Here is a 110,562-nt window from a genome sequence, read left to right as displayed (position 1 = left end):
TGCTGTTTAGTCTCAATCCCTTGCAGGTCAAGCTATCTAGCGAGCCGACTATCTTATCATAATGATTTGAATTGTCAAGCTTTTTTATGTTTTGTCTTAGCTTGGTAATCTAAGTAATAAGTTGGTTAACTTACTGCTTAGCTTCCTTTGCTGTGGGGCGTATTATATAGAGTTTAAGGTGGGTGTCAACCGCTTTATCAGAGGTTTTTAGGTTTATTTGAGAAGACTTTTAATAATGTATAGTTTTCAATGGGTTAAGGGTAGTGGTGGTTTAATTCGCTTAAATAATGACTCAGCTTTAAACAGTATCTATCGATATTCATTAATTGTCATCTATAGCGTTGCCATTAAGAACTTACTTTAAGCTAAAATTTTGAGGCTCTATACTGACTTTTTGGCATATTTATCTGTTTACTGATAATTGCCTTCGCTGTGTCCTTAGCTAACTATGATTTACACTTCTTGATATTCGTATAGATAGCATCTATATATAGAAGCCGACCTAATCCCTTACTATCTAGTGTTGATACACAGTTTTTGCTATAATAGCTGACTTTATAATATTGCTTAATGGCATTTCTTATTGACCTTGATTATTCAACGGTTGATTGTTTGAAATTTTGCCTTTAAGTGATATCTATCTCTTATAACATATCATAGCAGTTGGATATAATTGACGCAGTCTTGCGGTTATATGATTGATGGTCGCAATCATCACTGCCAACGGACGCAAAAAGGTGAATAGATTATGGTAGCGATTACTTTACCCGATGGTAGCGTAAAAAACTTCGAAGGTAGTACCACCGTCATGGAAGTGGCACAAAGCATTGGTGCAGGACTTGCTAAAGCGACGGTCGCCGGACGTGTAGATGGTCATCTAGTTGATGCGCACGACCCTATCGCTCATGATGCTAAGGTTGAAATCGTGACACCAAAAGATGATGACGGTGTCGATATCATTCGCCATTCTTGTGCTCATCTATTAGGTCATGCCGTTAAGCAGTTATATCCTGATGTAAAAATGGTGATTGGCCCCGTTATCGATGATGGTTTTTATTATGACATCTATAGCGAAACGCCATTTACGCCTGAGCATATGGCAGCCATTGAAAAACGCATGATGGAACTCATCAAGCAAGATTATGACGTTATCAAAAAAATAACGCCACGCGATGAAGTCATTAAAATCTTTGAAAAACGTGGTGAAGACTATAAGCTTAAGCTGATTAACGATATGCCAGGCGAAGAAGCGTTTGGTCTCTATCATCATCAAGAATATGTCGATATGTGCCGTGGTCCACACGTGCCGAACACCAGATTTTTAAAAGTATTCAAACTGACCAAAATGTCTGGTGCATATTGGCGCGGTGATGCCAAGAACGAGCAACTGCAACGTATCTATGGTACAGCATGGGCGGATAAAAAAGATTTAAAAGCCTATATTCAGCGTATCGAAGAAGCTGAAAAACGTGACCATCGTAAAATTGGTAAAGCGTTAAATCTGTTCCATATGCAAGAGCAAGCGCCAGGTATGGTGTTTTGGCATGCGAATGGTTGGACGATATATCAAGTACTTGAGCAGTATATGCGTAAAGTACAGCACGATAACGGTTATGAAGAAATTAAAACACCGCAAATCGTCGATCGTAGTTTGTGGGAGCGTTCGGGACATTGGGGTAACTATGCTACCAATATGTTTACGACTGCCAGCGAAAATCGTGATTATGCGGTAAAACCAATGAACTGCCCGTGCCACGTGCAAGTCTTTAACCAAGGCTTGAAATCTTACCGTGACTTACCATTACGTATGGCGGAGTTTGGTTCTTGTCATCGAAACGAGCCATCAGGTTCACTACATGGTTTGATGCGCGTTCGTGGCTTTACACAAGATGATGCTCATATCTTCTGTACACAGTCGCAAATCCAGCAAGAAGTCGCTGACTTTATCAAGCTAACTCTTGCCGTTTATGAAGACTTTGGTTTTGACAATATCATTATGAAACTCTCGACCCGCCCTGAAAAACGGGTTGGTAGTGATGAGTCTTGGGATTTTGCCGAAAAAGCTTTGGCCGATGCATTAGATAGTTCAGGTCTTGATTGGGCTTATCTACCAGGTGAAGGTGCATTCTATGGTCCGAAGATTGAATTTAGTTTGAAAGATTCATTGGGTCGCGTCTGGCAGTGCGGTACGATTCAGGTTGACCCAAACATGCCTGAGCGCCTAGATGCCGAATTCGTCAATGAGCAAAACGAGCGCGAAGTACCTATTATGTTGCACCGTGCCATCTTAGGTTCATTCGAGCGCTTCATTGGTATTTTGATTGAAAACTATGCTGGTTGGATGCCCGTTTGGCTAGCGCCGCAACAAGTGGTGGTGATGAATATCACTGATAAACAGGCAGATGCTTGTGAAAATGTGGTCAGTGAACTCAAAAAGTCAGGTTTGCGAGCTATTAGTGACTTGCGTAACGAAAAGATTGGATTTAAGATACGAGAGAAAACATTAGAACGCGTTCCCTATATGCTAGTATTAGGGGATAAAGAAGTCGAATCGGGCAGTGTCAATGTCCGTACTCGTGAAGGTGAAAACCTTGGCGTGATGAGTGTTCCAGAATTTATTACATTAGTACAGACCGCTGTCAGCGACAAAGGCCGACAGACCCCAAAAACAGATGAGGAGTAATACCTATTAAACAGTCAAACCGTTTGAACATCAACGAAGATATCACAGCCAAAGAAGTCCGTCTCGTTAAAGAAGACGGCGAACAGATGGGCGTGGTCGATATCGAAACCGCGATGAAAGCGGCACGTGAAGACAGTCTAGATTTGGTCGAATTGGTTCCTGAAGCCAAACCGCCAGTATGCAAAATCATGGATTATAAGCATTTCCTCTATGATCAAAAGCAAAAAGCGAAAGAAGCTAAAAAGAACCAAAAGCAAACTCAGCTAAAAGAGATGAAGCTGCGTCCTAGTACTGAAGAAGCTGATTATCAGGTTAAACTGAAAAAAATCGTCAGCTTTTTGGAAGACCAAGACAAAGTTAAAATCAGTATTCGCTTTCGTGGCCGTGAAATGGCGCACCAAGAGATTGGTCGCAAGCAGCTAGATCGTATTATCGAAGATACTGCTGAGATTGCTAACGTTGAGCAATATCCTAAGATGGAAGGTCGTCAGATGGGTATGCTGCTTGGGCCAACTAAGAAAAAGTAATCTGTTTATTAGATGGCTGTTAGTCAATATAGATATGTATAACCTTAACCATCAATATACTGCGGGATATTGATGGTTTTTTATTGTGTGCATAGATACATATCTCTTTTAAATATGTTTAGTCAGATATAATTGGCTGACTCTATTTTACAAAACCTACCTTCTCAACCATTTGATTACGCGGTAATCTAAAGGTCTGTTTTATATTTGCTAATCAGCATTTATTAAAAATTTCTAGTAAGTGTATAAAAATAACGTATATCACGACCATCAGAGTCGTTGACAAAAACACTACTTTTATCCAATATTGAAGGAAATTTCATGCAAGAATTGACCCCACCAGAAAATGCAACGACGCCAAGTATTTCTCTAACCGCGCCTGAACCTGTGAGAGAAATACAAAAAAGCGAAGCAGATCAGATGGTCAAATTGGATGACAGCCAAATCCCCGAGCTTGATGCCAAGGTCGATGCCTTTGTTGATCATGTGATTAATAATTCTGTACACAGCGCTGAATTTCAGCAAAATGTGCAATCGATTCATAATCTCGGTACCAAAGAGATTCGTGAATCAGCCCAAGTGTCTAATCGTATGCTCGATTTACCCGCCAAAAGCCTCAATGACAGCTTGTTTGATAATTCCCCTATCGCCAAGTCATTGACTGAGTTGCGCGGCATCGTCGAAGATTTAGATCCCAGTAAAAAAGAGCTGACCAGCTCGCGTAAGCTATTCGGTCTCATTCCTTTTGGCAATAAAGTACAGAATTACTTCCGTCAATACGAATCTGCACAGTCGCATATCAATGCGGTTGTTACCAGTCTATATAATGGTAAGGATGAGCTGCTCAAAGACAATGCGATGATTGAGCAAGAAAAAGTCAATATGTGGGAGCTGATGCAATCCATACGCCAATACGTTTATGTCGGCAAAAAAATTGATGAGCAGTTAGAACAAAAGGTTTATGCGATAGAAGCGACCGACCCAGAAAAAGCACGCATTATTAAAGAAGAGATGTTGTTTTATGTGCGTCAAAAAAACACTGACTTTTTAACTCAGTTAGCCGTGAACGTGCAAGGCTATTTAGCGCTCGATACCATTCGCCGCAATAACTTAGAATTAATAAAAGGTGTTGATCGAGCCACAACCACCACCGTATCTGCACTACGTACAGCGGTCGTGGTTGCACAAGCAATGACCAATCAAAAACTGGTACTTGATCAAATTACTGCTTTAAATAAAACCACCAGCAGCTTGATTGAGTCGACCTCAGCGATGCTAAAACGTCAGTCAGGTGAAATCCATGAGCAAGCGACCAGTAGCAGCATTGAGCTTGATAAATTGCAAAACGCTTTCAATAACGTCTATGATACGATGGATATGATTAGCAATTATAAAATTGAAGCGCTAGAGAACATGAAACAGACGGTCAATACTTTGACTACTGAAGTCGATAAGGCTCAGAAATACTTGGATAAATCTAATCAAACAACAGTATTAGAAGTGTCGAAAGAGATAGACAGTAAAAAGATAACCAATAGATCAAGTACAGTCGATATCGACATTTGATTTGTTTTTAATAGTTGTTGCCTATTAAAGGTGGCCACTTCCTGCTACCAAATACACTTAAGACAATTGACGCAAGATATTGCAACGTCGTTCGTGTTAAGATAGCCATTATTAATAATTTTAAAAATAGATACGGTAATTTATGAGTTGGAACGATCCAAACGCCTCAAGTGAGGCAAAAAGATATGACAATCCTATCCCTAGTCGCGAACTGATACTCAGTACGATTAATGAGCATGGTGAAGTCACGCATCAACAATTGGCAAAAGCCTTTAATATTGATGACCCAGACCAGTTTGACGCTTTAGGCAATCGCCTAAAAGCGATGGCACGTGATGGACAAGTAAACCGCGACGGTCGTCCTTATCGCTATCGCACAGTGACCAAGCAAGATGTCGTCAGGGGTACAGTGTCTGCACATCCTAAAGGCTTTGGCTTTGTATTATTAAGCGATATGCCAGATTTGTTTTTGCATGAAAAGCAAATGCGCTGGGTTTTCAACGGTGATACCGTAGATGCAGTCGGTACATCGACAGACAATCGCGGGCGCACAGAAGGACGTATCGTCGATGTCGTTGAACGTCGTCAAAATAACTTCATTGGTACATTAGCGCTTGATGAAGATGGCTACTGTGTCGAGCTTGGTAGTCCAAATAATCACCAGCCGATTACCGTTACTGAAGAAAATGTACAAGCGATGAATGCCAAGCAAGGCTCTCCTGTTAAGGTTGATGTTATTGATTGGCCAAATCAGCATGAATTTGCGACGGGTAAAATCACTGAAGTACTGTCTGACGACAATGATCGCGAACTGATTATTGAGACCACCTTACTCAATTATGACATCCCATCAGATTTTAGCGAAGCAGCACTGAAGCAAGCCAACGATTATCAAGAGCCGACTGAAAAAGATTTAAAAGGTCGTACAGATTTGCGTGATTTGCCGCTGGTGACTATCGATGGTGAAGATGCACGTGATTTTGATGATGCCGTATTTGCTGAAAAACGCTCTGGTGGCAACTATCGTGTCTTAGTTGCGATTGCTGATGTCAGTTATTACGTTACACCAAACTCGCCACTTGATAAAGATGCCTACGAGCGCGGTACGTCCGTATATTTCCCGCATCGTGTGATTCCAATGTTGCCTGAAGTGCTCTCTAATGGTCTGTGCTCACTGAATCCTGACCGTGACCGTCTTTGTATGGTCGCCGATATCAAAATATCGCGGGCAGGCAAAGTGACTGGTTATGAGTTCTATCCTGCTGTCATGCACTCTCAAGCACGTTTAACGTATAATCAAGTGAACGCTTATCTTGAGAATCCAGAAGATAAGAGCGTACCTCACTCACTCACGGGTAATAAAGACGTCAAAAAATCTGTCGATACCTTACATCAATTGTATGAGCTGCTGCTTAAAAAGCGTGAAGAGCGCCATGCAATGGAGTTTGAAACAGTTGAGACCTACATTAAGTTCAATGAGAAAGGTGGTATCGAAGCAATCCTACCGCGTACTCGCGGTGATGCTCAAAAACTCATTGAAGAATGTATGCTGCTGGCCAATACTTGTGCAGCGAACTTTGCACTCAAGCATGAGCTTCCTGTCTTATATCGTAACCATGACAAACCTGATGGCGAAAAATCAATGCGTATTCACGAATACGCAAAGAACTTTGGTTTAAGCTTCCCAGAAGAAAATCCAACGCAAGCCGATTATCAGCGCATTATTGAAGCCACCAAAGACAGACCCGATGCGATTAGTATCCACAGCATGCTGTTGCGCTCAATGATGCAAGCAAACTATGCGCCTGACAATATCGGTCACTTTGGGCTAGCTTATGACGAATATAGCCACTTCACCTCGCCGATTCGTCGTTACCCTGATTTGATGCTGCATCGTGCCATCAAAGCAAAAGTGACCAATACTCAGCAGCCAGTGATGGACTTTTCTCTTGAAGCGGCTGGCACGCAAACCTCAGATACCGAGCGCCGTGCCGAAAAAGCCTCACGCTATGTAGAGTCTTGGCTCAAGTGTCACTATATGAAAGATCATGTTGGTGAAGAGTTCGAAGGTGTGGTCACTACAGTCACAAGCTTCGGTTTATTTGTTACCTTGACTGACTTATATATTGATGGTTTGGTTCACATCTCTAATGTCGGTGATGACTTCTTTGTTTACGATGAGCAGCAACAACAGCTGATCGGTAAAGATAAAGGGACATTATTCGGACTGGGTGATCGCGTTAAAGTGAAAGTTGCTGGTGTCAATATGGATCTGCTACAAATTGACTTTGATTTAAAAGCCAAATTGCAATCTAGTGAAATGAATCAAACGAAGAGCGCGCCTTCTAAGAAAGCCACCGATAAGAAAAGTACTGATAGAAGAAGCCCCGCTAAAAAGACTGGCAGCCGTAGCCGTAGTAAAGGTGCAAGTAAGAAAAGCTAGTGTTAGCAAACGCTTCAAATAATAAAAAGGCCAACGTCATCGTTGGCCTTTTTTATGCGTGGTATTTTATAACGACTACTTAAATCATTATTGCGCATTACTCATCTGGTCTAGACGTTCCTTGTCTGCTTCCTGCGCCTGATCTATTTTCGCGGTAGCATTATCGAGAATGGCTTTAGGCTGTTTGCCAAGTGGCTGGCTCGCGACATCTACTGAGCCACTTTCTACATCATCCGTATTTGGTAACGCTGTATCGGGAGATTGCTCAGATCCTGCGTCACTTATGACTGCTTCTCTATCTTTCTCACGTTGATTGCCATTAATGAGGTTGAAACCTAGTAACGCAACCATGCCCACTAGGGCGAATATAATCAAGTGTTTCATTTGCATAAAAAATGTCTCGTATTTGAATGATAATCAGATATACGTTTCGTTGCATTTTTTATGCCTAGTTTTTAGCAGGTTTTTGCAAATTATTCTTGTGGGCTATTATTATTCAGTAGATCAGTCTCGTCAGAGCTTTCTGCAATTTCCTGTTCAACTTTTTCCATGAGTTTGTCGTCGGGACGAGCGTTAAGCACCTCATCAGCATTGCGACCTTGTAAAATCAATTTGGCACGAGCCTTTGCTTGTTTTTTGTCCTTATCATCAACGCTATTATCTTCATTCTGGTTTTCATCGGTCACTTTGGGCGTGTTCGTCGTAATCGTCATATTAGTATTAGCACTGCCGGCGTTACTGTCCTGCATATGCTCAAACGCTTTTTCTAAGTTACTATTAAAACGCAAACGATAAATCGGTTCAGGCAAGCTGAAGCCTTCATTTTCTAACGCATGCTTGGTCTCACGAATGGCAATACTTCGTGCTTTTGAGAAATCCGTATCTGATTGATCCACCCAAATTTGAAATTCTAAAATAATATTAGAGTCGCCAACATTGGTAATGACAGCCACTGCTTTTGGTTCATCTAAAACGAATGCTAATGTATGTATCGCATCCAGTCCGACCTTGATAGCCGCTAATGGATCATCATTGGCATCAACGCCTAACTCAAAGGTAAATCGACGTTCTGGATTTTTGGTGTAATTTAAAATCGTTGCTTTAAATACTTCAGCATTGGGAATGCGCAACTGGTTACCATCTAAAGTCATCAGAATAGTCGCACGTGAGGTTAGCCGTACTACGATCCCCTCTTGATTATTAATTAAAATATGATCACGTGCGCGAAATGGTTGGCGAATACTGAGCATGAGCGAGGCAATGTAATTCTCAATAGTGTCTTTGACCGCAAAACCAACGGCAATACCGATAACGCCTGCACCGCCAAGCAAAGTGCCTAAGATGGTTTCGGCGCCTATCAAACTCAGCGCAAGAATCAAACCGAAAATAATAAAAATAACTTTAACGGTTTGTGACAGCAATTCGGCGACAAACGGATTGGGCGTGAGCCGTTGCCACATTTTTTTGCGATTAGACAGCCAACTACCAAACCATGTCACCAATGCAAATAGGACAATGCCGACCAATAGGAGTGGCAAGGCTTTGACCAGATTTTTGGCTTGTGCTTTAAGACCTTGATAAACGGTAGTGACATTGTCTTGAACATCAAGGGTACGATCAATTCGATCTTCGACAGTGACCACATCTGTCAGACGGTTGGTCAAATTAATGGCTTGTTGCGCTTTTTTCTCGTTCGGCGTCTCTCCGGTTAAGGTGACAACACCTTGCGTAACGCTGACATTGACAGCCTGCAGACCTTCTATTTCAGAAAAAATACCCTGAATACGTTGACGAATGTCATTGTCTTTTTGCGGAGTAGGAGTGGTTTCGATTTGCGCATTATTGGTGCTCTCACCACTGATTATGGGCGGTGGTGCTGGTTCAGGTATGACCACTGGAGATGCTGAAGCTTCCTCTTCTGATGTCGCATCCAGTAAAGGTTTGTCAGCTGCTGGGTTTTCTGCTGTACCTATCCCCAATGCAGTGGTTACACCAGTCACCTCTTCAACAGCCGCATACACTGGAAAGGCAAAAAGGATGCTTAGTAACAACAGCATTTGACCGCACGCTTTTATAAAATCGCGCATCGTTGAACGGTCAAAGTCGGTGTTCATAAGCATCCTTTGCTTTTTATAGATTTTCGTACTCATCTTTCTTTACTGAATGCTCAATAATCATTAACTGTCTAAATAAACTTGTGCCTCGCCCAAGTTTAACGTGCCTTCATAGATCGCGCGACCAGTAATGATACCTTCAATACAATCGCCATAAGGTTTCAGCAGTTCGATATCTTTCATATTGGTTACACCGCCTGAAGCAATCACAGGCAAGCCGCCTTCACGTGCTAAACTGACAGTTTGTTCAACGTTGACGCCTTGCATCATGCCATCGCGGTTGATATCGGTGTAGACAATCGACGATACGCCGACATCTGCAAAGCGCTTTGCAAGCTCGGTCGCCTTGGTATCGGTCACATTTGCCCAACCATGAGTCGCGACCATGCCGTCTTTAGCATCGATACCTACAATGATATGACCCGGAAATTCGCGGCAAGCTTCTGCGACAAACTCCGGATCTTCGACCGCTTTTGTACCAATGATGATATAAGTCAAACCAGCCGTAATATATTGCTCAATGGTGTTCATATTGCGCACACCGCCGCCCAGCTGAATAGGCAGATTCGGATACGCCTTCGTAATGTCATTCACCACTTGTCTATGAACGGGTACGCCGTCAAATGCCCCATTCAAATCAACCAAATGCAGTCGACGTGCACCTTCCTCTACCCAGCGTGCTGCCATGGCCACTGGATCATCAGAAAAAACCGTATCATCCTCCATACGGCCTTGTTTTAAGCGGACACATTTACCATCTTTTAAATCAATCGCCGGGATAATGACAGGCACAGCACACATATAGCATTCCTTATAAAGCACAACAATAAATATATTTAGAAAAGTAAATTCAAAAATCAGGGTGTATTGAACGTTCAACACCCTCTAAACACGCATAAAAACATCAGTCAAAAGTGACTTAATATATAGACGAATCAAAAGCTATCCATGATAGACCCAAAATCCGCTTCGATAGATAGAAATGACCATAAGAAAACTGTCAATCATAACCATAAGTTTTAATACATTGAATCACTGGCAACATTAGATAAATTCAATTACTGACTGGCAATTTTAGGTCAATTTAGCGTATAATCCTAGGTAAATTTTTATTTGTTTCTATGTGATAGTAACCATGCGCTGCGCTTTTTATTGAGTCATTTATGGCTTAGTGTTGCATAGCGGTCAGGATGAGTCGAGCAGCAGCTAAATGCATCTTTTTGATGTTGGCTGACATATTGCTAAGAAGGGTTATATTAGAAATTTCAACTGGTGGCCTCTAAACAGTCTACTCTACAGCACTAAACTCTAATGACGCCTCTTTCTTTTTTATAGTCTCTATCGTCTCTCTATCACTAGCTAACTATTTTAGAACAGTCATTACTAGCTGTATAGCCGCTTATTGATGTGAGTGAAATCTACTTAATAATGGCTTCGCTAGTTTGTCTGTCAACCAGTTTATCATCTATTTCGATAGATCATCTTTTGGCTGCATTCTTATCTAATTGCGTATCTATTAATAGGGTACCAAACCGATAAGATTGGTCAATTGCGCTGGTGTTACAAGCTTTAATTTTCAATGAAACGTATGATAGAGCTATTGTCTACACAATCATTTTCGCTAAAGGCTTGAACGATTGCGTTTGATTTGATGGTTTTAACATACACCTTGGTAGCCAGTCGCCACTTTGGTCATTCGAATAAGACATTAACGTGTTGTTAAGGAGTCTAAGGTCAGCGTTAATACTCTTACTAGTAGTTATGATCATGCGTTATTTTTAGAGATCCTTTGTCACTATCCTACTATAGGAAGAGAGACGTGGGGGCTTTATTGAATGACGCAGATGTTCATGCTACCGATATACCAAACAGGACGTCTGGTATCGTTTTAGACTATGGACTAAGTTTTCGCTTATGATTACCATCAAAAAAGGTTTGGATTTGCCCATCACCGGTGAATCATCCCGCGAGATATCTGAGCACCAACCGACACATGTCGCCGTTATTGGCTATGATTATGTGGGCATGAAGCCCACGATGAATGTCAAAGAAGGTGATATCGTAGCAAAGGGTCAGCCCGTTTTTGAAGACAAAAAACGAGTTGGCGTTATCTATACTGCCCCTGCTGCTGGTAAAGTCGTCGCGATTAAACGCGGTGAGCGACGTGTGTTTGAGAGCCTTGTGATTGCGGTCGACCCAAACGGTGAAGAAGTAGACTTCGAGCGCTATGACTCCCAGCAACTTGCTGACCTAGACGCTGAAGTTGTTGAAACCCAACTGCTTGCCTCTGGCGAATGGACCGCGTTTCGCACGCGCCCTTATAGCCGTGCGCCAGAAATCGGTGCCCGTCCTCATGCTATTTTTGTCACCGCTATGGATACCAATCCATTAGCATTTGACCCAATGCTGCTGATTAACGATCAGTTGCAAGCGTTCAATGACGGACTTGCTGTCTTATCGACACTCAGCCCCAAGACCTTTGTTTGCCATCATGGTGATGCCCAGTTGACGCCAGTTGCCAAAACGGCGGCTAATAATGTCACTGAGTATCATAGCTTTACTGGTAAGCATCCTGCTGGTCTGGCTGGCACGCACATTCACTTTTTGCACCCAATCATGCGCGGCGTGACCGTATGGACGATTGGCTATCAAGACGTGATTGCGATTGGTAAGCTATTCACCAGCGGTCGCTTATATACGCGCCGTATCATTAGTTTGGCGGGTCCTGCAGTCACCAAGCCACGTTTGGTGGCTACTGAGCGTGGTGCTGATATCACTGCTCTGACCAAAGGACAGCTGGCGGCTGGCGAGAACCGTATTATTTCTGGTTCGGTGTTGTCAGGTCGCAAAGTATTTGGCAATACGGCTTATCTTGGTCGCTTTCATAATCAAATCAGTGTGCTGCCTGAAGGGCGTGAACGTCCAGCGTTCCATTTCCTAAGTGTCGGCACCAACCGCTTCTCTAAGCTGCCTATTTATATTTCTAAGTTTTTTGGTAATAAGAAATATAACTTTACGACCACGAGTAATGGTTCACCGCGAGCGATGGTACCTATCGGGGTTTATGAAGAGGTCATGCCGCAAGATTATCTGCCTACACAGTTACTACGTGCATTAATTGTCGAAGACATGATTAGCGCCGTAGATTTGGGCGTGCTCGAATTGGACGAAGAAGATTTAGCATTATGCACCTTCGTATCTCCTGGCAAATATGAATTCGGTGATATTTTGCGTGATAACTTGACACGCATTGAGCTGGAGGGCTAACCACGATGAAATTTTTACACAATATGTTCGATCGTATGGAGCCGTCTTTCACCAAGGGTGGCAAACACGAAAAATACTATGCTATCTTTGAGATGTTTGATACGTTTTTGCGTCAACCAAGCTCAACCACATACTCAGCATCACACGTACGCGACGGTATCGACCTAAAGCGTATTATGATTACCGTATGGTTATGTACTTTCCCAGCCATGTTTTGGGGTATGTACAATATCGGTCATCAAGCACTAACGGCGATTGCAACCCTTGGTTTACAGCCTGAAGGCTGGCGTACCGTTATCACCAGTATGGCAGGCTATAACCCAGACAGTATCTGGGCAAGCTTCGTCTACGGTGCTATGCAATTTTTACCGATTTATATCGTCACCTTTGCGGTCGGTATTCTCTGTGAGATTATCTTTGCCGTAGTACGCGGCCATGAAGTCAACGAAGGTTTCTTTGTGACCTCAGTGCTGTTTGCGCTTTGTTTACCACCAGATATCCCTTTATGGCAAGTTGCCCTCGGTATTATCTTTGGTGTCGTAGTCGCAAAAGAAGTGTTCGGTGGTACGGGTAAAAACTTCCTGAACCCTGCCCTATCGGGTCGCGCATTCTTATACTTTGCTTACCCTGCTTATATGTCTGGTGACTCAGTATGGACTGCCGTTGATGGTTTCTCTGGTGCGACGCCACTTGGTCTTGCCGCGTTAGGTGTCGTTCCTCAGGACTTCGTCGACGTCTATGGTAATGCCATCACTTGGGGTGATGCGTTCTTAGGCAACATGCAAGGCAGTATCGGTGAAGTATCAACACTGGCTATCCTAATGGGTGCCGTCGTTCTACTTTGGACACGTATTGCTTCATGGCGCATCATGGCAGGTTGTGTGGTAGGTCTGATTGCTACTTCTCTTGTCTTTAATATGATTGGTTCTGAAGACAATATGATGATGAACCTGCCGTTTTATTGGCACTTAGTTATCGGTGGCTTCGCCTTTGGTGCCGTGTTTATGGCAACCGACCCTGTGTCAGCTGCGCATACCAATAAAGGCCGCTGGGCTTATGGTATCTTGATTGGTTTTATGACGGTATTGATTCGCGTCGTGAACCCAGCTTTCCCAGAAGGCATCATGCTGGCTATTTTATTCGCCAACTTATTTGCTCCATTGTTTGATTACTTTGTGACCCAAGCAAACATCAAACGCCAAACAGCTCGGAGGGTTCGTTATGTCCAAGCCCAAAAGTAATAATGCGAAAACCATCAGTGTGGCATTGACGCTATGCTTGGTGTGTTCCGTCTTAGTTTCAGCAGTAGCGGTTGGTCTAAAACCTGCTCAAATTGAAAACGCACGCTTAGACCGTAACAAAAACATCTTGGTCGCCGCTGGCATGTACGATGCCGAGTCTGATACAGCAGATGATGTTGCTGAACGTTTTAAAGATTTCGATGTCGAAATTATTGACTTAAGTAAAGGCAGCTACGTTGATGATGAAGCGCTAAAAGCCGCTGGCATCCCTGATCGTAATGCTTATGACGCAAGCCAAGCGACTAAGAATAAAGCACTGAGTGAAGATTTAGGCAATAATGACCCTGCTGGTATTGGTCGTAAACCCAAATATGCCAAAGTCTATGTTAAAAAAGATGACGCAGGCAAACCTGAAATGGTTGTTTTGCCGATTCAAGGCTATGGACTATGGGGCACTATCTATGGTTTCTTAACCCTTGAAAGCGATATGAATACCATTAAAGGTATCAGCTTTTATGAGCATAAAGAAACCCCAGGTCTGGGTGCTCGTATCGAAGAGCCAGAGTGGCGTGCGAAGTGGAGCGGTATCCACTCATATGACGAAAATGGTAATGTTGCCACTGGTGTGACCAAAGCGGGTACACCAAAAGAAAACTGGGTCGATGGTATCAGTGGTGCAACCTTGACCGGTCGCGGTGTCAGTAACATGATTCAGTTTTGGTTGGGTGAGCAAGGTTATAAGCCCTATTTAGATACGCTACGTAAAGAGAGTGGTCAAGCAATTGATAATGCGGCAGATACACAAGCTACGCAATCAACGCTGAGCGCTCAACCTGAAACCGAACTGGCAGCCAAACGACCAGTAGCAAACGGCAAGGAGGCATAACATGGCTGACACTAAAAGTATTTTAACCTCGCCTATTTTTGATAATAACCCTATTGCCCTACAGATCCTTGGTATCTGTTCGGCACTGGCGGTCACCACAAGCATGGCCAATGCCATGGTAATGTGTGTGGCGTTGACTTTAGTCACGGCGTTTTCAAGCTTCTTTATCTCGATCATTCGTAAGCAAATCCCTTCAAGCATTCGTATTATCGTACAGATGACTATTATTGCTTCCTTGGTTATCTTGGTCGATCAGGTGCTAAAAGCCGTTGCTTATGATGTGAGTAAAGGCTTGTCGGTCTTCGTTGGTTTGATTATCACCAACTGTATCGTGATGGGTCGTGCCGAAGCATTTGCCATGAGCAATCCCCCAGTGCCAAGCTTTTTAGATGGTATTGGTAATGGTCTTGGCTATTCTGCTGTCTTATTATTTGTCGCGACTATCCGTGAGCTACTTGGCTCAGGTACGTGGTTTGGTATCACCATCCTACAGCCTGTCACTGATGGCGGTTGGTATATTCCGAACGGTCTATTACTGTTGCCACCGTCAGCATTCTTTATTATTGGTTTGTTCATTGCCATTATCCGTATCTGGAAACCTGAGCAGGTTGAAGATGCTGAATTTGTAATGAAGCCGCAGTCTAAAGGCATGGCACATGGAGGCGGTCACTAATGGGACATTATGTTAGTTTATTTATAACCTCAGTCTTTATTGAGAATATGGCGCTGGCCTATTTCTTAGGTATGTGTACTTTCTTGGCCGTATCAAAGAAGGTTTCAACCGCTATTGGTCTGGGTGTTGCCGTAGTCGTCGTGATGGCGATTACCGTACCGCTAAACAACTTACTCTTTCAGTTCATTCTAAAAGATGGTGCGCTGGCATGGGCAGGTTTCCCTGATATCGACTTAAGCTTTTTGGGCTTGCTCAGTTATATCGGCTTGATTGCTGCGACTGTACAGATTCTAGAGATGTTCCTCGATAAGTTCGTCCCTAGTCTGTATAACGCCCTTGGGGTGTTCTTGCCACTTATCACTGTAAACTGTGCCATCTTAGGTGGTGTACTGTTTATGGTTGAGCGTGACTATAATTTCGGCGAATCTGTCGTGTATGGTGTGGGCGCAGGCTTCGGTTGGGCATTGGCGATTACCGCATTGGCCGGTATCCGTGAAAAGTTAAAATACTCAGACATTCCAGCACCGCTGCGTGGTCTTGGTATTACTTTTATCACAGTTGGTCTGATGTCACTTGGCTTTATGTCTTTCGGCGGTATGTCAATTTAGACCGCTAAGCTTAACAGCCTATTTAGCGATTTGACCTATTTAATTCATTTATTCGGTAGGGGTTCAGGAAACACGCAATGACGTCTTTTCGCACCCCTACTCCATAGATTAAGGATACCTACCATGGATTACGCTACGGCGATTGGTGGCGTTGCTATGTTTACCTTGATCATCATGGGCCTCGTTGCCATTATTTTGGCGGCGCGCTCAAGACTGGTCAGTTCAGGCGATGTTACCATCCATATCAATGATAATCCCGATAATGACGTCGTGACCCCAGCAGGCGGTAAATTACTACAAACCCTTGCAAGCGAAGGTATTTTCTTATCTTCAGCCTGTGGTGGCGGTGGTACTTGTGCGCAGTGTCGTTGCCGCGTTATTGAAGGGGGCGGCTCTATCTTGCCCACCGAAGAAGGCTATTTTACTCAAGGCGAAATTCGCAATCACATGCGTTTAGCTTGTCAGGTAGCCGTTAAGCAAGACATGAAAATCGAGATTGACCCTGAGTTTTTCGATGTACAAAAGTGGGAATGTGAAGTTCTCTCTAATGACAACGTTGCTACCTTTATTAAAGAGCTGGTCCTTAAAATTCCAGATGGCGAAGAAGTAAACTTCCGTGCTGGTGGTTATGTGCAGTTAGAGGCGCCGCCGCATGAAGTGCATTATAAAGACTTTATCATTGACGAAGAATACCGTGAAGATTGGGAAAAATTTGGTATTTTCAACTATGTCTCAAAAGTTGATGAGCCAGTTATTCGTGCTTACTCGATGGCCAACTACCCTGAAGAAAAAGGCCTTATTAAGTTTAATATTCGTATCGCCAGTCCACCGCCACGCGGTCCTGATGGTATTCCACCAGGCAAAATGTCCTCATGGGTATTTAGCCTAGTACCTGGCGATAAAGTAACAGTTTCAGGTCCTTATGGTGAATTCTTTGCCAAAGAGACTGACGCTGAAATGATTTTCGTTGGTGGTGGTGCTGGTATGGCACCGATGCGCTCGCACATCTTCGATCAGCTTAAACGCTTACATACTAAGCGTAAAATCAGCTTTTGGTATGGTGCACGCTCTATTCGTGAGATGTTCTATGTTGAAGATTATGATCAACTAGCAGAAGAGTTTGATAACTTTGAGTGGCATGTGGCTTTGTCTGATCCATTACCAGAAGACAATTGGGAAGGTCCAACCGGCTTTATCCATAATGTACTACTTGAAAACTATCTGAAAAACCATCCAAACCCAGAAGACTGTGAATACTACATGTGTGGGCCACCGATGATGAATGCGGCGGTCATCGACATGCTACACAGCTTGGGCGTAGAAGATGAAAACATCATGCTTGATGACTTCGGTGGTTAAGTGAGTAACTAAGCAAATGGTTACGTAAAAAAGTATTCTAAAGTGATAAATAAAAAAGAGTCTCAATTGAGGCTCTTTTTTTGGCTTTGAATAAAAGTATTAACCGCAGCTACCTTTACTAAGCAGGTCATAAAATCCCTTATTAAGGGTGAAGAATATATCATCGTGGCAGGCAATAAAGAAAAACTGGCGACCACGGTCAATCGCCTATCGCCGCCAAAACTATATAAGCTCATCCGTGAATCAAAAGTAAAATAAATCTAGTCGTTTAAGCCACTAGGTCTTAAGTCGATGATTGGCGTTATGGGTGACAAGGGGTGTAAAATGGGCAACGCTAATAGAACGTGCCACTCACCCTTTTGCCATAAAAGCCATTATGATTAATATGAGAAAACCAATAATGCAAAAATTAGCCCCACTCTCATTGTCTAACAAATCGATGAAAACCACTTGCTTGTCCGTCATTGCTATAAGTGCTATAGCCAGTCTTAGCGCTTGCCAGCAAACGCCAGATTATGACTATCTCAGCGGTGAGACCATGGGAACGAGCTACCATATCAGTTATCAGCTACCTGCGGATGCAGATGAAGCTGCCATCCAAGCGTCGATTGATAAGCGCTTGCAGCAAATCAATGACAGTATGTCTACCTATCAAGCAGACTCTACTATCTCTCAGTTCAACCAGTTAGGTAAAGACATCCCCCTCACTATCGATGCAGATTTTGCTCACGTGCTTGATGTGTCACGAATCGTCTATCAGCAATCTGGTGGAGCCTTTGATCCTACCGTCATGCCATTGGTAGAGACTTGGGGCTTTGGTAGCACCATGACCGTTGAGCGCTTGCAAAGTCCGCCAACAGCACTTGAGATTGCTCAAGCAAAAGCCTTGGTAGATTTTGAGAGCATCATACAAAAAGAGCAGAGCATTTATAAAACCAAAGATGGCGTCGGGCTTGACTTCTCAGCAGTTGCTAAAGGTTATGGCGTCGATGTGATTGCCGATGTACTCAGAGATGACTATCAAATTCGCAACTACATGGTAGAGATAGGGGGTGAAATTGCAACCTCTGGGGTCAATAACCAACAGCAGCCGTGGCAAATTGCGATTGATGCGCCTATTGAGGACAGTACGGTCAGCGAGCGTCAGACAATATCAGCGATTCGTCAACCCATCAATACCGATAATCAGATGTATTTGGCAACTTCTGGCAACTATCGTAATTCCGTCATATTCGACGGTCAGCGCTACAGTCATACGATTGACCCAACCACTGGCAAGCCTATCGCGGGCGGCGTACCATCGGTAACCGTTGCAGCAGACTCAGTCGCACTGGCAGATGCGTGGGCAACCGCCCTCACTGCGATGCCTTATAAAAAAGCCCTTGCAACAGCCAAAGCACAAGATATAGCTGCCTTGTTTGTTGTTTTAGCTGATGAGGCAAAGGCGACGGATTCTGATAAGAATACTGACCAGTGGCAAGTGGTACAAACACCAGCGATGCAAGCATTACGCGCTGACAAACAGTCTTAGAACCTAGTCGCAATAGAGCTTAGTCGCAATACTGTAAACGGCTCGATAACCATCAACGAGCCATACAAAAATTTGCTATACTGGTTTTGCTATACTATATAGGTATTACCCCAGTAGATAGCCACACTATTTTTAAAAATCGAGGTTTCCTCTATGCTTAGTCAATTGCTTCCCATGCTTGCCATTACCTTTACCGTATTCGTCCTGTTCTTTATCTTTATGGGTATCGGTTATATGGTCAAAAAGAAGCCGCTTAGAGGATCTTGTGGCGGCGTTGCTAAACTAATGGGTGATGAAAATTGCTCGTTTTGTGGAAATGACCCCAATAAGTGTGATTCAATCGTGGCAGAACAGCAAGAAAATGCCCTTAAAGCCGCTCAGCTAGGCAAACCTGTATAAACTAAATTTTATAAATACCGCGTTTGTTACCATACGCTGGTAGTATTTACCTAACATCTGTTCTTATAATAGCGTCTAGTCCTTTGCAAGGGACTGGCGCTATTTTTAATTGTGCCAGCCGCGACGTATCTAGTTAGCATCGCTTCAAGATATTTTGGATATCAATACGGCACGTGCAAGGCCTGTTAATAATAGTAGACTAAATAAATCTAATACCGTATCCAGTTGATAGTCGATTGAAGATAAGCGCGCTTTCAAAATGGTTACTCATATATCTTGTATTCTGCAAGTAATCTCTAGTTCTAATTTACGATTCTAATTGATGATTTTAGTCACCGTCTAGGTGCGTTTTCTTTGGTGTTATTTACAAGCGACGATGCTTCGGCGCTGTTTAATGACGTGTCCTTTTTCTTATTCTAATAGTCGTGCTGCTATGTCTACCTCTACTGATTTGCCACCTAATGTGCCATTACAGTCTCATTCAGATACGCCGTCACCGTTTGAGCTGCCCTCCTCACGCTTCACTTTTTGGCTCATTTTATGTGCCATGATTTTGCTCGCCACCAATATGCGTGCGCCTATTGTTGCTCTTGGCTCTATTGCCCCTGTCGTACAAGATGCCCTCCATATTTCTGAGACGCAGATTGGTTGGCTAGGAGCAGTGCCCATGCTGACTTTTGCAGTGGGCGCACTGATCGCGCCAGCCATTGGTAAGCGTTTTGGGCTTGAGAATACACTCATTGCGATGATTGCGTTATTAACGATTGGTATGATGATTCGTACCGTTATTCCCACTTGGTCTGGGTTTTTGATTGGTACGTTATTGCTGACCTTGGCTATCGGTTTTGCGAATACCTTAGCTGCCCCTGTTATTAAACAGCGTACGCCCCAGCATATTCCACTCATAACAGGGCTATTTAGTCTAACGATGACGGTAACGGCAGGCATCGTCGCTGGAGTTGTACTGCCATTATCTGAGCAAGTGGGCTGGCAATGGGCACTGGGTGGGTGGTCGCTATTAGGCATTTTTGCGATCATTATTTGGATATTTTTGCGATTGCGGCTTGGTTCCTCTAGTCATCAAGCCATTGTGCCACCTACCTCTGGAGCGTCTGATATATCCATGTGGCGTACGCCTTTTGCTTGGCAAATTGCAGTATTTATGGGGCTGCAATCACTATTATTTTATACTGTTGCCAGTTTTTTACCTTCTATTTGGGTCAGCAAGGGGCTATCCGCAGTGCAAGCAGGACAAATGGCTTCAGTGTTTCAGTTTATGGCGCCAGTCTCTATTTTGAGCCTGACGTGGCTGATCAATCGCGGCCGCCCTATTCAGGCGCTGGCGGTGTTTGCAGCGGTGCTGAATGTTATTGGTATTTTAGGAATCAATTATTTATCTACCGACCTCGCGTGGTTGTGGTCAGGTCTGATGGGCATTGGCTGCTCCGCTATTTTCACCTTGAGCATGATGCTGTTCTCCTTACGTACTTATACGACCAACCAATCTAGTGAGCTGTCTGGTATGGCGCAATTCGTCGGTTATTTGATTGCATTTTTTGGTCCCTTAGGGACAGGTTGGCTACATGAAGCGACTGGCAGCTGGGATTTACCACTATTCATTATGCTCATTTTGATGGTTATCAACGTCGTCATCGCTTGGGTAGTGAGTCGTCCAGTGATGGTCGATGGCAAAAAGCTGTAATATCAAAAACTACAGTAACCTTAGGATAATATTGGTGTCTGTCTTATTTTGCTACACTGGTTTGATTGCTTATAGGACAGAATAATCATGATGAATTTATCCATTCGTTTCGCTCGACACTTACCAATATTGGCTATTTTAACAGCCGTGATGGCGCTCGGTGGTTGCCAAAAACCATCTGAACCTAGCACCGATAATGGCATTCAAAACAGTACTCAAACTGCCGAACCTCAAACGATAAAATCTGAGCAACCGGCAACATCCACTGCACAGCAAGCACCATTAACGATCTTGGCATTGGGCGACTCTCTAACAGAAGGTCTTGGGGTGGACAAAGATGACAACTATCCTGCTCAGTTAGAAGATCGTCTGCAAGCAATGGGTTACGACAATGCCAAAGTTATCAATTCAGGATTGAGCGGTGAAACCAGCACGGGATTGGTCAATCGCTTAGACTGGGTATTGCAAACTAAGCCTGATGTGACGATTTTGACCATTGGTGCTAACGATGCCATACGCGGTATCGATGTGGCGACAGTTGAAGCCAATATTCGTACCGCGGTCAAACGTCTACAGGATAATGGCAGTGTCGTCATTTTGGGCGGCATGCAAATCTATGACAACCTTGGCTCTGAGTATGTGAAGTCATTTGCAGCGATATATCCTCGCGTCGCTAAAGACATGAACGTGACGCTGATTCCTTTCTTCTTGGATGGTGTGGGCGGTGACCCTGCGCTCAATCAAGCCGATGCCATTCATCCGACTAAAGAAGGCTACGAGATTATCGTCAATGACAATATCCTACCTATTCTATTGCCTAAACTAGAAGCGCTAAAAATAGCCGATGCAGACAATGCAACTGAAAATGCTCAAGATGAAACGACAAAAAATACGACAAATGAGACTACTTAACGAGACACTGTAATGACATCATCACCTTCGATTGCCGCTTCAACGCCACAAGCAGATTATAAAAAAGAAGTCCTACTGACCGCCTCACAATTAAACAAAACCGTGCAAGTCGGCGAGCAAACCCTATCAATCATTAAAGATGTAGATATCTATGTCAATGCTGGCGAGTTTGTGGTCATCATGGGCAAATCAGGCTCAGGTAAATCTACCTTGTTAGGTTTACTCGCGGCGCTAGATTATCCAGACAGCGGTACGGTGTCGCTAGCAGGTCAAATGCTCAGCAGTCTTGACGAAGATGCGCTAGCGGTCATTCGTCAACGTGATATGGGTTTTGTTTTTCAGTCGTTTCACCTACTGCCAACCTTGACAGTAGCCGAGAACATCGCCTTTCCACTTGATATTGCCAGACGTCCAAACCCAGCACGAGTAGACGAGCTAATTGATGCAGTTGATTTGGGTCATCGCCGTAATAGCTTGCCCAATCAATTGTCAGGTGGTGAGCAGCAGCGTACAGCGGTGGCACGCGCACTGGTATCGCATCCAAAGATTGTGTTTGCTGATGAGCCAACGGGCAACTTAGATGAGCAAAATGCCGATCAAGTCATGCAGTTGCTACTGAATTTACGCCAACAGGTTGGTTCAGCACTGGTGGTAGTGACTCATGACCCTGCACTTGCCGAGATGGCAGATCGCGTGATTACCATGCATGATGGTCGAATTGATGAATAAATAGGAGTTCATCCCTTATTCTTTAATGCTCTACTTCAATAAGGTTAGTTCAATGGGAACTCTTGAGATAGAAAACTTGGCAAAAGACTTACTTGCTGGAAAGTTCACTTTTGAAACCGAAGATTATAGCCAAGCAATTAATCAGTTAATCTCGATCTATAAATTAGATAACGCGCTTTATTATTTGAAACAGATGGCTGACTTAGACGATTATTCCATTACTTTTGCTCTCTCTTTTATATTAGAGCATTACTCAAAACCTTTCATCAATGCCAACAGAGACGAGATAAGTCAGCTTACTCTACAAGCAATAAGTAAGGGATATTTGAGAGCAAATAATTATTTCCTATACCCTTTAACGTACTTTATGGAAAATGATGATGAGTATCTTTGTTTTTTAGACTTACTACAGAATGAGCAAAATACACTACAAAATGATGCATTAAGACATCTATATTACTTTGATACTTATAAATATGAAAAGTTGAACCAGCTCAGTAAACAGCTAGATTTTTCTTTATTCTATAATTTACCTAGCAAAATAAATAAACACTGGTTTGAACAACAAACAAAAGGTAAGTCTCTTCTTTACCAGAAAGTAGTAGCTAGCGCAGTATATAAGACAGTTAAAGATAAAAAACTCGTTCATTCATTAACTGATATGACAGATGCAGAGTTGTTTGACTTTATCTATATCTGGTTACCTGATGATACACTCTAAAATTTCTTAATACGTCTACCGATTAAGCAAAAAATTATGACTAAAGCTACGATCACAAAAAGCGATACTGCTATCAATAATAAGGCTACTAATCCCAAAGGGAACCGTTTCTTTAGCGGTCAAACACTCGGATCTCAAGCACTAAGCCGTAGCTGGTGGCAACGCTGGGTGTATCCCGTGTTGTTTCTACTAACCTTAACGTTATCGCTTGCAACCTATCTGACCCTCGACTCTGTGCAGCAGTCTGTCGATCGATATATCAATGATAATCAGCGCGCGCTCGTTGGTGGGGATTTGATTTTAAACAGTAAGCAAGACTGGCCAAGTGAAGTATTGACGCAGGTAGAAACAATCCCCGATATGCAGACGGTGTATGACTATCAATTTAGCGCCATGCTGGTCAATGATGAGCAAACCTTGCTTGCTAGCATTAAAGCGGTCTCACCGTCGTATCCCTTATACGGTACAGCAGAGCTAGCTTCAGGACAGCCGCTGTGGGATCAGCTAACCTCTGACAGTGTAATCGTCGCGCCAGAAGTCCTCACAAGCCTAAAGGCCAAGGTCGGCGACCGTATCGCTATTGGCGATGCGCAGTTCACAATAAGTGATGTACTGACAAAAGAACCTGATCGCCCGCTGACCACCTTTGGGTTTGGTGGGCGTGTCTTAATGCATCAAGACTCACTCGCAGCGACCAATCTATTGGGTCAACGTAGCCGCATAAACTATCGTATTGAGATGGCAGGCGACCCAGAGCTGATAACCACGCAGCGTGAACAGCTTACAGATATCCTGACCAATTACCCTGATATCGAGCTCTCTGACGCAGAGTCCGCAGATACTTCGGTCTCGCGTATCTCTGACAATGTACTGATGTTTTTAAAATTATTGGTCATCGCAGTGTTGCTACTTTCTGCGGTTGCCATGTACGGCGTCATTAGCGCGTTTGTCACCAAGCAGCAATCTAATAATGCCATTCGTTTGGCATTAGGTGAACCGCTTGGCTCACTCAAGCGCAGCTACTATCAATTGCTTATCGTCACCACTGCCATTGCTTGTATTGCAGCGATTATACTGAGTCTAGGTTTGCTTAAAATTGGTCAGCCGTATCTGGTGGCTATCTTGCCTACCGATGTTGGGCTGTCCATCAATCCAATCAGTGCAATTAAGACTATTGTGATTGCCTTGGTCCTAACGTTGCTGATTGCGCAGCGTGGTTTGAGCGCGCTTAACACCACCAAACCCGCTACTCTACTCAATCAAGGAGCGAGTACGCAAACACAAAACTTGCCTTGGTATCGGCGCGTGCCCTTACTATGGTATGGCTTGGTGCTGGCAGGGTTGTATGCCTTCTTTGCTTATGAAGTTGGTTCACTGTCATTAGGGGCGCAGCTATTGGGCGGGTTGATTGGCTTTGTGGCGATATTTTGGCTACTGGCGCGTGGGTGGCTCTGGCTGCTTGCCAAATTGGCGAGCAATACCAAGGTCAGTTGGATGCAGCGTATCGCCATTCATAACCTTGCGCGTAAAGGTAACCAATCTGCTTTATTCTTTGTCACCTTATCGCTATCGGTCGCAGTGCTGACGCTCATCACCACCCTCAATCACAGTATCAATGCGCAGTTTATTAATGCCTATCCTGAAGACGCGCCCAATCTATTCTTGCTCGATGTGCAGAGCGATCAACATGACGATATTGATGCGATCATTGAAGCACCCGTCACTTATCATCCCGTCATTCGTGCGCGTGTAGAAACGGCAAATGACGTACCGGCAAAAGATATTGAGCCTGAGGATGGCTTCGATGATCCTACGCGAGTGTTTAACTTAAGCTACGCAGATACGGTCATGGAGACCGAATATATCACTGAATCACTCACGGATGACGCGCTATACACCCCTATCGATGCGACAGATGAGCAAGTCAAACCCTTGTCTATTTTAGATACTGCCGCCAGTATGCTCAATGTCGGCATGGGTGATCAGGTACGATTTAATATTCAAGGGATCGAAATCATCGGGCAAATTACCAGTATTCGCACGCGCTATGAGCGTGGCCCAAGCCCGTATTTCTATTTCTTATTTGAGCCGTCCGTTCTATTGGCTGCACCGCAGATTCAGTTTGCCACTGCGCATGTGCCAGCCGATGATATTCCAGAGCTACAAGGCAAACTGGTACGCGAGTTCCCTGCTGTGACCAGTATTGACGGTACGATTATCGCTGAGCAAGTCCAAGGGTTGGTCGCACAGATGAGCCGCTTGGTGTATATTTTTACTTTGCTTGCCTTGCTTACGGGCATCATGGTGCTCATCAGCTCGTTACTCTCTACGTCACAAGATCGTATGAAGGACAGCGCGTCATTTAGACTATTGGGTATGCAAAAGCGTGACCTATATATGCTCAATATCTTAGAGCTGGGTGTGCTTGGGATTAGTGCAGCGACATTTGCGGTGATTATCGCCACTGGCGGTGCTTGGCTGGCGGTCACTCAATGGTTCAATCTTCGCTTTAGTGTGCCATGGACAAACTTAGGACTTGGCAGTATTGCGTTAGTTGCCCTGCTGTTTGCTATTGCCATTATTTATGTGAGATTGGTGATTGGACGCGGGATTATGGCACGAGTGCGGGCGATGGTTTAGTGATGTAGATAACGCTGCTTTTGCTGCTATCTTAGCTAGACAGGGGCAGTCGCCAGAATAAGTATATCTAAGACAGTCAAGGCTAAAATAGCAGAAGACATAAATTGGTGATACCATACCTTAGACCTTAAAATCAATACGTTTCACTAGAAGTAGGAAAGCTCTAATGAATTATGACATACACATTGAAAACTTAGGTGCTATCGAAGAGGCTGATATTACTATTACGCCTTTAACTATTCTTGCAGGCGAAAATGGTACAGGTAAGAGCTTTGTGACTAAGTTTTTTTATTCGGTATTTAATTCACTTGTTAAAAATGTTTATACTATAGGAGTTAGTAGAACCAGTGTCAAGATTCACAATACTATTAATAACTTGCTCCGAAAAGAAAGTTTTTTAAATGATGAAAAGTTATTTCTCGAAGTCTTTAAAGAAACTATTACTGAAACATTTCCTTTTAGTAGTCAGGCAAGTTTTGGAATTAGCTCTTATGCTCCTGACGAGATTGTGAAACAAATATCTGATCATTTAGATTATTTTAAAAAAAATATTTTGACAAAATTGGAAACAAGTGATGATCTCAATATAGATAAGGACGGACAGCACTTACTTTTCAGTTTTTACGACTTTTATAAAAGCATTGCTACAGATACGGAACTACTACTTTATTATCTAAAAAACCCTAATGAAAGCTATGTGAAATTTCTTAAAGATGAGGTAATAAACCAGTTAAAAGAAAACTTTCAAATTTCTGAATTAAAACACCTAATTAAATTTAGCTCCAACTATTGTTCATTCAGTATTAAAAATATTTTATCTATTAACATCTTGAGCAATAATGAAATTGAAATAGATTTAGTATCTTTCCCTTCATTTGCTAATCTTTTATTTTTTGAGTCACCAGTTTATTGGAAACTCTTATCTATCATACCTGATAAGAGACTAGGTCTAGGTTTTTCTGGGTATATTAAAAATAAAGATATGTTTAAAGAAACTCTTACGGGAGTACCTCAACATTTCATTGACTTAAAAGACTTAATATTTACTAACTTTAAAGATGGTGAACGCCCTGATTTCATAATCAAATGTGCCAATGATTTAGAGAAGCAACTAAAAGGTAAATTTAAGGCAACCAATGATGATTTAATATTCGAGAATAACAAAGGTCAAAGTATTTCGAAAAGCTTAGTTTCCTTTGGTATGACTAATATTGGTATTTTTCAGGCGGTACTAAGCAAAAATATTATAAATAAGGGCTCATTTGTATTTATTGATGAGCCAGAATCTAATTTACATCCTGAATGGCAGGCTATCCTAGCTAACGTATTGGTAGAACTTGCTAAAAATGGGGTTTATATAATCGTTACCACTCATAGTAGTGATATGTTAAAAGCATTTGATATTAGTACAAGAGAACAAAAGATAGATGAGGAATTATCTACTTATTATTTCAAATCGGATGGTAAGCTACTTAACATGACTGATGATAAATTTTCTCCTATTGAAATGGCGCGAAGAAAACTATTAGAAACTTATGAAGAGTTAATGATGCGAGGCTATTTTCTATGACTTCCACATTAAGTATGAAAGGTTTTGTAGAGCATATGCATCATAAACGTGGAAGAAATACTAATATTGAATTTTGCAATTTTTATGCTTATAAATTGGATGAAGCTGATGGAATTGGCACTGCATTAGGTGTTAAGGTGAATGAAGCTAGTCAAGCTGATTATGTTTTAATTAGTGAGTTAAAAAAGATAGTGCAAATTATTGAGTGTACTGATTTGACTGAAACTATAAAAGAATGTAGAGAGGCAGAAGTTATTGTAGGTGAGGAAAAAGAATCCCTCGCAGAATTATTTAACAAGAATAAGGAAGCGGCTAAGAAAATAGTAATGAAAAAACTATGGGACGATGTTGTTAATGAGTTTCAAAAAAAGTGGTTAGGTTCAAGGTTTGTAATGGAAAAATATAGCCGTAAAATTGGGCTTGAAGATGATTTTAAGTGTAGATTTCTGATAGTTCTAAGAGATGGAACTGATATGAAAGAATTACAAATAGTATGTGATAGGCTAAGAGGAATGATGGGAGAGGTACCTGTCTGCAATAGCAACAATGTTGGACGATTACTACTTTTCAAGATGCCAAAACCCTCTATCTTAATCACCAGTTATCAGTCAAACTTTACATTTTTAAGTAACCCTTATCCTCTTGATAATACTAACTTCGTGAGTATAAAGTAGAGTATTAAAATCTATCGATAATAACTACTCTCTTAAACTACGTCTTAGGGCGCTGCTTAGCACCGATTATAGCGGATATCCTACTGGGTTTATCGAATCGCAGTGACTTAGCTTCAAAAACCTAAAATAAAACGCCTTCTAATCATCTAGAAGGCGTTTTTTGCTTTACTGGACGTATAGGCATACAAACCAATATCAGCCATGCAGTTTGCTTATTTATTGGGGCGATTACCTAGCCCTCATTTGCTATACTAGCCCAACTTTATCGATTAATAACCCCTTATAAAACCCTCCAAAACAGCATGGTAGCCTTATGAAATTTTCAAAGTTCGGTCAAAAATTTACCCAGCCCACTGGCATCTCACAATTGATGGACGATTTGGGCGATGCACTAAAAAGCGATCAGCCTGTCAATATGCTGGGCGGTGGTAACCCTGCCAAAATTGATGCCGTCAATGAGCTATTTTTGGAGACGTATAAAGCGCTTGGCAATGACAATGATGCAGGAGAGGCCAATAGTAGCGCGATTATCAGCATGGCGAACTACTCTAACCCACAAGGTGATGCGGCATTTATCGATGCCTTGGTTGGCTTCTTTAACCGTCATTATAATTGGAACCTAACCTCAGAAAATATCGCCCTGACCAATGGCTCACAGAATGCATTTTTCTATCTGTTTAATCTATTTGGCGGCGCTTTCGTTGATGAAAGCAATCAAGATAAATCAAGCGAATCTATCGACAAATCCATTCTACTGCCATTGACCCCTGAGTATATCGGCTATAGCGACGTGCATGTCGAAGGTCAGCATTTCGCAGCGGTATTGCCACATATCGATGAAGTGACTCATGACGGCGCAGAAGGCTTCTTTAAATATCGTGTCGATTTTGACGCATTAGAGAACTTGCCAGCGCTAAAGGAAGGCCGTATCGGCGCGATTTGCTGCTCACGCCCGACCAACCCGACTGGCAACGTGCTGACCGACGAAGAAATGGCGCATTTGGCCGAGATTGCCAAACGTTATGACATACCGCTTATCATCGATAATGCCTACGGTATGCCCTTCCCTAATATCATCTATTCAGACGCGCATTTGACGTGGGATAACAATACGATTCTGTGCTTTAGCCTGTCTAAAATTGGCCTGCCCGGTATGCGTACGGGTATTATCGTAGCCGATGCTGAAGTGATCGAAGCCGTTAGCGCGATGAATGCGGTGGTGAATCTAGCACCGACACGCTTTGGTGCAGCGATTGCCACGCCACTGGTAGAAAACGACCGTATCAAGCAGTTAGCCGATAACGAGATTAAGCCGTTTTATCAAAAGCAGGCGACCCTCGCCGTGAAGCTGTTAAAAGAAGCTTTGGGCGATTACCCGTTGATGATTCATAAGCCTGAAGGCGCGATATTCTTATGGTTGTGGTTTAAAGACTTGCCAATTACCACGGTTGAGCTGTACGAGATTTTAAAAGAAAAAGGCACGCTCATCGTACCAAGTCAGTATTTCTTCCCTGGTGTCGATGTTAGCGATTATCAGCATGCACATGAATGTATTCGTATGAGTATCGCGGCTGATGAGCAGACGCTGACTGATGGTATTGCAGCGATTGGTGAAGTGGTACGTGAGTTGTATGATGGTCGGTAGGTTTTGCAAGTGAGCTGAGAATTATAGTTAGGTCTAGTGTAAAAGTATTCGAAAGTCTCTACGCCAGTTACAGCCATCACATTATTTTAGGAATAACTAAATGAGACTTATGTCAGCTATAGTCTTACTTCTAATGTCTGGTTGTAGCGCTGTACATTCCGATGACGCCAACTATAAAGTTTTGATTCATGGCAATGAGGAATGCAACTATGACTATGGTGTAGAAGACTTTTGCGACGAATATAATCAAATATCCTATAAAAATACTGACAAGACTGTCAATTTTGATAAAGATAAAGTTTTAGTGTTTCCGGAAGATAACTTTGGTTATTTAGTTGTTATAAACCCAGAAACTCAAATAGCTTATCCTTTTGGATACTTAGTTAATTATAAAAAACTAATTTTTTCTAAAGATTCTAACGAATTCTGTATAGAGGGAGATATCTCCGCTTATCGTGATGAGGATAGTGGATACTTCTGTTTTGAGTTTACTGAAAAAAACTTTGAGCGCATTTAAAATGCTACTCGCTAGTATTTAGCCTAACAATTATAAATCTACCTTTATTCTAATATATTGAAAAGTATCATTAAGATCATTAAAGTTGCCGTTTTCTTTCCAGAAGGCGGCGCTATGAGTAACCGCTAAATATAAATAGCCGTCTCTTGCCCAAAATATGTCTTTTGGCTCCTCCATAGGCATCCAATGCATAAAGCCTGCACCCATGATCGGGATGATGTCTGTTCCCTTAATTCTATACAGCTCTAGATCGGTGTATTGCTCATATGGGTTGGTATAGGCTGAGATGATATATTTTTTATTGGGCGAGATATGAGGATAATCTATAAACGTCTGCGTCGTCTCACCCGAATTTTTATCAATCATCTTATAGTCACCGCTTTCCCAGTAACCTCCACTGACCAAATACTGATTTAACGGGGCAATCTGACCTACGTACTCAAAAATCTGATACCCATCATTATCTACATTCTTATCAGTGAACGTTACTACCTTGCCAGCAGTTGGAATAGATATCACCCCATTTCTCTTTTTAATACTTTCATCTTTTGATAAAAAATCAACGGCAAGTGGACGTTTTTTCTCAAAAAAAGCCTTATCAATCAGCTCTATTTTCAGGTAGTCGTTAAGTGCTTTCCCATCTTCAAAAGACTCGTAATCTTCGCCGACGGATAGATACGCTAGTATGTTTAAGTCTTCAGCAGTCAATACCACCTTATCAAAAGTACCAACATCACTTTTTTTGATATAGACTTTCTCCTCTTGATTAGCAGAGACGTGTCGACCCTCATCATCTTCATATTCCCTATGTACCATCGCTTTGATACCGTACCACTCTTTATTGTCTTCAATGACTTCTAATTTCTCACCAAAGGCATAGCTTTTCACCTTTCGAGCAGCGCCGCTTGGTAACTGACGTGCGATTGCCCCATCTTTTGCCGTCACGTAGACTTGCTTCAATACAGTCGTATCATCGTAGTCAATCTCGATACCATCACGATTGTACTGTGCCAAAAGTGCTGCCGATATGGGTTTATTTAGGTCAATGATGACATTTTGACTTGCCACTGCTGAATGATAGCTAAACGTCGTTAGGAATAGAATGGTAGAAGAAAAAATGTAAGTAGGTATTTTAAATGAAGACATAATATGGTCTGCTATATATTTTATATTATAAATTTTACACCATAAAATCCTACTTAAGTTTACTTTTTTGATATCTGAAATAAAATTACTTCGGAATATTAGCGCTGCTTTAAAAGTTTAGTAGACGGATTGAATGAACTGAATATCTTCGTCCACTTATTCAGCGCATAGAGCACGTAAGGCAGCAGGCACGTATTGATCAAATCGCGGAGGCTTGCGACTAGCTGTTCGTGGCTTAAACCCGCCATGCCTGACGCTTCAATCGTATTTCGATTATCTAAATACTCGCCCAATAAAGCAATGCCCGTCACGACGACTAGAGCCATGAATGATCTGATGCTTTGGTTTTTAATGATAGGACGCAGCACAAGCAGACACAAAAGATAGATGCCGACGCCGACATAGATATGTAAGGCATCTTTGGCAAGGCCAGATACTTCAATAACATTGATTTTAAAAGCGGTAAAATCCACTAGAGTATTCCAAATATAAGCAAGTAGAAAACGACTGAGAGTATCACTAAACCATGATGGCTAAACTATAATAGTTAAAGAGTGGCAGCTACAAAGTGATGGCTGAGCATAAAAAAGGCAGATTATATAATGGATAATCTACCTTCTACTAAATTAAATATTCACTTCACGGTTATCAACTACTTACACATTCCACTCGACGAAATTTTTCAACAACTGCAAGCCAGCAGTATGACTTTTTTCTGGGTGGAACTGAGTCGCAAATAAATTGTCTTGGATGACACTGGCACAAAACGGTTGACCATAGTCACATACCGCCGCCACTTGTGAGCTATTAGTAGGCTCGCAGTAATAGCTGTGCACAAAGTAAAAATGCGCGTTGTCCTCAATACCATGCCACAATGGATGGTCAAAATCCATACCGCTAATGGTGTTCCAGCCCATATGCGGTACTTTGATGGTAGCGCCCTGCTCGTCTTTCCACGTAGGATCAAATGCTTCTACACTGCCGTTTAAGACATCCAAACAGTCCGTACCACCATTTTCAGCGGACTGCTCAAACAATGCCTGCATGCCCACACAAATAGCCATGACAGGCTTGTTAAACACCGCATGGCGTATGACGTCATCAATCCCTGCTTCATGCATGCCAGCGATACAGTCACGCATCGCACCGACACCGGGGAAGACAATCTTATCTGCCGCAGCGACGACTTTTGGGTCGTTAGTGATAGAGACTTCTGCCCCAACTACCGATAGTGCTTTGCTAGCAGAGTGCAAATTACCCATACCATAATCTAGTAGCGCTACTTTAGTCATCGATTGGTTCTCATTTTTAAATATTTTGACTACTGTACTATTTATACTGTTGGCCATTACTAAGGTGTAGATAAGGTTTTGCTACAAGGAAGTCAAGCACAGGCTGTACAACTAGTACGCCAAGCTTGACTGACACCGTAGCAGACCCTTAAATGCGCATTAGAAAGCCTCTTTAGTCGAAGGCAGAGTATTAAGCGCACGCTCATCATACTCACAAGCCATACGTAACGCACGAGCAAACGCTTTAAAGGTAGACTCGATTTGGTGATGGCTGTTTTTGCCTTTTAAATTGTCTAAATGCACCGTCATCCATGAATGATTGACGAAACCATAGAAAAACTCACTAAACAAATCAACATCGAAATTACCGACATGCGAGCGAGTAAAAGGGATATCCATGTGTAGGCCAGGACGACCTGACAGATCAACAACCGCACGAGTTAATGACTCATCGAGTGGCGCATAAAAATGCCCATAACGACGAATGCCTTTTTTGTCACCCAATGCTTTATTAAATGCTTGTCCAAGGGTAATACCAGTGTCTTCAACGCTATGATGGTCATCGATAAAGGTATCACCGTTGCATTTAATCTCTAAGTCAAATAAACCGTGACGCTTGATTTGGTCAATCATATGATCCAAAAACGGCACGCCAGTATCTACAACCCCTTGACCCGTACCATCAAGATTGACAGTACAAGTCACTTGGGTCTCAGCAGTAATGCGCTCAACGGTCGCAATACGTTCAGGGCGACCATGTAAATTTAGGTTTTTTGGTGCATTTTGCTCAGGTGTATCAGCAGTCGTCATTGCATTGGCGGTCATGGCTACTCTCTATCAGTTTTTATCAGTGAAAAGCGGTCAATAAATAAGGCAAAACATGCCCAAATATTTTACTAGTGTCTGGGTCAGCGCTAGCAAAGAATGTATTAGAAAATGATATATACAAAAGATATCAAGGTATTAGGGCGTGTCCTCATTTTAAAAATGGCGATAAAAATGAGATAAATTGCAGTCAAACAAGGAAAATAGCGCAGATAATATCGAGATATTAGTCAGCTATTTGACGCCGTTTGGCAAGATTTAGCCATTTTTAACCCATTTAGATAACTATCGATTGAATTGAGGACACGCCCTAGGGTTTGTACGTACAAAATATCATCTAGCCTCATCATAGCAAACCCTAACATTTACTGCCACGACCAAGCGGTAAACCACGCACAAAATTACCGCATTCTGCTAAAATAGTGTGTTCAGTATTATTAATCATGACTTGCACTGACTTTTAGATATCATATTCTACAGCCCACTTTCTATGACTTTTGCCGTGTTATAACTTTGTGCTGTGTCATACTGCTACTTTATACAATAGAAACTCTCTGTTTATAGGAACTGCTATGCCTTTAGAAGCGATCGCCATTAATAGCTTGGATACACCACTCATCGAAAAACCTGCGCGCGACAATGAGCTAGCAGAGCGCTTGCAGGCATTATATGATAGCGATGATGCGCAGCCTGATGGTATCGAGGTATTAAATATCGTTGAGCAAGGGTTTAAGCGTGGGCAATATCTATATGTCGGTATGTTCAATGACAAGCCTATCGCTGCAGTTGCCTGTTTTGATGATGGGCAAACCGACGCCAAGCGTCTGCAATATTTAACGGTACATCAGCAAAATCGCGGTCGCGCTATCGATGCTAAGTTTATTAAACTGGTCTATGATGCCGAGGTAAAAAAAGGCGTCCGTGAGTTTGTCCCTGCCGATGCGGATATCCATCGTATTATGAGCGAGTATGATTTACTGCGTGTTAAAGACTAAATCGAGAGCAAAAACTGTTAATTTTGCCAATATTTGATTATTTATCTTCTATTATGCAAAAACTACTTGACAGCAACGTCTATATTTAGTTTAATAGCGCCTCAACGAAGACGGCTCGATAGCTCAGTCGGTAGAGCAACGGATTGAAAATCCGTGTGTCGGCAGTTCGAACCTGCCTCGAGCCACCATTCGTTTAAGAATTCTAAAAAGCCCCGAACAGCAATGTTTGGGGCTTTTTTTATGTCTGTCTTAACTTACTACCGAACCCAAAGCGAGCTATTGGATTCGGTCAGATCAGAAAAAATTTATATTAACTAAGCTTTTTTTAGTGTCTTATCAGTGAAACTAATAATTTTTCCAAAATCATTTTCTAGATAGCGGCTAGGTAATGACAACATATCTTCAACATCATTCCTACTCAATTTTGCCGTACTTAACACTTCTGATTTTTTGAAGTTACCTTGCTCTATTAGGCCATCAATAACTTGTCTAAACAAAATAGGAGTCTCTAAAGGAATTTCTTCATCATAAGGTTCAACCTTCTTCCAGTTCTTCCTAGCTAAAGTACGCCATATGTTAGTAGATCTAACTTCGTCTACTAACTCTAAATTTTGAGCTTTGAATAACAATGCAGCAAGCGAGAGCTTCCACTTGCGTTTTAAAATAAGTAGAGAGTCTATGGATGGATAAATTAGATCGCTAACAAACTGATTTGACGGATAAATGAGTTCAGATGCAAACAGATTTGCTTGAGACTCAATTAGTTTATAAACTGCCGGTTTCTTATAGTCAGATTCTGGAACCTCTTTGTGAGCTATTAAATGGAAAACTTCGTGAGCTAAGTTAAAACGTCCGCGGCATGCACTATCTTTGTCAGTATTTAGATAAACAAAAGGCCTATTCCTATACCAGAATGATAAACCGTCCATTTTTGGATAGCCCAACTCTTCTTGAATCACACATATACCTGCCATTTCACAAGTAAACATTAGATCAGAAATAGGTCTATCGTCTAAACGCCACAGCTTCCTACAATCATTTGCAATTTTTATAATATCTTCATCGTCAAGTTTCATCCATTCTTTATAAGAATATACCTTAGGCAAATTAACTTCTGGGTAATCCACCCATTCTGAAAAAGAGAATAGTATTTCGGCAGCCCACTTTAGGCGTGCTTCAGCAACACTTCTTCCGATTTTAGTAGAGCTAGTATTAGACCTAAAGAAAGATACGGAAGTTTCTCCTAAATCTTCTGCTACTAACCATTCTATAGGTACATTCAGTACTTTAGAAATATCTTCCAGACGTTCGTTAGTATTCCTAGGATTATGATCGCCCTTCAACCATTTACTAACAGTGCTTTTACTAACATCAAGTATAGAAGCTAACGCAACCTGTGTAATGCCTCTTGCGTTCATGGCATTTTCTAGTCTTTGAGGATTGAGCATAATTTTCCAATTATCTCCTTTTATTCGTTTACTACTTCGTTGAAACGCTTTTTGATACTAACTAAATTAGGTTTAACTTCACTTTCGTTAAGTAATGGTTCTTCCAATGCTTTAGCTGTAGCTCTGATTTCATCAAAACTAAATGTAGTTAAAAATTTTGTATTTTCAGAGTTAGGAATACTTAGTTGAATATAAGCCTTAGGTTCCATATCAAGACTAAAGTTTCCTGTGATATTTGTCATAGAAAAAAGCACTTCAATAACTATAGTAATTCTTTCTTCTATTAATTTTGAAGTGTCATATGCTGTTTCAATACCAAGATCTAAGGTTAATTGCTTGTCTTCTAACCAACTATTTACACTTGCCCAATAAGCTTTGTATTTCCCTCTATATTTGTTCTTAGCTTGACCTCTTACAAGTAACAAATTAAAAGACTCAGAAGACAAATTTATGTACTGGTCACTGTTCGTTGTATTGAAAAGCAAATGAGAATCAAAACCATGCTTTCCTGCGACTTCCTGAAGCGCAATTTCAGCTAAATGTAATTGCTGTTCATTGAACATTTTCTGAGCTGCATGAGAATTATCTTTGACTAAATACCTGTCTTTGATGTAGTCAATAGCTTCTAAATATCTACCATTAAGCTGTTGAATGTAATCATCCAAAAAATCAGGCGTTAACTCCGAAGCTAGAAGGTCTAATATTTCCTTCCTAAGAATTTGATTCATCAAGTCATCCTTAATCAAGTTTCGTTTTTTGTATTTTAACTTAAAAAAGTTTCGTTTTATAGCTTTTATTTATATTTATTTGCTGTGTTTTCAAACTATTTTAATTATCTTAATCGACCACGCAACAGCAGATCACAACGCTCTCGCGAGTCTAAGTCATAAACCGTCGCGCGGTAATCGATACCATGACGCCCTTCAAAAAATATCACCCGATCGCCCACTGCTAAAAAACAAGACGTGCGCGCATCATAAATGAAACCATCAATCACGAACGCCAAATCACGATCTATCTCACGTACCGTATAAGTTTCTCCTTGCGGAATCAACTGCTCAAACCATGCGCTATGGGCAGCATTGGTGCTTAATACGCTGATGAGCAGCAGCGCTGATATCATACATATACTTTTTAACGACATCGTAAAAGCCGAGCCAGCTAGACTGATGCTATTGAGGATGTTTCTATTAACTGTCATAACTTTAACCTACTCAGACCTGCTCAATGATTGATTCTATTCGCCATGCTTCTCATGCTAAACGCTTACTGTCACGGTTGCATAACATTTTTGTGCTGTTTTTTAGACAGCGGCGCTCAGTATACTCGATAGTATTGATAATGATAAATTTGACAGATGACGAATACCAATAGGGAAAAGCGATGAGAGCGTTCGATTACGATTTGGATTATAAAAACCTAGATTTGCGCGCGCAGCCCGAGCTATATCGGGTCGGTCGCGGCGAGCAAGGCGTATTATTGGTAGAGCCGTATAAGTCTGAAATCCTGCCACACTGGCGCTTTGCGACCCCTGATATTGCGCTTGAGAGCAGCGAGACAATTTATCATATGTTTTTAGATTATCTGGCGGCCGATGACTTTGTGGGTGCTGATATGGCGCGCAAATTTATTCAAATGGGCTATACCCGCGCCTGTCGTTATGCCAATCACAAAGGCGGCAAAAAATACAAGGGCGCTGTTCCTGATGATAAAAAAGGTCAAAGCGGCGCGCATGGTCGCGAAGAGTTGCCACGACAAATCGAAGACCCAGTCAAAGCAGAGTCGGCGCGCATATTTAAACAGAAATGGGACGAGTGTCGTGAGAACGAAGATTATTTAAGAATGAAAAAGGAACATCGCGAACGTTATAAAGAGATTGAATAAGCATAAAATATATCAATAAAAATTATCCTCAGCCTGAAAAGATAGAAATACTTATAATGACAGACTGTTAAATAATTGAATTCATGATTTGCTGTGCTAAGGTAATGAGGGCTTGGAGCTAATACTCCAAAAAAGTATCAAATTGCTAGCTTGGGTAAATAATAATGACTGTAGATATTAAGCAACTTTTGATTTTTGATTTCGATGGCACGCTCATTGATAGTGTGCCAGATTTGGCTGATGCGACTAATGCGATGTTAACCACTCTGGGCAAAGAGACTTACCCTATCGAGACCATACGAAACTGGATAGGCAACGGCTCAAGATTGCTGGTAGAGCGCTCACTAGTAGGTAAGGTAGAAGTGTTAGAAGGCGAGTTGACGGTCGAGGAAGCCAATCACGCAGAGCACCTATTTTTTGAGGCTTACAAAAATCTCAGTGGTAGCAAAACCGTTGCTTACCCAGATGTCGATAGCGGACTAAAAAAGCTAAAAGCGGCGGGATTTACGCTGGCGTTAGTGACCAATAAACCGATTCGTTTTGTGCCAAAAATATTGCAATCCTTTGGCTGGCAGGACTTATTCAGTGAAGTATTAGGCGGTGATAGTCTCTCAACTAAAAAGCCTGATCCAGCACCGCTACTGCATGTCTGTAAAGCGTTGAACGCCACTCCAGAACAAGCTGTGATGATTGGCGATTCTAGAAACGATATCTTAGCCGGACAAAATGCTAATATGGATACTTTCGGGCTGTCTTATGGCTACAACTACGGACAAGATATCCGTGAGCTAAACCCTACCGAAGCCTTTGATGATTTTGCTGATTTGGTTTCTTGGATTATGAAAGATAAAGCTTAACTCACAAAATATCACCTATAAGAAATAGCCATATTACTTGACTCCTATGACTATTTTTTATAAGCAGGTATATTGGTATAGATGTCAGCTAAGCTAGCAATAGCTTAAGAAAACAGATGAAAAGCGTTGCGACCTACCTTTCTATCTAACTACATTTACTTTTTATCAGTTATGGCCTCTATACCTTTGATAATAAATTGCTTGGAATATAAAGGCGATTTAAAACGTACCTTCGTCACTTTTTCAGCTGTTTCTATTAGTTTTCTTATAGCATCTTCTAGACCGGCTTCACTATAGGCTATTGATAATTCATTACTAAAACTCATATCAGGATTAGCAATGGTGCATTGAATTTTAGGGTGATTAATTTCTTGTAAATATGAGTGAAAGGCATCCTTGGAAATAACTAGACCAAACTCCCGCCAAGCATATTTTTTTCCCCAGTAATAGCCATCTAGGACTGTAGGATTTACACGATCATTGTTCTTACATTTATTGACTATGCCTCTCCTTTTAGATAGCTCCATTGCATACAGATAACTAAGCGTAGGATTAATTTCATCGCTTCTAGATAAACATGAAATATCAACAACCTTGTTACCATTATTATCCTCATAATAACCGATATTGTATCGTTCACCCTCAATAACTTCAGGAGTTCCACTTGCTTCAAATTGATATCTCGTTTTTGTAGTAGCTGGTTCAAACGAATGAACAAACTGTCCATCACCTATAGCATGGATTTCATAATTACTAATAATTAAATCGTGAATTGTTTTTAGTTTTCTAGACTTCATAGCACCCTCATTATTTTCAAGTAAATTTTATATCTATGTTACATTTTTATTTGCTCCGATAACTGAGCGCCTCAGACACATGAGCGCTTGTAATATCGATACTGTCAGCCAAATCAGCAATGGTACGTGCCACTCGCAATACGCGATGATAACCGCGTGCCGATAAATTCAGACGCTGCTGAGCGAGCTGTAATAGTTGCTGTTCACCCTCTCCTAGTTGGATATATTTATCAATCTCGCTAGGGCTAAGCTCATTATTGACCTTTTGTTGCCGCTGCATCTGATGTTTATGTGCAGCAATGACTCGAACGCGCACTTGTTCGGAGGTTTCGCCAGCTTGAGCGTTTTGCAAGTCGGCAATTGGCAGCGCAGGTACAGTGATATGCAAATCAATGCGATCAAGCAATGGACCTGATAGTTTATCTTGGTAACGTTTAATCTGTTCAGGTCGGCAGCGACAACGCCCTGAGGTATCGCCATCATAGCCGCATGGACATGGATTCATGGCAGCGACCAATTGGAAATTTGCAGGAAAAGTCATCTGCGAATTGGCACGGCTAATAGTGATTTGCTTGGCTTCTAATGGCTGACGCAATACCTCAAGCACACTCCGATCAAACTCTGGCAATTCGTCAAGGAATAATACGCCTTTATTAGCAAGGGTAATTTCACCCGGTTTTGGTCGTGAGCCACCACCCACCAAAGCCACGGCTGATATAGTGTGATGAACCTGCCTAAATGGTCTTGTCCCATAATCGTAATCGCTGTCTGCCACTGAATAAGTGCTGGCAACCTCTAATGCATCTTCATCACTTAAATCCGGCAATATGGTCGGCAGCCGTGACGCCATTAACGTCTTGCCTGAGCCGGGTGGCCCTGTAAATAACAGCGAATGACCACCAGCAGCGGCAATCTCTAGCGCGCGCCGTGCATGATGCTGTCCTTTGACATCAGCCAAATCCACTTGATAGCCAACATGCTGCTGTGCTGGACTCGGTTGTACAACGTCCAAAGATTCATAGGCTGCGCTTGGATTCGCTAACGACTGTAAGTGGTCACAAACTGTCTTTAAGCTTTGCGCGGCTAGTATCGTCACGCCATCCACACGGCTAGCCTCAGCACCATTATCAATCGGTACGATAAGCTGCGGTGTTTGTGGTTTTTGCCGTGGCTCGATCAGCTCTTGTTTAGTGATATTTGCCACCTGCAATACTTTGGACGCCAGCGCCTCAGCTTTGATCGCTCGTGCCACCGCTAAGCTGCCTGTCACTTGCCGTAAATTCCCATTGAGCGCTAACTCCCCGATAAACTCAAACCCTGATAATACTTCTGGATCCAATTGATCACTGGCTGCCAAGATTCCGATGGCAATCGGTAAATCAAGACGTGCACCATCTTTAGGCAAATCAGCGGGGGCTAAATTGATAGTAAGACGACGATTAGGAAATTGAAAGCCAGAGTTCAGAATCGCAGAGCGTACACGGTCTTTACTCTCACGTACCGCCGCCTCAGGCAAACCGACAATGGTCAATGCTGGCAACCCTTGTGACAGATGCACTTCAATAATGACCTTGGGCGCATGCAGTCCGACGACTGAACGAGTATAGACTTGGGCAAACGACATCAGCATTTTCCTAATATAGGGAATAATTGATAATAGAGTATTATGTATCAGTGCGCAAATGTCGTGTTTTATTGTCTCATTTTATTTACTAGCATAATTATCAACAGTTGTTATATGATAAACGGATGCTCTTTCGCTCAGTCTTATTCGGCTATGCTGCTCCAAAGATTATCCAAAGGTTCTCACACCTGTTAACCATGTTATTAACGTATTGGGTAATTTTAATCGCGCTACAAAGCATTAAAGATTAGCAAGAGTATTGGTAATAAAAGGATTTTATTGATCATATAAAGTTTGCTGGCGGCTTTTTGCTGCAGATTTATATAACACCTACTTTATATAACACCTACTACCATGGACGGATAAGCTTATGAGCATAAAGATGCATAATCGGCGTGTGCCCACACTCACGCTACTGACAGTAGCATTCTCTTTAGGACTATTCGGCTGCTCAGACAGCGACAATAGTTTCAATGACGATGATGTCATATCCCCTTCCACTAATTATGAAGCCGATATTCAGCGTACTGAGTTCGGTATACCACACATCACCGCAAAGGATTACAAAGGTCTGGGTTATGGCGTCGGTTATGCATTCGCAGAAGATAATTTCTGCTCACTAGCGCGTGAAGTTATAGTCGCTAGCGGTCAGAGTATGCTGTATCTAGGCGCTGACGGTAATTTGGCTAGCGATGCTTTTTATACGTGGTACAACACTGACAAGCGAAAAGCTGAATTTTTAGCAGCTCAAGACCCTGAAGTCATTGATGCTGTGACAGGTTATGCTGCAGGCTATAGCCGTTATCTACGTGATAAAGGCGTGGCTAATATCGATCCTGCTTGTGCCAATGCTGAATGGGTACGAGAGATTACTCTCGATGATTTATTGACGGTCTACGGTAAAGCCAATCTACGTGGTGGCTTATCTAATTTTGTCGGTCCCATTGTAGCAGCGGCACCGCCCTCTATTGCTGGCGTTCAGGGTAGCTCAAGAATGCGTAGTGTTCCAGTCGCAAACCCTGTCGTAGAGTCAGCACCTGCATTCAATATGGATACGATTAATGCGATGAGTGGCGGTAGTAATGCCTATGCCTTTGGTAAGGAGGTGACCGGTACTAGTAGCGGGGTTATGTATGGCAATCCGCATGAGCCATGGGATGGCGTCCAACGCTTCTATCAATTTCACTTAACGATGCCAGGTGAGCTGGATGTAATGGGTGCGGCTCAACAAGGTCAGCCTTTCCCTAACATCGGTTTTAATAAAGACGTGGCTTGGAGCCATACCGTATCCACTGCCAAACGTTTTACGCTTTATCAGCTTAGCTTAGTTGATGGAGATCCTCTCAAATACAATTATACTAATAGCGCTGGTGTGACTGAGCAGCGCGATATCGAAACCGTTCCTGTCACTATTCAGCTACCAAATAATCAGACACAGGTTCACAATATTTATGTCTCACAATATGGACCGATGTTAGCTGTCAATTTACTCAATGGTCAATTACCAGCATGGGGCGCTAATAATCTAGCTTATACTATTCGTGATGCCGCCTCTGAAAACCCAAGAGCGCTCAATCAGTGGCGTAGTATGAATAAGGCTACGAGCGTTGAGAACTTAGTCGATAGAATGCAAAGCGTCCTTGGTCTTGGGTTTGTTAATACTATTGCTACCGACCGTAATGGTAAGGCACTCTATGCTGACATCTCAACTGTACCAAATGTGACCAAAGCTAAGCTTGAAGCTTGTAGTAGTGCTGCATCTGGCCCCTTCCTTGGTGCTTTAATTGCCTCTGACTTGCCAGCACTGAATGGTAGTAACGCTGCCTGTGAATGGGGAGTTGATACAGACTCACCGCAAGCAGGTATCTTTGGGCGCTCAAACTTACCTTTCTTGATCCGCGATGATTATGTTGCTAACTCGAATGATAGCTATTGGTTAAGCAATTTAGAGCAACCACTGACTGGATTTTCACCACTCCTACGTCGTCGTTTAGCCCCCTTCTTAGGTGCTAGTCCAGCAGATGGTGTTCCATTGCTTATGCGCTCACGTATGGGACTGGTTCAAATACAAGATCGATTCAGTAATAAAGATAACTTGGGCGGTACTAACTTCAATTTAAACAATATGCAAGAGGTCGTCTATGGTAACCGCAGTTATGTCGCTGAGTTGGTACTCGACGACGTATTAGCAGATTGTCGAGCGAATGCTAGCATGCCTTTGACGGGTGGCTCTACTATTGATGCAACTAATGCTTGTAATATCTTGAGTAATTGGGATCGTCGTAATAATTTAGATAGTAAAGGCGCTCATGTCTTTAGAGAGTTTTGGCGTAATGTGGATTTCAATGAAACGACGGATACGATATTCAGTGTTAAGTTCGATGCAAAAGACCCAGTCAATACGCCTCGTGGTTTAATTATTAGTGCGGATACACGTACTGCTTTAGGAGATTCCATCAAGTTCTTCCAAGATAAAAATATCGCTCTTGATGCGTCTTTATCTGATTTGCAGTATATCGTTGATGCTAGTAAAAACGACGAGCGTATTGCTATGCATGGTGGCTTTGGTCGTGAAGGTGTATTCAATGTTGCAGAAACGAGAGGCACAAGCGCTAATGATGGCGCAAACTACCTCATTAATTTTGGTCCGACATATATGCAAAGCGTTACCTTTGATAGCGCTGGCCCTGTAGCAGAAGCCTTATTAGGTTACTCGCAAGCTTCTGATACTACTCGACCGTTCCATCGTGACCAGAGTCGTCGCTACTCAGCTAAAGAATGGATTCGTTTACCCTTCAATGCTAATGACGTTAGCAAGCAAGCCGTTGGCAATAAAATCCAGCTAAAAGAATAAGTTTGACGTAACTTAAATTAATGATAAAAAGACCTCAGATATATGCTGAGGTCTTTTTTACTTTATGGAAGCAGCCTGTTTGAATATCGTCGATGCATCATGATGCCAGCACTTAGCCAGCTAACCGCAAGAGGGGTATGAGTATAATTGCCAAAACCAAATGGACTTATCATAGACAGTTTGTATGTAAGAAAACTCGCCGACCACCCCACTGCAAACAAGGATTTGTTATACTAGTGCTTATTGATGGCTATCAATTTAGCAGCATATAGCGCTGTGAAAATTATTATTGATAACAGACTTATTATGGTTATTAATCATCTATCAAACACCTACTGGCTTTTAAATATTTGGTCGTTAGAGATGTAAGAACAGTAATACTCAAGGTCAAAACGAGGAGTACCGCATGACAGAATATTCAGAATCAAATACTCAGCAACCTTACAATCGTGCAGGAGAGCAACCGACCACGACACGCCCTGTTATGCAATCAGAAAGTCCTTATGCCAGTACGCGTGGCAGTATGATGAGTAAGCAGCTACCTGCCTTTGATGAAGCTATTATTAATAAATACAATCGTTCAGGACCACGTTATACCTCCTATCCGACCGCTTTAGAGTTCTCACCCATCTCTGATGGTCTTGAGGCAAAGATCCTTCAGAACCGTGAAGCTCGTGCACCACTGTCTTTATATTTTCATATTCCTTTTTGTCGTCACCTCTGCTATTACTGCGCTTGCAATAAAATTATCACCAAGAAAAATAGCGACTCAGGCGATTATTTGCAGTACTTAATCGCTGAGATTAAGCACAAACGCCGCCTGCTATCTGTCCCAGAAGGTAGTAGCAAACCCCTCGTTAAACAGCTGCATTTGGGTGGGGGTACGCCAACATTTTTGCGTGATGAAGAAATGGTTCAACTGTGGGAGTTTTTACAAACTCAGTTTGAGTTCTTACCTGAAGACAAAGGCGATTACTCTATTGAAATTGACCCACGTGAGCTGAGTGGCGAGACATTGAAAGTATTGCGCAACCTTGGCTTTAACCGTGTCAGTTTAGGCGTACAAGACCTCGATGAAACGGTACAAATCGCCGTCAACCGTGTACATTCAGCAGAGCTCATTGAAAATGTGTTAAATGAGGCGCGTGACTTAGGTTTTCACTCTATCAATATCGACCTGATTTATGGCTTGCCGCATCAAACACCCGCAACCTTGGATAAAACGGTACGCCGTATCATCGAGATGTCGCCGGATCGCTTGTCAGTATTTAATTATGCACACTTGCCAGAACGTTTTAAGGCCCAGCGCCAGATTAAAGAAGCCGATTTGCCAGACCCAGCAGTCAAGCTGACGATGCTTGGCAATACCATCAATACGCTGACCGAAGCTGGCTATCAATATATCGGTATTGATCACTTCGCCAAGCCTGATGATGAATTAGCCGTGGCGCAGCGTGAGGGCAAACTGCATCGTAACTTTCAAGGTTATACCATCATGGGCGATTGTGATTTATTGGGCTTCGGCGTCTCCTCTATCAGTCAAATTGCCAATGCCAATACCCGCTATATTTTGCAAAATGATACAGATTTATCAGTTTATCAAGCGAGCATCGACGCTGCACAAAGTAACTCGGCTGCCATGCCTGCGGTAAAAGTCATCAAAACATCTATCAAAGATCGCTTGCGTGAATATGTGATTATGAATCTACTCTGTCACGACTATATCGATTTTAAAGACGTCAATCAAAAATTTGGTATCGATGCCATCACTTACTTTATCAATGAGATTCAACAGCTTGGCGCCATGCAAGAAGACAAGCTCATCGATATGGACGCGGCTGGTATTCGCGTGCTACCAAAAGGTCGATTATTAGGTCGTAACGTCGCCATGGTATTTGATGAATATCTTGAGAAAAAACATAAGAACCGTTTCTCAAAAGTTATTTGATTGAGTGATTCCACAAATTAAAAGCAGTCATAAAAAAGACCTTAATCGAGGTCTTTTTTTATGGTGTTTAATAAAGCTGATGATTGACAAAAAATACCTATAGGGCGTGTCCTCATTTCAAAAATGGTGATAAAAATGAGATAAATTGCAGTCAAACGAGGAAAATAGCGCAGATAATATCGGGATATTAACCAGCTATTTAACGATGTTTGGCAAAATTTAGCCATTTTTAGCCTGTTTAGATATGATCAATTGAATTGAGGATATGCCCTAGCCTACTCAGTAGACATCACCACATTCAGAAGGCATCACCATATATAGCCTATTTGCATCTTCTATTGTTTTTTCACTGTCCAAATATTTTTGCTCGATTGTGCTTTTAGCGTTGGCAATCATTGAATCCGTCATTGCAAAGTCATCGTCGTTTAGTAGACCCAATGAGCCATCTTGACGCAACCACAAACCTTCTAACTTATCATGCGGATACTCTACAGTCGCGAGAACGTCGACCACCAAGGTTTTCTTGACTGGCTTGATTGCCAGTTCCTTAAGCAATTGCCAATTTTTTTCATCGGCTGCAATAAGCTGCTCAAGCGTTTGTCCATTGATCGTTAAACCCAATACATGATCTTGCTTGATATTATCTGTATTTAAAATATTCTCAATATCAGTCGCCTGCGAGAAATCAATTTTATAAATGAGCTTTTGCGCAGACTTGTCTTGCAGCGGAAACTTGCGATCATGTTCAATCAAATAAAACTCGTGATTGTTAATCGCAACGATACCCGAAGTCACATGGTGAGCATGATCGAGACGATACAAATACTGTGCTATTTGACCAGAGTATAGATTGATAGTGACGATGCGCGTCAAACTAGAGACACGACCTGACTGATCAGGATTATCCATAGCTGACTCCATAATACCCATCAGTGTGCTCTGATCTGGAGTAATCGTTAATGCTTCCATACCGCGATTTGTACGACGTTTGGTGAATTCTGCTGGTAGTAAAATCGGCTGACCATTAGCCATTACATTATTGCGCTGATCGCTCGCAAAGGCATTGATACGCTCAATCTCCACCCCTTGCGCATTATAATGAACCAAATGAGGACCATACTCATCACTGATCCAAAAACTACCATCTGTGAGCGCAGCAAGACCTTCAGGATCTAAACCATTGATATCGTTTTTGATAGGATTGGTCACTGCATCAAAAGGTAGGTTGGGATTAATGGTCATCGGCTGGCCGTCGACATCGTAAGGGACTTCATTAGTTCCGCCGAGTGCTTGTGGATTCGGTAGCCCAGAGATAGGATTGCCATTTGCGTCTTTTAGCAGTATCTCTTTGATCTTAATAATTTGCCCAGTTGCTTGTAGCTCAAACAGCCCGATGCGCGGTGTATAGTCAGGTACTAAAAAATGTTTACCCGTGCCTGCACTACCTTCGAAATCCGCATTGGGACCGCGATCGGTGAGCACATAAAATTGCTTGGCATTGGTTGGATGAGCCGCTGCATCTGAGCCAAAACCACCCCCTCTAATCTCAAGCTTCCTCTCAGGATACCCAGCATTGATATGCGTATCATCGAGCACGGTATAAGGTAGTGCCGTGCCTTGGATAAAGTCTTTTGTTTGAATAATTTCTGTATTAATATTTTGTATCGTCATTTTTTATCCCTGATATATATTTTATTCTTGTTAAACGAACGATATGAGTAATTTATTAGATGTAGCGTTCAGCACAATTGACAGTCGAAAAAATAGCCAGCGCCTAATAAGCTCACTGACCATTTTAAGAGTTAATGCTATAACACATGGCTACACATTACTTATCAAACCTTAAGCTTGTCACCCACCATACCTTTGATGGTACTTAAAATGTCAGCAGGTAATACCACCATTTTCGCATTGTCAGATTCTGCCAGCTCACGAATCGCCTTAATATATTGCTCACCAAGTAAGTAGACAATAGGCATTTCTTCCTCGCCCATTGCATTAGTAATCAAGCGAATAGATTCTTCAGAACCTCTCGCCAATACCACTTGTGCTTCGGCATCACGACGTGACGCCTCTAAACGTCCATCTGCCTCTAAGATAGCCGCTTGCTTTTGACCATCAGCACGAGTCACTGTCGCACGGCGTAGACGCTCTGCCGCCGCCTGCTCTTCCATTGATGCTTGCATCGTTTGCGATGGATTAATATCTTGAATTTCTACTGTCTTTAGGGTGATACCCCAGTCCGCAATATCTTCTGATATCGCATGCTTTAGCTTCATTTTGATTTCATCACGGCTAGACAGTGCACTATCAAGATCCATCTCACCGATAATTGAACGTAGTGACGTCTGCACCAGATTACGAATACCATATTCATAATCTTCAATGCCATAAACAGCCTTATCTGGTCGCACGATATTGATATAAGCCACAGCGTTGGCAATGATAACAACGTTGTCTCGCGTAATGACCTCTTGTGAGGGAATATCAAGAACAATGTCTTTGGTCGTCACTTTATAAGCGACATCATCAACGAAAGGAATAATAAGGTTGAGACCCGGCTCTAGTGTTTGGCTATACTTGCCCAATCGCTGCACCACCCACTTATAGCCTTGCGGCACGATTCGAACGCCTTTGAAGACCGTAAAGACAACCAGTGCAACCAAAACCACCATGACAATGCTGAAGCTTTCCATAATTCATCCTTATTATTATAATTGCATGTCTTTATTAATCGCTGCCTGCGATTTCATACTGCTCACAATCAGCTCATTACCGACAATATCAGTCACCACCACTCGATCGCCGACCGCCACCGGCTCACCCGTAGTGCGGCACATCCACTCGGCTGCCCCAACAATAGGAACACTGAATCTGACGGTGCCCGCTCTATCTGGCTGCGGCTGGACGATAATCATGCCAGTTTCACCAACGATAACACTACCACCCAAGCCTGCTTTGGTGCGATCTACTGATAAGGGTTTAATAAACTTGAACCATGCCAGCAAGAATATGGCAGAAAGCACCAGCCAAATAATAATTTGCACAGAGACAGAAATAGGCAATAGCCACGAAAGCGCGGCAACGATGATGGCAGCGGCACCAAACCACAGGCTGGCGAATGTCGGCACAAACATCTCAATGATCAGCAATATAAAACCTAAGACTAACCAGTGCCAAGGTTCAATCATCCACAGCATCTCCATCATCACTACATTCCCTATCTTTATCCTTCTAACTTTTAATGTAGCACATTTTTGGTATTAATAATTTCTTAAAAATCATCAATATATGATGTGTATACTTCGAAAAATATGAGAAACACATACTAAAACTTAGAGCATAAAAAAACGACCGCCAAGGCGATCGTTTCTTTCTTCTTTAATCAACTTATTAAAACTTAATGTGAGCACCTAAAGTCAATAGAGTAATATCTTCAGCGACATAATCATATTCAGCTTCAACGCTCATGCTAGGATTAAAGTTATAACCCAAACCAATACCACCAGCAACACCACTATCGCTATCGCTTTCACTAACAGTGTTTCCAAGTACGTCACTTAAAGACGCATCAATCTCAGCTTTAGCAAATCCTAACTTACCTTTGGCATATAAACCAGTATTAGGGAATTGATAACGGTAAGTACCGTAAGCACCATAAGTTTTAAGGTCATATTCACCTTTAAGAAGTCTGGTACCTGTATCAACATCAGTGTCACTAGAGCCTACATATTCAACTTCAGCACCAAAGTTAGGATCAAAGTTATAACCAGCATAAATACCATAAGCAGTAGGATCATCTAGACCATCAGCATCTACCATGAACTTACCAGCTTTTACACCAACATACGGCTGACCTGCATAGTTAACTGCCGCTTGCGCACTGACACTCAATAAAGAGCCAACTGATAGGGCGATCAAAGCTTTTTGTAAAGTATTCATATATCTTCCTGTTAAATAAAACTAAAAATACCATCTGAATGAAAATAACAGAGCATATAAGTTAGCTGAACTATTGTCGAATTCGAGATACTAACAGAACCTTATTTCAAATGCACTCTTTTTTAATGACGCTTACAGTGCTTTTTATCGTACAAAAAAACGCACCTCGAAGGGTGCGTTTTTTAGTTATCATACTGCTAATCAAAAACTTAGAATTTTAGCTGAGCACCAACAGTCATTAGATCTGCATCGCTACCTAACATGTCATATTCAGCTTCGACACTGAAGTTTGGGTTAACCGAATAACCAAGGCCTACACCACCTGCAAGGCTGGTATCGTCGTTAGAAATGGTTTTTCTATTAGAGTCTTCAACGATATAGTTACCTTCGATTTCAGTCTTAGCAACACCTAGCTTACCTTTGGCATATAGCGCAGTATTTGGGAACTGATAACGATAAGTACCATACGCGCCATAGCTCTTGGCATCGATATCCCCGTTGTAATAATCGGCATCGCCTGAACCTACATATTCTGCTTCGATACCAAAGTTAGGATCAAAGTTGTAACCACCATAGACACCATAAGCGGTTGGCTTATCAGCACCGTTTACATCTAAGTCAAATTGACCGACTTTTACACCAACGTATGGCTGACCAGTGTAACCGTTGCCATAAGATACGGCGGCTTGTGCACCCATGCTTAATAAAGAACCAGCTGCTAATGCAAGTAACGTCTTTTGTAAAGTTTTCATAGTATTCCCCTAGGGTTATATTTTTAGTTATTTGTCTATAAAGTATCTGGATGAGAAAAGATTATTGTTGCCATCTTCTCTCACTCGTTTAGCTGATAAATCGTTTTGGTTTTAGAACTTCAACTGAGCGCCAACAGTAAGTAGTTTGGCATCGACATCACTGTCCATCATTGAGTATTCAGCTTCGACACCGAAGTTAGGGTTCACTGAGTAACCAAGACCTACACCACCAGCAAGACCTGTGTCGCTGCTAGATTTCGAAACTTTAACTGGACCAACGGTGTAATCACCTTCTACTTCAGTTTTGGCAACCCCTAGCTTACCTTTAGCGTATAAGCCAGTATTTGGGAACTGGTAGCGTGCCGTACCATATGCGCCATAAGTTTTGGCATCAAGATCACCATTTTTGTAATCAGCATCATCTGAACCTATATACTCTGCTTCGACACCAAAGTTTTGATCGAAGTTATAACCACCGTAGACACCATAAGCAGTTGGATCATCTGCATTGTCGACATCTAGATCAAACTGACCGACTTTGACGCCGACATACGGCTGACCAGTGTAACCGTTGCTATAAGAAGTAGCGGCCTGTGCGCCAACAGTTAACAAAGAACCAGCTGCTAGTGCAAGTAGCGTTTTTTGTAGAGTTTTCATTATTAGCTCCTTAAAATCAATTTGGACAAACAAGTTATCTATTTATATTGGCTTTTATAGCCCTATCGCCTTGTTTGCTAACGATGGGTATATAGTAACAAACTATTTCAAGTCGTCTGTCAGTGTTTGATGGTATGAGAGTTAAGATTTGCAAGTATTTATCAGTGCTTGGGTTACAAAGGCAAAGATATGAAATCTTTTGTTACAACCACTGAGTTTATGCAATAATCCCTACTCATTTCATCGCCTTTCTAGCAGAAATAAGCATAAAACAATAAGAGATACCGAATATTTTAAGGTAAAAATAATGACTGGACGTATAACTAGCCACCTGCAAGAAGCGCTTACAGCACTCAAAGCCACCCAACAATACCGTCAATTACCCAATCTCCATCATCATGGGCTATACGTTATTAGCGAAGGTCAAACCTTACTCAATATCGCCAGTAACGATTATCTGGGTTTAGGCGGCGACACCGAATTACAAAACGAATTTCTCAGTCAACTAACACCGCTATCAGTCGCACAAATACCTAAAATGAGTGCGACGTCCTCACGCTTACTTACTGGAAATGATGCACAGCTACAAGCGCTAGAGTCTGAGTTGCAGGAATGGTATCAAACCGCTGTCGGCAAACGTGATATCTCTGCCTCAAAATCGGTGTTGGTATTGAATAGCGGCTATCATGCCAATCTTGGTATATTGCCAGCCCTGACAACCTTGCCAGTCAAAACACTTATTCTGGCTGACAAACTGGTACATGCCAGCATTATTGATGGGTTACGTTTGAGCCAAAGCAAACTTGTCAGCTATCGTCGTTATCGTCACAATGATTACGAACACTTGGCGACGTTTATTGAGCAAGCAGCGCCAGACATTGAGCGCATCATTATTGTCACTGAGAGCATCTTTAGTATGGATGGTGATCGTGCGGATTTATGTCAACTGGTACAATTAAAGGCTAGCGATGCTCGTATCGAACTGTATGTCGATGAGGCTCATGCCATCGGTGTATTAGGTCATATAGGATTGGGGCTAGCAGAAGAAACGCAGACATTGGCTGATATTGACTATTTGGTCGGTACTTTCGGTAAAGCGTTTGCCTCAGTGGGTGCTTATATCATGTGCGATGATGTCGTCAAGCAATGGCTAATTAACCGCATGCGTCCGCTAATTTTTAGTACTGCACTACCCCCTATCAATCACGCATGGACGCGATTTATTTTAGCAAAAATGCCAATGCTAAATAATCAACGGGCGCATTTGGCGCGGTTGTCTACCAAGCTTAGTCAAGCCATCGACCCAAGATACCGTGTGTCCCAGAACACTCAGTATCCACACTATGACTCACCGATTGTGCCTTACATCTTGGGCGACAATGCCAGCACGCTTGCCAAAGCACAACAATTGCAAGCAGCAGGTTTTTACGCCCTGCCTATCAGGCCACCCACTGTGCCTGCAAACACCGCTCGTATCCGTTTGGTCATGAATGCCAAGCTGACAGATGAAGACTGCGAACAATTGATAAGACAATTATAACGCTGTTGTTATACATCAGCGACGTCAGTCCTGCTATCGATTGATAATTGGCTCACTTGGATATAATAAACCGTATGAAAACACTCGCCACGCCTGATAACTTTAGCCCCAGAAAACAAACCATCGCTCGTCATTTTGCCAATGCCAGCGACTATGATCAGCATGCCAAGATTCAGCAGCAAGTCTGTCAATATTTAATAGACAAACTCACTCACACTGAACACGACAGTGTGCTTGAAGTCGGTGCAGGAACCGGTCAAATGACCCGCCTACTCGCAGCACACATTCAAAGTCAATATTGGCTAATCAATGAATTATGCGCTGAACAAGTGGCTACTTTACAATCCATATTGCCCAATGCTGACATAGCAATTGGCGATGCTGAAACGATGAACTTTGAGGATGAGCATAGCTTGATAATCAGTGCCAATGCAGTGCAATGGTTTGATGATCCCTTAAACTTTGTTGCGCAATCATCACGCCGTTTGCGAGCTGGAGGTCAACTGCTGTTTAACACTTTTACGCCAAATAACTTTTGGCAAATTAAAAGTTTGACCGGTCAAGGACTCTATTACCCAGATATCGACGAGTGGCAGTTGGCACTGATTAGTGCGGGTTTTGAGAAAATTGAACTGTCCACTCAGCGTTTCGAGTTACCGTTTGCCAGTCCCTACGCTATCTTAAAACATATGAAGTTGACCGGCGTATCGACCAATCAGACGCAAGTAAAAGCCAACAGCACCCAGCCCTTTATGTGGACCAAGGCACGCTTGCAACAGTTTGAGTCTGATTATTGGCAACATTTTTCGGCGCAAGATGACGACGGTCAGCCTATCGTTCATTTGACTTATGAAGTACTGATAGTGAGTGCCTTTAAATCATAAAGACAAGATATAGAGTGGTAGGATATTTCTTATAAATAACAGCCATAAAAAAACGCATCCCGAAGGATGCGTTTTTTGTTTTAACTGCGTTTAGTTACTAAATCACAATTATTTTTTGTCTTCGTCTACTTCAGTAAACTCAGCATCAACGACGTCATCATCAGCTTGGTTACTATCTGCTGCATTGTCCGCGCCTTGTTGGAACTGGCTTGGATCCATGCCTTCAGCGCCAGCACCGGCTTCAGCATAAATCTTCTGACTGACTGGCAAGAAAGCATTGTCTAACGCTTCAAGCTTCGCTTTGATGTCATCATGATCATCTTCTTTAGCAGCTGTTTCAAGCTCAGAGATAGCGGTTTCTACTGTTGATTTTTCTTCATCAGTCACTTTGTCTTCAGCTTCTTTCAATGCTTTTTGAACCGCATGGATACGACCATCAGCTTCGTTACGAACTTGCGCTAAGTTAGCAAACTTCTCGTCTTCTTCAGCGTTGGCTTCAGCGTCACGCACCATTTGTTCAACTTCTTCATCCGTCAAGCCAGAGTCTGCTTTGATCTGGATGCTTTGCGCTTTACCAGTACCTTTGTCAGTTGCTGAGATATTCATGATACCGTCAGCATTGATGTCAAAAGTAACTTCAATTTGCGGTAGACCACGTGGTGCTGGTGGAATATCCGTCAAATCAAAACGACCAAGCTGTTTATTTTGGTTAGCGATTTTACGCTCACCTTGATAAACCTGGATGGTCACAGCTGGTTGGTTATCTTCAGCCGTTGAGAATACCTGTGATTTCTTAGTAGGAATCATGGTGTTTTTCTCAATAACTGGTGTCATGACACCACCCATCGTTTCGATACCAAGCGTTAGTGGCGTCACATCAAGTAGCAATACGTCTGTTTTTTCACCAGACAATACCGCGCCTTGAATCGCAGCCCCTGCCGCTACTGCTTCATCAGGGTTCACATCTTTACGTGGCTCCTGACCGAAGAATTCTTGTACTTTTTGCTGTACCAGTGGCATACGAGTCTGACCACCAACTAAGATAACATCATCGATGTCACTAATTTTTATGCCAGCATCTTCAAGCGCAATCTTACAAGGACCCATGGTACGTTGTACCAACTCTTCAGTTAAGCTCTCAAGTTTTGAGCGACTGATAGTGACCACCAAATGCTTAGGACCATTGCTGTCTGCAGTAATATAAGGCAAGTTCACTTCAGTACTTTGGGCACTTGATAACTCAATTTTCGCTTTTTCTGCCGCTTCTTTTAGACGCTGCATCGCCAATGAGTCACCTTTCAAGTTGACATCTTGGTCTTTTTTGAACTCATCAACCAAATAATCAATCAATGCTGAGTCAAAGTCTTCACCACCAAGGAATGTATCACCATTGGTTGCTAAAACTTCAAACTGCTGCTCGCCATCAACGTCAGCGATTTCGATGATTGATACGTCAAAAGTACCACCACCCAAGTCATAAACAGCAACCGTGCTATCGCCTTGCTTCTTATCCATACCATAGGCAAGAGCCGCAGCTGTTGGTTCGTTGATGATACGTTTTACATCAAGACCCGCAATTTTACCCGCGTCTTTTGTTGCTTGACGTTGTGAGTCATTAAAATAAGCTGGTACCGTTACAACCGCTTCAGTAACAGTTTCACCAAGATAATCTTCTGCTGTTTTTTTCATTTTTTTCAAGATTTCAGCAGAAACCTGTGGTGGTGCTAATTTTTTACCATTAATTTCTACCCATGCATCACCGTTATCTGCTTTGGCGATTTTGTAAGGTACCATGCCGATGTCTTTTTGCACGACTTTGTCATCAAAACGACGACCAATCAAACGCTTAATCGCAAACAACGTGTTGTTTGGATTGGTGACCGCTTGACGTTTGGCTGACTGACCCACCAAAATTTCATCGTTTTTATAAGCAACGATAGATGGCGTTGTACGAGTACCTTCAGCATTTTCGATGACTTTGACTTTATCACCTTCCATCACTGCGACACACGAGTTAGTCGTACCTAAATCAATACCAATTACTTTACCCATAATTATTTGCTCCTAATTTGTTTTAAGTATTTATCTATTCAGACCGTGGTTGATCTCTTGTTGCTATATATATCGGTTTACTTATGGATTTTTTCAAGTCAATCATCATGCAAAATTTGTCTTTCGTGTGACTTTTTGTGAAAACCCTTACTAATAGTAAGGTTTAGCACATTAAAAATCCAATTTTTAGTACTACTGCCCAACACGTACCATGGCTGGGCGTAATAAACGACCGTTTAAACTATAACCTTTTTGTAATACAGTACCGACAGTATCAGCTTCCGCTTCTTCATCGATACCCACCGCTTCATGCAAATCAGCATTAAATTTCTCGCCTTGTGGGTCAACCATTTCAACGCCGTTCTTATTTAATACATCCAATAACGCTTTGTGCGTCAGTCTCACCCCTTCTGTAACAGGGTCATCGGCATGGGCGCTTTCGATGGCGCGTTCTAAATTATCGACCACTTCTAATAGCTCCTTGGCAAATTTCTGCAAGGCAAAACGCTTGCTCTTATCCGCCTCTTGCTCCATGCGTTTTTGTGCATTGTAAGCTTCGGCATTGGCACGGGCGGTGACTTCTTTAGCTTGCTTTACTTCACCTTCTAGCTCAGCGATGCGCGCTTTAAAAGTGTCGAGATCGATTTCATTTTCGATGGTCATCTCTTCACCTGAGTTATGCTTTGGATCAAACTCTTTCATGGTTTCTTCTAAAATACTGTCACTGTGTTCAATATTGTCATGCGCCACATTTTGCTCAGGCGATTCGTGGTTGGTATTTTGCTCGCTCATGATAGCTCCTTAGAATTTTAATAATGACAATTTATATAAGAGGCAACAAGTTGACTATTTGCTAGGGATACTGTGCTCTTATTAAATAATTAACCCGTCTTACACATTGTTTTTATGAGTACCTTCTACTAGCTGTTTGATAAAGGTGATGGAGCTAAATTTCAAGCCTAAGCCAAGGGAATTTTTCTAATTTACAACAAATATTGCCTAAATCTGGATTAAAGTGCTCAAAACAGAATTTCATAGGTGGTAAATGGCTACCCATGTTGGTTAACACAAGCTACAAGAAAGCAGTACTTATTCCAAAAAACTTACCGTTGGTACATAAGCCATTACCAAACAATACTCAACTTTATTTTTGATTACTCTATTATTGCTATAAATAGTATGGCTCATGTCAAAGTGAACGCTCATATATGACAACGCATACTGACAATCCTTAACGAGAAGTGTTATGTCTAAATCAACCGTGTTATCAATCAACGCTCTATTAAATAAAGCGCTGATGACGATAAAACTCGCATCAACAGATCGTATAGATAATGGTATAAGAGAAGAAAATGGCACTCAAGAGAATCGTTTGACCGTCAAACAAAAGGTGCTTAGCTATAACCCGTTGACGACTTGCCAGCCGCATACCTTGCACTATGCCATGAAAGGAGTCGGCTATCTGCCAACGCCACTATTAGAGAGCTTGGTTGGTTATTTGAAAGGACCTACCTCAAAACAATATCTGCACGCCGATGCTCACCTGCGTTTGATTCTCGCGGTGAATAGTAAGCTTAAAACGCCTCTTGAGCTGACACCAATGCATGAGCTGCGCGAAAGGTTCGCTACTGACGCCGTGGCGATGCAAGCGCCGCAGGTATGGCAGCAAGCAAGTGACAATATCATCGGCAACATGAAGCGATTTACGAAAAAAAATCAGAAGCTTGTGCATTGGGAAGACAAAGTGATTGCCAACGCTGATGATGGCGATATGACCATTCGCTGTTATCAATCAGACGTGAGCTCTCATGGCTTAGGGTTCAAAAAAGCGGATACTCATAATTCTGATGAAACAGTGCTGTTATATTTTCATGGGGGTGGATTTTGTATTGGTGATGTCAATACCCATCATGAATTTTGCCACGCGGTTTGTGAGCAGACGGGCTGGCCGATAGTCAGTGTTGATTATCGCTTAGCGCCTGAGCATCCCGCACCAGCCGCATTAAAAGACTGTATCACTGCTTACGCTTGGCTGGCTGAGCATTGCCATACCTTAGGTGCTTTACCCTCGCGAATCGTGCTAGCAGGCGATAGTGCTGGCGGCGGATTGTCCACTTTGATTGCTCAGCAACTTACTGCGCCCTCGCAAGTCGCATGGTCAGATCTGGGCAGTGCAGGTCAAAAAATGTTCGATTTATTAGAGCGCTTACCAAAGCCACTTGCACAAATGCCTTTATATCCTGTGACGGATATCGAAACGGATTATCCAAGTTGGGAGTTATATGGCGAGGGATTATTATTGGATCATGCCGATGTGGCTGTATTTGATGCTGCTTGTTTGGATAACAGCCCCTTGCCACGCCAGCATATCCTTAACTGTCCGATGCTTGGTGATAATAGTAAAGTATGCCCGACTTATATTGTCGCCGCAGAATTAGACGTATTACGTGATGAAGCATTTGCTTATGCAAAGCAATTAAAGGTGCATGGTATAGCAGTCGAGACTCATACCATTCTTGGTGCGCCGCATGGTTTTATTCATTTTATGAGTATTCATCAAGGTATCGGACAAGCAACAGACGATATTATTAAAGGGTTTGCGAGTTTTGTGCGTGACGTTATCAATACCCAGTCACAATTAGCGGCATAGTTATCAATACAGTTGTATAAGAAAGTGCTGGTTTATTTATAAAATGGTGCTGCCACTATTTAAACGTTATCTTCAACATGACCATTCATAGTGATCAGCCAAATCTCTGAGCGCGAACCCAAGCGAAATGGAATGCCCCAAAAGCCGTAACCAGATGACACCACAAAGTGTCCTTTGCCAATGGCTTCATAGCCATAACCCAAGCGGTTGATGGCACTGACAATGAAGTTGGCGGGGAATATTTGACCGTTATGGGTATGCCCTGATACCTGTAAATCAATCGGTAGCTGGCTGTGCTCAGCAATATCACTTGGTCTATGATCTAGCAGTATCACTAGCTGTGCAGTATCAACTAGGGCCAGTAGATCGGTTGTGGCTACCCGCTGTCTTTTATGGTTATCAAAACGCCCAACCAGCCAGATTGGTTGACCTTCATGCTCGATACCGATTACTTCGTCATTTAATAACTGCACGCCAGTAGCACGCAACGCTTGGACAATCGGCTGCTCATGCCCGTATAAATCATGATTGCCCAATGTCGCATAGACACCATACGGCAGGCTTTTGCATAACTCCGCCAAGTTTTTTGCCATATTATAATCAGTAAATGCTTGCGTATTGTCATCCATGATATCGCCCGGCATCAGTAATATGTCGGCTGTATGGTTTACCATAAGATGATGCAGCCTATCTATTGCACCGCTGCCAAATAATCGTCCGAGATGTAAGTCGCTAGCGACCGCAATACGTAATGGCTTAGCCAAAGGTTTATCAATATTAATAGATAATTCACGTACCACAGGCACATAAGCACTATATAAGGCATAAAAAAATAATCCAATAAATACTGCCAATGCCAATATGCGCAATCCAAAATCGACGGTAGCAGATACATTAGGTACTTCACCAACTAGTGACAGAAATAACCAATATCCACCATAAAATAGGCTGGTAACTAAGGTGGTCAATAGCATAAAGTGCATGACTAACATCCAGCCACTGATCCATCGATAGCTATTGGCAAATGCTCTATTGACACTAAGTAGCAGCAAACCGTTGGTAATCACGAATATGATGACCCATACGCAAGTTTGCAAATTTGCTGTTTGCCAAGGCTGTAACCACCATTGCACGCTTAGAGCAGCGCCGACACTAAAGAGCTGCAATAGCACAAAGATGGTGATAAAAAACGTATAACGCATGAAGAATCCTTGAATATGATGGCAGCCATGCAGTATATTTTTAGATAACAATACGAGCAAAGCATCTATTAACAAGCCTAACAGCAAATAAAAGCCTCTACCATTTAGATATGGTAGAGGCTTTATCATAAGTTTGACATTATTTATCTAAATGACTTATGAGCCAGATTGTAACGTAATTATCCAAATCTCAGAACGCGTACCCAATCTAAACGGTACTGGTCCAATGCCATAACCAGAGGTCACCAAAAACTGTGTATCAGCTATTTTTTTGCTGCCATAGTTTAACGGTGTCAACCAATCCATCAATTTCGTTAACGGAAATATCTGCCCGCCATGGGTATGACCTGATAGATGCAAATCGACTGGCAGGACGCTCACCTCATCCATAGCGCTAGGACGATGTTCCAAAAATATAACGGGTTTGTCTGTCTCTACTTGCATCAATAACTCATCGGCGGACAGTCTGGTACGATCCATGTCATCAGAGCGTCCTACCAGCCATACCGAATCATCTAATAGCACACTCTCGTTATCAAGGGCTTTGATACCGGCTTCTTCCATCGCCTGTGTGATCTGCTGGTCATAACCGAAATAATCGTGATTGCCTAAAGTCGCATAGACGCCAAGCGGTGCCTTTAGCTTTGATAATTGTTCATGCATATTCGTATTATCGTATGCAATGGTATTGTCATTCATGATGTCACCCGCGATAACCACGACATCGGGATGTTGCGCATCGATAAGGCTCACCATTTTCTTTATCTGCCGATTGCCAAACCATCTACCCAGATGCGTATCAGAGACAAGCGCGATATCCATTGGTTTAGCCAGCGGTTTGTCAATCGTAACAGTTAGACGATGTACGACAGGTGAATAAGCATTAAATATCGCTAAGCTAACAATGGCGACATAAACTGTAATGGCAAAGGTATGCAAGAGTATTGGACGAGATTTTTGTTTAAAGAGCCGATAGACAAGGAGCGCAACTACAGCAGTTATCAAACCAGCATAAAACATAAAACCTTGCAAAATACTAACGACCAGATAAACGTGAAAGCGCTCACCCCAAAACTCAGTCAAACCATAAATGAGAGCACTATTATTAATAATAAAGACAACAGCTATCAGTGCAGCTTTTGCAGCAGTCGTTTTTGGCTTTATTAACCAGTAAATAAGAACGGTGGTCATAACAGCTAGCAACTGAGTAAAAACGATAAAAAGCCACATAATCAAGTCTGCTTAGATAAAGATAACGCTATCTTACGTCAAAAACTGAATGCTCTGGATATAGCGTCTTTTTTTCCACGAAAACTTCATATGCTTTGCCTCTAAAGTGCTGTTGCCACAAAACTAAATGGTTGCCACTAAACGTACTTTAACGTTTATCTGGTGCTATTTTACAGACGCCATTGTCACAAGCTTGCATCAGCGCTTTGCCATAGACCAACTTGGTCACCCAATTCGGGATTTTATAGCGATTGCGCGCGACATAAGGATAAGCCAAGTCGCCAAGTTGCTTGACCACTGGCAAAAACAATAACGGTGACCATTTAACGCCGCCCGTCCTGTAGAGCAGCCGCACGGCATCCATATGCGTGTACCAATTGCCGTAGCTGTCTTGCATGCACATATAAGTCATCGCATCCTTACGGCTAAATCCTGCGACTGCCAACTCATCAACCCCCTCGTCTACAGGAACTAAGTGTATCTTTTCCGGTTGACGTTTTTTCATATTATGCGCCTCGGTGCTACATATCACGCACGCATCATCGTAGTACATGGTAATGGACAAATTCGCTTGCTCTCTATAACTGTTGATATGATTTTGGATAATCATCTTACGACTCCTTTATGAGTGATAACTAAATATCAAGGTGGCTGGCATTGGATTTTTGAGTCACGCTAGATTTTTGGTGCTGATTGGCTGCGGCTAAAAAGGGAATGACTGGCTGCTGCGTCCATTGCGGTGCGGCAACATCTAAGCGCTTCGCCAGTGTTGGTAAATGATTAGTCGGGACAGCTGGAAATAGGTGATGCTCAATATGATAGAGCAAATTAAAGGTTAGCAAATTAATCAATGGATGGCGCTCACTGCGGGCATATACCACATCATCGCAACCATGATGGACACTCCATACGGCAAAGAATCCCACCATGATATTGGCCAATATCATCACCAATACGTGATATATCAAAACTGGATGCATCGTGATAAAAGCGGTGGCAATCACTGCGAAAATGAGCAACAGATCAAAGCCAACGAGCATACGATTGCGGCGGCTACCATGCGTCAAGCCAAACCACTGAATCGCAATCGAGAAAAGTCCGCCTCCCAATATAGCCTGATACCACGGCAGGCGTGCCCAGTTACCTTCGACATCGCTGTCTCCAAGCGGATCTCTATGATGATTGAGATGGGTGTGCCGAATAGCATGCGTACTACAGAGCATCGTGATACTGAGAAGAAACAGCATGAGCTCTGTGGCGACTTTGCTCACCCCTAAAGTGCGGTGATAGCAATCATGGGCTTGTCTAAGTGCGGCAGTAAAAAAGAAAAACGTTGCAGCCAGCGCAAGTAGCCAAACCCCCTGCCACGCGCTCCACCATGACAATAATAAAAATGGTAATGATAAAAAGATATTGTAAACGGTCTCAGTGGGCTTGAGCTGACGCAAATCTTGCCATTCAATATTGGCTAACGAAGGATGACGCATGATGTTCTCCTTACTTAGTGATAAGCAGTAGCTGTCTTACTGGCGCGACCACTTGATTTAGTTATTTAGTGTTATTTATTTAATTTCTGTCAAAAGTGAAATATATGGATAAATTTTATTTATGTTTAGGTAATGCGATAAGACCTGTGACTATTGCACTTGCACCACCGATACAGCAAAACAAGACAATTCCTATTACAGAATCTATCGAAGCCGACTCTAGAATAAACCAAACTATGCATAGAAAAGTGCTCGTAAAACCAATTATAAATAGTGGAAATACCTTTCTTATAGAATCGAAATATATCTCCAATTTAGATGCACAATAACCCGTTAAAAATGCTGGTAACAAACCCAGAAAAAAACCAAAAACCGCACCAGCTGCTAACATTTTAATAAAGTCGAGAGCATCGTTTACAGAAATACTTTCTTTAACTATAGTTATCACAATGATATATGAGATGAGAATTAAGCCACCTATCGCACCACCTAATAATCCATAAATCCCTATTACCTTCCCTTTTGGATAGTTGATCCCAGTAACTGTAGCACTGCTCTCAATACTACTCATACACACCTCCATTTTGTTTCACATGAAACATAAATATTAAACAACAAATTGGGTATGTTTCACATGAAACATCTATTCACTCATTATCGAAGCCGTATACATCGCTTTGACATCTGTAGTCGCAGAATCATCAATCGTCAACATAAACAGCATCTTTCTCTGTGTATCAGGCGCACTCCAACTATATGACAAAGTTGTTTTAACACCTCCTCCCACTGGTTTGGTGGTGTTATCTATTTGAGTGGCGATAAAAGGTGACGGGGGTTTGCTATAAACCTCAGTAAATTGTTGATTAGCCAATTGAGCATCTAACTCTTTGGCATAAATAGCACAAAGGTTCTTGTTATCAGGAATTGCCAATATATAACTACCGGTATCAGCAGGTACTGGCCAAGCCGAACCTGTTTCACCTGCTAAAAGTTGAGAAGCTTGTGCGGTAGGAAATTTAGGTAAAGCTTTGAGATTACCTCGCAACTCATCAAGCTTGAGTAAATACTGCATACAAGTTGAGGCATATATAGCTTGAAAAGTCTCTGCCTGCTTTATCCCTAAAACATTTTCGTCGCTACTCATCACGACTGCCTTATCCTCTGCATTAGAATCAGTTTGTATAATCGACCCTTGCTTTGAGTCAGTAGCCGCTATTTTCAGTTCCGGTTTTGGTTCCGTTGTTAATTCTGATTGTGGCGTTTGCGTTTTTACATCGGCATTATCGCTACAAGCTGTAGTGATAGAACCTGACAGCGTAGATAGTAGAATTAAACTGACTGCTTTTTTGTTCATAATTATTCCTCAAACATATTCGAAAGTTTACTTCTGCTCTTCTAAAGCTTGCTTCAGTGTTGGCTGTTTAAAATCATAACCTGCTTCCTGTAATGCTTGAGGCAATACCTTTTGTCCATCTATTAGTAGCGTCGACATCTCACCAAATATTAGCTTAAGTAAGAAATTTGGCAAGGTAAAAAAGGTGGGACGGTGTAACCATGCTCCGAGCGTTTTGGTAAAAGTATGATTGGTCACTGGATTAGGCGCAGTGAGGTTATATACCAGCACTGGCGTATCATTGATAGTTTCTAACGAGTGATCATCGGTAGTCTGAGTGTCCGCATAATTAGCAAGATGCTTTTCAATGATGAATATCACCGCCCCAACCCAGTCTTCACGACTGATCCAGCTCATGATTTGCTTGCCATCACCCAACTGTCCACCGACACCCATTTTAAATGGGGTTAATAACTTACCGAGCATCCCGCCATCAGGATGGATAACCACACCCGTACGCACGATAGCCACAGGCACGCCATGTTCAGTGGCTTTGAGCGCTAACTGCTCCCATTCATGACATAATTGATGGGCAAAATCAGTTTCAAAACCACTGCTTTCGGTAAGAGGTTTATCGCCTTGTGCGCCATACCAGCCAATCGCAGAGCCGCTGACCATTAGTTTGGGCTTAATACTGGTGCGCTTAATAAATGCCAATAAGGATTCGGTAGGCTTGATACGGCTGGCGAGCAACTGCTCTTTGCGCGCATCGCTCCAGCGCGAGTCAGCAATGCCTGCGCCTGCTAGGTTTAAGATAACATCAAAGCTTTTATCCGAACTCGCTAGCTCATCGTAGGTCATCATACTGATCGCGTCAGGATGCGTTTGGCTGCTATCGCGTGTTAGCCATGTAATGTGTAAATCCTTATCCTGCGTACGATAGCGTTTGATAAGCTCGTCACTAAAAGCACTGCCTAAAAAGCCTGAGCCACCACTGATTAAAATATTCATGCCCTACTCCCTATATTTTTCGCTTATCGTTTAGTAAAACTTAATCCGTTATAGTTATCGTCTACTTTTTTAGTACTAATATCAAAATGACTTTTACGTACTTTTGGTAAAGCAATGCAGCCAACGATAGCTGAGTTGATAGCGCCAAACAATCCTATACCAATCATAAAGGCCAGTAGCACGCCAACCTCTATCAAGGAGTTGATGCCTAGATATAGGATGATTGCACCCATATAACCTGCTGACGTTATAAACCCCACTAAAAATGTCGTGCGTAGACTCTTATGATCACCGCGCCATATATTCTTATAAGCGAAGATAACACCCGTTAATAAAGCAGGAATAAAACCAAGCAGACCAACATATAGTAATGGCTGGTAACCAATCTGCGCAAAATCCGCATCACTAAAAACCAACAATAAAGACAGCTCCGCAATCAATCCACCAATCATACTACCAAGCCCTGCAAACAAAATAATCACTTGTAGATAAGGATACACACTTAACTCATTATTCGTTTTCATTCTATTTATCCTATTAACATTCGTCGTTAATTTAGTATAAATATGGCGTTGCCAAAGCCAATGAAATTCCTGTGGATAATTGGTGGATAAGTATCTTGATTTTATTTAGCCTACTTATTAGGCAAAACGCTTACGAATAGGACACTCACTATCATTACTATTTTGAGATTTATTCTTTAATTTGTTCCAACAATGATTAATAAAATCTATGACGTTAACCATACTTGGCAATACATGTGCTTTGGTTAGATGTGGCGCTGCTGCATCTAAACGCTTGGCGAGCTCAGGTAAATGATTGGATGGCACAGCAGGAAAGAGATGGTGCTCTACGTGATATAACAAGTTAAAAGTTAGAAAATTGACCACTGGATTACGCTCAGTCCGGGCGATTGTCTCATCACAATCATGATGCACGCCCCACACCGCAATGATGCCAACACTGGCATTAGCCAACATCATCGTCACTATGTGATACATCAATACTTGCGCTAACATGGTCAGAGCAGGAACAGTTAAAGGAAATACGGTCAGTACGAAGGTAACCAAGACGACTAAAGCAATCAAGCCAAATTCTAGCCAAGCCAATTTTTGATTGCGACGGCTACTTAGGCGCAGTCCTTGACGATAAATATCGAGTCGATAAGTTATCCCGCCGAGCAGCGCTTGCCACCATGAGCCCTTTGCTAGACTGCCCTCAATATCACTATCGCCCAATGGGTTGCGGTGATGTTCCATGTGGGTGGCTCGAATGCTGTGCAAACTGGTCATTAGTAGCACGCTAAGCAATAATAATATGGCGGTGGTCGTACGTTTTCCTGTACCCAAACTATGATGATAGCCATCGTGTGCTTGGCGAAATGCGGCAGCAAAGAATAAATAAGAAGCCCCGCATGCCAATACATACCAAGAGTGGCTGGCGAACCACCATGACAATAACAAAAATGGATAAGGCAAAATAATGTTGTAAGCGATTTGACCGCGTGTTAACTGGCGCAAATCCTGCCACTCGACTGCAGCAATAGCCTTTTTAATGGCTGGCTCTTTATTAGTGTGTGTCTGATTGACTGTCATTTTACACATCCATTTGTCATTGCTATTTTTGGTTGCTGCTATTTTATAGAAACTTATCTCACTTAAACTTAACTGGCTTTTATAGTTATTACATATATTTCTGTCAAAACAGAAATTGTATTGCAAATTTTTTATTTTAAATTACACAGCTATTAACGTAAAACCTTTTTAATACTAGCGCCCAGTTTTAGGACTTTTTTGAGGATGCTTGTGGGCAGTTTAAGCATCTCAGATGACCATGTGGTTAGGGTACTAACGAATTCTTGGGTATCACGAATACGTGACTTTACCTCATTATTTTCATGTTCAAATTCAGGACTGTCCATGAGTTCTTGTAAAAACTGCACAGTTGGCTCAAGCTCACGCTTTTGTCGTTCAACCACAATGATGCGTGCCAGCTCCCAAACGTCAGTATTGGTCGTGAAGTGATCGCGACGATCGCCTAATATGGAAACCTTTTGTACTAAGCCCCAATGCTGCAACTCTTTAATACTGTTTGAGACGTTAGAGCGAGCAACACCAAGTGTTTCGGTAATTTCTTCAGCATTTAGTGGCTTACCAATTATGAATAACAACGCATGAATCTGTGACATGGTGCGATTGACGCCCCACTGCGAGCCCATTTCACCCCAATGTAAGATAAATTTTTCGGTCACAGGATTTAGTTTCATGATTAATATGTACTCTAATTTATAAGTTTTGATTATTTTATTTACTTATCTTGCGCTATTCTTTTATTTCTGTCAACAGTGAAATTAAGAAGTAATATTCATCGTTTGGTTGAAGGTTATGCGCTAACGAATAACTAAACCCGTGGTTGCGTCACGAATTTGGCTCGGTAAAGTATAGCCTAATGTTTCAGCTTGCAAGTAGCTGATTTGCTCGCCAAAATATCTATAGGCATCAGTGAAAGTCATAGCAGGCGGTTGTCCTGATGGATTACAGCTTGTGGAAACCAATAGCCCAAATGGGTTTTGAACGTCGACCAGTTGTTGGCACAATTGACGAATCATAGGATGCGCAATAACTCTAACCGCCACTGTTTGATGTTGCCCTGTGATCCAAGGAGGGATAGTCTTTTCAAGTGTCTGAGGGATAGGCAGTAGCCATGTATGGGCTTGCTTACCTTGTAGCTCTATACTGTCAGTATCTGCCTGCCAACTCTTGATGATTTGTTGGCGCTGACCTTCTTCTAAAGGCTCTAGTAACGGCTTTAAACGCTCAGCACTGTCAGTAATGACGATCATGCCTTTGGCTTGTGGACGTCGTTTAATAGATAAAATACGTTGAACGGCTGCTTCGTCATAAGCGTCACAACCAATACCCCAAACGCTTTCAGTGGGATAAGCAAGTAGCTGTCCTTCTTTAAGCCATTTGGCAGCTTGAGTGACAGAATCAGTAGTAAAAGATGTGGATTTTTCCATGGCTTGAAGGCTTCAAAAAGGTAGAAATTTAAGCACTCATCATAACATAAGACTAAGAAAAATTAGGGCTGCGAAGTTTAAAGCGACCTTATTAGCAGCTACCTAGGGCTTGTCATCAATTAGCACATTAGTACGTTTAGTGGCCTTAAAATGGCTAAATTTTGCTAAACATCGTCAGAAATTTTGTCAATATGTTCATATTAACAGCAATTGCTTCCTTGTTTATCTACAATTTTTCTTATTTTAAGCCTCACAATCTAATTGATGACACGCCCTAGATTGTACTATCGTCAATCACTTGAAAATAGATAAGTGAAAAGCCTAAAGTGATAGCAAGTACGATTTTAGACGCGCAAATACCTTCCGCCTTGCACACTAATGACGCCTAACAATTCAAGCTCCATTAACTGTCCAATCAGCTGCGGTGTGGCAAGTTTGGTAGCGATAATCAGCGCATCTAAATCCTGCCCGTGCCAATCAAGCTGCTCATAAACGAGGGTTAAATGCTCTGGTACGACGATAGCGCTGGGAGAAGGTTTAATATTGGATGATGCTAGCTTGCCAGTATCTGCAGTAGAACTGCTAACGTTTTCTAAAGGGTTTTCTGTCTGACTTCGATTCAATGTAGATAAGACATTTGATTGAAATGAATGACTGTTATATGGCAACTGACTATTGATATCCTCTAGCACTTGCTGCGGATGATAAATTAAAGTCGCACCTTCACGTATTAGGTGATGACAGCCTTCTGCATTGCTATTATCAATATGACTTGGAATGGCAAAAACTTGCTTACCCTGCTCCGAGGTTAAACGCGCGGTAATCAACGAACCACTCTGAATGGTTGCCTCTGTCACAATCGTTGCTAAGCTCAATCCAGCGACCAAACGATTACGCCGTGGAAACGTATGCTTATGTGGCATTGTATGCGGCAACAACTCACTAATAATACAGCCGCCTTGCTCAATTATTTGGGCAAACAATTTATCATGATGATTGGGATAATTGACCTCAATACCCGTACCCATTACCCCAATCGTTCGACCTTGATATTCAGTATCCGCCTGTGCTAACGCGCCTAGATGTGCTCGCTTATCAACACCCATGGCAAGACCGCTGGTGATGATATAACCAGCTTGCGCCAAATATTGTGCGATATCAAAGGTGATTTTTTGGGCATGGGCAGTGGGTTTTCGGCTACCGACGATCGCAATTTGCGCTTGACGCAAACGCGCTTTATTGCCTCGATAAAATAATAAGGGCGGTGGGTCATAGATTTGCGAGAGCTGGGCGGGATAATCAGGCTGGCCAGCAAATAGCAGACCATAGCGCTCTTCGATGAGCGCTTGCTGAATTTTATCGATACTGGCTTGCGTTTGCTCTGGTTGTTCATGACGGGCAAGATGGCTATGATGAATACCCAATTGCCGCCAAGCATCTACTTTGGCGTACCAAGCAAGCTCTGCTGTGCCAAAAGAAGTAATGAGCTTATGATAAGCAGATAATGATGCATTCACCTCAGTCCACAGCGCCAGTACTGCGCGCTGCTCATCTGATAAAGAAGAAGTAACTGCCATCATAATCATCTAGCTCGTATAGGCTAAGTTAGTATATCCCGTTCAAAAATAAGCATGTTCTCACTTATAGCGTACTCATTTATAGATATGGCGGTGGTAACAGCTGGTCGCCGACATTTAATGGTAGCTCTGAATCAAGCACATAAGCATAGCTAATATTATCGAAAGTATTGAATACCATGACCATACCGCTTGGCTCATTTGGTAAGCGTACTGGAGTGTCATTGTCTTTGGTATCGCGGATCAAAGCCCCTTTTTGATAGACAGTCAATACATCACCAGGCTTAGCACCATGGGTACTACCTAAGTTGATAGCAACGACACTACCCTTCGCCGCTGAGCTGATTGAGTCCATGACTCGGACAATCATACCACCACGACTGACCGTTGCAGGGGCTGGATAAAACACAGGTGGAATAGAGTTATTCAACTCAACGAATACGCGATCACCTTCCCGTACTTCTTTGTCGTAACTGTCGGTGAGCTGCAAACTGCTGACGCCGTTGGTTTCTGTCGAAGTAACCAAACCCGTCGCAACTTGCGTGACTTCTAGACCGATAACTTCTTGGGTTTTTGGATCAACATATAGCTCTCCTTCACGGTAGATACCATAACGCTGACCGACGATCAGTGGCACACCTTTGGCATATACTTTATCGCCGCTAGCGGTAATTAAGTTGCCTTTTTTAGAAGCCAATATATAAGGGGTGGTATTAAAATCTTGTGGATTAACGATGACTGTCTTATCTAACCAGTGTTGAATAGCAGACCACGGAAGCGGTGGAATACTGTTGGCTGTTGAAGTGACTGAGACTGTGCTAGATACCACGTTACCCGTTAACTGCTTTTCAACCCCGGCACAACCTTCGCCAGTATCAACACCAATTAAGGTTTTACCTTGAATCACACATAAGATAAGGATGTCGTTAGGATAAATAAGATTGGGGTTTTTGATTTGCTTATTGGTTGCCCAGATCTCTTTCCAGCGCCACGGACTGTCTAAATAACGTCCTGATATGTCCCACAACGTATCGCCTTTTTTAACGATATAGCGATTGGGCGCATCCGCTTTGATGGCTGGTGGTGGATTGTTAGCGTGGGCAGCACTCATTAGCATTGCACTACTAAATGTCGTGATTAACAGTGCTTTTGCTATCGTTTTTAAGCTCATCTTCATTGTTATATCCACAATATGTACCACTGTTGTCGCCACAATTAGTACCATTTAGATCTATTACTTAACCTTAATCTTTGACTGTCATTAAAATAGTGACAAGCAATGAGGGTCGTAAAAGGACTTAACTGTACGATTATCATGACGCTTATAGGGCAGCTGTTCAGTGTAATTGGCTGGTATGATTACTAAAAAAGCGTCTAGCAAAATGATGAGTCGCCGACGCTGTTTCTAATATTACAATTATATCTACCATAACACAATCATAAACACTTTATTACAATGGCGTAACTTTTATATGAATATTATTTCTATAGCTCCTCATTGAAATTTATAGAGTTCCTCATGAAAATAAGCATTAAAATCAACTCTGATTTATGCTGGATTTGGTATCACATGTTGACGAATTTGCTCAGCGACCAGCTCAGCGTTGTTATCAAGCACCACCACATGCTGCGGTAACGCTTCTAAGCCTTCGGTATGGACTGGGCGTGCGATTTCTATCGGTCCAATAGCTTCGATGATCGTATCGGCAAATTTCACTGGCAGTGCGGTTTCGGCACAAACAATCACCTCACCTTCGCGCTGTAATTCTTTGGCAACCTTGATGCCATCAGCAGTGTGCGGATCAACCAGCTCTCCATGCTGCTCATACAGCGCTTTAATGGTTTGTAGGCGGTCGCTATGGGTAGATTTGCCCGCAGCAAAACCGTAGCGAGTGTTGACCGCCTCCATCAGCTCAGACAAATCAAAACCTTGACCAGATTTCACCCCTTCAAATAACTCATGAACACGCGCGCTGTCTTTATCTAATAAGAGATAAACAAAACGCTCAAAGTTAGAGGCTTTAGAGATATCCATTGAAGGACTTGAAGTAATATAGGTTTTGGCAGTCGGACGCGGCTGGTAAGCACCTTGATTAAAGAAGTCGTTGAGTACATCGTTTTCGTTGGTTGCGACGATTAAACGCTCAATTGGTAAGCCCATTTCACGTGCGATATGACCGGCACAAATATTGCCAAAGTTGCCTGATGGCACGCTAAAGCTGACTTTTTCGTCGTTGCTTGTAGTGACCGCAAAATAGGCTTTAAAGTAATAAACAATCTGCGCTAGGATTCGACCCCAGTTGATAGAGTTTACTGTCCCTAGATTATAAGCCGCTTTGAACTCAGCATCTTGCTGTAGCGCTTTAACGATGTCTTGGCAATCATCAAACATGCCGTCGATGGCGATATTATGGATGTTATCATCGGTCAGACTGTACATTTGCGCGCGCTGGAATTCACTCATTTTGCCGTGCGGTGACAGCATAAAGACTTCAATATTTTCTTTGCCACGCAGTGCATATTCTGCCGCACTACCTGTATCACCACTGGTGGCACCAATGATGGTAATACGTGCGTCTTTTCTTTTAAGCACATATTCAAAAGCATTACCCAAAAACTGCATGGCAACATCTTTAAATGCCAATGTCGGACCGTTCGACAAGCCTAAAATATACAAATCATCTTCAAGTTTGCGGACAGGAACAATCTCATCAGAGCCAAATACCTCAGCAGTGTAAGTGCGCTCAATGATATCTTGCAAATCGGCCGCAGGAATATCAGTCGCAAAGCGCTGCATAATCGCCATCGCAAGCTGTGGATAGCTCAGTGCGCGCCATTCCGTAAGCGTCGCACTATCAATATTCGGATAGTGCTCAGGCAACATCAAACCACCGTCTGGTGCAAGACCCATTAATAGTACATCACTAAAATCCATTGGCGCTGTCTGACCACGGGTACTGATATATTTCATTAGATTGTCCTGTCTACAATGAGATTATTAGTTAAAACAGTTTATTCAGCAGTTTTTTGCAGCAAGGCATAATAAAAGCCATCGCCGCTCTCGCTATCTATTGGTAAGCACTGACGACCGATTGCTTGTTCGATACCCCAATTGCAATCGTCGCTAAATTCAACGGCTACTACATTATTATAGTGAGTCATGAAATCTTGCATCTGCTCGACGTTCTCTTGCTTTAGGATAGAGCAAGTGACATACAACAGATAACCGCCAACTTTAAGTTGTGGCCATAGATTGTGCAAGATATCCGCTTGTAAGAGTGCCGTTTGCTCAACGTCTTCTTCAGTACGCAAAATACTGATGTCAGGATGGCGACGAATCACGCCAGTCGCCGTACAAGGTGAGTCTAATAATATAGCGTCAAACACGAGCTTGCTCTTTTTCTTACCCGCCCCTTGCCATGTGGTCGCATCAGCACAGACAATATTAAGCTCAATATTTTTCTCAGCTTGCTGCAAGTCGTGCTGACTTAAATTCAAGCGCTGTAAATTATCGTAGATACGCTCGATACGCGGCGCTTCATTATCTATCGCAGTCAGCTTCACTTTCGAAACTAGAGAAACAGATTCATCATTTTGTTTCACGTGAAACAAAGAAGACTCATTTGAGCTAATTAATTCTAACCAATGAGCAAGCTTACCACCTGGCGCTGCACAAGCATCTAAAATACGAATCTCATTGTTGCTCGTATCCCTATCGTCTTCTGCATCATCGTTTTTAACACTCAGTTTATTAAGTAGTGCGTTATGAATAAGCGGCGCGGCAAGCTGAGCATGCAGATCTTGTACGCTAGCCGCCCCGTGAGCAAATTGCGGTAAGGCATTGACTGCGGTACTTTGATGTAGTCTAAGACCTTTGGTTACTATACTATTAGATGTGGCTGTATCCGACGAGTTGTCGAGTTGTAAACCACTGGTTAGCTCAACCAAATCTGCTTCAACTTCAAATTCCACCAAGGCTTGCTGATAATCCTCTACCGAGGTAACCGCTGTATTCACGCGTAAAAACATCGGTGCAGGTTGACGTAAACCCTGCATCAGATCGTCATATTGCTCACTCCAATCTTGCTTAAGCTGATAGGCAAGCCAATTCGGTAAGCTGTGTTTTTTATCACATTTCTTGCGGAACTTACTTGGGTTTTTAGCGACTTTACGCAAGATGGCATTGATTAAACCCGTCGCGTGCGCAAATTCGATTTCTTTTGCTGCTTCAACTGTTTCATGAATCGCCGCATGGTCAGCCACTTGCAAATAAAGCAGCTGGGTTAAACCTACTTGAATCGTCGTACGTACTTCTTTTTCATCAATAGAGTTATCAGCCAGACTATCGAGTAGGCGCTCAAGCGCATACCACTGGCGCAACGTGGTAAGCAATAACGCATGAGCAAACCCTTTATCACCATCATGCAAACTGTTCAATAACGGGTCAAGGACGCTTGCAAGCGACTGACCATTTTGAATCGCCAGTAAAGTACGAATGACGCGGACGCGGACGCTACCATTCATGATAAGGTTGCTTGACGGTTTGAGCTTATTGTTTCTTGGCGCAGTGCTTCTCATTAAATTGAATTTCCTTGACGTCTAATAATTAGCGTCTGATAAAAGTTGGAGTGTTTGGTATTAAATAACGAATATAAAAATAAATAAGGTTAAGCTGTATTAAACTGATTTAGGAGCAATTATTTTGAGTCTGCTGTGAACTGGTCACCATCATTCAGTTGGTTGCCATGGCAGATTTGCTCGGCAGTCATTGGTTTACTACCAGCAAACTGTAATTGGGTAATGGCTAAAGTACTGGCTTGCGGTTTTTCGACATCATTATCAATATTACTGTCATGACCACAAGCTACCAATATCGCTTTGCGTCCAACGCTGATGACCGTACCAGCAGGCTGATTGGTTTGCTGCGACGGATTCACAGGTAAGCTGGCTAAAATTTTGACGCGCTGCCCTGCCAAAAAACTATAAGCACCTGGCCATGGCGTCAGTCCACGAATTTGTCGCTCAATTTCAGTAGCGGATTGTGTCCAGTCGATTTCACCTTCAGTTTTGACGAGTTTTTCAGCGTAATTGGCTTGACTGTCATCTTGAGCGATTGCTTGAGCTTGATAATGTGGCAAGTCTTGTAGCACAGTAATAATCGCCGTCGCCCCAAGCTCAGCCATTTTATCATGGAGGCTGGCAGCCGTATCATCAGCCTTAATAGGTGCGCTGACTTTATAAAGCATGTCGCCAGTATCAAGCCCTTTATCCATCTGCATAATGGTAATGCCCGTCTCGCTATCACCCGCCAATAATGCACGGTGAATAGGTGCTGCACCGCGCCAGCGTGGCAGTAGTGAGGCATGAATATTGAGGCAACCATAAGTCGGTGTGGTCAATACCCCAATCGGCAATATCAAGCCATAAGCCGCGACAATCATCACATCTGGCTGATAACTACGCAGAGTCTCACGTGCCGTCAACCCTTCCATGCTAGATTTTTTAAAGGTGAGAGGTTGCTCAACGGCAATATCATGCGCCAATGCGACTTGCTTTACTGCAGAGGCTGATAATTTTTGACCCCGTCCTGCCTTGCGATCAGGTTGCGTATACACAGCGACGATGTCTATATTCAACGCTTCTTGCTGGCTGATAAGCGCCTCAAGACTAACGGCGGCAAACTCAGGAGTGCCAGCAAAAGCAACTCTTAAGCGCTTACTAGATGAGCAATCTTTCGTCGTAGATGGCATGGATAAATCGGAGGCAGAAGCAATTGTAGTCATAAACAGGCATTATATAGGGTTGGTTGACTCATTATAGGTGAGTTTGCGATGTTGTGCCATGGTTGTAATGACGGTAATCGAGCGTTACCAATGATACGGTTTATCTTTATAATAGAAAGCAAGCAGGGCACTCTTATTGATGAGTTTATTTACAAAACAATGCGTGATTGAGCGATATTCCACTGCCATTCGCCATTTTTTTCTAGATAATAGCTGTACAACCGTAAAAGACAAAACGGCTTGAATAAACCAGCTACTGTGCCAAACTGATGACTTACTCACTATGTTTCTTGTGTCGATATAGGACCACGCTTTCATGCAACAGTTTCAGTCCTTACAGCGCTTACTCATATTTTATGCACTGACCTTGCTGGTCATGTTGTCTATCTATTATTTTGCGCTGTTTCACGAGATGAAAAACCAAAGTGAACAGCAAAGTATCGATAATTTCCATACATTGCAGTATGAAGTCACTGAACGTGATGATCTTTTAAACCCTGACATTAAAAGGATTTTAGAAAAACCTATATTTGAAGACATAAGCTATCAGCTGGTTTTTATGATGCCCTCTGGGCAGACTTATATCCATCGCCATACTCAGCCCAATGAGCCTGCTTTTGCTAACGTTACGTTTCCTATTATTAGCTCATCTCCTTCTAATAATGGCAGTCATAGTGCTTACACGCTCAATAATCGCAACTTAACCGGCACCATTAAACTCAAAAGTGGTCATCAGCTTTATATTATATTGCGCCATAAGCCGCTGATCATTGACTGGATATCATATCGCTACTGGTTGCCATTGATGGCAGCGATCATGCTTTTTATTATCGCTTTGCTGTATATGCTCAATCGTCGCACCAATTGGGAACAGCTGCTAGTTTATACTGACAATCTAAGTAGCCACGCAAAAGAAGCCTATAGTCCGCCGCCTTTTTTGCAAAAAAAATCTACGCCTGAGTTTCTGCGTTTAGGCCATGCGCTGAGCCGTGTCAGCTACCAGTTGCATAATGACTATCGCCGCATTAAAACCCTAACACACCGTCTTGAACGTTTAGTTGATCAATCCCCTTTACCGATGCTAATGATCATGCGTCATGGTCAAATCAGCTTTTTCAATAAACGTTTTGAACAAATATTCTTGTCTTTACCGCAAAGCGATAGTAACTATGAAATGACGGATTTTATCGCGGGTAAAGATGAATCTACGCAACGATTGCTGCAAACGTTATCCAACCTACGCGTCACTCGTACCTTAACAGTCTACGGGTTAGAAAATGGACAAGCTTACCAATTGCACGTTACGCCATGGTTTGGTGAACATGGTCAGGTTCACGGCTTTACCGTACTGCTGAATAATGTTAATGAATTTGCCAGTCAAATAGGGCAATTACAGCAACAAAATCAACGACTACAACGCCAAACTGATGAATTTAATACGATTAAATCGACGATGGGTCATGATTTGCGCCTGCCGTTAGAAGCAATGATTGACACGCTAGAACCGATTGATCCTGAGACCTTGACTGCTGCGCAGAATGACATTTTAATATCCTTAATTAAAAGCAGTCAAAGTATGCTCACGACGCTTAATGATGTGCTAGACATCGAGGAGATAACGGTAAGAAAAACCCGCCTAAGCATTGAGCCTGTTGATATTTATAGACTGGGGCAACAGGTCAGTCAGTCATTTATAGAAAGGATAAGGCAGCAAGGACTTGAGCTGCTGTACTTTTTTGTACCTGACGGTCCGCGTTGTATTGATACAGACCATCAGCGCCTACAGCAAATCTTGTACGACTTATTAGATAACGCGGTGAAATTTACCACTTCTGGCTATGTATCACTGACCATCGAAACAGTCAGTAATGCAGAGCTATTAGCAACAAAAAACCGAAGCTTAGTAAATCTTAATAAAGACCTTACACTGATTAAAAATAGTCAAATCAATAAAGACAATCCCAATCATGCCTCACACGACTGGATTCGTTTTAGCATAAAAGACAGCGGTATGGGCATCGATATAGCGAAGCAACATCAACTGTTGGTTCAGCTTAATAAAAGCAGCAATCAAAACACCCATCGAAACGTTAATTACATGCAAAATAACACGACTGGGCAAGGCCTAGGGTTAAATAACGTCAATAGTTTTGCGCGATTATTGGGTGGTTTTATTGAAATAAAAAGCACGATGACTGAAGGCAGCAGTCTGAATCTTTATCTGCCTTGCAGACGTCCAAACTATCAGCCTATTTATCATCATAGTCAGCATTTGACTCATATCCATCTAATAGCAGTGATTAAACAACCACTACGTGCCAAACATCTGCGCGATTTTTGTGCATATTTATCGATGCCAGCTACTATCTACACTTCTATAGATAAATCAGACCTACAACAATTAATCGAAAAATTGGCACAAGACAAGCAAAGACTCGCCCCTATCTTGCTATTAGATTATGAATATTATGAAACCCTGTCTATTGCTTCCGCTGATCAGGCAATAGGGAATAATGATAGACAACAAGCATTAAATACCCTACTCGATAATCCGTCGCTACCAAAGATACTACTTAGTATGAAACCTGAGCGCCGTATTCCCTCTATATTATTAGATAAATATGAAGGATTTTTGAGCAAGCCATTAGATGCGACTTTATTGCTCTCTGAATTACTGCGCTTAACCTTACCAGCGAGACAGAAGCTGGTTCAAGCCATAGAGATAAAAGAAGAGAATAAGCAGCTAGCAAACGAAGCAGATAAAGCGGCCAACGAGAATGTATTGCCACTTATCTTGGTAGTAGAAGACAGTCCAACCAATCAGAAAATAACGTGCAAGATATTGAGTAAACTTGGTTATCGTAGTGTGGTCGCAGAAGATGGTCAGCAAGCGTTAGATATGCTACAACAACAGCGTCAAGATATCTCACTCATTTTGATGGACTGTCGCATGCCTGTCATGGATGGGCTACAGGCTACCCAAGCGATTCGTGCGCAAGGCGATAAAATTGCGATTGTGGCGCTGACTGCAAACAACACCAAAGAAGATCGCGACGCTTGTATAGAAGTAGGAATGGATGAGTTTTTAGCCAAACCGATCAATAAAAAAGAGCTAGAGTCGGTTTTACAGAGCTTCATAAAATCATGACAATCTGTAAAACCTACTTTTTAGGTTTAAACCAATTACTTCATAAATCAGCTATTTCATAAAACCATTATCTGCTAAAAATGCTTCTGTAATTTGGCTTTGCGGACTTGGCGTATTCATACCACTGGTTTGCGACTTATTTAACAAACGTTCTAAATAGCGCGCGACGATATCCACTTCGATATTGACTTTATTTCCAACCAGCCAATGCTTAGCGATATTGGTCACTTGTGCGGTATGTGGAATGATATTTAAAGAGACAATATTGTCTCGTACAAGGTTGGTCGTCAGACTAATACCATCAACCGTGATGGAGCCTTTGGTCGCTGTATAGTGCGCCAGATCTTGTGGTATCTCAATTTCGATATAGATAGAGCGCGCATCTTGTTGCAGCTTACTGACCACGCCGACGCCATCGACGTGACCCGCGACGATATGACCACCAAAACGTGTGGTTGGTAGCATCGCTTTCTCTAAATTCACCGTGTGACCAGCTTTCAAGGTTTCTAATGCGGTACGAGCAATAGTTTCACGTGAAACATCGACCGAGTAATGATTACTACCTAGGTCTACGACGGTTAAGCAGATACCATTGGAGGCAATAGAATCTCCTAGCTTCACATCACTAAAGTCTAAACCATCAGATTCTATCGTCAAACGTATATCACCGCCCGTAGGCTGCATGGACTTAACCTTTCCAACACTCTCTATAATTCCAGTAAACATATCGACCTCATTTCATTATGATGTTGTCTTTATAGACAATATATTTTGATCTATTAATATTGTGCTAGCATTTGTCTAAGCCAGTTTTTTCAGTGCAACTTGAGCTTAATTGAGCCTATGATGGGATAGATTGTGGATAAGTACTGACAAATCAACTCATAACGTATTAAAACACGCATTTCCGTTAAGTTATCCACAGAAAACAAGATGTTGGCTAATATCAATAAAGATTAGAAATAAAACCTAAGTTACTGATTACAAATGATTAATATCAATTTTTTATAAAAAACCTAGTTTTCTGTTTCATGTGAAACAAAGTTATGCACAGTTTCATGTGGAACCTTGTACGACACTGGCTGCTTATCCACACTTAGCAAGTATTTAGCACAAACTGTGGATAAGCTGTTTATGAATAACCAGTTATAGCGGTAATAAAGTCAATTTAAGGTCAGGACTTAATGTTTCATGGCTATAAATATTAAAACGCAACTGCTGAGCTAGAGACAATGGGTTAAAATCGACCATCGGTCTTGCTTGCGCGCCTAACAAACAAGGCGCCTGATAGACAATCAACTCATCTACCAATTGTTGGCTTAAGAAACTACCAGCAACACTAGCACCGGCCTCTACCAACACGTCATAACATTGATGATCACTGACTAATTTTTTTAGTAATTCAGTCAAATTATCTTCGCGCCAATAAATCGTATCCGGTCGACGGCATAACTGATAGTCAGACTGTAAGCTGTGTTCTAAGCGCTGACGCCTATCGAGTACGACAACCTTAGGAGCAGGAACTTGTTCAGGTGGCACAGCTAATTGGTTAGAACGTACATTAAGCTGTGGATTATCCGCGATAACCGTCTCACTACCAGTAATAATCGCGCCACTTTGAGCACGTAGCTTCTGCACATCTTCGCGGGCAGCCGCTGAGGTAATCCATTTCGACTCCCCAGATGCCATTGCGGTACGACCGTCAAGGCTGGTGGCAATTTTCAGCCGTACATAAGGCATCTGGGTGCGCATTGCCTTTAAAAATCCACGATTTAAAGCTTCTGCTTGCTCGGTTAATATACCGACTGTCACTTGAATCCCAGCCTGTTCTAACAGTTTTACACCACGTCCTGCCACTTGTGGATTGGGATCAAGCCCTGCGATTACGACACGTTTCACACTGGCATCAATAAGGCCCAAAGCACAAGGTGGCGTACGCCCCGTATGACTACAAGGCTCTAAAGTCACATAGGCGGTTGCACCTAAAGCCCTCGCACCCGCTTCTTTTAGCGCAAATACTTCTGCATGAGGCTGACCAGCTTTCGGATGAAACCCTTGACCGACGATCGCTTCTGCTTGCACGATAACACAGCCTACCGCTGGATTAGGTCTGGTGGTATATAAACCCTGTTTGGCTTGTTCGATCGCAAGCATCATAAAGTAGCGGTCTTGCGCATTCTGAGTATGGTTTGAGACTGGCATAAAAGTAGACTTCATTAATGATTACAGAAAATTCTATCTAAGAAAAAAATTGAGCTAAAAAGTAAATAGGTAAGATTCGATTGTATTCATCAATTTACTTATCATTTGGACGAATATTGGCAATCTCTTGATGGAAAGCATCAATATCTTGAAAGTCGCGGTAAACACTAGCAAAGCGCACATAAGCAACATCATCTAACGTCTTAAGCTCACTCATGATAATCTCACCCAACACCTTACTACTGATTTCACGCTCACCCATCTGTCTAACACGCTTCTCAATACGGCTTATCATCGCTTCTTGTTCATCAATGGTGATAGGGCGCTTTTGTAGAGGTAATAAGATAGAACGACGCAGTTTTTCGTTATCATAAGGCTCAATTTTACCGCTTGACTTGATGATTCTTGGCATGACTACTTCTACCATCTCAAAAGTAGTGAAACGCTCTTGGCAGCTATTGCATGAGCGGCGACGACGGACTTGCGCACCTTCTGCCGCCAGACGCGAATCAATAACTTTAGTCTCTGACGCGTTACAATACGGGCAATGCATAGCGTTTCCTTATTTTAATATTAAGCGTAAGAATCACAGTCACTATTTATAAGAGCGAATGATAAGACCAAACTATAAGACCGTAATTTCTGAGAATTAACGAGCTGTATCAGGCAATTCAAAAAAATCGTCTGATTATTTTCCAATACAGAAACTACCAAAGATTTTGCCCAACAAGTCATCCGCACTAAACGCTCCCGTAATCTCACCCAAACTGTTCTGAGCTTGGCGTAAGCTTTCAGCGACTAACTCTCCTGCTTGAAAGACCGTTAACTGCTCATGAGCCTCTGCTAAATAGTTGGCTGTGCGTCTAAGTGCATCTATATGACGTGTACGAGCAATTAGGCTATTTTCTGGCGGATGAAAACCGACCTTAGCACATAACGCTTCGACCAGATTATCGATACCAGCGCCTGTTTCACATGAAACATTAACTTGTTCATAACCACGTTCTTTTATTGCGATTTGCGAGACAGAGGGTATTTGACTGCTATTATCATCTAGTAAGTCACTTAACAAATCACTCTTATTAGCAATAATCAATAAGCGTTTAGCCTCTGGTAATTCACCAAATAATTGTTCTGCAAGCTGTAGCGGCGTACTTTCTTCTTCAAGATCACGAGTCACATCGTAGACCATCAGTAGCATATCAGCCTGCGTAATGGCGGTACGTGCTCGTTCAATCCCAATACGCTCTACCGTGTCTTCTGTGTCGCGCAGACCTGCAGTATCGGTCAAATGCAGCGTCAAACCATTGAGCACGACGGTCTCTTGCAGCGTATCACGCGTCGTACCTGCAATGTCAGTAACGATAGCACGTTCTTGCCCTGCCAGACGATTCAGCAAGCTTGATTTACCTGCATTTGGTCTACCTGCTAAGACCACATGAATACCATCACGTAAAAGCTGACCTTGCTTGGCGGTCGCCAATACTTGCTGTATCTTGTCTTGCGTTTGTTCAAGTTTACTTTGTATGACGCCGTCTGATAAAAAATCCACGTCTTCTTCGTCAGGGAAATCAATTGCCGCTTCAACATGCAAACGCAGATGAATAAGCTGCTCTAATAGCTGATTAATCTTCTTTGAAAACTCACCACTAAGGGAGCGAATGGCACTACTCGCAGCGGCAGCACTGGTCGCATCAATGGCATCAGCGATAGCCTCTGCTTGTACCAAATCCAATTTATCATTATCAAAAGCACGATAAGAGAATTCCCCAGCACCTGCTTGTTTTGCGCCCAGCTCAAATACCCTTGCTAACAGTTGGTTTTGTAGAATCATGCCGCCATGCCCTTGCAGCTCAATCACATCTTCCCCTGTGAACGAATGCGGGCCTTTAAAGTACAGCACTAATCCTTCATCAATGACTGTACCATTATCCTGATAAAAACGACAAAAACTGGCCATGCGTGGCGTAAAAGCAGACTTACCCGTTAGTGTACAGGCAATGTCATAAGCACGCGCACCCGACAGACGTACAACACCAACGCCACCTCTTCCAAGCGGTGTGGCAATAGCAGCAATCGTGGCCAAGCCAGATGCTTTTGGTGGTTCAGATGATTTAGGTACGTTTGACGCCATCTCTAGGGAATCCACAATTACTCTCAATAGCTAAAAACTCCATTATAGACGGCTGGACACAGACTGACAAAGCAAACTTTAAATAGCCATGCTTTGCGCTTATTTTATTTCAAATCAGTGAGCGATAATAGAAATGTCACGCATAAAAAAACCACCGCCGTAGCGATGGTCTTTTATCAATTAATGAGCTACTTAGTCCAATACTTTAACAGTACGACGCTTTTGCTCTTCTTCGACTTTTTTATTGACAATATATTGCTGAGTCATACTGAACAAGTTGTTGACTGTCCAGTATAGTACGAGACCAGCTGGGAAAAATAGCATGAAAGCAGTAAAAATGATTGGTAAGAACTTCATCACTTTCGCTTGCATCGGATCAGCTGGCTGCGGGTTTAGCTGCTGCTGTACAAACATCGAGGCACCCATCAGCAATGGTAAAATAAACCAAGGATCCATCGCCGATAAATCCTGAATCCATAAAATCCAAGGTGCATGACGCAGCTCAACACTCTCAACCAACACCCAATATAACGCTAAGAAGATAGGCATTTGCATCAAAATAGGCAAACAACCTGCCATTGGATTGACTTTTTCTTCTTTATAAATAGCCATCATTTCTTGCGACATCTTCATTCGATCGTCGCCATGCTCTTCTTTAAGTGCGGCTAATCTTGGCGCAATCGCACGCATCTTCGCCATCGAATAGTAGCTCTTATTCGAGAACCACATCAGAGCAATTTTAACTAAAATCGTCAATACAATGATTGACCAACCCCAGTTACCGATGACTTTATGAATACCGTCCAAGATGGCAAATAAAATTTTCGATATTGGCCATAACAACCCATAATCGACTGTTTTATTAAGGCCTACTGCCACATCTTTTAGCTCAGATTGTACTTTAGGACCAGCGTATAACGTGGCATCTAATGTCACTTGTTTATTCGGCGCGACATTGACGGGTTGACTGTTGAAACCGATGAAGTAATCATCGCCTGTTTCACGGCTAAAGAAAGTAGCGGTAAAGTTTTCAGGTATCCATGCTGATACAAAATAATGCTGCACAACACCAACCCAACCTTTATCACTACTAACAGCTAGCTCACCATCATTAAAGTCTTTAAATTTGAGCTTATTATATGGATCATCAGGGGTACCCCAAGCGCCGCCTAAGTAAGTCGCCATACTAAGCGCACCTTTATCAGACATACCTGGATCTTTACTGTCATCACGTTTCAACTGGGCAAATAGTTGACCTTGCCACGGTTGTGTAGAAGCATTTTGTATTTGATAGCTAATATCAATCGGATATTTATTTTCAGTAAAGGTAAATGTCTTAGTAACGGTCACGCCATCTTTTTTATAAGTAAGCGGTACTGACAGCGTCTGTTGCCCTGCTTCCATGACGTAATTATTAGCAGTGTGGCTGTATTTGGCACGACCTTCTGCAGTATCAATACCGTTAGGACCAATAAGACCAGACTGAGCCACATACACGCGATTACTATTATTCTCTAGCAATACGAAAGGCTTATCGCTATCGAGTGTTGCGTCATACTGCTTAAGAGCAGCATAAACAATATCGCCGCCTTCTGGGTTGATCTTTATATCATAGCGATCGGTAGTGACCGTGATTAATCCCGTGTCTTTAGCAGGCGTTGCCGTCACAGCATCATTAGCGACTGTATTGTTATCAACAGGCAACGTCTGTACCGGAATATCACCTGCGGCACCAGTTGTCGAAGGGATGTCAGCACCTACTGAAGTAGTGGTTTCTGACACCGCATCTACAGCTGGCGCATCGGCATAATCATCTCGCCATGCCAAAATCAGCAGATAAGCGGTGATTAACATCGCAATGATGATCATCACCCGAAATATCTTTTGCATAAACCTTTCCTAGATTAAAAAATTAGGGAATGAAAAATTAGGGCATGTGTCATGACCGTACAATTATCATCATATGTGACAACAGTATTGCCAGTCATTTACATAAAATGTGCATCATTTTACTAAAAATCTGCCTTAAATGATACCAAGAGTGTGGATAACTTGTGGGTAACTAAATAGATATCCACAACTTCGCAGTCGATGACGAACGCTATGTTAGTTTCATCATATGGTTTAAGCGAGACACATAGCCTTTATTATCTCTAAAAACATATAAACCTTGAACTTTGATACTAGTAGCTAGTGCGTTAAAAGGTACATATTGATAATGATAAGAAGATAACGGTAGCGGCACAAAATCAATGCCGTGTCCACCCAAAGGATGACAACTGCTGATACGTTTTAATAATAACCAACTGCCTGCTCGGACTCCATGCCATGCCAAAGCTTGTTTACCGTAATTCGAGCACGTAGGGTAATAGCGGCAACGAGCAGGTAATAGTGGACTTATTAACTTTTGATAAAAAATAATAAAATAATAAATAATTCTATAAAGAATATTATTTAAATTAATAAATAAAAAATTCATTTTATTTTTTTTCTATTTTTTTAATAATATTAATTATTTGATTTTTTAATTCTTTATTATCTATATCTTTTATAGATTTTTTAACAATAAAAACAATATCTTTGTTTTCTAAAGAATGAGCCTTTACACGAAAATGCTCACGTATTTGACGCTTGATTAAATTTCGCGCGACAGCCGTAGGAACTTTACGCTTGGTGATAGCCATGCCGACTCGTGGCTTATCATGATCATTGGTACGCACAAATGCCATTAGATGGCTCTGATGAAGCTTACGCTCAGGTGCATCAAAAACCTCACGGAAGGCTGCAGGCGTGAGCAAACGCTGCTCTTTGGTGAAGCGGGCATTAGCTGCCGCTGAAACAGTATTGGACATAGCACAACCTAGTATAAGAGCGAATAACGGTAGCGGAAATAATAGCGCAGAAATAACAACAAAGTACAGAGACAAAAAAAGCGCCGATGTGGGCGCTTTTAATATATGGCTAAGTGTCAGTTGTGGTGATTGACTATCGCAATCTATAAATAATAGAAACACAACAAGCACTATAAGCCATGCTTATCGCAATCTACTGATTATACAGTAAGACGATGACGTCCTTTAGCGCGGCGACGAGCTAAGACCTGACGGCCTTTTTTAGTTGCCATACGAGCACGGAAACCGTGAGTACGTTTACGCTTGATCACGCTTGGTTGGAATGTACGTTTCATAACTCACCTATCAAAATAATGGACTAAATTCGTAATAACGGAGGATTATACCACCGCATAGAATCTTGGTCAATGAACTAATTTAATCTATGTCAATGCAGACAGATATTTTGACAGAGGAAATATCATTTTAAATGATTCATCGTGTGTAAAGTTCATATTCATAACTAAAAAATAACGACTCAGTTAATTAATTCAGTGATGGATTCCTAAAAGTTATCCACAGTTTGTGTCGAAATCTATAATAATTAACTATTAATATATATAAGTATTGTTGTTATTGGGAGCTCGATTATCTGTGGCTAAGTAAGTTTTCCTTTTTATTATCAATGTATTGTACTATGGGTAAACCTGTGGATAACCTGTGGGCTAAATATGGATAACTTACCTTTCAAAGTTATGCACAAAAGTATCCACAGCCTTATCCCCAAAAAACAAGGTTTTATCCACAGGGTATTTGTGTTAGATTAGCCTCTACTTAATATGTGGCTTCGTATAGTTTATCAACGTAACTTCCAATATGGTTTCCAACGGAAATAATTGCGGAAAATATGAAGGGCTACGCAACAGATCACACTGCTAAAATACAAATATTATTTCAAATTATAGGGTTAGTATTTTTCATGATAGACACAGCAAATATTTGGGATAAATGTCTAAATGACCTACGATATAACGTCAAAGACAACGTATTTACTATGTGGTTGAGACCATTGTCAGCTCATCAAGAGGCGCAAACGCTGACTATACTTGCTCCTAATGATTATTTTGTGACTTACATCAAAAAAAATCACTTGCAAGAGATACAGCAGCTGGTTGCTAAGCACAGTCAGGGAAGTATCGAAGAGGTAGTTGTGCGTGTTGATAACGCTGGCCGCGATAACGAAGACAATCGTCAATTGCAATCAGGGTCTTTGTTTGATGAAGATAAACCCTCCCCTACCCCTGCAGACCATAAGTTTGAAACCATTCATCATAACAATGCAAAAGCAGATATTGATGCCAATATGCGTCACGCAGAATTGGTTGATTCAGCTGATGCCAAGTCGTTAAGTTATCTAAACCCTGACTTTACTTTTGAAACTTTTGTCACTGGCAAATCTAACAATCTGGCTTATAAAGCCTGTTATGAGCTTGGTAAGCGCCAGTCAAAAAATCGACACAATCCTTTATTTATATACGGACCTTCTGGTTTGGGAAAAACACATTTAATGCATTCTGTAGCACATCGCTATTTAAAAAATAATCAAAGTTTTTATTATTTCACTTCTGAAAAATTTATTAATCAATTGGTTTATTCATTAAGAAATAATAAAATAGAAGATTTTAAAAAGAAAATTAAAAAAGTTGATTTATTGATTGTAGATGATATTCATGTATTGGCAGGAAAAACCAAAAGTAGTAATGAGTTTTTGACATTATTTGCAGATTTTACCAGTGGTGATAAACAACTGATTTTGGCTTCAGATCGTCATCCTTCGCAAATGACCGAATTTGATGAACGTTTTAGATCGCGATTTTCTTGGGGGCTCACTGTAGCAGTTGATCCGCCTGAGATTGATACTCGTGTGCAAATTTTGCAGAAAAAAGCAGCTTCATATGGTATGACACTGCCTAAAGAATGCGCATTATTCATCGCTCAAAACGTGGTTTCAAATGTTAGGCGTTTAGAAGGTGCTCTAAATCAAGTTTTTGCTAATGCTAATTTGACGGGTGCACAGATTACTCTTGAAATGGTGCAATATGCGCTAAAAGACATCGTCGCGATGCGTGTGCAAGCTGTGAATATGGATAATATTCGCAAAGTGGTTGCTGAGTACTATGACGTGACCATCAAAGAAATGATGGGTCGTAAGCGTACACGCAGTATTGCTAGACCTCGCCAAATTGCGATGGCACTATCACGTGAATTGACCGGTGATAGCTTTCCTGAAATTGGTCAGTCATTCGGTGGGCGCGATCATACAACGGTGATGCATGCTTGCGATAAAGTTAATGAGCTACGAGCAGCGGATCCTGCGTTTGATAAGGATTACAAAACACTGGCATTGATGCTGCAAGCGGGTTAGTAGGTCGCGGTATCACTATGTTTTAGTGGATTGATATGGTTTATAATATTAAAAATACGAGTAGACAGACAGCGAATGGATTATAGTCAATAGACAGGGTATGATTAAGCCATTATTGTTAAGTTTTATAATAAAAATCATTTAAATAAGAGTAACCAAGCATGCAATTATCGATTAATCGAGAGTCGTTACTAAAAGCCATTAATTTGATCGCCAAGGCTGCTGATAAACGGCACAATATGGTTATTTTAGGCAATATCAAGCTACAGCTATCCGAATCAACGCTTATTTTGACGGCTTCTGATTTAGAAGTAGAGCTGACATCGACTTTGAAACTGCCTGCTGGTGCTTGTGTTGAAGCTGGTACCACGACTTTACCTGCAACAAAGTTAAAAGACATCTGTAAATCATTGCCTGCACAAGCTCAAATTAATTTGGCCACTCAAGAAAATGAACGCTGCTTATTAACCAGTGGCAAGAGTCGCTTTACCTTAGGCACATTACCTAGCGAAGATTATCCGAGTTTAGGTAATCCCGAAAATATCACGCCATTGACCATCAGTCGCAATCGTCTTATCGATTTGATTCATAAAACGCAGTTTGCAATGGCGATTCAAGATGTACGCTATTATTTGACTGGCATGTTGTTTGATGTGTCGCAACAGCAGCTGACGACGGTTGCAACCGATGGGCATCGATTGGCTTTGGCGCGCAGCGTTATCGATGTCAGTGCTGATTTAAATATGCAGGCTATTTTGCCCCGTAAAGCTGTCATTGAGCTTGAGCGCTTGGCCTCTGAGCTAGGAAAAATGCTTGGTGAGCAAGACAATCAGGTCACCTTGAGCTTCGGTCGTGAGTTTTTGCAAGTGAGCTTACCCTTTGGTGACATTGATAGTGCGGGGCAGGTCAATCAAAACCTGATGGTTACTTTCACTGCGCGTCTGATTGATGGAAAATTTCCTGATTATCGCCGAGTGATGCCAAGTAATACGGATAAATTGGCTTTATTCAATCAAGAAAAAATGACGGACGTACTGCGCCGTGTCGCAATTTTAAGTAATGAAAAATCTCGCGGTGTGGTGTTTAATTTTGCCAGCGATGGCATGGTAGAAGTTCGTGCTAATAATGCAGAGCAAGATGAAGCGGTGGAGATGATACAGGCGAAGTATCAAGGTGAGCCGATGGAGCTGTCTTTTAATGCGGCTTATTTACAAGATGTGCTTGGTGTGATTCAAGGTGATTTGCAAATGCACATGAGTCAATCAAACGCGTCGGTGCTAGTCAATCAGCTGAATGATGAGTTCCATCAGTATGTCATTATGCCAATGCGTATATAGTGTGTTTTCCTTTAAAAAGACACAGCATTGACCCTCAATAACACATTTCAGAACGCTTTATTTTCAACATCAAAAATTGGTTTTTATTGAACTTTTGCCTGCTAATATAGCAGACGTTAATGGGCGGCTATCGATATTATGATTGAACGTCTACAAATATCACATCTGAGAAATCTCACTCAAGTTAGCTTAGAGCCTGCTGCTTGCAACGTCATTATCGGTGCGAACGGTAGTGGAAAGACTTCGCTTCTCGAAGCCATATTTTTGCTATCCAGAGGCAAGAGCTTTCGCCATCATCAGCCCAAGCGCTATATTCAGCATCACAAAGACAGCACGACTGTATACGCTAGGCTTGATGATAGTAGTACCTTAGCTATCCAAAAACAAGCTGACGCGACCACGGTGCTACGGCTCAATCAAACCACTGTCTATAACCAAAGCATCTTAACTGAGCAGCTACCAACGCTACTGATAGATCCATCGACGATGGATATGTTAGAGCAGGGCAGTGCTAGTCGTCGCCAGCTGTTAGATTGGCTAGTGTTTCACATGAAACAAGGGTTTCATCCGCAATGGCTCGCCTATCAGCGTCTATTAAAACAGCGCAATAGTTTACTAAAAAAGACACGTCATTTGACCCAAGTGCAGCTCGCTGAACTAAAATCGTGGGACAAAGGACTTAGTAATCATGCGGCACTGATTCATCATTATCGTGAACGGATATTCGCAGAATGGCAGCCTTATTTTGCTGAAAGTATCGCGCAGTTATTGCCTGCTTATGCGGAGCAATTGAGCCTTAGCTATAATGCTGGTTATGATACGAATGTTGCGCTAGATATACAGCTTAACGAGCGCTTAGAACAGGATTTGCAACTGGGATATACTCGTATCGGTAATCACCGTGCTGATATTCATGTGCATTGGCGCTCTAATGACTCGGCAGCGTCGAATAACAATTTCTCAGATACAATGCATGAAGCGGACACTAACCTCAAAGTACCTGTTATAAAAGAGCAGGCAGCCAATGTGTTGTCGCGTGGTGAAAAAAAGCTATTAATTACAGCACTGCGTTTATCGCAACTGCCATTACTGCTAAATACTCAAAAGACTAATGATGTATCAAATGATAGTGCTCATGCTCAGGTGACACCAGTGGTATTGCTAGATGATATTACTGCAGAGCTTGATGATAGGGCGATAGATATTCTATTGTCGACGTTAGCGCAGCTGCCATGTCAGGTATTTATGACCAGCTTAACCGATGATATTTTGCCGTTAGTGCATGAATATTGGTCAGAACCTAATATGTTTCATGTGAAACAAGGTCAAATTTTTAGTCCTTAATTATCTCCTTTATATTATCTCCTTTATATTATTTCCTTTCTCCACGGCCTTTCGTATCGATACTTATCTACCTGTCATTTCGCAGTGATATAGGCTATCTTTGCGAGCTGGTTTTATAGGCATAAAACGCTCAGTAAACAGTGACTTAGAGGCAAAAAAATGCTAAAATAGGGCTTTATTTTTGTCCTGTTCTCAGCAAGTTTTTTGATGGTGTTATATAGGTGTTTTCCAATGCCTGTAAATTTCTAAGTATTTGATAAATAGATGTTTTGTTTGCTCTCTTGGTTTTTATAATGTTTAAAAAAAGAAGCCGATGTTAGAAAAAAAAGCGCGGACTTGAAACTCTTTTTAAGTCGCTATCAACACTCAAGAATTTTTAGCTAATCGTGTATTAGCTGGTAATGCTTATCAAAGGTTTTGACTATAAAAATTAAGTCTAAAATAACGTTATGAGGCGTCATCGTAGTGGTGCGCTAATAACAAACGGCTGATTATGGCTAGATTAAGGAATGCACATGAGTGATTCATTACCTAACGACCACGAGCAACTGACGTCAGACAGCATTGCTGAAACTACGGCACCAGCGGTGGTTCCTGAAAGTTTACCTTCTGATTATAGCTCCAAAGATATTCGTGTATTGCGCGGGTTAGAAGCGGTACGCGTACGCCCTGGTATGTACATCGGTGATACGGATGATGGTACAGGCTTACATCATATGGTCTTTGAGGTGGTGGATAACTCTATCGATGAGGCTCTGGCGGGTCATTGTGATCAAATCGATATCATTATCCACGAAGACGAATCTGTGAGCGTTATGGATAATGGTCGCGGCGTGCCTGTCGATATCCATCCAGAAGAAGGTGTATCTGCGGCGCAGGTCATTATGACTGTCTTGCATGCAGGCGGTAAGTTCGATGATAACAGCTATAAAGTATCAGGCGGCTTACATGGTGTTGGTGTCTCGGTCGTTAACGCCCTATCGAAAAAGCTTGAAATGAACATCTGGCGTGAAGGTTATCACTACCATCAAACCTATACCGATGGGGTGCCTGATGCAGACATTCAGCAGATGGAACCAACCGACAAAACTGGTACGCAAATTCGCTTTTATCCAAGTAGCGATGTGTTTACTGGCACCATCTTTGAGTACGATATTTTAGCGAAGCGTTTGCGTGAGCTATCATTTTTGAACTCGGGCGTACGCATTGTTTTAACGGATGAGCGTATTGATAAGCGTCATGAGTTTGAACACAAAGGCGGCTTGTCAGAATTTGTCAGCTATATCAATGCTGGTAAAGATGGCATCAATGAAGTCTTTCATTTTGTGAGTGAGCAAGATGATGGTATCAGTGTCGAAGTGGCGTTACAGTGGACAGATACTTATAACGAAAAAGTGTTTTGTTTCACCAACAATATTCCCCAAAGGGATGGTGGTACGCATCTATCTGGCTTTCGTTCAGCGTTGACGCGTTGTTTGAATACCTATATGGATCGCGAGAATCTCTTTAAAAAAGAGAAGGTCGTTGCTACTGGTGATGATGCGCGTGAAGGTCTAACCGCTATCGTATCCGTTAAAGTTCCAGATCCTAAGTTTTCGAGTCAAACCAAAGATAAACTGGTATCAAGTGAAGTGAAATCTGCTGTCGAATCAGCAATGCATGATAAGTTTAATGATTATCTGCAAGAGAATCCAAGCGCTGGTAAGGCTATTGCTGGCAAAATAATTGATGCCGCTCGTGCTCGTGATGCCGCTCGTAAAGCCCGTGAGATGACGCGTCGTAAAACCACGTTAGATATCGCTGGTCTGCCTGGTAAGTTGGCAGATTGCCAAGAAAAAGATCCGGCATTGTCAGAACTTTACATTGTGGAGGGTGACTCTGCAGGTGGTTCAGCAAAACAAGGTCGTAGCCGCAAAACCCAAGCGATTTTGCCATTGAAAGGTAAAATCCTAAATGTAGAGCGCGCACGCTTTGACAAAATGCTGTCTTCTGCTGAGGTTGGTAACTTGATTACTGCGCTTGGTTGCGGCATTGGTCCAGACGAATATAATCCAGATAAAGTACGTTATCATAAAATCATCATCATGACCGATGCGGACGTTGATGGATCACATATTCGTACCCTGTTGCTGACTTTCTTCTTCCGTCAAACGCCTGAGTTGATCGAACGTGGTTATATTTATATCGCCCAACCACCGCTTTATAAAGTGAAAAAAGGTCGTCAAGAGCTGTACCTAAAAGACGACGAAGCACTCAAAGCGTACTTATTGTCTTCAACGATTGATAATACTAAGCTGCATATCAGTGCGGATGCTCCTGCTATTACTGGTCAAGCGCTAGAAACGCTACTAAATGATTATAACCAAACGCAGCTTATCAAAGCCCGTTTGCAGATTCGTTTCCCAGCGGTGTTATTGGATGCGCTGACGCATACGCCGAAGCTTAGCACTGATATGACTTATGATTTGCCTGCGATGCAAGCTTGGCAAGAGGCGATGCAAGCTCAGCTTGAGCACTTCGGTAGTGACTTGAGTCCGGAGATTGAACTGGTCAATATCCATGCGCCGCAGCCTAAAAATATGGATGCTGCTGCTGCTGATTTATTGGGTATGAAGCCTGTCATTGAAGTTGAAGGCGCGGAAAATGTTGACGCTGAAGCTCCAGTAGCAAAAGCACAGTGGCTACCGCGTATTACGGTGTATGTGCACCAGTTAGCTCATCATTATCTGCTAGATGCTAGCTTTATCAATTCCGGCGAGTACAGCAAGTTGCTGCGTTTGTCTGCTGAATGGAATACCTTGCTTGCAGAAGATGCCTTTATCCGCCGTGAAGCAACGACTGGTACGACCAAAGATATCCCTGTACGCGACTTTGATTACCTCTGGCAGCAGATGATGCTTGATGCGCGTCGTGGTCTAGCAATTCAGCGCTATAAAGGGCTGGGTGAAATGAACGCAGATCAGCTCTGGGATACCACGATGGATCCTGAAAACCGTCGTATGTTACGTGTGACGATTGAAGACGCGATTGCGGCGGATCATATGTTTACCTGCTTGATGGGTGATCATGTTGAACCGCGTCGTATCTTTATCGAAGAGAATGCGTTAACAGTCTCTAACCTAGATATTTAAATAGCATAATATTGTGACTCACTAAAAAACCACCGCTTTGGCAGTCAAGGCGGTGGTTTTTTAATGTTAGAATTGTTTCACGTGAAACTTGGTTTACGAATTGCTTTAGATAATGGATATAGAAATGATCGAAGTTTTTTTACTTGCGATAGCCTTGGCGATGGATGCATTTGCGGTCGCGATTGGGTTAGGGGCTAAGTCGCAAAAGCACTCATCTGCTTATGTGCTGCGTTTAGCGGTTTATGCAGCACTGTATTTTGGTATTGCGCAGGGTGTGATGCCGCTGATAGGTTATCTATTGGGTGCAGTATTGCTAGGCTGGTTGGCGACTGCTGCACCGTGGATTGGTGGTGGGATTCTTATTATGCTTGGCGCTAAGATGTTATATGAAGCGTTTAATGGTGAGGTTGAAGCGGTATTAGCAGACAGTTTTGACGTCAACATACAAGAAAAAATCAATCATCGTATGATGTTTACATTGGCTATCGCTACCAGTATTGATGCGATGGCAGCAGGCTTTACTTTGAATTTACTAGCAGTTAATGCGTGGCTAGCGTGCTTCATTATCGCTATTATCACCGCTGGATTTGGCTTTTGCGGTAGCTATTTAGGTAAGTCTTCTGGAACTTGGCTCGAGGATAAAGCTGAGATACTGGGTGGATTAGTACTGATAGCCATTGGCATAAAGGTGATGTTTATCCGTTAATAAGCATCATTATTTGAATTGATTCTCTACAATAAAAAGCACCCCTTTGATGATCAAAGGGGTGCTTTTTTAATAAAGACTTTGTTTCACGTGAAACAATAACTATTTTATATTAACTACTATTTACTCTTCGTCAGTATCAAAACGCCATGCGAGTATACGTGTGCTTTTTTGACCTTGGCTCATCTCAATGATGCGCATTTGGGCAACACCAAGTTGTTTTAACAGCAATTGCATTGGTTTCACGTTTTCTGATTTTGAGACTAAACTTGTGAACCAGCCAACATGCTCAGCGAAATCTTGACTCTCTTTTGCCATTTTGGTTAAGAAGGCAATCTCACCACCCTCAGACCATAGCTCTTTATGCTGACCACCAAAGTTTAGGTTTTGCGCGGCATTGCCAGATTTGGTTGAGCTGCGGCTAATTTGTACGTTCTCATTCTTACCGCGATGTCGTTGTAAATTATGCTGCTTACGGCTATTGGCTTCCATCGCTTCTTCTAATGAGGCATGGAACGGAGGATTACATACCACCACATCGAAGTAATCTTGGCGACCGATGATATTTTTAAAAATAAATTTAGGTTCGGTCTGTAGTTTGACTTTAACGGCACTTTTTAGCTTTGGATTGGTCTCACAAATAAGCGCGGCGGTATTGACCGAAATTGGGTCAATATCTGAAGCCGTAAAGCGCCAGCCGTAACTTTGGCTACCAACAATGGGGTAAATAGCACTGGCACCAGTACCAATATCAAGGGCATGGATTTCCTTGCCAGTCGGCGGTGTATTGTCTTTATTCACGTGCGTCGTTTGCGCAAGCAAATCAGCAATATAATGAATATAATCGGCACGTCCCGGAATCGGTGGACAGAGATAACCTTCCGGAATATCCCAAAACTTCACACCATAATAATTTGCTAGTAGTGCCTGATTAAGGACGCGCACGGCGGCACTGTCTGAGAAGTTAATCGTCGACTCGCCTTTGGGATTGGTAATGGTGTGCTTAGCAAGCTCAGGCAAAGCGCGAGTCAATACTTCAAAGTCATAACGACCTTGGTGCGGATTGCGCGGATGTAGCTGCCCTAATTTTTTGGCAGTTTCAGGCGATCTGTTTCGTTGATTGTTGGCGGTCGGGCGACGGTTCATAGGCTTACTGGTCATAGTATCGGGCTTTGATGTTTGAATATAATGCACCATTTTAGCAGATTTCACGAGTCACTAGCGTCTTATCGACTACGTAAAATCAGATTTAATCCCAATATTATCATCGCTGTACCCAATACGCGGTCGATCCAATGTTCAAAACGCTGAAAGCGACGATGAATGGCAGGAATAGACAGTAACATCACCACGGTACTAAACCATGCCATCTGCAAGACCATCATCCATACGCCATAAATAGCCAATTGCCACAGCGGTATATCGGGTGATAAAACGAGGGTAAATATCGCCACGAAATAGACGGGCGCTTTTGGATTAAATACATTGCAAAAAAAGCCACGACGCAGAATAGCAGCGGTTGAGTTTGTATCGGTAGGCGGTTTTTTATTAGAAATGGCTTTATCAGAAAGCTCGGTATGATTGGTAGAAGTCGTTTGCTTAATAAGCATATCTTGTGAAACGTGAACACCTGAATCTATTAGCTCTACTGGATTTGCTAATTCTGATGTTTTTTTAGCTTTGGCTTGAATACCTTGCCATCCTAGATAAATAAGATAACTGCCGCCCAACCATTTAATAGCAGTGAGTAGTGGCTGCGAATGGGCAATCACCGTTGCCAGTCCTAGCACCGAATAAGTGATGTGTATCGCAAGACCCAAGGTAATACCAAGGCTACAAATCAAACCTGTGCGTCTACCTTTTGCCAAGGTTTGCTGTGAGACTAATACAAAATCAGGACCCGGAGAGGCGGCAGCGAGTAGATGGACGCTGGTGATAAGCAAAAAACCGTGCCAAAATTCCATAAAATGCTCTGAGTCATGTCTTGAGTTGGATAATAGTTGCATATTAGCGTAAATGAGGTCAACTAATATCGATACCGGCTATTGATGCTCATGCTAAAACGATGCTTGCGTTGCACCGAACGTATGTCTATATTGAAAGTAAGTTACATAATTTTTAGCGGTATTAATTCGCCATGTGACAAACCATAAAACGATCGCTCTAATAAGGATAAAAACATGACTACGGAAAGTAATAATAGTAATTCTACTAGCAATGACACTCGCATTACCTATGACTTCCAAGATTACATCTGCCTAATCGGACTCAATCGTGCCGATAAACGCAATGCCTTTGATAGCCATATGATTAAGCAATTGTCTGACGCACTCACTAATTATGAAAACGATGCCAATCTTCGCTGTGCGCTGATATTCGCTCACGGTGAGCACTTTACCGCAGGTCTTGATTTGATGGAGCTACAAGATAAATGGGATAAAGGCGCATTTGAGTTTGCTGCCGACGAAATCGATCCGTGGGGAATCGGTGGCAAATTACGCAGTAAGCCAGTCGTCGTGGCAGTACAAGGCACCTGCTTTACCGCTGGGATTGAGTTGATGCTCAATAGTGATGTCGTTATCGCTAGTGATAACTGCAACTTTGCGCAAATGGAAGTTCAGCGCGGTATTATGCCGTTTGGTGGCGCGACTGTACGCTTTGTAGCAGCAGCTGGCTGGCAAAAAGCCATGCCGTATCTATTAACAGGTAAAAACTTTGACGCGCAAACGGCTGATAGACTGAATTTGGTCAGCGAAGTGGTGGCAAATGGAGAAGAATACGAGCGCGCGCTAACTATCGCTAAAGAGATTTGCAAAGCTGCACCGCTTGGCGTACAAGGATTACTATCCTCAGCACAAGAGGCCAGTCGCAATGGCGCAAAAGTAGCATTAGCTAATATTCATGGTTATCTGCCGCTTTTGTTTCATTCAGAAGATGCGAAAGAGGGTGCGATGGCGATGGTTGAGAGACGGGAAGCTGAGTTTGTGGGACGATAGATCTTTTCTGAAGTTCAACCTATCTAAAGCCCCACGCCAAACCCCTAAACCTAGTACCGTAATCTCAAATAGCAAAAACCCCGCCATGGCGAGGTCTCATTATTTTATCGAGTATAACTGGTGATAACTGCACCAGCGTTAGTAGCTTGGCACTGATTGACTACTATTATTTAGCTGATTTTTTATAGTAGTCAACCATCATAGTGCCTAATGTGCCGTTGTCATCGATAGTGACTATTCTAACCGTACCGGACTGTGATGCGGTACTAGACTGTACTTGTCCAGCATTACCTAAGACGACTTGGTTATTTTTAGCCGCCATTGCTCCGTTACCGATAGCGATGCTATTCATGCCGCCAGCCATAGATTTATTGCCTAGCGCTACCGAGTTTGCACCTTGTGCGGCTGCCGCTTCACCAACTGCGGTAGAGCGTACACCACTAGCATCGGCTAGATGACCAAAGGCTTGCGCGCGTTCGGCAGTGGCTTTTGATTGCCAACCGATAGACGTTGAGCCTAAACCTGCGGCATTGGCTTCCCCGCCAATAGCCGTTGCGGAGTTTAGACCTGCATTGGCTTTATTGCCGACAGCGACCGTATCGTTAGTACCACCAGCGATTGCAGCTTCGCCGACTGCGGTAGAGCGAACACCGCTAGCATTGGCTAGATGACCAAAGGCTTGCGCGCGTTCGGCAGTGGCTTTTGATTGCCAACCGATAGAGGTTGAGCCTAAACCTGCAGCGTTGGCTTGACCGCCGACAGCGGTTGCTGAGTTCAGACCTGCATTGGCCATATTACCGATAGCAACCGTGTCGTTAGTGCCGCTAGACATAGCACTATTGCCTAAAGTAATGGCAGTACTGTTCGTAGTGGTTTGGGTATTTGAAACTTGGGAGTCAGCACCTGTTGCCATAGCAGTGCATGCAGAAGTTGCGGCAATGGCGAGAGTAAGGGAACTGATTTTGAGTGCTAATTTTGATAGGGAATCCATTTTCATCATGCTAAATCCTTTTAGACAAGCCATCTTGGCTTAGTAGGGGGGGTGGGTAAAGGCCGATAGATTACAATCCTTGCAATGTCAGCGTACTTTGGCATAAATAACTTGATCATATGTAGAGTCCGCAACATTAATGTAACACTAATTTTTAACCATTTTCAAATAATGATAGCATTATATTTTCAAAGGTCATTTAAGCCGACGAATGAACAGTTATAATATAAAACTACCGTAAAGGAGAGCATCGGTGCTGTACAACTTTGATGAAATAATAGACAGACGTGATACGGGGTCGTTTAAATGGCATTATACCGATGACACCATTCCGCTGTGGGTCGCGGATATGGACTTTAAGACCGCCCAGCCTATTTTAGCGGCGATTGAGCAAGTAGCGCAGCATGGCATATTGGGTTACACCGTGCCGACCGAGCCGTTGTATCAAGCAATTATCGACTGGCATGGCAGTCGTTATGGCTTATCGCTTAACACGCAGGATATTCTTTTCTCTCCAGGCGTGGTACCAAGTTTGGTGCTGATGATGAAGGTGTTTACCGAGGCAGGGGATGCGGTACTCATCAATGATCCTATTTATACGCCTTTTATGACCAAGGTTTTGGACAATAATCGTAAGCTGGTGACTTCTGCATTACAGGAGAATGAGGGGCGATACTATCTGGATTTAGCTGATATAGAAGCTAAAATTATCGAGCATAAAGTTAAGCTGTATTTGCTGTGTAATCCGCATAATCCGGGCGGACGTGTATGGACAGCGGATGAGCTTGAAGCGCTGATTTTAATCTGCAAAAAGCACGATGTGGCGATTGTGAGTGATGAGATTCATCAAGATTTAACCTTGAAAGAGCATACATTTACGCCTTTTTTAACCCTAGCAACAGGCTATGAGCACAAAGTAGCCAGCCTAACCTCGATGACCAAAACCTTTAATGTTGCTGGTATCAAAGGCTCGATGATATTTGCTAAAGACAGCGGATTACTGAGTAAAATTAACCAGCAGCAGCGTTTAAGTGACGAACATGAGCTAAATTTATTTGCTTATACAGCGATGCGTAGTGCATATGAGCAAGGTGGTGAGTGGTTGGCGCAGGCGCTGACTTATATTGAAGCCAATATTGACTTAACGCTACAGTTTTTAGAAGAGCATTTGCCTAAGATTAAGGTGATGCGTCCAGAAGCTTCGTATTTGATTTGGCTAGATTGTTCGGCATATGCGCAAGACGATCAAATGCTTTATGACAAATTGAGAGCCGCCAAGGTTGAGTTGAGTGCAGGGATTAAATATGGTGGTGAAGGACGTCTTAAAATGCGCCTCAATGTGGCGTGTCCTAAAGCGCTGCTGATAGAAGGGCTAAACCGTATGCAAACAGCATTAAATAGCGATGTTTTTAATATAGTCGATTCAATTTAAAAAGAATACGGTGCTGCTGGGATGAATTTTGCGAAGCCTCTGAAGTGCGAAGTGCACAGCAAGCGAGGAAAGTTTATCCCAGCATAACGCTATTTTTAACATGCCTCTTTTATATCGAACTGACTGTATTACTTAGCTGGATAACCCGTAATATCTTGAATACTATGATACAAAGGCTGTAAGCGCTCGTACATCTTTAAATAGACTTCATTATACAAGCGCTTGTACAGCTGGACATTGGCATCAATGGGTAAGAATTCATCGCCCAAATGGGTCATCGCTTGTGTCGCGGTTAAATGGTCAGGATAAACGCCAAGACCCACCGCACAGTTGATGGCAGCGCCTAAGCCTGAAGCTTCATAAGTATGCGGTCGATAAGCGGGCATACCGAAGATATCTGCCGTCAGTTGCATCGCTGAGTCACTTTGGGAACCACCGCCAGACACACGCAGATGTTTAATGGCTTTGCCTGTACGCTTCTCAATGGTATCAAAACCAAGCTTTAGCTCATAAGCCAGCCCTTCTAAAATAGCGCGGTAGACATGCGCTCGCGTGTGTACATCGCCAAAACCAATGAGCGCGCCTTTGCCTTCAAGCCCCGGATGCCGAACACCGGGCGACCAGTATGGCTGCATCATTAGCCCCATACAGCCCGCTGGAATGTCTTTGACTGCCTTGTCGAGTAGTTTTTCAGTATCAACACCCTGCGTTTTTGCCAGTTGCTCTTCATACTGGGCAAATTGCTCCTTAAACCAGCTAACCATCCAAAAGCCGCGATAAATCATATATTCATGATTGTAGTAATTTGGCGCGGCAGCGGTGTAGGCGGGCATGTGCTTGAGTATCTCAATATAACGGCTCGACGTGGTATTGATAGTCGCAGTAGTGCCAAAGCTTAAGCAGGCGGTATCGGCGGCAAGTCCGGCGGAGCCCAACGCTTCGCAAGCTTTATCACTGGCGGCAGCAATCATTGGCGTGCCTTCAAGAATACCAGTAGCGGCGGCAGCGTGAGCGGTAATATGACCAAGTAGCTGCCCAGGTGGCATAAGTTTGGGCATTTGCTCTATCCGGCAACTGAACAGTCGCCATTTGATGTTGTTTGGCTTAAACCATGCTTGCGCTTTGTAATCGTAAGGCAGATAGCCTAAGGCATGACCAGTAGAGTCGGCAATCTCGCCTGTGAGCTGATAGGTGAGGTACGCGGATAAATTGACATAATAGGCTGTTTTTTCCCATATCTCTGGCTCATGATGAGCAAGCCAGTTACAGCGGGCTTTTTGCTGCGCCTCTTGTACCAGCTCGCCCATACCGATGACTTTGGTGAGTGGACCTAGAAAGCCTATGTCATTGGTTTCGCCGCGACGCAAATCCATCCACACGATAGCTGGGCGTAACGGTTGTTTATCCTTGTCCAAACATATCATGGTATAGCGCTGGGTGGCGAGGCTGACGCCGGCAATTTGCTCGGGCGTAATATCGCAGCTTTGCCACAGCTGCTGACAGGCCTCGCTTAATTTTTGCCAATAATAGTCGGCATGTTGCTCCGCAAAATTTGGCTGCGTTGAAAAATACGGTTCGATAATGACGCGGGCTTTGGCAATCTCGCTACCGAATTGATCAAAGATAAGCGCTCTGACACTTTGGGTGCCATTGTCGATAGCTAAGAAATAAATAGGGGCATCAAGGTTATGGGTCATAGTCATCCTTAACTATGTGGGAATAGATATATAGATCAATAAAAATACAATGATTATAGTGTGCTATTGGGGTAAGTTTTCCACATCCTGTGTCTGCGTAGGCACAGCAAACAAGGGAAATTTATATCAGTAGCATTTACTATTAATACAATATAAAAAAGCGCTAAGCCGCTGGTAAATGATAGTAGCATTGCCATAATTGGGTATAGCGTTCAACTTCTCGCTGCCATTTTTGCTCATCCCAACCCAGTTCCTGCTGGCATATTTGTTTGAGCCTATCGCTAATCAATGGCGTCATTGCGCCATGTGGCAGTATCAAGCCCAAGCGCGTACGGCGTAGTAGTAAATCGTCCAAGTGAATGACTTGCTCATAATGCGCCGCAAAACGGATTTCCGCCCAAATGGTGTTGCTATCGGTCACATAAGCCAAATCATCGTCATGCGCTAATTCTAATAAGGTATCAAGCTGTAGACCGTAAAACCCTTGCAAGCGTTGTTGCAATAGTGGTGTTAGGGTTGAAAATTTGGGATTGGTTGGCGGCTGATTACTAAAGACTTGGCTGCTATATGAGACATTATCTTGAGTAGCTGACTCATCAAGTTCGAGCACCTTTTGACAAACTTTCAGTACATCAAGGGCGATTAGGCGAAAGGTGGTTAATTTGCCGCCACTGACGGTCACTAAATTATTATCCAACCAAACGCTATGGTCGCGTTTTTCTTTACTCGGGCTGACGCGCTTACCATCACCGCCATCAGAAATCAGTGGACGCACGCCTGCCCATGAGCTGATGACATCTTTGCGGCTAATGTCTACATTATCAAAGAGATTATTGGTCGCTGCCAATAGGTAATCCACCTCTTCATTAGTGATACCGACTTCGTTATCGTCTAATGGCGGATGATCCAAATCGGTAGTACCAAGGACGGTACGGTTTTCCCATGGAAAGACAAAGACGGCTCTTTTGTCGATAGGGTGCAAAAAAGTATAGGCTTGTTTGATTGGTAGGCGCTCTTGGCTGACCACCAGATGGCTACCACGCGACGGGCGAATTTGTTTATGCAAGCTTTGTTCTGTTTGTTTGCTTGCCTGCATTCTTAGAGTATCCGCCCAAGCACCCGTCGCGCTGACCACCACTTTGGCATGAATATCGTAAGTATGATTGCTATCTTCAGCAGAAGTATCTAATAGAGTAGCGCCAACGACCAAGCCTTGCTCATTAGTAATTAACGACTCAGCTTTAAGGTAGTTAATCGCCTGCGCGCCGTCATTAATCGCCTCATCAAGTACCCGCATCACAAGGCGTGAGTCATCGGTCACTGCATCGCTAAATTGACTGGCGCCCAAAAATTTTTCTTGCTTGATGTGCGGATTAAGCTGTAAAAAAGCGTCTTTTTTAAAGTATTTAGAGTAGCGCTTGCCCGCGAGCCCATCGTAGACACGTAGCAAGGTATTGAATATCCATGGCGGTGGAAACTTGCCTTTATAATGCGGCATGACGTAATGCATCTCGTTGACGAGACCTTTTGCTTCGCTTAGCATGCGCTCGCGCTCACGGACGCTAAGCAAGGTCGTCTTATAATCACCCGAAGCAATATAGCGTAGCCCGCCATGTACCATTTTACTTGAGCGGCTGGACGTGCCCCACGCAAAGTCTTTTTGCTCGATTAACAAAACTGCTAAGCCGCGCCTTGCTGCCTCGCGAGCAATCCCAGCACCAGTAATGCCGCCACCGATGATGAGCATATCCCAAGGTTCCTCTTGAGACGAGCGCCGAGATAAAGGCGCTAATGCTTGCTGGCGTTGCTGATGTTGATTGGCTTGGTTCATAAACGACTCATCTCAAATGATACTCAAATTAATCAGCGACTTAACCTGTTTAAGCCAACTAGTGACGCTAAGGCGACCGCTGCCTTTTACTCTTTAATTAAAACACCCGGATTCATACGCCGCTCAGGGTCCAAACTTTTAAGCATATCACTGGTCACTTGGATACCTAGCTTCCCTTTTTCAGCCGCTAGATAAGGCGCATGATCACGGCCAACGCCATGCTGATGCGATATCGTCGCTGTGCCATTGGCCAGACTTAAACTGGCGGCATGTTTGATTTTTTGCCAGCGGCTTAACGTGCTGGCATGATCTTTAGCCGCTCTAAAGAAGTAAGTGGTATAGAGGCTAGCACCTTGCTTATAGACGTGAGAGATATGGGTAAAGGCCATTACTTCTTCGCATTCATCTACCAAGGAAGTCCGAACGGCTTCTTGCATCTGCTGCATCTGCTCGTCGATATGATTCCAGTTGGTTGCGGTCTCAAAGGTATCAACCATGATGCCTTTTTCCCACAGTGTGCCGCGCAAATAAGGGAATTTAAAGCGTCCATGCGCCCAGACACTGCCCATGATATCGGTTATTTTACCCGTGACACTACCGTGCTGTTTTAATAGCTTATTAAACTGCGTCAGTGCCAGTTTATTCTGTGCTTTATCCCCTGAAATGCCATAAGTGAGCATGACTTTATCTGAGCTGAGTCCGCGCGCTTTAAGATAAGTGCTAATCGCCATAAACTGGCTAGGCGTAGTACCTAAATGTAGATGCGCGTCAGTCTCGACCGCATTGCTTAGGCGTAGCATTGATAATTGAATATTTTTTTGAACCGCTTGTCTAAGCACTTCTTTACCCGCTGCCCAGTTCGGTAAAAAAGCAACTTTAAACAGCTCTTCTTCGGGTTGTGGTTGTACCCGCATTTTGACTTCAGTAAAAATACCAGCGCGACCTTCAGTGCCCATCATCATTTCACGCAGATCAGGTCCTGCCGCTGACGCTGGAATATCAGCAATATTCAATATCCCTTTTGGGGTCACCAACGTACCACCAGCAAACATCTGTTCGATGCGTCCGTAACCTAAAGATTGCTGACCACTAGAGCGCGCTGCAATCCAGCCGCCCAGTGTCGATAGCTCCCAAGACTGAGGATAATGTCCCAAGCGGTAGCCGTGTGCGTCCAGTTGTGCTTCGACTGCTGGCCCTTGTGTACCTGCGCCAAAAGTAGCAATTTGGCTCTCACTGTCTAAGTCAATCAGCTGATCCATCTTGCTCATGGCGATGGTCACGACGGGGCGTGAACCCTTTTGCGGATTGATATGACCCGCGACTGAAGTGCCGCCACCGAAAGGAATGACGATGAGGTCGTGCTCGCTCGCTAGCTTTAATAAAGTTTCGACATCAGCGGTCGATTCAGGAAAAGCGACCCCATCAGGAAAGACTTCAAAGTCGCCACCATGCATGGCTATCCAGTCTGGAAAGCTTTGGCCGCGTGCGTGTCTAAGTCTCACTTCGTTGTCGACAGATACAGTATCAAGCTCAGTCATAGCAACAGGCAAGCGCGATTTGGGGACGGTTTTAATTACTTGCTGTAAGCTCACTGATGATAGTTTTTTGGTTTTACCAATGTGCGATTTGATCAGTTTCGCCCCGTGCGCTGAGACTTTTTTATTAATATTGATATTGCCCCAGCCATTCCAGCGCGTTTGCTCGATTGGGGTATTTACCGTATTACCCTTTGAGGCAGCGTCAATACTGGTGTTATTGGTATTTTGATTATTAGGATTTACTAAAATAGCTTTAGACGGGTCAGATTTAGGGCGTTTTCGGATAAGGGCTTTGATTTTGCTCATAGGGACATACCTGTCAATTTATTATGATTATCTGTGACTATAATAAGTAACTGTTTTCTGTACATTAGTCAACAACGATTGGTGTGCTGTTCCGACTTGCTAATTCTTTATTCCCCACCAAAACCATCAGTCTATGGGCTAAGTAGTACCAAATAACACCAATAAACCCTAATATATAAAAATACCAATGCGGTGAGACTAAGCTTGCGAAGATTTCAGATGAAGTCCATGTGTTGCCGAATAATATGCGGTAATCATAGGCGACACTGATGCAAGCTTCTCTGTAGAATACTATTTAAAAAAGTATAATGGCTATTTTGTAATAACACTTGTTTGTAATAATGCTTGAACCAGAATTTATGCGTTGCCTATAGAAGTATTAGGTCAATTAATCGCGTTTTTATTCTGTTGACTGCTCTACAGTGCCTTATCATCGCTACCTAGATGTAGAAAAATATAGAAGAAATGCATTCATTAATGAAATAAAGTAGAGGTTTATACTGATGAGCTATAGATTTATATACCAGTTAGCAGATTAGCGTATTTTTATAACCAATAGACTGCTCAAACTTGTTAAAATAGCGCACCAATTTATTTATTGATGGACACTACGTTATGACAACTGCTGCCAACGTTCCTACTATTAAAGAAGATCGCATCTTAATTCTCGATTTTGGCTCACAGTACAGCCAGCTTATCGCCCGCCGTGTCCGTGATTCTGGGGTATTCTGTGAGATGTTCCCGTTTGATATCGATACCCAGCGCATTATCGATTTTGGCGCAAAAGGCGTCATTTTATCTGGCGGTCCTGAGAGCGTGCACGCAGATGACAGCCCACGCATCAATGATGCCGTATTTGATCTAGGCGTACCAGTATTGGGTATCTGCTATGGTATGCAAGCGATGGCAGAGCGCTTCGGTGGTAAAGTTCATGCCAGTGATATCCATGAATTTGGCGCAGCAACCATCAATATCGATGGCAAATCAACGCTGACTGATGGTATCGAAGACGCAGCAGCGAAGCTAAATGTGTGGATGAGTCATGGCGATAAAGTGGTCGATGCCCCACAAGGTTTCGATATCGTTGCCAGCACGCCAAGCTGCCCGATTGCAATTATGGCTGATGATTCGCGCCACTATTACGGTCTCCAGTTCCATCCTGAAGTTACTCATACCGCACAAGGTCAGGCATTGCTAGGACGTTTCGTCCATGAAATCTGTGGCTGCGCGGGTAGCTGGACGCCTGATAACATCATCGATATGCGTATTGAGCAACTGAAAAAGCAAATCGGTGATAAGCAAGTATTACTTGGTCTCTCAGGCGGCGTTGATAGTTCAGTCGTCGCAGCGTTATTGCATAAAGCGATTGGCGATCAATTAACCTGTGTGTTTGTTGATACTGGTCTTTTGCGTCTGCACGAAGGCGACCAAGTGATGCAAATTTTCGCAGAAAACATGGGTGTAAAAGTCATCCGTGTCGATGCTGAAGAGTTATTCTTAACGGCATTGGCTGGCGAGTCTGACCCTGAAGCCAAGCGTAAAATCATTGGTAAAACCTTTATCGACGTCTTCGCTAATAGTGCGCGTGAAATCAGTGAGCAAAGCGATGGTAAAGTCATCGAATTCTTAGCGCAAGGCACGATTTATCCAGACGTGATTGAATCAGCGAAGTCGCATCAAGGTAAAGCGCACGTGATTAAGAGCCATCATAATGTTGGTGGTTTACCAGATGATTTGGCGTTTGAATTGGTTGAGCCGTTACGTGATTTGTTTAAAGATGAAGTCCGTAAATTGGGTATTACCCTTGGTTTACCAGCGAAGATGATTAACCGTCATCCGTTCCCAGGACCGGGTTTGGGCGTGCGTATTCTTGGCGAAGTGACCAAGGAATTCGCTGATATCTTGCGCTCAGCTGATGCTATTTTTATGGAAGAGCTTGAGCGTTCAGGCTGGTATGAGAAAACCGCGCAAGCGTTTGCGGTATTCCAACCGATCAAATCGGTCGGTGTGGTCGGTGATGGTCGCCGCTATGCGTGGGTAATTGCGCTACGTGCCGTTGAAACGGTAGACTTTATGACCGCGCGCTTTGCGCATCTGCCGTATGATTTGATTGAGACGGTATCGAATCGTATCATGAATGAAATCGCTGAAGTCTCGCGTGTGACTTATGATGTGTCGAGCAAGCCGCCTGCGACGATTGAGTGGGAATAAACCGTTTAAGTATTCTACACGGTAACGGTGTTAACCTAGCTAGATATACAAACACGTACTATCTGCGCTCGGTTGCCTTGTTACCATTTTAGACTACGTAAACTTATCTAAATAGCTTTTCAACTCATGTTTTATGAGTTGATATACGACTAATCAAGAATTAGATTAGTTCAATATAGCGATAAAAAAGCACTCAACTTGGTTGGGTGCTTTTTTTTGGTTAAAAAAAACAGGCAACTAATAATCCTCTAATTTTTCATTAAACATTTGTCTTTATTATCTATAATGTAGTCAACTTTAATTGGCTATTATTTATTAAAGTCGAGATAAGCCTATCAACCGTTCAGTATTTAGTAAAATTAAGGGATAAGATGTTTTGTAATAACTGTAATCAAGAAAATTCAAGCGAGGCAGGATTTTGTTCAAAATGTGGGCATCAGCTCTCTGACGTTCAAGTTCAAGCACAAACACAAACACCGCCACCATTAACGGCGGTTAATATTTCTAAAGATGCGCAAATCCCGAAAAATCAGTTGGCTTCTAGCTCTGAAAGTGCTGATGCTTTATTAGCGACTTTCGTCGGTGAAAAGTATGACAGTTTTTATCGTGACAAATGGTTTAAGGACAGCGAGCCACGCTTAGAGGTTAATAATGATGGCTCTAGTATACACAGTTTTAATTTGGCTGGACTTCTCCTGGGAACGTCTTGGTTGTGCTATCGTAAAATGTATCTAGTCGCTTTTTTTATTGTACTTGGCATTAATGCAGTTGATTTAGTCTTAATGCATCTGCTCGGTATGGAGGCGTATAGCTCTATAGGTCAAACCAGCTTTTTTGTCGCATGGGCAGTACTGACAGGACTTTTAGGTAATTATTTTTACTTTAGTCACAGCGTCAAAAATATAAAAAAAGTCATGAGTAATACAGCTGACCCAGCGACGGTCGAACAGGAGTTAGTGGCAAAGGGTGGTACGTCATGGGTTGGCGCCATCGTGGGTAGCATATTATCAGTATTGCTATCTATGGGTATGTCCTATTTGTTTGCGCCTGAGTGGTATTGGTTGGTGTAGTACGTCTAATAAATAAGGTTAATCTAAGGAGGCGAGACAAAAGTGATGGAACCATTAAAACAAGCATATGATTTGGAACTAACGGATAAGGATCATGGGCAAGGTTGGGCTTTTGGTCGCCCAGTCGGCATCACCACGGCTCAATGGCCGCGAAGCAGGATTAACGGTCTACCGATGGCGCACTTATGGACGATATTAGTGCCTGAAGCGTATCGCATAAAAGGGAAAGATCTCGTGGCAATATCGCTTTTTCAAGCGGATGATCATGTTGAAGATAGGGTAGACGGTGTTGAAGATATGATTGCTAATCTCACTGAGGTGAATGATACAGACGCTGAGAATTTTTGGGCGTCACTGAGTCGCTATGCTAACCATCGTCACCCTCAAGAAATCTATCTTGAAGATATTATTGGTGGTGGCTGGGCATTGATTTGGCTAACCAAGGAGGAGTTTGAAGGTGAAGCGACAGCACTGCCTAATAAAGAAGATAGTATATATCCAAATTATGAGATTGAAGAGTGGAGTAGCACTTGCTTTGTCAAAGATGAACCCGCTCAGTTTATTAAGCACGTTGTCCGAATAGATGATCCTAACGTTGGCAAGATGCTCGATGAGTGGGCAGATGAAGATAATGAAAATGCTTATATTCCGATGTTCTCTGAAAAAGGTGAGATATTAAAGCTTGATAGGTTTCATGCAAAAAGTCATTTTGGTGGTACGGCCAATCCCATTCAAGCGATGCCAGAATTTAGTCCTTTTTATATTGAGTTTGAAGAAACGCTTGGCGATGCCAATATGGGCGGTGGTAATGGACAAATTGATTTGCTGAATAATGAGTTTGATTGGGCGTGTGGTTAGCTGTTGATAAAGTTATGGCAGTCAGATTCGTTCTGTATTGCCATAAAAAAACACTCAACTTGGTTGGGTGTTTTTTTCGTTAATCAAATTTTACTGATTTTTGTTTGTACTTAATATTAGTTAAAATGTAATATAACTGAACGCTGTATGACCAATGAAGCTTTATTAGGAATAAATAATGACAAAATTTGAAACATTAATAAAAATAATTGATGAGTTACGTAAAGAAGCTCCAGAAGGTTATAAGTTTTATTACCCACTAGAAACCGAATTTGAAAAACTGAATCAAGCTCGTTCTAGAGCATATATTCATCTATTCCTAAAAGTTAAATTTGGAATACTAGATTTCGAAGCAAGAGAATCTTATATTACCGATGGAGCTGAGGATGGTGGAATAGATGCTTATTATATAGATACTGAGTTAAAGACAATTTTTTTTATACAGTCTAAATTTAGAGTGAATGAAAAGAACTTTGAAAGTAGGGAAATTAAATACGAAGAACTGTTAAATATGGATTTAGATAGAGTTCTTGATGGTGAAGAGAAGTATGAAAGCGGCATTCCTTACAATAATAAGGTTAAGAAACTAATATCCGAATTAAGAAACGTAAATGGTCTAGGTAGATATAGTTATGAAGTCATAATATTAGCTAATACAAAAAAAGTGCCGAAGTCTAAATTAGAAAAAATTACAGGAAGAGTAGGTAATGTATCAGAGTATAATTTTGAACGAAGCTATGAAGAATTATTATTTCCTGTGGTTACAGGCACATTCTATAACAATTCTGAACTTATTATAGAAATAAACTTAAGTGATAAAAGTTCAGAGGATATTAGTTATTCTGTAGAAACCGAATTTACTGATTGTCAGATTTCCGTACTATTTGTTCCTACAGTAGAAATTGCTAAAACTATGTACAAATATAAAAATTCTATATTAAAATATAATCCTAGAAGTTACCTAGATTTACATAGTAATGATGTAAATAAGAATATTGAAAATACTATAAAAAACAAAGCAACAAATGAATTTGCATTATTTAATAATGGTATAACAATGCTTTCAGATGAAACATTTTTAAAGGGGCTGTCCTAGATAAGTAAAATAATCTAGGATAGTCATATGAGAAAGAGCAGATTAAGTTGGTACAAACAAACCAGACTCATTGAACTATTTA

Annotated in this window: 91 protein-coding genes and 1 tRNA gene; 42 read left to right on the top strand and 50 right to left on the bottom strand. The window is 42.4% G+C overall.

Annotated elements, in window-relative coordinates:
• Positions 1-748: 748 nt before the first annotated feature.
• The 4 genes from thrS (at position 749) to rnr (ending at position 7,219) form a co-directional block, all read left to right on the top strand.
• On the top strand, positions 749-2,683 hold the full coding sequence (gene thrS, locus ACI2JM_RS12355; protein ID WP_404644549.1) for a threonine--tRNA ligase: 1,935 nt from the start codon (positions 749-751) through the stop codon (positions 2,681-2,683).
• 23 nt (positions 2,684-2,706) lie between these two features.
• Positions 2,707-3,210: a translation initiation factor IF-3 gene (gene infC / locus ACI2JM_RS12350; RefSeq protein WP_045447656.1), complete on the top strand. Its 504-nt coding sequence runs from the start codon at positions 2,707-2,709 to the stop codon at positions 3,208-3,210.
• A 321-nt stretch (positions 3,211-3,531) separates the two neighbouring features.
• Positions 3,532-4,776 (top strand): toxic anion resistance protein, encoded by a 1,245-nt coding sequence (locus ACI2JM_RS12345; protein WP_404644547.1) that lies wholly within the window; start codon positions 3,532-3,534, stop codon positions 4,774-4,776.
• A gap of 142 nt (positions 4,777-4,918) precedes the next feature.
• Complete coding sequence (gene rnr / locus ACI2JM_RS12340) at positions 4,919-7,219, top strand: ribonuclease R (RefSeq protein WP_404644545.1); 2,301 nt, start codon at positions 4,919-4,921, stop codon at positions 7,217-7,219.
• 87 nt (positions 7,220-7,306) lie between these two features.
• On the opposite strand, the gene ACI2JM_RS12335 is transcribed toward rnr, so the two are convergent.
• The 3 genes from ACI2JM_RS12335 to hisA form a co-directional block, all read right to left on the bottom strand.
• Complete coding sequence (locus ACI2JM_RS12335) at positions 7,307-7,609, bottom strand: hypothetical protein (RefSeq protein ID WP_238035477.1); 303 nt, start codon at positions 7,607-7,609, stop codon at positions 7,307-7,309.
• A gap of 83 nt (positions 7,610-7,692) precedes the next feature.
• Entirely contained in the window at positions 7,693-9,333 is a 1,641-nt protein-coding gene (locus tag ACI2JM_RS12330) for a mechanosensitive ion channel domain-containing protein (RefSeq protein WP_404644542.1), read from the bottom strand.
• 63 nt (positions 9,334-9,396) lie between these two features.
• Positions 9,397-10,134 (bottom strand): 1-(5-phosphoribosyl)-5-[(5-phosphoribosylamino)methylideneamino] imidazole-4-carboxamide isomerase, encoded by a 738-nt coding sequence (hisA, locus tag ACI2JM_RS12325; RefSeq protein WP_404644540.1) that lies wholly within the window; start codon positions 10,132-10,134, stop codon positions 9,397-9,399.
• Positions 10,135-11,247: 1,113 nt separating this feature from the next.
• Here hisA and ACI2JM_RS12320 point away from each other — a divergent pair.
• The 17 genes from ACI2JM_RS12320 (at position 11,248) to ACI2JM_RS12240 (ending at position 30,407) form a co-directional block, all read left to right on the top strand.
• Positions 11,248-12,600, top strand: a complete 1,353-nt coding sequence (locus ACI2JM_RS12320) for a Na(+)-translocating NADH-quinone reductase subunit A (RefSeq protein ID WP_404644538.1) — start codon at positions 11,248-11,250, stop codon at positions 12,598-12,600.
• 5 nt (positions 12,601-12,605) lie between these two features.
• Positions 12,606-13,841 carry an NADH:ubiquinone reductase (Na(+)-transporting) subunit B gene (locus ACI2JM_RS12315; protein WP_055125672.1) on the top strand — a complete coding sequence of 412 codons (1,236 nt, stop codon included), beginning with the start codon at positions 12,606-12,608 and terminating at the stop codon, positions 13,839-13,841.
• A complete protein-coding gene (locus ACI2JM_RS12310; RefSeq protein ID WP_045453837.1) occupies positions 13,822-14,727 on the top strand; it encodes a Na(+)-translocating NADH-quinone reductase subunit C in 906 nt (301 codons plus the stop codon). Before ACI2JM_RS12315 ends, ACI2JM_RS12310 begins: the two co-directional genes overlap by 20 nt.
• Position 14,728: 1 nt before the next feature.
• Positions 14,729-15,400: an NADH:ubiquinone reductase (Na(+)-transporting) subunit D gene (locus tag ACI2JM_RS12305; protein ID WP_055125671.1), complete on the top strand. Its 672-nt coding sequence runs from the start codon at positions 14,729-14,731 to the stop codon at positions 15,398-15,400.
• Positions 15,400-16,008, top strand: a complete 609-nt coding sequence (gene nqrE / locus ACI2JM_RS12300) for an NADH:ubiquinone reductase (Na(+)-transporting) subunit E (protein WP_011281361.1) — start codon at positions 15,400-15,402, stop codon at positions 16,006-16,008. The genes ACI2JM_RS12305 and nqrE overlap by 1 nt, the downstream gene beginning before the upstream one ends.
• A 123-nt stretch (positions 16,009-16,131) precedes the next feature.
• Complete coding sequence (gene nqrF, locus ACI2JM_RS12295; RefSeq protein WP_045447641.1) at positions 16,132-17,367, top strand: NADH:ubiquinone reductase (Na(+)-transporting) subunit F; 1,236 nt, start codon at positions 16,132-16,134, stop codon at positions 17,365-17,367.
• Positions 17,368-17,806: 439 nt separating this feature from the next.
• Entirely contained in the window at positions 17,807-18,898 is a 1,092-nt protein-coding gene (locus ACI2JM_RS12290) for an FAD:protein FMN transferase (protein WP_404644553.1), read from the top strand.
• A 153-nt stretch (positions 18,899-19,051) separates the two neighbouring features.
• Positions 19,052-19,297, top strand: coding sequence for a (Na+)-NQR maturation NqrM (gene nqrM / locus ACI2JM_RS12285; protein WP_045447638.1), 246 nt, complete (start codon positions 19,052-19,054; stop codon positions 19,295-19,297).
• 433 nt (positions 19,298-19,730) lie between these two features.
• Positions 19,731-20,999, top strand: coding sequence for a CynX/NimT family MFS transporter (locus ACI2JM_RS12280; RefSeq protein WP_404644534.1), 1,269 nt, complete (start codon positions 19,731-19,733; stop codon positions 20,997-20,999).
• A gap of 87 nt (positions 21,000-21,086) precedes the next feature.
• Positions 21,087-21,911, top strand: a complete 825-nt coding sequence (locus tag ACI2JM_RS12275) for an arylesterase (RefSeq protein WP_404644532.1) — start codon at positions 21,087-21,089, stop codon at positions 21,909-21,911.
• A 12-nt stretch (positions 21,912-21,923) separates the two neighbouring features.
• The gene (locus tag ACI2JM_RS12270; protein ID WP_404644530.1) at positions 21,924-22,640 is read left to right on the top strand and encodes an ABC transporter ATP-binding protein; all 717 of its coding nucleotides are present in this window, start codon (positions 21,924-21,926) and stop codon (positions 22,638-22,640) included.
• 52 nt (positions 22,641-22,692) lie between these two features.
• A complete protein-coding gene (locus ACI2JM_RS12265; RefSeq protein ID WP_404644528.1) occupies positions 22,693-23,361 on the top strand; it encodes a hypothetical protein in 669 nt (222 codons plus the stop codon).
• A gap of 36 nt (positions 23,362-23,397) precedes the next feature.
• Complete coding sequence (locus tag ACI2JM_RS12260) at positions 23,398-26,001, top strand: ABC transporter permease (protein ID WP_404644526.1); 2,604 nt, start codon at positions 23,398-23,400, stop codon at positions 25,999-26,001.
• 166 nt (positions 26,002-26,167) lie between these two features.
• The gene (locus tag ACI2JM_RS12255) at positions 26,168-27,571 is read left to right on the top strand and encodes an AAA family ATPase (protein ID WP_404644524.1); all 1,404 of its coding nucleotides are present in this window, start codon (positions 26,168-26,170) and stop codon (positions 27,569-27,571) included.
• Positions 27,568-28,245: a hypothetical protein gene (locus tag ACI2JM_RS12250; RefSeq protein WP_404644522.1), complete on the top strand. Its 678-nt coding sequence runs from the start codon at positions 27,568-27,570 to the stop codon at positions 28,243-28,245. Before ACI2JM_RS12255 ends, ACI2JM_RS12250 begins: the two co-directional genes overlap by 4 nt.
• 313 nt (positions 28,246-28,558) lie before the next feature.
• Positions 28,559-29,890: a valine--pyruvate transaminase gene (locus ACI2JM_RS12245; protein ID WP_404644520.1), complete on the top strand. Its 1,332-nt coding sequence runs from the start codon at positions 28,559-28,561 to the stop codon at positions 29,888-29,890.
• 109 nt (positions 29,891-29,999) lie between these two features.
• Complete coding sequence (locus tag ACI2JM_RS12240; protein ID WP_404644518.1) at positions 30,000-30,407, top strand: hypothetical protein; 408 nt, start codon at positions 30,000-30,002, stop codon at positions 30,405-30,407.
• A gap of 30 nt (positions 30,408-30,437) precedes the next feature.
• Here ACI2JM_RS12240 and ACI2JM_RS12235 read toward each other — a convergent pair whose 3' ends face one another.
• The 4 genes from ACI2JM_RS12235 to hisB all read right to left on the bottom strand — a co-directional run bounded on the left by ACI2JM_RS12235 (position 30,438) and on the right by hisB (position 33,670).
• Positions 30,438-31,553, bottom strand: coding sequence for a hypothetical protein (locus ACI2JM_RS12235; protein WP_404644516.1), 1,116 nt, complete (start codon positions 31,551-31,553; stop codon positions 30,438-30,440).
• A 98-nt stretch (positions 31,554-31,651) separates the two neighbouring features.
• A complete protein-coding gene (locus ACI2JM_RS12230) occupies positions 31,652-32,026 on the bottom strand; it encodes a hypothetical protein (protein WP_201604532.1) in 375 nt (124 codons plus the stop codon).
• A gap of 183 nt (positions 32,027-32,209) precedes the next feature.
• Positions 32,210-32,845 carry an imidazole glycerol phosphate synthase subunit HisH gene (gene hisH / locus ACI2JM_RS12225; RefSeq protein ID WP_404644514.1) on the bottom strand — a complete coding sequence of 212 codons (636 nt, stop codon included), beginning with the start codon at positions 32,843-32,845 and terminating at the stop codon, positions 32,210-32,212.
• 159 nt (positions 32,846-33,004) lie between these two features.
• A complete protein-coding gene (gene hisB, locus ACI2JM_RS12220) occupies positions 33,005-33,670 on the bottom strand; it encodes an imidazoleglycerol-phosphate dehydratase HisB (RefSeq protein WP_227697690.1) in 666 nt (221 codons plus the stop codon).
• Positions 33,671-34,242: 572 nt separating this feature from the next.
• On the opposite strand from hisB, the gene ACI2JM_RS12215 reads away from it, so the two are divergent.
• Both ACI2JM_RS12215 and ACI2JM_RS12210 read left to right on the top strand, forming a co-directional pair.
• A complete protein-coding gene (locus ACI2JM_RS12215) occupies positions 34,243-34,665 on the top strand; it encodes a hypothetical protein (protein ID WP_404644512.1) in 423 nt (140 codons plus the stop codon).
• 112 nt (positions 34,666-34,777) lie between these two features.
• Positions 34,778-34,853 (top strand) — tRNA-Phe (locus tag ACI2JM_RS12210).
• 126 nt (positions 34,854-34,979) lie between these two features.
• Here the strand turns inward: ACI2JM_RS12210 and ACI2JM_RS12205 are convergent.
• The 3 genes from ACI2JM_RS12205 to ACI2JM_RS12195 form a co-directional block, all read right to left on the bottom strand.
• Positions 34,980-36,113, bottom strand: coding sequence for a helix-turn-helix domain-containing protein (locus ACI2JM_RS12205; RefSeq protein ID WP_404644510.1), 1,134 nt, complete (start codon positions 36,111-36,113; stop codon positions 34,980-34,982).
• 20 nt (positions 36,114-36,133) lie between these two features.
• The gene (locus tag ACI2JM_RS12200; RefSeq protein ID WP_404644508.1) at positions 36,134-36,841 is read right to left on the bottom strand and encodes a hypothetical protein; all 708 of its coding nucleotides are present in this window, start codon (positions 36,839-36,841) and stop codon (positions 36,134-36,136) included.
• Between the two features lie 104 nt (positions 36,842-36,945).
• Positions 36,946-37,314, bottom strand: coding sequence for a hypothetical protein (locus ACI2JM_RS12195; protein WP_404644506.1), 369 nt, complete (start codon positions 37,312-37,314; stop codon positions 36,946-36,948).
• A gap of 182 nt (positions 37,315-37,496) precedes the next feature.
• Between ACI2JM_RS12195 and ACI2JM_RS12190 the strand changes: the two genes are divergently transcribed.
• Positions 37,497-37,997: a DUF4385 domain-containing protein gene (locus ACI2JM_RS12190; RefSeq protein ID WP_404644504.1), complete on the top strand. Its 501-nt coding sequence runs from the start codon at positions 37,497-37,499 to the stop codon at positions 37,995-37,997.
• 164 nt (positions 37,998-38,161) lie between these two features.
• Complete coding sequence (locus ACI2JM_RS12185) at positions 38,162-38,854, top strand: phosphoglycolate phosphatase (protein WP_404644502.1); 693 nt, start codon at positions 38,162-38,164, stop codon at positions 38,852-38,854.
• A 155-nt stretch (positions 38,855-39,009) separates the two neighbouring features.
• On the opposite strand, the gene ACI2JM_RS12180 is transcribed toward ACI2JM_RS12185, so the two are convergent.
• Entirely contained in the window at positions 39,010-39,651 is a 642-nt protein-coding gene (locus ACI2JM_RS12180) for a hypothetical protein (RefSeq protein WP_372860298.1), read from the bottom strand.
• A 46-nt stretch (positions 39,652-39,697) separates the two neighbouring features.
• On the bottom strand, positions 39,698-41,275 hold the full coding sequence (locus ACI2JM_RS12175) for a YifB family Mg chelatase-like AAA ATPase (RefSeq protein ID WP_201615083.1): 1,578 nt from the start codon (positions 41,273-41,275) through the stop codon (positions 39,698-39,700).
• A gap of 370 nt (positions 41,276-41,645) precedes the next feature.
• Here ACI2JM_RS12175 and ACI2JM_RS12170 point away from each other — a divergent pair, with 370 nt between their 5' ends.
• Positions 41,646-44,129: a penicillin acylase family protein gene (locus tag ACI2JM_RS12170; RefSeq protein WP_404644499.1), complete on the top strand. Its 2,484-nt coding sequence runs from the start codon at positions 41,646-41,648 to the stop codon at positions 44,127-44,129.
• 406 nt (positions 44,130-44,535) lie between these two features.
• Positions 44,536-46,077 carry an oxygen-independent coproporphyrinogen III oxidase gene (gene hemN / locus ACI2JM_RS12165; RefSeq protein ID WP_404644497.1) on the top strand — a complete coding sequence of 514 codons (1,542 nt, stop codon included), beginning with the start codon at positions 44,536-44,538 and terminating at the stop codon, positions 46,075-46,077.
• Between the two features lie 279 nt (positions 46,078-46,356).
• Here hemN and ACI2JM_RS12160 read toward each other — a convergent pair whose 3' ends face one another.
• From ACI2JM_RS12160 to ACI2JM_RS12135, 6 genes are all read right to left on the bottom strand, one after another.
• Positions 46,357-47,748: an esterase-like activity of phytase family protein gene (locus tag ACI2JM_RS12160; protein ID WP_404644495.1), complete on the bottom strand. Its 1,392-nt coding sequence runs from the start codon at positions 47,746-47,748 to the stop codon at positions 46,357-46,359.
• 164 nt (positions 47,749-47,912) lie between these two features.
• Positions 47,913-48,773, bottom strand: coding sequence for an SPFH domain-containing protein (locus ACI2JM_RS12155; RefSeq protein ID WP_045447605.1), 861 nt, complete (start codon positions 48,771-48,773; stop codon positions 47,913-47,915).
• A 15-nt stretch (positions 48,774-48,788) separates the two neighbouring features.
• Positions 48,789-49,286, bottom strand: coding sequence for an NfeD family protein (locus ACI2JM_RS12150; RefSeq protein ID WP_087816353.1), 498 nt, complete (start codon positions 49,284-49,286; stop codon positions 48,789-48,791).
• Positions 49,287-49,470: 184 nt separating this feature from the next.
• Positions 49,471-50,019: a porin family protein gene (locus ACI2JM_RS12145; protein ID WP_404644492.1), complete on the bottom strand. Its 549-nt coding sequence runs from the start codon at positions 50,017-50,019 to the stop codon at positions 49,471-49,473.
• Positions 50,020-50,228: 209 nt separating this feature from the next.
• Positions 50,229-50,771: a porin family protein gene (locus ACI2JM_RS12140; protein ID WP_045447596.1), complete on the bottom strand. Its 543-nt coding sequence runs from the start codon at positions 50,769-50,771 to the stop codon at positions 50,229-50,231.
• 111 nt (positions 50,772-50,882) lie between these two features.
• Positions 50,883-51,428, bottom strand: coding sequence for a porin family protein (locus tag ACI2JM_RS12135; RefSeq protein ID WP_404644490.1), 546 nt, complete (start codon positions 51,426-51,428; stop codon positions 50,883-50,885).
• 307 nt (positions 51,429-51,735) lie between these two features.
• Here ACI2JM_RS12135 and ACI2JM_RS12130 point away from each other — a divergent pair, with 307 nt between their 5' ends.
• On the top strand, positions 51,736-52,968 hold the full coding sequence (locus ACI2JM_RS12130) for an 8-amino-7-oxononanoate synthase (protein ID WP_404644488.1): 1,233 nt from the start codon (positions 51,736-51,738) through the stop codon (positions 52,966-52,968).
• A gap of 74 nt (positions 52,969-53,042) precedes the next feature.
• Entirely contained in the window at positions 53,043-53,852 is an 810-nt protein-coding gene (locus ACI2JM_RS12125; RefSeq protein WP_404644486.1) for a methyltransferase domain-containing protein, read from the top strand.
• A gap of 108 nt (positions 53,853-53,960) precedes the next feature.
• Here the strand turns inward: ACI2JM_RS12125 and dnaK are convergent, their stop codons facing one another.
• Positions 53,961-55,904 (bottom strand): molecular chaperone DnaK, encoded by a 1,944-nt coding sequence (gene dnaK / locus ACI2JM_RS12120; RefSeq protein WP_404644484.1) that lies wholly within the window; start codon positions 55,902-55,904, stop codon positions 53,961-53,963.
• Positions 55,905-56,096: 192 nt separating this feature from the next.
• On the bottom strand, positions 56,097-56,696 hold the full coding sequence (gene grpE, locus ACI2JM_RS12115) for a nucleotide exchange factor GrpE (RefSeq protein WP_045447584.1): 600 nt from the start codon (positions 56,694-56,696) through the stop codon (positions 56,097-56,099).
• A gap of 454 nt (positions 56,697-57,150) precedes the next feature.
• Between grpE and ACI2JM_RS12110 the strand changes: the two genes are divergently transcribed.
• The gene (locus ACI2JM_RS12110) at positions 57,151-58,554 is read left to right on the top strand and encodes an alpha/beta hydrolase (RefSeq protein ID WP_404644482.1); all 1,404 of its coding nucleotides are present in this window, start codon (positions 57,151-57,153) and stop codon (positions 58,552-58,554) included.
• Between the two features lie 59 nt (positions 58,555-58,613).
• Here the strand turns inward: ACI2JM_RS12110 and ACI2JM_RS12105 are convergent, their stop codons facing one another.
• The 16 genes from ACI2JM_RS12105 to fmt all read right to left on the bottom strand — a co-directional run bounded on the left by ACI2JM_RS12105 (position 58,614) and on the right by fmt (position 75,163).
• Positions 58,614-59,756 carry a metallophosphoesterase gene (locus ACI2JM_RS12105; protein ID WP_404644480.1) on the bottom strand — a complete coding sequence of 381 codons (1,143 nt, stop codon included), beginning with the start codon at positions 59,754-59,756 and terminating at the stop codon, positions 58,614-58,616.
• A gap of 156 nt (positions 59,757-59,912) precedes the next feature.
• Entirely contained in the window at positions 59,913-60,986 is a 1,074-nt protein-coding gene (locus ACI2JM_RS12100) for a metallophosphoesterase (protein ID WP_404644478.1), read from the bottom strand.
• Between the two features lie 148 nt (positions 60,987-61,134).
• Positions 61,135-61,596 (bottom strand): thiol-disulfide oxidoreductase DCC family protein, encoded by a 462-nt coding sequence (locus tag ACI2JM_RS12095; RefSeq protein WP_404644476.1) that lies wholly within the window; start codon positions 61,594-61,596, stop codon positions 61,135-61,137.
• A gap of 25 nt (positions 61,597-61,621) precedes the next feature.
• Positions 61,622-62,473 carry a fatty acid desaturase family protein gene (locus tag ACI2JM_RS12090; RefSeq protein ID WP_404644474.1) on the bottom strand — a complete coding sequence of 284 codons (852 nt, stop codon included), beginning with the start codon at positions 62,471-62,473 and terminating at the stop codon, positions 61,622-61,624.
• Between the two features lie 115 nt (positions 62,474-62,588).
• Complete coding sequence (locus ACI2JM_RS12085) at positions 62,589-63,044, bottom strand: hypothetical protein (RefSeq protein WP_404644472.1); 456 nt, start codon at positions 63,042-63,044, stop codon at positions 62,589-62,591.
• A gap of 72 nt (positions 63,045-63,116) precedes the next feature.
• Entirely contained in the window at positions 63,117-63,827 is a 711-nt protein-coding gene (locus tag ACI2JM_RS12080) for an NMCC_0638 family (lipo)protein (RefSeq protein ID WP_404644470.1), read from the bottom strand.
• A 27-nt stretch (positions 63,828-63,854) separates the two neighbouring features.
• Entirely contained in the window at positions 63,855-64,817 is a 963-nt protein-coding gene (locus ACI2JM_RS12075; protein WP_404644468.1) for a TIGR01777 family oxidoreductase, read from the bottom strand.
• Positions 64,818-64,840: 23 nt separating this feature from the next.
• Complete coding sequence (locus ACI2JM_RS12070) at positions 64,841-65,341, bottom strand: hypothetical protein (RefSeq protein ID WP_404644466.1); 501 nt, start codon at positions 65,339-65,341, stop codon at positions 64,841-64,843.
• A gap of 117 nt (positions 65,342-65,458) precedes the next feature.
• Positions 65,459-66,412, bottom strand: a complete 954-nt coding sequence (locus tag ACI2JM_RS12065; protein ID WP_404644464.1) for a fatty acid desaturase family protein — start codon at positions 66,410-66,412, stop codon at positions 65,459-65,461.
• 152 nt (positions 66,413-66,564) lie between these two features.
• A complete protein-coding gene (locus ACI2JM_RS12060) occupies positions 66,565-67,083 on the bottom strand; it encodes a GbsR/MarR family transcriptional regulator (RefSeq protein ID WP_045447558.1) in 519 nt (172 codons plus the stop codon).
• 123 nt (positions 67,084-67,206) lie between these two features.
• Positions 67,207-67,836 (bottom strand): L-threonylcarbamoyladenylate synthase, encoded by a 630-nt coding sequence (locus ACI2JM_RS12055; RefSeq protein WP_404644462.1) that lies wholly within the window; start codon positions 67,834-67,836, stop codon positions 67,207-67,209.
• 344 nt (positions 67,837-68,180) lie between these two features.
• Positions 68,181-69,416, bottom strand: a complete 1,236-nt coding sequence (gene dprA, locus ACI2JM_RS12050) for a DNA-processing protein DprA (RefSeq protein ID WP_404644460.1) — start codon at positions 69,414-69,416, stop codon at positions 68,181-68,183.
• Between the two features lie 76 nt (positions 69,417-69,492).
• Positions 69,493-70,590: a LysM peptidoglycan-binding domain-containing protein gene (locus ACI2JM_RS12045; protein WP_404644458.1), complete on the bottom strand. Its 1,098-nt coding sequence runs from the start codon at positions 70,588-70,590 to the stop codon at positions 69,493-69,495.
• Between the two features lie 372 nt (positions 70,591-70,962).
• The gene (gene thrC, locus ACI2JM_RS12040) at positions 70,963-72,384 is read right to left on the bottom strand and encodes a threonine synthase (protein WP_404644456.1); all 1,422 of its coding nucleotides are present in this window, start codon (positions 72,382-72,384) and stop codon (positions 70,963-70,965) included.
• A 41-nt stretch (positions 72,385-72,425) separates the two neighbouring features.
• The gene (locus tag ACI2JM_RS12035; RefSeq protein ID WP_404644454.1) at positions 72,426-73,991 is read right to left on the bottom strand and encodes a transcription antitermination factor NusB; all 1,566 of its coding nucleotides are present in this window, start codon (positions 73,989-73,991) and stop codon (positions 72,426-72,428) included.
• Positions 73,992-74,110: 119 nt separating this feature from the next.
• Positions 74,111-75,163, bottom strand: a complete 1,053-nt coding sequence (gene fmt, locus ACI2JM_RS12030; RefSeq protein ID WP_404644551.1) for a methionyl-tRNA formyltransferase — start codon at positions 75,161-75,163, stop codon at positions 74,111-74,113.
• 349 nt (positions 75,164-75,512) lie between these two features.
• Between fmt and ACI2JM_RS12025 the strand changes: the two genes are divergently transcribed.
• On the top strand, positions 75,513-78,344 hold the full coding sequence (locus tag ACI2JM_RS12025) for a response regulator (RefSeq protein ID WP_404644452.1): 2,832 nt from the start codon (positions 75,513-75,515) through the stop codon (positions 78,342-78,344).
• A gap of 51 nt (positions 78,345-78,395) precedes the next feature.
• Here the strand turns inward: ACI2JM_RS12025 and ACI2JM_RS12020 are convergent, their stop codons facing one another.
• The 8 genes from ACI2JM_RS12020 to rpmH form a co-directional block, all read right to left on the bottom strand.
• Entirely contained in the window at positions 78,396-79,070 is a 675-nt protein-coding gene (locus ACI2JM_RS12020) for a riboflavin synthase (protein WP_404644450.1), read from the bottom strand.
• A 420-nt stretch (positions 79,071-79,490) separates the two neighbouring features.
• Positions 79,491-80,546 (bottom strand): bifunctional diaminohydroxyphosphoribosylaminopyrimidine deaminase/5-amino-6-(5-phosphoribosylamino)uracil reductase RibD, encoded by a 1,056-nt coding sequence (gene ribD / locus ACI2JM_RS12015; protein ID WP_404644448.1) that lies wholly within the window; start codon positions 80,544-80,546, stop codon positions 79,491-79,493.
• Between the two features lie 94 nt (positions 80,547-80,640).
• The gene (nrdR, locus tag ACI2JM_RS12010) at positions 80,641-81,099 is read right to left on the bottom strand and encodes a transcriptional regulator NrdR (protein ID WP_045453932.1); all 459 of its coding nucleotides are present in this window, start codon (positions 81,097-81,099) and stop codon (positions 80,641-80,643) included.
• A 135-nt stretch (positions 81,100-81,234) separates the two neighbouring features.
• The gene (mnmE, locus tag ACI2JM_RS12005; protein WP_404644446.1) at positions 81,235-82,680 is read right to left on the bottom strand and encodes a tRNA uridine-5-carboxymethylaminomethyl(34) synthesis GTPase MnmE; all 1,446 of its coding nucleotides are present in this window, start codon (positions 82,678-82,680) and stop codon (positions 81,235-81,237) included.
• 192 nt (positions 82,681-82,872) lie between these two features.
• Entirely contained in the window at positions 82,873-84,570 is a 1,698-nt protein-coding gene (gene yidC, locus ACI2JM_RS12000) for a membrane protein insertase YidC (RefSeq protein ID WP_055125623.1), read from the bottom strand.
• Between the two features lie 211 nt (positions 84,571-84,781).
• Positions 84,782-85,159: a membrane protein insertion efficiency factor YidD gene (gene yidD / locus ACI2JM_RS11995; RefSeq protein ID WP_404644444.1), complete on the bottom strand. Its 378-nt coding sequence runs from the start codon at positions 85,157-85,159 to the stop codon at positions 84,782-84,784.
• Position 85,160: 1 nt separating this feature from the next.
• Positions 85,161-85,532 carry a ribonuclease P protein component gene (gene rnpA / locus ACI2JM_RS11990; RefSeq protein ID WP_201602774.1) on the bottom strand — a complete coding sequence of 124 codons (372 nt, stop codon included), beginning with the start codon at positions 85,530-85,532 and terminating at the stop codon, positions 85,161-85,163.
• A 200-nt stretch (positions 85,533-85,732) separates the two neighbouring features.
• Positions 85,733-85,867, bottom strand: coding sequence for a 50S ribosomal protein L34 (rpmH, locus tag ACI2JM_RS11985; RefSeq protein ID WP_007394757.1), 135 nt, complete (start codon positions 85,865-85,867; stop codon positions 85,733-85,735).
• Positions 85,868-86,490: 623 nt separating this feature from the next.
• On the opposite strand from rpmH, the gene dnaA reads away from it, so the two are divergent.
• From dnaA to ACI2JM_RS11960, 5 genes are all read left to right on the top strand, one after another.
• Positions 86,491-87,936, top strand: a complete 1,446-nt coding sequence (gene dnaA, locus ACI2JM_RS11980; protein WP_109592278.1) for a chromosomal replication initiator protein DnaA — start codon at positions 86,491-86,493, stop codon at positions 87,934-87,936.
• A 161-nt stretch (positions 87,937-88,097) separates the two neighbouring features.
• Positions 88,098-89,273, top strand: coding sequence for a DNA polymerase III subunit beta (dnaN, locus tag ACI2JM_RS11975; RefSeq protein WP_404644441.1), 1,176 nt, complete (start codon positions 88,098-88,100; stop codon positions 89,271-89,273).
• A gap of 138 nt (positions 89,274-89,411) precedes the next feature.
• Positions 89,412-90,617 (top strand): DNA replication/repair protein RecF, encoded by a 1,206-nt coding sequence (recF, locus tag ACI2JM_RS11970; protein WP_404644439.1) that lies wholly within the window; start codon positions 89,412-89,414, stop codon positions 90,615-90,617.
• Positions 90,618-91,132: 515 nt separating this feature from the next.
• On the top strand, positions 91,133-93,748 hold the full coding sequence (gene gyrB / locus ACI2JM_RS11965) for a DNA topoisomerase (ATP-hydrolyzing) subunit B (RefSeq protein ID WP_404644437.1): 2,616 nt from the start codon (positions 91,133-91,135) through the stop codon (positions 93,746-93,748).
• 124 nt (positions 93,749-93,872) lie between these two features.
• A complete protein-coding gene (locus ACI2JM_RS11960) occupies positions 93,873-94,454 on the top strand; it encodes a manganese efflux pump MntP family protein (RefSeq protein WP_404644435.1) in 582 nt (193 codons plus the stop codon).
• Positions 94,455-94,577: 123 nt separating this feature from the next.
• Here the strand turns inward: ACI2JM_RS11960 and rlmF are convergent, their stop codons facing one another.
• On the bottom strand, positions 94,578-95,615 hold the full coding sequence (gene rlmF / locus ACI2JM_RS11955; protein WP_404644433.1) for a 23S rRNA (adenine(1618)-N(6))-methyltransferase RlmF: 1,038 nt from the start codon (positions 95,613-95,615) through the stop codon (positions 94,578-94,580).
• A gap of 65 nt (positions 95,616-95,680) precedes the next feature.
• On the bottom strand, positions 95,681-96,418 hold the full coding sequence (locus ACI2JM_RS11950; protein ID WP_404644431.1) for a LysE family translocator: 738 nt from the start codon (positions 96,416-96,418) through the stop codon (positions 95,681-95,683).
• Between the two features lie 216 nt (positions 96,419-96,634).
• Here ACI2JM_RS11950 and ACI2JM_RS11945 point away from each other — a divergent pair, with 216 nt between their 5' ends.
• Positions 96,635-97,450 carry a crotonase/enoyl-CoA hydratase family protein gene (locus ACI2JM_RS11945; protein ID WP_404644429.1) on the top strand — a complete coding sequence of 272 codons (816 nt, stop codon included), beginning with the start codon at positions 96,635-96,637 and terminating at the stop codon, positions 97,448-97,450.
• Positions 97,451-97,616: 166 nt separating this feature from the next.
• Here the strand turns inward: ACI2JM_RS11945 and ACI2JM_RS11940 are convergent, their stop codons facing one another.
• Positions 97,617-98,450 carry a hypothetical protein gene (locus ACI2JM_RS11940; RefSeq protein ID WP_404644427.1) on the bottom strand — a complete coding sequence of 278 codons (834 nt, stop codon included), beginning with the start codon at positions 98,448-98,450 and terminating at the stop codon, positions 97,617-97,619.
• Positions 98,451-98,694: 244 nt separating this feature from the next.
• Here ACI2JM_RS11940 and ACI2JM_RS11935 point away from each other — a divergent pair, with 244 nt between their 5' ends.
• Positions 98,695-99,873 (top strand): MalY/PatB family protein, encoded by a 1,179-nt coding sequence (locus ACI2JM_RS11935; RefSeq protein WP_404644425.1) that lies wholly within the window; start codon positions 98,695-98,697, stop codon positions 99,871-99,873.
• Positions 99,874-100,001: 128 nt separating this feature from the next.
• On the opposite strand, the gene ACI2JM_RS11930 is transcribed toward ACI2JM_RS11935, so the two are convergent.
• The 3 genes from ACI2JM_RS11930 to ACI2JM_RS11920 all read right to left on the bottom strand — a co-directional run bounded on the left by ACI2JM_RS11930 (position 100,002) and on the right by ACI2JM_RS11920 (position 105,245).
• On the bottom strand, positions 100,002-101,570 hold the full coding sequence (locus tag ACI2JM_RS11930) for an FGGY-family carbohydrate kinase (protein ID WP_404644423.1): 1,569 nt from the start codon (positions 101,568-101,570) through the stop codon (positions 100,002-100,004).
• A gap of 163 nt (positions 101,571-101,733) precedes the next feature.
• Positions 101,734-103,401 (bottom strand): glycerol-3-phosphate dehydrogenase/oxidase, encoded by a 1,668-nt coding sequence (locus ACI2JM_RS11925; protein ID WP_404644421.1) that lies wholly within the window; start codon positions 103,399-103,401, stop codon positions 101,734-101,736.
• 86 nt (positions 103,402-103,487) lie between these two features.
• Complete coding sequence (locus ACI2JM_RS11920) at positions 103,488-105,245, bottom strand: FAD-binding oxidoreductase (RefSeq protein ID WP_404644419.1); 1,758 nt, start codon at positions 105,243-105,245, stop codon at positions 103,488-103,490.
• Between the two features lie 615 nt (positions 105,246-105,860).
• Between ACI2JM_RS11920 and guaA the strand changes: the two genes are divergently transcribed.
• The 4 genes from guaA to ACI2JM_RS11900 all read left to right on the top strand — a co-directional run bounded on the left by guaA (position 105,861) and on the right by ACI2JM_RS11900 (position 110,480).
• A complete protein-coding gene (gene guaA / locus ACI2JM_RS11915; protein WP_404644417.1) occupies positions 105,861-107,456 on the top strand; it encodes a glutamine-hydrolyzing GMP synthase in 1,596 nt (531 codons plus the stop codon).
• A 371-nt stretch (positions 107,457-107,827) separates the two neighbouring features.
• Complete coding sequence (locus ACI2JM_RS11910) at positions 107,828-108,526, top strand: DUF2628 domain-containing protein (protein WP_404644415.1); 699 nt, start codon at positions 107,828-107,830, stop codon at positions 108,524-108,526.
• Between the two features lie 42 nt (positions 108,527-108,568).
• Positions 108,569-109,384: a hypothetical protein gene (locus ACI2JM_RS11905; protein ID WP_404644413.1), complete on the top strand. Its 816-nt coding sequence runs from the start codon at positions 108,569-108,571 to the stop codon at positions 109,382-109,384.
• A gap of 178 nt (positions 109,385-109,562) precedes the next feature.
• Entirely contained in the window at positions 109,563-110,480 is a 918-nt protein-coding gene (locus tag ACI2JM_RS11900) for an AIPR family protein (protein ID WP_404644411.1), read from the top strand.
• Positions 110,481-110,562 lie beyond the last annotated feature (82 nt).

The sequence above is a fragment of the Psychrobacter sp. NPDC064578 genome (assembly GCF_044901245.1).
Lineage (GTDB): Bacteria > Pseudomonadota > Gammaproteobacteria > Pseudomonadales > Moraxellaceae > Psychrobacter > Psychrobacter cibarius_C.
The sequence above is the reverse complement of the archived record's forward strand: the minus strand, read 5'-3'. Positions and strand labels throughout refer to the sequence as shown.

Bases quoted from the DNA above. Each gene is read 5' to 3' on its own strand.
- thrS (WP_404644549.1), top strand. From the start codon at position 749: ATGGTAGCGATTACTTTACCCGATGGTAGCGTAAAAAACTTCGAAGGT.
- ACI2JM_RS12345 (WP_404644547.1), top strand. From the start codon at position 3,532: ATGCAAGAATTGACCCCACCAGAAAATGCAACGACGCCAAGTATTTCT.
- rnr (WP_404644545.1), top strand. From the start codon at position 4,919: ATGAGTTGGAACGATCCAAACGCCTCAAGTGAGGCAAAAAGATATGAC.
- ACI2JM_RS12335 (WP_238035477.1), bottom strand. From the start codon at position 7,609: ATGCAAATGAAACACTTGATTATATTCGCCCTAGTGGGCATGGTTGCG.
- ACI2JM_RS12330 (WP_404644542.1), bottom strand. From the start codon at position 9,333: ATGAACACCGACTTTGACCGTTCAACGATGCGCGATTTTATAAAAGCG.
- hisA (WP_404644540.1), bottom strand. From the start codon at position 10,134: ATGTGTGCTGTGCCTGTCATTATCCCGGCGATTGATTTAAAAGATGGT.
- ACI2JM_RS12320 (WP_404644538.1), top strand. From the start codon at position 11,248: ATGATTACCATCAAAAAAGGTTTGGATTTGCCCATCACCGGTGAATCA.
- ACI2JM_RS12315 (WP_055125672.1), top strand. From the start codon at position 12,606: ATGAAATTTTTACACAATATGTTCGATCGTATGGAGCCGTCTTTCACC.
- ACI2JM_RS12310 (WP_045453837.1), top strand. From the start codon at position 13,822: ATGTCCAAGCCCAAAAGTAATAATGCGAAAACCATCAGTGTGGCATTG.
- ACI2JM_RS12305 (WP_055125671.1), top strand. From the start codon at position 14,729: ATGGCTGACACTAAAAGTATTTTAACCTCGCCTATTTTTGATAATAAC.
- nqrE (WP_011281361.1), top strand. From the start codon at position 15,400: ATGGGACATTATGTTAGTTTATTTATAACCTCAGTCTTTATTGAGAAT.
- nqrF (WP_045447641.1), top strand. From the start codon at position 16,132: ATGGATTACGCTACGGCGATTGGTGGCGTTGCTATGTTTACCTTGATC.
- ACI2JM_RS12290 (WP_404644553.1), top strand. From the start codon at position 17,807: ATGAAAACCACTTGCTTGTCCGTCATTGCTATAAGTGCTATAGCCAGT.
- nqrM (WP_045447638.1), top strand. From the start codon at position 19,052: ATGCTTAGTCAATTGCTTCCCATGCTTGCCATTACCTTTACCGTATTC.
- ACI2JM_RS12280 (WP_404644534.1), top strand. From the start codon at position 19,731: ATGTCTACCTCTACTGATTTGCCACCTAATGTGCCATTACAGTCTCAT.
- ACI2JM_RS12275 (WP_404644532.1), top strand. From the start codon at position 21,087: ATGATGAATTTATCCATTCGTTTCGCTCGACACTTACCAATATTGGCT.
- ACI2JM_RS12270 (WP_404644530.1), top strand. From the start codon at position 21,924: ATGACATCATCACCTTCGATTGCCGCTTCAACGCCACAAGCAGATTAT.
- ACI2JM_RS12265 (WP_404644528.1), top strand. From the start codon at position 22,693: ATGGGAACTCTTGAGATAGAAAACTTGGCAAAAGACTTACTTGCTGGA.
- ACI2JM_RS12260 (WP_404644526.1), top strand. From the start codon at position 23,398: ATGACTAAAGCTACGATCACAAAAAGCGATACTGCTATCAATAATAAG.
- ACI2JM_RS12255 (WP_404644524.1), top strand. From the start codon at position 26,168: ATGAATTATGACATACACATTGAAAACTTAGGTGCTATCGAAGAGGCT.
- ACI2JM_RS12250 (WP_404644522.1), top strand. From the start codon at position 27,568: ATGACTTCCACATTAAGTATGAAAGGTTTTGTAGAGCATATGCATCAT.
- ACI2JM_RS12245 (WP_404644520.1), top strand. From the start codon at position 28,559: ATGAAATTTTCAAAGTTCGGTCAAAAATTTACCCAGCCCACTGGCATC.
- ACI2JM_RS12240 (WP_404644518.1), top strand. From the start codon at position 30,000: ATGTCAGCTATAGTCTTACTTCTAATGTCTGGTTGTAGCGCTGTACAT.
- ACI2JM_RS12235 (WP_404644516.1), bottom strand. From the start codon at position 31,553: ATGTCTTCATTTAAAATACCTACTTACATTTTTTCTTCTACCATTCTA.
- hisH (WP_404644514.1), bottom strand. From the start codon at position 32,845: ATGACTAAAGTAGCGCTACTAGATTATGGTATGGGTAATTTGCACTCT.
- hisB (WP_227697690.1), bottom strand. From the start codon at position 33,670: ATGACCGCCAATGCAATGACGACTGCTGATACACCTGAGCAAAATGCA.
- ACI2JM_RS12215 (WP_404644512.1), top strand. From the start codon at position 34,243: ATGCCTTTAGAAGCGATCGCCATTAATAGCTTGGATACACCACTCATC.
- ACI2JM_RS12205 (WP_404644510.1), bottom strand. From the start codon at position 36,113: ATGCTCAATCCTCAAAGACTAGAAAATGCCATGAACGCAAGAGGCATT.
- ACI2JM_RS12200 (WP_404644508.1), bottom strand. From the start codon at position 36,841: ATGAATCAAATTCTTAGGAAGGAAATATTAGACCTTCTAGCTTCGGAG.
- ACI2JM_RS12195 (WP_404644506.1), bottom strand. From the start codon at position 37,314: ATGACAGTTAATAGAAACATCCTCAATAGCATCAGTCTAGCTGGCTCG.
- ACI2JM_RS12190 (WP_404644504.1), top strand. From the start codon at position 37,497: ATGAGAGCGTTCGATTACGATTTGGATTATAAAAACCTAGATTTGCGC.
- ACI2JM_RS12185 (WP_404644502.1), top strand. From the start codon at position 38,162: ATGACTGTAGATATTAAGCAACTTTTGATTTTTGATTTCGATGGCACG.
- ACI2JM_RS12180 (WP_372860298.1), bottom strand. From the start codon at position 39,651: ATGAAGTCTAGAAAACTAAAAACAATTCACGATTTAATTATTAGTAAT.
- ACI2JM_RS12175 (WP_201615083.1), bottom strand. From the start codon at position 41,275: ATGTCGTTTGCCCAAGTCTATACTCGTTCAGTCGTCGGACTGCATGCG.
- ACI2JM_RS12170 (WP_404644499.1), top strand. From the start codon at position 41,646: ATGAGCATAAAGATGCATAATCGGCGTGTGCCCACACTCACGCTACTG.
- hemN (WP_404644497.1), top strand. From the start codon at position 44,536: ATGACAGAATATTCAGAATCAAATACTCAGCAACCTTACAATCGTGCA.
- ACI2JM_RS12160 (WP_404644495.1), bottom strand. From the start codon at position 47,748: ATGACGATACAAAATATTAATACAGAAATTATTCAAACAAAAGACTTT.
- ACI2JM_RS12155 (WP_045447605.1), bottom strand. From the start codon at position 48,773: ATGGAAAGCTTCAGCATTGTCATGGTGGTTTTGGTTGCACTGGTTGTC.
- ACI2JM_RS12150 (WP_087816353.1), bottom strand. From the start codon at position 49,286: ATGATGGAGATGCTGTGGATGATTGAACCTTGGCACTGGTTAGTCTTA.
- ACI2JM_RS12145 (WP_404644492.1), bottom strand. From the start codon at position 50,019: ATGAATACTTTACAAAAAGCTTTGATCGCCCTATCAGTTGGCTCTTTA.
- ACI2JM_RS12140 (WP_045447596.1), bottom strand. From the start codon at position 50,771: ATGAAAACTTTACAAAAGACGTTACTTGCATTAGCAGCTGGTTCTTTA.
- ACI2JM_RS12135 (WP_404644490.1), bottom strand. From the start codon at position 51,428: ATGAAAACTCTACAAAAAACGCTACTTGCACTAGCAGCTGGTTCTTTG.
- ACI2JM_RS12130 (WP_404644488.1), top strand. From the start codon at position 51,736: ATGACTGGACGTATAACTAGCCACCTGCAAGAAGCGCTTACAGCACTC.
- ACI2JM_RS12125 (WP_404644486.1), top strand. From the start codon at position 53,043: ATGAAAACACTCGCCACGCCTGATAACTTTAGCCCCAGAAAACAAACC.
- dnaK (WP_404644484.1), bottom strand. From the start codon at position 55,904: ATGGGTAAAGTAATTGGTATTGATTTAGGTACGACTAACTCGTGTGTC.
- grpE (WP_045447584.1), bottom strand. From the start codon at position 56,696: ATGAGCGAGCAAAATACCAACCACGAATCGCCTGAGCAAAATGTGGCG.
- ACI2JM_RS12110 (WP_404644482.1), top strand. From the start codon at position 57,151: ATGTCTAAATCAACCGTGTTATCAATCAACGCTCTATTAAATAAAGCG.
- ACI2JM_RS12105 (WP_404644480.1), bottom strand. From the start codon at position 59,756: ATGCGTTATACGTTTTTTATCACCATCTTTGTGCTATTGCAGCTCTTT.
- ACI2JM_RS12100 (WP_404644478.1), bottom strand. From the start codon at position 60,986: ATGTGGCTTTTTATCGTTTTTACTCAGTTGCTAGCTGTTATGACCACC.
- ACI2JM_RS12095 (WP_404644476.1), bottom strand. From the start codon at position 61,596: ATGATTATCCAAAATCATATCAACAGTTATAGAGAGCAAGCGAATTTG.
- ACI2JM_RS12090 (WP_404644474.1), bottom strand. From the start codon at position 62,473: ATGCGTCATCCTTCGTTAGCCAATATTGAATGGCAAGATTTGCGTCAG.
- ACI2JM_RS12085 (WP_404644472.1), bottom strand. From the start codon at position 63,044: ATGAGTAGTATTGAGAGCAGTGCTACAGTTACTGGGATCAACTATCCA.
- ACI2JM_RS12080 (WP_404644470.1), bottom strand. From the start codon at position 63,827: ATGAACAAAAAAGCAGTCAGTTTAATTCTACTATCTACGCTGTCAGGT.
- ACI2JM_RS12075 (WP_404644468.1), bottom strand. From the start codon at position 64,817: ATGAATATTTTAATCAGTGGTGGCTCAGGCTTTTTAGGCAGTGCTTTT.
- ACI2JM_RS12070 (WP_404644466.1), bottom strand. From the start codon at position 65,341: ATGAAAACGAATAATGAGTTAAGTGTGTATCCTTATCTACAAGTGATT.
- ACI2JM_RS12065 (WP_404644464.1), bottom strand. From the start codon at position 66,412: ATGACAGTCAATCAGACACACACTAATAAAGAGCCAGCCATTAAAAAG.
- ACI2JM_RS12060 (WP_045447558.1), bottom strand. From the start codon at position 67,083: ATGAAACTAAATCCTGTGACCGAAAAATTTATCTTACATTGGGGTGAA.
- ACI2JM_RS12055 (WP_404644462.1), bottom strand. From the start codon at position 67,836: ATGGAAAAATCCACATCTTTTACTACTGATTCTGTCACTCAAGCTGCC.
- dprA (WP_404644460.1), bottom strand. From the start codon at position 69,416: ATGATGGCAGTTACTTCTTCTTTATCAGATGAGCAGCGCGCAGTACTG.
- ACI2JM_RS12045 (WP_404644458.1), bottom strand. From the start codon at position 70,590: ATGAAGATGAGCTTAAAAACGATAGCAAAAGCACTGTTAATCACGACA.
- thrC (WP_404644456.1), bottom strand. From the start codon at position 72,384: ATGAAATATATCAGTACCCGTGGTCAGACAGCGCCAATGGATTTTAGT.
- ACI2JM_RS12035 (WP_404644454.1), bottom strand. From the start codon at position 73,991: ATGAGAAGCACTGCGCCAAGAAACAATAAGCTCAAACCGTCAAGCAAC.
- fmt (WP_404644551.1), bottom strand. From the start codon at position 75,163: ATGCCATCTACGACGAAAGATTGCTCATCTAGTAAGCGCTTAAGAGTT.
- ACI2JM_RS12025 (WP_404644452.1), top strand. From the start codon at position 75,513: ATGCAACAGTTTCAGTCCTTACAGCGCTTACTCATATTTTATGCACTG.
- ACI2JM_RS12020 (WP_404644450.1), bottom strand. From the start codon at position 79,070: ATGTTTACTGGAATTATAGAGAGTGTTGGAAAGGTTAAGTCCATGCAG.
- ribD (WP_404644448.1), bottom strand. From the start codon at position 80,546: ATGCCAGTCTCAAACCATACTCAGAATGCGCAAGACCGCTACTTTATG.
- nrdR (WP_045453932.1), bottom strand. From the start codon at position 81,099: ATGCATTGCCCGTATTGTAACGCGTCAGAGACTAAAGTTATTGATTCG.
- mnmE (WP_404644446.1), bottom strand. From the start codon at position 82,680: ATGGCGTCAAACGTACCTAAATCATCTGAACCACCAAAAGCATCTGGC.
- yidC (WP_055125623.1), bottom strand. From the start codon at position 84,570: ATGCAAAAGATATTTCGGGTGATGATCATCATTGCGATGTTAATCACC.
- yidD (WP_404644444.1), bottom strand. From the start codon at position 85,159: ATGAATTTTTTATTTATTAATTTAAATAATATTCTTTATAGAATTATT.
- rnpA (WP_201602774.1), bottom strand. From the start codon at position 85,532: ATGTCCAATACTGTTTCAGCGGCAGCTAATGCCCGCTTCACCAAAGAG.
- rpmH (WP_007394757.1), bottom strand. From the start codon at position 85,867: ATGAAACGTACATTCCAACCAAGCGTGATCAAGCGTAAACGTACTCAC.
- dnaA (WP_109592278.1), top strand. From the start codon at position 86,491: ATGATAGACACAGCAAATATTTGGGATAAATGTCTAAATGACCTACGA.
- dnaN (WP_404644441.1), top strand. From the start codon at position 88,098: ATGCAATTATCGATTAATCGAGAGTCGTTACTAAAAGCCATTAATTTG.
- recF (WP_404644439.1), top strand. From the start codon at position 89,412: ATGATTGAACGTCTACAAATATCACATCTGAGAAATCTCACTCAAGTT.
- gyrB (WP_404644437.1), top strand. From the start codon at position 91,133: ATGAGTGATTCATTACCTAACGACCACGAGCAACTGACGTCAGACAGC.
- ACI2JM_RS11960 (WP_404644435.1), top strand. From the start codon at position 93,873: ATGATCGAAGTTTTTTTACTTGCGATAGCCTTGGCGATGGATGCATTT.
- rlmF (WP_404644433.1), bottom strand. From the start codon at position 95,615: ATGACCAGTAAGCCTATGAACCGTCGCCCGACCGCCAACAATCAACGA.
- ACI2JM_RS11950 (WP_404644431.1), bottom strand. From the start codon at position 96,418: ATGGAATTTTGGCACGGTTTTTTGCTTATCACCAGCGTCCATCTACTC.
- ACI2JM_RS11945 (WP_404644429.1), top strand. From the start codon at position 96,635: ATGACTACGGAAAGTAATAATAGTAATTCTACTAGCAATGACACTCGC.
- ACI2JM_RS11940 (WP_404644427.1), bottom strand. From the start codon at position 98,450: ATGATGAAAATGGATTCCCTATCAAAATTAGCACTCAAAATCAGTTCC.
- ACI2JM_RS11930 (WP_404644423.1), bottom strand. From the start codon at position 101,570: ATGACCCATAACCTTGATGCCCCTATTTATTTCTTAGCTATCGACAAT.
- ACI2JM_RS11925 (WP_404644421.1), bottom strand. From the start codon at position 103,401: ATGAACCAAGCCAATCAACATCAGCAACGCCAGCAAGCATTAGCGCCT.
- ACI2JM_RS11920 (WP_404644419.1), bottom strand. From the start codon at position 105,245: ATGAGCAAAATCAAAGCCCTTATCCGAAAACGCCCTAAATCTGACCCG.
- guaA (WP_404644417.1), top strand. From the start codon at position 105,861: ATGACAACTGCTGCCAACGTTCCTACTATTAAAGAAGATCGCATCTTA.
- ACI2JM_RS11910 (WP_404644415.1), top strand. From the start codon at position 107,828: ATGTTTTGTAATAACTGTAATCAAGAAAATTCAAGCGAGGCAGGATTT.
- ACI2JM_RS11900 (WP_404644411.1), top strand. From the start codon at position 109,563: ATGACAAAATTTGAAACATTAATAAAAATAATTGATGAGTTACGTAAA.